This is a genomic window from Pantoea sp. paga, from assembly GCF_007558755.1.
GTDB classification, from domain to species: domain Bacteria; phylum Pseudomonadota; class Gammaproteobacteria; order Enterobacterales; family Enterobacteriaceae; genus Pantoea; species Pantoea agglomerans.
The window spans coordinates 115,344-230,686 of record NZ_VLTF01000006.1; the positions used below are offsets into that span (position 1 = coordinate 115,344).

95 protein-coding genes, 1 riboswitch and 1 other annotated feature (2 of these 97 cut by a window edge) are annotated in these 115,343 nt (G+C 56.9%); of the genes, 36 read left to right on the forward strand and 59 right to left on the reverse strand.

The window, feature by feature from the left end:
• The 19 genes from lpxC to ilvI form a co-directional block, all read right to left on the reverse strand.
• Positions 1 to 329: the 5' end (the start) of a UDP-3-O-acyl-N-acetylglucosamine deacetylase gene (gene lpxC, locus FOV68_RS16555; RefSeq protein WP_010253894.1), read on the reverse strand. It extends 589 nt beyond the left edge of the window; 329 of the gene's 918 nt are visible here — the first part of the coding sequence; the start codon lies at positions 327 to 329; its stop codon lies off the left edge, out of view.
• A 101-nt stretch (positions 330 to 430) separates the two neighbouring features.
• Positions 431 to 1,585, reverse strand: coding sequence for a cell division protein FtsZ (gene ftsZ, locus FOV68_RS16560; protein ID WP_010253892.1), 1,155 nt, complete (start codon positions 1,583 to 1,585; stop codon positions 431 to 433).
• Positions 1,586 to 1,656: 71 nt separating this feature from the next.
• Positions 1,657 to 2,913: a cell division protein FtsA gene (gene ftsA / locus FOV68_RS16565; protein ID WP_010253890.1), complete on the reverse strand. Its 1,257-nt coding sequence runs from the start codon at positions 2,911 to 2,913 to the stop codon at positions 1,657 to 1,659.
• On the reverse strand, positions 2,910 to 3,749 hold the full coding sequence (gene ftsQ, locus FOV68_RS16570; RefSeq protein ID WP_039386502.1) for a cell division protein FtsQ: 840 nt from the start codon (positions 3,747 to 3,749) through the stop codon (positions 2,910 to 2,912). The genes ftsA and ftsQ overlap by 4 nt, the downstream gene beginning before the upstream one ends.
• Before the next feature lies 1 nt (position 3,750).
• Positions 3,751 to 4,671: a D-alanine--D-alanine ligase gene (locus tag FOV68_RS16575; RefSeq protein ID WP_010253885.1), complete on the reverse strand. Its 921-nt coding sequence runs from the start codon at positions 4,669 to 4,671 to the stop codon at positions 3,751 to 3,753.
• Positions 4,661 to 6,139, reverse strand: coding sequence for a UDP-N-acetylmuramate--L-alanine ligase (murC, locus tag FOV68_RS16580; RefSeq protein WP_143991232.1), 1,479 nt, complete (start codon positions 6,137 to 6,139; stop codon positions 4,661 to 4,663). The genes FOV68_RS16575 and murC overlap by 11 nt, the downstream gene beginning before the upstream one ends.
• A gap of 70 nt (positions 6,140 to 6,209) precedes the next feature.
• Positions 6,210 to 7,268, reverse strand: a complete 1,059-nt coding sequence (gene murG, locus FOV68_RS16585; protein WP_064703397.1) for an undecaprenyldiphospho-muramoylpentapeptide beta-N-acetylglucosaminyltransferase — start codon at positions 7,266 to 7,268, stop codon at positions 6,210 to 6,212.
• Positions 7,265 to 8,479: a cell division protein FtsW gene (ftsW, locus tag FOV68_RS16590; protein WP_010253879.1), complete on the reverse strand. Its 1,215-nt coding sequence runs from the start codon at positions 8,477 to 8,479 to the stop codon at positions 7,265 to 7,267. The genes murG and ftsW overlap by 4 nt, the downstream gene beginning before the upstream one ends.
• Entirely contained in the window at positions 8,479 to 9,795 is a 1,317-nt protein-coding gene (murD, locus tag FOV68_RS16595) for a UDP-N-acetylmuramoyl-L-alanine--D-glutamate ligase (protein WP_143991233.1), read from the reverse strand. The genes ftsW and murD overlap by 1 nt, the downstream gene beginning before the upstream one ends.
• Before the next feature lie 2 nt (positions 9,796 to 9,797).
• Positions 9,798 to 10,880 carry a phospho-N-acetylmuramoyl-pentapeptide-transferase gene (gene mraY / locus FOV68_RS16600; RefSeq protein WP_003854755.1) on the reverse strand — a complete coding sequence of 361 codons (1,083 nt, stop codon included), beginning with the start codon at positions 10,878 to 10,880 and terminating at the stop codon, positions 9,798 to 9,800.
• Positions 10,874 to 12,232 (reverse strand): UDP-N-acetylmuramoyl-tripeptide--D-alanyl-D-alanine ligase, encoded by a 1,359-nt coding sequence (murF, locus tag FOV68_RS16605; RefSeq protein ID WP_143991234.1) that lies wholly within the window; start codon positions 12,230 to 12,232, stop codon positions 10,874 to 10,876. Before murF ends, mraY begins: the two co-directional genes overlap by 7 nt.
• On the reverse strand, positions 12,229 to 13,716 hold the full coding sequence (murE, locus tag FOV68_RS16610; protein WP_143991235.1) for a UDP-N-acetylmuramoyl-L-alanyl-D-glutamate--2,6-diaminopimelate ligase: 1,488 nt from the start codon (positions 13,714 to 13,716) through the stop codon (positions 12,229 to 12,231). Before murE ends, murF begins: the two co-directional genes overlap by 4 nt.
• Positions 13,703 to 15,469, reverse strand: a complete 1,767-nt coding sequence (locus FOV68_RS16615; protein WP_010671821.1) for a peptidoglycan glycosyltransferase FtsI — start codon at positions 15,467 to 15,469, stop codon at positions 13,703 to 13,705. The genes murE and FOV68_RS16615 overlap by 14 nt, the downstream gene beginning before the upstream one ends.
• Before the next feature lie 16 nt (positions 15,470 to 15,485).
• The gene (ftsL, locus tag FOV68_RS16620) at positions 15,486 to 15,806 is read right to left on the reverse strand and encodes a cell division protein FtsL (RefSeq protein WP_003854764.1); all 321 of its coding nucleotides are present in this window, start codon (positions 15,804 to 15,806) and stop codon (positions 15,486 to 15,488) included.
• The gene (gene rsmH, locus FOV68_RS16625) at positions 15,803 to 16,744 is read right to left on the reverse strand and encodes a 16S rRNA (cytosine(1402)-N(4))-methyltransferase RsmH (RefSeq protein ID WP_010253859.1); all 942 of its coding nucleotides are present in this window, start codon (positions 16,742 to 16,744) and stop codon (positions 15,803 to 15,805) included. Before rsmH ends, ftsL begins: the two co-directional genes overlap by 4 nt.
• Positions 16,745 to 16,746: 2 nt before the next feature.
• Positions 16,747 to 17,205 (reverse strand): division/cell wall cluster transcriptional repressor MraZ, encoded by a 459-nt coding sequence (gene mraZ / locus FOV68_RS16630; protein WP_009092149.1) that lies wholly within the window; start codon positions 17,203 to 17,205, stop codon positions 16,747 to 16,749.
• A gap of 494 nt (positions 17,206 to 17,699) precedes the next feature.
• Positions 17,700 to 18,710: a catabolite repressor/activator gene (gene cra / locus FOV68_RS16635; RefSeq protein WP_031594409.1), complete on the reverse strand. Its 1,011-nt coding sequence runs from the start codon at positions 18,708 to 18,710 to the stop codon at positions 17,700 to 17,702.
• 196 nt (positions 18,711 to 18,906) lie between these two features.
• Positions 18,907 to 19,398: an acetolactate synthase small subunit gene (ilvN, locus tag FOV68_RS16640; RefSeq protein WP_003854770.1), complete on the reverse strand. Its 492-nt coding sequence runs from the start codon at positions 19,396 to 19,398 to the stop codon at positions 18,907 to 18,909.
• Positions 19,399 to 19,400: 2 nt separating this feature from the next.
• Complete coding sequence (gene ilvI, locus FOV68_RS16645; protein ID WP_031594410.1) at positions 19,401 to 21,122, reverse strand: acetolactate synthase 3 large subunit; 1,722 nt, start codon at positions 21,120 to 21,122, stop codon at positions 19,401 to 19,403.
• A gap of 731 nt (positions 21,123 to 21,853) precedes the next feature.
• Between ilvI and leuL the strand changes: the two genes are divergently transcribed.
• The 5 genes from leuL (at position 21,854) to leuD (ending at position 26,703) form a co-directional block, all read left to right on the forward strand.
• A complete protein-coding gene (gene leuL / locus FOV68_RS24595) occupies positions 21,854 to 21,937 on the forward strand; it encodes a leu operon leader peptide (protein WP_099257765.1) in 84 nt (27 codons plus the stop codon).
• A gap of 89 nt (positions 21,938 to 22,026) precedes the next feature.
• Positions 22,027 to 23,589: a 2-isopropylmalate synthase gene (leuA, locus tag FOV68_RS16655; RefSeq protein WP_143991236.1), complete on the forward strand. Its 1,563-nt coding sequence runs from the start codon at positions 22,027 to 22,029 to the stop codon at positions 23,587 to 23,589.
• 2 nt (positions 23,590 to 23,591) lie between these two features.
• The gene (gene leuB / locus FOV68_RS16660) at positions 23,592 to 24,683 is read left to right on the forward strand and encodes a 3-isopropylmalate dehydrogenase (RefSeq protein WP_039386486.1); all 1,092 of its coding nucleotides are present in this window, start codon (positions 23,592 to 23,594) and stop codon (positions 24,681 to 24,683) included.
• A gap of 4 nt (positions 24,684 to 24,687) precedes the next feature.
• Positions 24,688 to 26,094 (forward strand): 3-isopropylmalate dehydratase large subunit, encoded by a 1,407-nt coding sequence (gene leuC, locus FOV68_RS16665; protein ID WP_010671818.1) that lies wholly within the window; start codon positions 24,688 to 24,690, stop codon positions 26,092 to 26,094.
• Between the two features lie 3 nt (positions 26,095 to 26,097).
• Complete coding sequence (leuD, locus tag FOV68_RS16670; RefSeq protein WP_143991237.1) at positions 26,098 to 26,703, forward strand: 3-isopropylmalate dehydratase small subunit; 606 nt, start codon at positions 26,098 to 26,100, stop codon at positions 26,701 to 26,703.
• Between the two features lie 480 nt (positions 26,704 to 27,183).
• On the opposite strand, the gene FOV68_RS16680 is transcribed toward leuD, so the two are convergent.
• Positions 27,184 to 28,362, reverse strand: a complete 1,179-nt coding sequence (locus tag FOV68_RS16680; RefSeq protein ID WP_010253833.1) for an MFS transporter — start codon at positions 28,360 to 28,362, stop codon at positions 27,184 to 27,186.
• Between the two features lie 252 nt (positions 28,363 to 28,614).
• Here FOV68_RS16680 and sgrR point away from each other — a divergent pair, with 252 nt between their 5' ends.
• The 4 genes from sgrR (at position 28,615) to thiQ (ending at position 33,718) form a co-directional block, all read left to right on the forward strand.
• Positions 28,615 to 30,276, forward strand: a complete 1,662-nt coding sequence (sgrR, locus tag FOV68_RS16685; protein ID WP_143991238.1) for an HTH-type transcriptional regulator SgrR — start codon at positions 28,615 to 28,617, stop codon at positions 30,274 to 30,276.
• Between the two features lie 35 nt (positions 30,277 to 30,311).
• A riboswitch (TPP riboswitch) is annotated at positions 30,312 to 30,414 on the forward strand.
• Between the two features lie 46 nt (positions 30,415 to 30,460).
• The gene (thiB, locus tag FOV68_RS16690; protein WP_031594581.1) at positions 30,461 to 31,447 is read left to right on the forward strand and encodes a thiamine ABC transporter substrate binding subunit; all 987 of its coding nucleotides are present in this window, start codon (positions 30,461 to 30,463) and stop codon (positions 31,445 to 31,447) included.
• Complete coding sequence (gene thiP, locus FOV68_RS16695; RefSeq protein ID WP_143991239.1) at positions 31,423 to 33,033, forward strand: thiamine/thiamine pyrophosphate ABC transporter permease ThiP; 1,611 nt, start codon at positions 31,423 to 31,425, stop codon at positions 33,031 to 33,033. Before thiB ends, thiP begins: the two co-directional genes overlap by 25 nt.
• Positions 33,017 to 33,718, forward strand: coding sequence for a thiamine ABC transporter ATP-binding protein ThiQ (gene thiQ / locus FOV68_RS16700; RefSeq protein ID WP_143991240.1), 702 nt, complete (start codon positions 33,017 to 33,019; stop codon positions 33,716 to 33,718). The genes thiP and thiQ overlap by 17 nt, the downstream gene beginning before the upstream one ends.
• 5 nt (positions 33,719 to 33,723) lie before the next feature.
• Here the strand turns inward: thiQ and FOV68_RS16705 are convergent, their stop codons facing one another.
• Positions 33,724 to 34,488 (reverse strand): DedA family protein, encoded by a 765-nt coding sequence (locus tag FOV68_RS16705; protein ID WP_010253821.1) that lies wholly within the window; start codon positions 34,486 to 34,488, stop codon positions 33,724 to 33,726.
• Positions 34,489 to 34,656: 168 nt separating this feature from the next.
• Between FOV68_RS16705 and polB the strand changes: the two genes are divergently transcribed.
• From polB to rluA, 3 genes are all read left to right on the forward strand, one after another.
• Positions 34,657 to 37,017 (forward strand): DNA polymerase II, encoded by a 2,361-nt coding sequence (gene polB / locus FOV68_RS16710; protein WP_109652403.1) that lies wholly within the window; start codon positions 34,657 to 34,659, stop codon positions 37,015 to 37,017.
• Positions 37,018 to 37,169: 152 nt separating this feature from the next.
• The gene (rapA, locus tag FOV68_RS16715) at positions 37,170 to 40,076 is read left to right on the forward strand and encodes an RNA polymerase-associated protein RapA (protein WP_031594018.1); all 2,907 of its coding nucleotides are present in this window, start codon (positions 37,170 to 37,172) and stop codon (positions 40,074 to 40,076) included.
• Between the two features lie 313 nt (positions 40,077 to 40,389).
• Entirely contained in the window at positions 40,390 to 41,043 is a 654-nt protein-coding gene (rluA, locus tag FOV68_RS16720; RefSeq protein ID WP_010253813.1) for a bifunctional tRNA pseudouridine(32) synthase/23S rRNA pseudouridine(746) synthase RluA, read from the forward strand.
• Positions 41,044 to 41,106: 63 nt separating this feature from the next.
• On the opposite strand, the gene djlA is transcribed toward rluA, so the two are convergent.
• On the reverse strand, positions 41,107 to 41,916 hold the full coding sequence (djlA, locus tag FOV68_RS16725; protein ID WP_010253811.1) for a co-chaperone DjlA: 810 nt from the start codon (positions 41,914 to 41,916) through the stop codon (positions 41,107 to 41,109).
• A gap of 182 nt (positions 41,917 to 42,098) precedes the next feature.
• Between djlA and lptD the strand changes: the two genes are divergently transcribed.
• From lptD to apaH, 6 genes are read left to right on the forward strand one after another with little or no spacing between them, the layout of a single operon-like run.
• Positions 42,099 to 44,474: an LPS assembly protein LptD gene (lptD, locus tag FOV68_RS16730; RefSeq protein WP_050491381.1), complete on the forward strand. Its 2,376-nt coding sequence runs from the start codon at positions 42,099 to 42,101 to the stop codon at positions 44,472 to 44,474.
• Positions 44,475 to 44,528: 54 nt separating this feature from the next.
• On the forward strand, positions 44,529 to 45,824 hold the full coding sequence (surA, locus tag FOV68_RS16735; protein ID WP_010253800.1) for a peptidylprolyl isomerase SurA: 1,296 nt from the start codon (positions 44,529 to 44,531) through the stop codon (positions 45,822 to 45,824).
• On the forward strand, positions 45,814 to 46,806 hold the full coding sequence (gene pdxA / locus FOV68_RS16740) for a 4-hydroxythreonine-4-phosphate dehydrogenase PdxA (RefSeq protein WP_143991241.1): 993 nt from the start codon (positions 45,814 to 45,816) through the stop codon (positions 46,804 to 46,806). The genes surA and pdxA overlap by 11 nt, the downstream gene beginning before the upstream one ends.
• On the forward strand, positions 46,799 to 47,620 hold the full coding sequence (gene rsmA / locus FOV68_RS16745; protein ID WP_003854805.1) for a 16S rRNA (adenine(1518)-N(6)/adenine(1519)-N(6))-dimethyltransferase RsmA: 822 nt from the start codon (positions 46,799 to 46,801) through the stop codon (positions 47,618 to 47,620). Before pdxA ends, rsmA begins: the two co-directional genes overlap by 8 nt.
• A 3-nt stretch (positions 47,621 to 47,623) precedes the next feature.
• Positions 47,624 to 48,001, forward strand: coding sequence for a Co2+/Mg2+ efflux protein ApaG (apaG, locus tag FOV68_RS16750; protein WP_031594014.1), 378 nt, complete (start codon positions 47,624 to 47,626; stop codon positions 47,999 to 48,001).
• A gap of 53 nt (positions 48,002 to 48,054) precedes the next feature.
• Complete coding sequence (gene apaH, locus FOV68_RS16755; protein ID WP_033770951.1) at positions 48,055 to 48,912, forward strand: bis(5'-nucleosyl)-tetraphosphatase (symmetrical) ApaH; 858 nt, start codon at positions 48,055 to 48,057, stop codon at positions 48,910 to 48,912.
• Positions 48,913 to 48,945: 33 nt separating this feature from the next.
• Here apaH and FOV68_RS16760 read toward each other — a convergent pair whose 3' ends face one another.
• The 11 genes from FOV68_RS16760 to ribF all read right to left on the reverse strand — a co-directional run bounded on the left by FOV68_RS16760 (position 48,946) and on the right by ribF (position 64,609).
• Positions 48,946 to 50,829 (reverse strand): PhoX family phosphatase, encoded by a 1,884-nt coding sequence (locus FOV68_RS16760; protein WP_083070565.1) that lies wholly within the window; start codon positions 50,827 to 50,829, stop codon positions 48,946 to 48,948.
• Positions 50,830 to 50,919: 90 nt separating this feature from the next.
• On the reverse strand, positions 50,920 to 51,402 hold the full coding sequence (gene folA, locus FOV68_RS16765; RefSeq protein WP_010253752.1) for a type 3 dihydrofolate reductase: 483 nt from the start codon (positions 51,400 to 51,402) through the stop codon (positions 50,920 to 50,922).
• 234 nt (positions 51,403 to 51,636) lie between these two features.
• Positions 51,637 to 52,776, reverse strand: coding sequence for a porin (locus FOV68_RS16770; protein WP_010253747.1), 1,140 nt, complete (start codon positions 52,774 to 52,776; stop codon positions 51,637 to 51,639).
• A 244-nt stretch (positions 52,777 to 53,020) separates the two neighbouring features.
• Positions 53,021 to 56,248 carry a carbamoyl-phosphate synthase large subunit gene (gene carB, locus FOV68_RS16775; protein ID WP_010253739.1) on the reverse strand — a complete coding sequence of 1,076 codons (3,228 nt, stop codon included), beginning with the start codon at positions 56,246 to 56,248 and terminating at the stop codon, positions 53,021 to 53,023.
• A 14-nt stretch (positions 56,249 to 56,262) separates the two neighbouring features.
• A complete protein-coding gene (gene carA, locus FOV68_RS16780; RefSeq protein WP_143991242.1) occupies positions 56,263 to 57,411 on the reverse strand; it encodes a glutamine-hydrolyzing carbamoyl-phosphate synthase small subunit in 1,149 nt (382 codons plus the stop codon).
• Positions 57,412 to 57,880: 469 nt separating this feature from the next.
• A complete protein-coding gene (gene dapB / locus FOV68_RS16785) occupies positions 57,881 to 58,696 on the reverse strand; it encodes a 4-hydroxy-tetrahydrodipicolinate reductase (RefSeq protein WP_010253726.1) in 816 nt (271 codons plus the stop codon).
• Between the two features lie 223 nt (positions 58,697 to 58,919).
• The gene (gene ispH / locus FOV68_RS16790) at positions 58,920 to 59,873 is read right to left on the reverse strand and encodes a 4-hydroxy-3-methylbut-2-enyl diphosphate reductase (RefSeq protein WP_010253724.1); all 954 of its coding nucleotides are present in this window, start codon (positions 59,871 to 59,873) and stop codon (positions 58,920 to 58,922) included.
• Positions 59,854 to 60,324, reverse strand: a complete 471-nt coding sequence (gene fkpB, locus FOV68_RS16795) for an FKBP-type peptidyl-prolyl cis-trans isomerase (RefSeq protein WP_010253720.1) — start codon at positions 60,322 to 60,324, stop codon at positions 59,854 to 59,856. Before fkpB ends, ispH begins: the two co-directional genes overlap by 20 nt.
• 3 nt (positions 60,325 to 60,327) lie before the next feature.
• Positions 60,328 to 60,834 (reverse strand): signal peptidase II, encoded by a 507-nt coding sequence (gene lspA, locus FOV68_RS16800; RefSeq protein ID WP_010253719.1) that lies wholly within the window; start codon positions 60,832 to 60,834, stop codon positions 60,328 to 60,330.
• Positions 60,834 to 63,650 (reverse strand): isoleucine--tRNA ligase, encoded by a 2,817-nt coding sequence (gene ileS, locus FOV68_RS16805; RefSeq protein WP_031593935.1) that lies wholly within the window; start codon positions 63,648 to 63,650, stop codon positions 60,834 to 60,836. The genes lspA and ileS overlap by 1 nt, the downstream gene beginning before the upstream one ends.
• Before the next feature lie 29 nt (positions 63,651 to 63,679).
• Complete coding sequence (gene ribF / locus FOV68_RS16810) at positions 63,680 to 64,609, reverse strand: bifunctional riboflavin kinase/FAD synthetase (protein ID WP_010253714.1); 930 nt, start codon at positions 64,607 to 64,609, stop codon at positions 63,680 to 63,682.
• Positions 64,610 to 64,915: 306 nt separating this feature from the next.
• Between ribF and rpsT the strand changes: the two genes are divergently transcribed.
• Entirely contained in the window at positions 64,916 to 65,179 is a 264-nt protein-coding gene (gene rpsT, locus FOV68_RS16815; protein ID WP_008925553.1) for a 30S ribosomal protein S20, read from the forward strand.
• Between the two features lie 38 nt (positions 65,180 to 65,217).
• Here the strand turns inward: rpsT and nhaR are convergent, their stop codons facing one another.
• The 4 genes from nhaR to dnaK form a co-directional block, all read right to left on the reverse strand.
• Entirely contained in the window at positions 65,218 to 66,126 is a 909-nt protein-coding gene (gene nhaR, locus FOV68_RS16820) for a transcriptional activator NhaR (protein ID WP_039386454.1), read from the reverse strand.
• 30 nt (positions 66,127 to 66,156) lie between these two features.
• Positions 66,157 to 67,335 carry a Na+/H+ antiporter NhaA gene (gene nhaA / locus FOV68_RS16825; protein WP_031593937.1) on the reverse strand — a complete coding sequence of 393 codons (1,179 nt, stop codon included), beginning with the start codon at positions 67,333 to 67,335 and terminating at the stop codon, positions 66,157 to 66,159.
• Between the two features lie 493 nt (positions 67,336 to 67,828).
• A complete protein-coding gene (dnaJ, locus tag FOV68_RS16830) occupies positions 67,829 to 68,974 on the reverse strand; it encodes a molecular chaperone DnaJ (protein ID WP_010253699.1) in 1,146 nt (381 codons plus the stop codon).
• Between the two features lie 104 nt (positions 68,975 to 69,078).
• Entirely contained in the window at positions 69,079 to 70,989 is a 1,911-nt protein-coding gene (gene dnaK, locus FOV68_RS16835; RefSeq protein WP_031593939.1) for a molecular chaperone DnaK, read from the reverse strand.
• 302 nt (positions 70,990 to 71,291) lie between these two features.
• Between dnaK and satP the strand changes: the two genes are divergently transcribed.
• Complete coding sequence (gene satP, locus FOV68_RS16840; protein WP_143991243.1) at positions 71,292 to 71,861, forward strand: acetate uptake transporter; 570 nt, start codon at positions 71,292 to 71,294, stop codon at positions 71,859 to 71,861.
• A 53-nt stretch (positions 71,862 to 71,914) separates the two neighbouring features.
• On the opposite strand, the gene FOV68_RS16845 is transcribed toward satP, so the two are convergent.
• The 3 genes from FOV68_RS16845 to tal all read right to left on the reverse strand — a co-directional run bounded on the left by FOV68_RS16845 (position 71,915) and on the right by tal (position 74,996).
• Complete coding sequence (locus tag FOV68_RS16845) at positions 71,915 to 73,222, reverse strand: MFS transporter (RefSeq protein ID WP_064703481.1); 1,308 nt, start codon at positions 73,220 to 73,222, stop codon at positions 71,915 to 71,917.
• A gap of 106 nt (positions 73,223 to 73,328) precedes the next feature.
• Positions 73,329 to 73,916: a molybdopterin adenylyltransferase gene (mog, locus tag FOV68_RS16850; protein ID WP_143991244.1), complete on the reverse strand. Its 588-nt coding sequence runs from the start codon at positions 73,914 to 73,916 to the stop codon at positions 73,329 to 73,331.
• Between the two features lie 126 nt (positions 73,917 to 74,042).
• On the reverse strand, positions 74,043 to 74,996 hold the full coding sequence (gene tal / locus FOV68_RS16855; protein ID WP_013356716.1) for a transaldolase: 954 nt from the start codon (positions 74,994 to 74,996) through the stop codon (positions 74,043 to 74,045).
• 209 nt (positions 74,997 to 75,205) lie between these two features.
• On the opposite strand from tal, the gene yaaA reads away from it, so the two are divergent.
• A complete protein-coding gene (yaaA, locus tag FOV68_RS16860) occupies positions 75,206 to 75,979 on the forward strand; it encodes a peroxide stress protein YaaA (protein WP_109652420.1) in 774 nt (257 codons plus the stop codon).
• 62 nt (positions 75,980 to 76,041) lie between these two features.
• Here yaaA and thrC read toward each other — a convergent pair whose 3' ends face one another.
• From thrC to FOV68_RS16885, 5 genes are all read right to left on the reverse strand, one after another.
• Positions 76,042 to 77,325: a threonine synthase gene (gene thrC, locus FOV68_RS16865; protein ID WP_039386444.1), complete on the reverse strand. Its 1,284-nt coding sequence runs from the start codon at positions 77,323 to 77,325 to the stop codon at positions 76,042 to 76,044.
• Between the two features lie 3 nt (positions 77,326 to 77,328).
• Positions 77,329 to 78,258, reverse strand: a complete 930-nt coding sequence (thrB, locus tag FOV68_RS16870; protein ID WP_039386442.1) for a homoserine kinase — start codon at positions 78,256 to 78,258, stop codon at positions 77,329 to 77,331.
• 2 nt (positions 78,259 to 78,260) lie between these two features.
• Positions 78,261 to 80,723, reverse strand: a complete 2,463-nt coding sequence (gene thrA / locus FOV68_RS16875; protein WP_039386439.1) for a bifunctional aspartate kinase/homoserine dehydrogenase I — start codon at positions 80,721 to 80,723, stop codon at positions 78,261 to 78,263.
• Positions 80,724 to 80,749: 26 nt separating this feature from the next.
• Positions 80,750 to 80,868 (reverse strand) — a sequence feature (Thr leader region).
• Positions 80,807 to 80,875: a thr operon leader peptide gene (thrL, locus tag FOV68_RS16880; RefSeq protein WP_071591720.1), complete on the reverse strand. Its 69-nt coding sequence runs from the start codon at positions 80,873 to 80,875 to the stop codon at positions 80,807 to 80,809. (Overlaps the previous feature by 62 nt.)
• 188 nt (positions 80,876 to 81,063) lie before the next feature.
• Positions 81,064 to 81,768, reverse strand: a complete 705-nt coding sequence (locus FOV68_RS16885; protein ID WP_069025805.1) for a tRNA/rRNA methyltransferase — start codon at positions 81,766 to 81,768, stop codon at positions 81,064 to 81,066.
• Between the two features lie 609 nt (positions 81,769 to 82,377).
• Between FOV68_RS16885 and arcA the strand changes: the two genes are divergently transcribed.
• Positions 82,378 to 83,094, forward strand: coding sequence for a two-component system response regulator ArcA (arcA, locus tag FOV68_RS16890; protein WP_010253677.1), 717 nt, complete (start codon positions 82,378 to 82,380; stop codon positions 83,092 to 83,094).
• Between the two features lie 71 nt (positions 83,095 to 83,165).
• Here the strand turns inward: arcA and creA are convergent, their stop codons facing one another.
• Complete coding sequence (gene creA, locus FOV68_RS16895; RefSeq protein WP_010253671.1) at positions 83,166 to 83,639, reverse strand: protein CreA; 474 nt, start codon at positions 83,637 to 83,639, stop codon at positions 83,166 to 83,168.
• Between the two features lie 194 nt (positions 83,640 to 83,833).
• Here creA and robA point away from each other — a divergent pair, with 194 nt between their 5' ends.
• Positions 83,834 to 84,715 (forward strand): MDR efflux pump AcrAB transcriptional activator RobA, encoded by an 882-nt coding sequence (gene robA / locus FOV68_RS16900; protein ID WP_031594485.1) that lies wholly within the window; start codon positions 83,834 to 83,836, stop codon positions 84,713 to 84,715.
• 40 nt (positions 84,716 to 84,755) lie between these two features.
• On the opposite strand, the gene gpmB is transcribed toward robA, so the two are convergent.
• Positions 84,756 to 85,403: a 2,3-diphosphoglycerate-dependent phosphoglycerate mutase GpmB gene (gene gpmB / locus FOV68_RS16905; protein WP_010253664.1), complete on the reverse strand. Its 648-nt coding sequence runs from the start codon at positions 85,401 to 85,403 to the stop codon at positions 84,756 to 84,758.
• A 206-nt stretch (positions 85,404 to 85,609) separates the two neighbouring features.
• Here gpmB and yjjX point away from each other — a divergent pair, with 206 nt between their 5' ends.
• Positions 85,610 to 86,128, forward strand: coding sequence for an inosine/xanthosine triphosphatase (gene yjjX / locus FOV68_RS16910; protein WP_010671697.1), 519 nt, complete (start codon positions 85,610 to 85,612; stop codon positions 86,126 to 86,128).
• Here the strand turns inward: yjjX and trpR are convergent, their stop codons facing one another.
• Positions 86,129 to 86,449: a trp operon repressor gene (trpR, locus tag FOV68_RS16915; RefSeq protein WP_031594483.1), complete on the reverse strand. Its 321-nt coding sequence runs from the start codon at positions 86,447 to 86,449 to the stop codon at positions 86,129 to 86,131.
• Between the two features lie 45 nt (positions 86,450 to 86,494).
• Entirely contained in the window at positions 86,495 to 88,414 is a 1,920-nt protein-coding gene (gene sltY, locus FOV68_RS16920) for a murein transglycosylase (protein ID WP_033756501.1), read from the reverse strand.
• Positions 88,415 to 88,683: 269 nt separating this feature from the next.
• Here sltY and atzF point away from each other — a divergent pair, with 269 nt between their 5' ends.
• The 8 genes from atzF (at position 88,684) to urtE (ending at position 100,327) form a co-directional block, all read left to right on the forward strand.
• Complete coding sequence (atzF, locus tag FOV68_RS16925) at positions 88,684 to 90,480, forward strand: allophanate hydrolase (protein ID WP_143991245.1); 1,797 nt, start codon at positions 88,684 to 88,686, stop codon at positions 90,478 to 90,480.
• Between the two features lie 2 nt (positions 90,481 to 90,482).
• The gene (uca, locus tag FOV68_RS16930) at positions 90,483 to 94,100 is read left to right on the forward strand and encodes an urea carboxylase (RefSeq protein WP_143991246.1); all 3,618 of its coding nucleotides are present in this window, start codon (positions 90,483 to 90,485) and stop codon (positions 94,098 to 94,100) included.
• A 9-nt stretch (positions 94,101 to 94,109) separates the two neighbouring features.
• Entirely contained in the window at positions 94,110 to 94,811 is a 702-nt protein-coding gene (locus tag FOV68_RS16935; protein WP_031593301.1) for a GntR family transcriptional regulator, read from the forward strand.
• A 28-nt stretch (positions 94,812 to 94,839) separates the two neighbouring features.
• Positions 94,840 to 96,108: an urea ABC transporter substrate-binding protein gene (gene urtA / locus FOV68_RS16940; RefSeq protein ID WP_143991261.1), complete on the forward strand. Its 1,269-nt coding sequence runs from the start codon at positions 94,840 to 94,842 to the stop codon at positions 96,106 to 96,108.
• A gap of 92 nt (positions 96,109 to 96,200) precedes the next feature.
• The gene (gene urtB, locus FOV68_RS16945) at positions 96,201 to 97,766 is read left to right on the forward strand and encodes an urea ABC transporter permease subunit UrtB (protein WP_039386423.1); all 1,566 of its coding nucleotides are present in this window, start codon (positions 96,201 to 96,203) and stop codon (positions 97,764 to 97,766) included.
• Positions 97,766 to 98,839, forward strand: a complete 1,074-nt coding sequence (urtC, locus tag FOV68_RS16950; RefSeq protein ID WP_033769609.1) for an urea ABC transporter permease subunit UrtC — start codon at positions 97,766 to 97,768, stop codon at positions 98,837 to 98,839. The genes urtB and urtC overlap by 1 nt, the downstream gene beginning before the upstream one ends.
• Complete coding sequence (urtD, locus tag FOV68_RS16955) at positions 98,836 to 99,627, forward strand: urea ABC transporter ATP-binding protein UrtD (protein ID WP_010253634.1); 792 nt, start codon at positions 98,836 to 98,838, stop codon at positions 99,625 to 99,627. Before urtC ends, urtD begins: the two co-directional genes overlap by 4 nt.
• Before the next feature lies 1 nt (position 99,628).
• Positions 99,629 to 100,327: an urea ABC transporter ATP-binding subunit UrtE gene (gene urtE, locus FOV68_RS16960; RefSeq protein WP_033769607.1), complete on the forward strand. Its 699-nt coding sequence runs from the start codon at positions 99,629 to 99,631 to the stop codon at positions 100,325 to 100,327.
• Between the two features lie 7 nt (positions 100,328 to 100,334).
• On the opposite strand, the gene FOV68_RS16965 is transcribed toward urtE, so the two are convergent.
• Genes FOV68_RS16965 through rbsK form a run of 3 tightly spaced genes read right to left on the reverse strand, consistent with a single transcriptional unit; the run spans position 100,335 to position 103,597 of the window.
• The gene (locus FOV68_RS16965) at positions 100,335 to 101,348 is read right to left on the reverse strand and encodes an aldose 1-epimerase family protein (protein WP_143991247.1); all 1,014 of its coding nucleotides are present in this window, start codon (positions 101,346 to 101,348) and stop codon (positions 100,335 to 100,337) included.
• Positions 101,345 to 102,670 (reverse strand): L-fucose:H+ symporter permease, encoded by a 1,326-nt coding sequence (fucP, locus tag FOV68_RS16970; RefSeq protein WP_143991248.1) that lies wholly within the window; start codon positions 102,668 to 102,670, stop codon positions 101,345 to 101,347. The genes FOV68_RS16965 and fucP overlap by 4 nt, the downstream gene beginning before the upstream one ends.
• Positions 102,671 to 102,679: 9 nt before the next feature.
• Entirely contained in the window at positions 102,680 to 103,597 is a 918-nt protein-coding gene (gene rbsK / locus FOV68_RS16975) for a ribokinase (protein ID WP_064703492.1), read from the reverse strand.
• 392 nt (positions 103,598 to 103,989) lie between these two features.
• Here rbsK and deoR point away from each other — a divergent pair, with 392 nt between their 5' ends.
• On the forward strand, positions 103,990 to 104,754 hold the full coding sequence (gene deoR, locus FOV68_RS16980) for a DNA-binding transcriptional repressor DeoR (RefSeq protein ID WP_010253621.1): 765 nt from the start codon (positions 103,990 to 103,992) through the stop codon (positions 104,752 to 104,754).
• Between the two features lie 191 nt (positions 104,755 to 104,945).
• A complete protein-coding gene (gene ettA / locus FOV68_RS16985) occupies positions 104,946 to 106,613 on the forward strand; it encodes an energy-dependent translational throttle protein EttA (protein ID WP_031593292.1) in 1,668 nt (555 codons plus the stop codon).
• Between the two features lie 54 nt (positions 106,614 to 106,667).
• On the opposite strand, the gene FOV68_RS16990 is transcribed toward ettA, so the two are convergent.
• Entirely contained in the window at positions 106,668 to 107,045 is a 378-nt protein-coding gene (locus tag FOV68_RS16990; protein ID WP_010253618.1) for a hypothetical protein, read from the reverse strand.
• 112 nt (positions 107,046 to 107,157) lie between these two features.
• A complete protein-coding gene (locus FOV68_RS16995; protein WP_010253616.1) occupies positions 107,158 to 108,054 on the reverse strand; it encodes a LysR family transcriptional regulator in 897 nt (298 codons plus the stop codon).
• 204 nt (positions 108,055 to 108,258) lie between these two features.
• Here FOV68_RS16995 and FOV68_RS17000 point away from each other — a divergent pair, with 204 nt between their 5' ends.
• Complete coding sequence (locus FOV68_RS17000; protein ID WP_143991249.1) at positions 108,259 to 109,260, forward strand: zinc-binding alcohol dehydrogenase family protein; 1,002 nt, start codon at positions 108,259 to 108,261, stop codon at positions 109,258 to 109,260.
• 45 nt (positions 109,261 to 109,305) lie between these two features.
• On the opposite strand, the gene nadR is transcribed toward FOV68_RS17000, so the two are convergent.
• The 3 genes from nadR to serB all read right to left on the reverse strand — a co-directional run bounded on the left by nadR (position 109,306) and on the right by serB (position 112,996).
• A complete protein-coding gene (gene nadR, locus FOV68_RS17005; protein ID WP_010253612.1) occupies positions 109,306 to 110,547 on the reverse strand; it encodes a multifunctional transcriptional regulator/nicotinamide-nucleotide adenylyltransferase/ribosylnicotinamide kinase NadR in 1,242 nt (413 codons plus the stop codon).
• 75 nt (positions 110,548 to 110,622) lie between these two features.
• Complete coding sequence (gene radA / locus FOV68_RS17010) at positions 110,623 to 112,005, reverse strand: DNA repair protein RadA (protein ID WP_031593287.1); 1,383 nt, start codon at positions 112,003 to 112,005, stop codon at positions 110,623 to 110,625.
• Positions 112,006 to 112,018: 13 nt separating this feature from the next.
• The gene (serB, locus tag FOV68_RS17015; RefSeq protein WP_033770935.1) at positions 112,019 to 112,996 is read right to left on the reverse strand and encodes a phosphoserine phosphatase; all 978 of its coding nucleotides are present in this window, start codon (positions 112,994 to 112,996) and stop codon (positions 112,019 to 112,021) included.
• A gap of 107 nt (positions 112,997 to 113,103) precedes the next feature.
• Between serB and FOV68_RS17020 the strand changes: the two genes are divergently transcribed.
• Positions 113,104 to 113,754, forward strand: a complete 651-nt coding sequence (locus tag FOV68_RS17020) for a YtjB family periplasmic protein (protein WP_010253606.1) — start codon at positions 113,104 to 113,106, stop codon at positions 113,752 to 113,754.
• 666 nt (positions 113,755 to 114,420) lie between these two features.
• Here the strand turns inward: FOV68_RS17020 and yjjG are convergent.
• Together yjjG and rimI are read right to left on the reverse strand one after the other, a co-directional pair.
• A complete protein-coding gene (gene yjjG, locus FOV68_RS17030; RefSeq protein ID WP_143991250.1) occupies positions 114,421 to 115,101 on the reverse strand; it encodes a pyrimidine 5'-nucleotidase in 681 nt (226 codons plus the stop codon).
• A gap of 18 nt (positions 115,102 to 115,119) precedes the next feature.
• Positions 115,120 to 115,343, reverse strand: the 3' portion of a protein-coding gene (gene rimI, locus FOV68_RS17035) for a ribosomal protein S18-alanine N-acetyltransferase (protein ID WP_143991251.1). 217 nt of this gene lie beyond the right edge of the window; the window shows 224 of its 441 coding nt (coding positions 218–441); its start codon lies beyond the right edge, outside the window; its stop codon occupies positions 115,120 to 115,122.

A 115,343-nucleotide genomic window follows, 5' to 3' on the forward strand; every position in this document is an offset into this window, starting at 1 on the left:
GGTGCTGCGCTGCCATCCATGATCGGGATTTCTGGCGCATCGACTTCAACAATAATGTTGTCGATACCCAGCCCCGCCAGGGCGGCATTGAGGTGTTCAACCGTGGAAATACGCACGCCTTCATCATTCACCAGGCAGGTACTCAGCATGGTGTCGCGCACGTATTTTGCATCAGCCGGAAAATCTACCGGTGGATTCAAGTCGGTGCGACGATAGATGACCCCGGTATTAGCCGACGCAGGGCGTAATGTCAGGGTGACTTTTTTGCCGGTATGTAAACCGACACCAGTCGCCTGAACAATACGTTTTAATGTCCTTTGTTTGATCATCGTATTATCTCGCAATATCACCTGTCCGACCGCCAGTATACTTTACCAGCGGACAGAGACTTTAGCACAAAGAGCGGAGAATCCCAATTATAGGGTTAATCCTAATCGGCCTGCTTACGTAAAAAGGCCGGAATATCAAGATAATCGGGCTCTTTGTTCGACTGCGCAGCCTGGTCGTTAACGACTTTGGCAGCAGGTTTCTGCTCCTGCGGCAGCGGTGACATACCGTGCTGCTGATAGCGATGATCCATCACTGGCTGACTGGCTGGCTTGTTGGTTACCAGGGTGATTTCAGGACGCTTGTCCATGCCGATACCGGTTGCCACCACGGTGACGCGCAGTTCGTCGTTCATCTCCGGATCCAGTGAGGTACCGATCACGACGGTCGCGTTGTCAGAGGCGAAGGCGCGGATAGTGTTACCCACGGTCTCGAACTCATCCAGACGCAGGTCGAAGCCCGCCGTAATGTTGACCAGCACGCCACGCGCACCAGAAAGGTCGATATCTTCCAGCAGTGGGCTGGAGATCGCCATTTCAGCCGCTTCTTCCGCACGATCTTCACCGCACGCGACGCCTGAACCCATCATCGCATAGCCCATTTCGGACATGACGGTACGCACGTCAGCAAAGTCGACGTTCATCAGGCCAGGACGGGTGATCAGCTCAGCGATACCCTGAACGGCGCCTTTCAGCACGTCATTCGCTGCACCAAACGCATCCAGCAGAGAGATACCACGGCCCAGCACTTTCAGCAGCTTGTCGTTTGGAATGGTGATCAGTGAATCGACATGCTTAGAGAGTTCGGCGATCCCCTGCTCGGCAAACGCCATGCGCTTTTTGCCTTCGAAGTTGAACGGCTTGGTGACAACCGCCACCGTCAGGATACCCAGCTCCTTAGCCACTTCAGCCACGACAGGAGCTGCACCGGTACCGGTACCGCCGCCCATACCTGCTGCGATGAAGACCATGTCTGCCCCTTCCAGCGCAGAACGCAGTGCTTCGCGATCTTCTTCTGCAGAGTTACGGCCCACTTCCGGGTTCGCACCCGCACCCAGACCTTTGGTAATGTTATTACCGATCTGAATGGTCTGGCCGACAGCTGTTTTACGCAGCGCTTGCGCGTCGGTATTCACAGCAAAGAATTCCACACCTTCGATACGCTCGCGTACCATGTGCTCTACGGCGTTACCGCCGCCGCCACCGACGCCGATGACTTTAATCACCGCGTCGTTGGTTAATTCCATAGGTTCAAACATGATTTCTCTCCGTTATGTGCCTGTCGCCTGGAGATCACTAAAGAAAACAGCATGATCCCCTTTCACAAAAATTAAAACTCTTTTTTTAACCAACTGTTAATACGCTTGAACCAGTTACCTACTGAGACCCGTTTTTCGGTCTCTGCATCACCGTTCATGTGCGACTCTTTGCCGTAATGCAACAGTCCCACGGCAGTGGAGTAGTACGATTCCTGCGCATAGTCAGTCAGGCCGGTAATATTCAGCGGCTGTCCGATACGCACCTGCGTATGGAATACGCGTTGCGCACAGGCCGCCAGTCCTTCGATTTGCGCTGCACCACCGGTCAGGACAATGCCTGCGGCTAAGTGATGCTTCACGCCCTGCTGACGCAGTTGTTCCTGTAACTGCAGAATCTCGTCATTGACCAGATTCAAAAGTTCGGTGTAACGCGGCTCAATCACTTCAGCCAGCGTCTGACGTTGCAGGCTACGTGGTGGACGTCCGCCCACACTCGGCACCTCAACGTTCTCATCTTTGCCGACAATCGAGCCCAGCGCGCAACCATGGCGCACTTTGATCGCCTCAGCATCCGTTGGTGGTGTACCAAACGCATAGGCGATGTCGCTGGTAACGACGTTGCCTGCATACGGAATAACCTTAGTGTGCCGTAAAGCGCCGCCGGTATATACGGCTATGTCCATTGTACCGCCACCAATATCGACAACACACACGCCCAGCTCACGTTCGTCTTCAGTCAGAACGGCAAAACTGGAGGCGAGACCGGCAAAAATCAGCTGATCCACTTTCAGCCCGCAACGTTCAACGGCTTTAACGATGTTCTTCGCCATGTCGTTGTGGCAGGTGATCAGATGCACTTTCGCCTGCATACGCACGCCAGAAAGCCCGACCGGATTTTTAATCCCTTCCTGATAGTCAATGGCGTACTCCTGAGGAATGACGTGCAGGATGCGATGCTCGTCACGTACTCTCACCGATTTGGCGGTGTGTACGACGTTCTCTACATCATCCTGAGTCACTTCCTCTTCGGAAATCGGAACCATCCCGATTTCGTTCTGACAACTAATATGTTTGCCCGATAAAGCAAGGTAGACGGAGGAGATCTGGCAATCTGCCATCAGCTCAGCCTGATCGATGGCGCGCTGAACGCATTTCACCACCGACTCAAGGTCGTTTACGCCACCTTTATCCATACCGCGGGAAGGGCAGCTGCCCACCCCAATAATGTTGACCATACCATCGGGCAGAACTTCCCCAACCAGGGCGGCAACCTTCGCAGTGCCGATTTCGAGTCCAACTACCAGTTTTCTGTCCGTTGCCTTGATCATTGTTGTTTAGCCTGTGCCTGGTTCTGTTGCTGATTACTGTCCTGTGGCTCCATCACGATCGGTGTCCAGCCAACAGAAGCGCCAGAGTCGTATCGTAAATCCACGTAGCTGATACGTTTGCTCTCGTTCTGACCTTGCTGTTGCAGCACCGGGTAGAGCTCAATAAAGCGATTCAGTCGTTTCATGGTGTCGCTGCGGCCCAGTTCGATACGAACATCATCGCTGGTGACCAGCTGCCATGAACGCCGCGCCGTCATCGACGCCACCTTCAGAGTAAACTTTCGGGCTTTCAGCACATCATCCATGCTGTGATAGCCCGCCAGGACCTCTTTCTCACTCCCTTCCGGCCCGTACAACATCGGCATTGTCTCTTTGCCGACATGACTGGCGGGTACGCTGAAGGAGACACCCTCAGCATCCACCATATGCAAATCGTTCCAGCGCGCCACCGGTGTGTACTCCACAAGGTGGATCTTCAGTTCGTCCGGCCACTGCTTACGCACGCTGACCTGCTTAATCCAGGGCAGCCGCTCAATCTGCTGCTGCAGGATGTCCACATCCTGAGACATAAACGTACCAGGCGGACCCAGCGACAAAATCGCCTGACGAATATCATCGTGTGTGGTGTAGTGCGTCTGTCCTGTCACCACCAGTTTTGACAATGGCAGCCGGGACGCATCGTTCATCCACTTCAGTACCACCAGCCCGCCGGCAACCATAATCCCGATGACGATCAGCAGAAAAACAATGCCGAACAGTCGGGCACCGTTACTGCGCCCGGTGCGAATACGCTCCTGCGGTTCACGGTTTCGAACTCTCATCGCCGCCTGTGACATATCAGTCGGCCAGCTCCAGAATATGGGCAACCAGCTGCGGGAAGCTCATGCCCGCCTGTTTCGCTGCCATTGGCACCAGACTGTGGCTGGTCATGCCCGGTGAGGTATTGGCTTCCAGTAACTGAAAGCGCCCTTCCCCATCGGTCATTACATCAACCCGTCCCCAGCCGCGACATCCCAGCGCACGCCAGGCCGCCAGTACCAGCTGCTGTAATTCCGCTTCACGTTCAGCGCTTAAATCGGCCGGACAGACGTACTGAGTATCGTCAGAAATGTATTTAGCTTCATAGTCATAGAACTCGCTGGCGCTCTTTATTTCAATCGAGGGCAGAATACGATCGCCCACAATCGCGACGGTGTACTCCGCGCCGCTGAGAAACGCCTCGACCAGCACGTCATTGTCGTGCTTAAACGCCATGTCCAGTGCCGCCGGCAGCGCGCTCAGATCGTTAACCCGACTGATGCCCACGCTGGAGCCTTCACAGGCTGGCTTCACAAATAGTGGCAGGCCAAGCGCCGCAATTGCCGCGTTGTTTTCTGCGTCCAGACCGGCATCAAACTGCTGGCGTGTCAGCCAGACAAACTTTCCTGACGGTAAACCACGTCCCTGCCACAGCAGCTTGGTGCGCAGCTTATCCATGGTCACGGCCGATGCCATCACGCCGCTGCCGGTGTACGGCAGTTGCAGGAACTCCAGCACCGCCTGCAGCGTGCCATCTTCTCCGCCCCGGCCATGCAGCGCGATAAAGGCTTTGGTAAAGCCCTGCTCTTTCAGCGTCAGCACAGAGACATCACGGGTATCGATGCCATGTGCATCAATGCCCATTTCCCGTAATCCGGCGAGGACGGCCTGACCCGAGTTCAGCGAAACCTCGCGCTCTGCCGAGGTGCCACCCATTAATACTGCAACTTTATCTGCCATGACGATCCTCCGCTTTGCGTTCCGGCTGGAGCTTAGTGTCAGCCAGCTTGCGGGCAACCTTGCCGACGTTACCGGCTCCCTGCACCAGAATCAGGTCATTGCCTGACAGCAGCGGTGCCAGCATCTCTGGCAGCGCGTCATGTTCCGGCACCAGAATCGGATCCACCTTGCCGCGATTACGAATCGCACGGCACAGCGAACGACTGTCAGCACCCGGAATGGCGGTTTCACCGGCCGGGTAAACATCCAGCATCAGCAACACATCTACATGCGACAGTACGTTGGCGAAATCATCAAACAGATCGCGGGTACGGCTGTAACGGTGCGGCTGAAACACCATCACCAGTTTTTTATCCGGCCAGCCTGCGCGCGCGGCTTTGATTGTCGCGTCCACTTCGGTGGGATGATGACCGTAATCATCAACCAGCATCGCGGTGCCCGGCTGTCCATTGACCGGCTCTGTCGGGAATTCACCCAGCAGATCAAAGCGACGGCCCGTGCCCTGGAAACTCTCCAGCGCAGCCAGGATAGCATTGTCTTCAATGCCCTCTTCACTGGCGACGGCGACGGCGGCTGCCGCATTCAGGGCATTGTGGCGACCCGGCGCGTTCAGCGTAATCTGCAGCGGTGCTTTATCCTGACGGATCAGGGTGAAATGCCCCTGCGCGCCACTCTGTTCATAATTTTCAATGCGCAGGTCAGCATCATCACTGAAACCGTACGTGGTGATATGGCGTCCCACGCGTGGGATCAGGTCACGAATAACCGCATCATCCACACACATCACCGCACGACCGTAAAACGGCAGGTTGTGCAGGAAGTTAATAAACGTCTGCTTCAGGTTCTCAAAATCGCCCTGATAGGTGTCCATATGGTCAGCTTCGATGTTGGTCACAATCGCCACCATCGGCTGCAGATGCAGGAACGACGCATCGCTCTCATCCGCTTCAGCAATCAGATACCGGCTGTGGCCCAGACGGGCATGGGTGCCTGCTGCTTTGACCAGTCCGCCGTTAACAAAGGTCGGATCGAGACCCGCTTCCGCATAAATACTCGACACCATCGCCGTGGTGGTCGTTTTGCCATGGGTACCCGCAACGGCGATGCCGTGACGAAAACGCATCAGCTCAGCCAGCATCTCCGCGCGACGGATCACCGGGATACGCTGTTCACGTGCCGCCACCAGTTCTGGGTTATCCTGCGAAACGGCGCTGGAAACCACCACAACGCTGGCATCGGTCACGTTTTCGGGGCGATGGTTAAAATAAATGGTGGCACCCAGCGCAATCAGGTTCTGCGTCACCGGGTTAGGAGCCAGATCTGAACCGCTGATATGGTAGCCTTCATTTGCTAACACTTCGGCAATACCGCCCATGCCAGCACCGCCGATGCCGACAAAGTGGATGTGCCGGACGCGACGCATCTCGGGCACGATAGAACGCAGTTTTGCCAATTGTTGTGTATTCATCGCTCTCAGTTACCTGCTATTTCAGTTTGTACCCAGTCCGGGTACAGGTCAGACGCGCTGACCGGAATGATTACTTTGCGGCGCGAGCCACTTCCTGAGCGACCCGTTCAGTCGCATCGGGGATCGCCACCTGACGGGCCTGCTCAGCCATTGTCAGCAGTGTTGCGCGATCCCAGTGGCGTAGCTGATCCGCTACAGCCTCCGCAGTAAACTGCGGCTGCTCAAAAATTCTGGCGGCTCCCGCTTTCTCCAGCGGCAGCGCGTTCCAGTACTGCTGGCGATCTTTGTGCTGAAATGGCACGAAAATCGCCGGTAAGCCAGCGGCAGCGACTTCGCTCACGGTTAACGCGCCGGAGCGGCACACCACCACATCAGCCCAGGCGTAGGCGGCAGCCATGTCATCAATAAACTCGGTCACCTTGTGCTGCGTCTGCCCGACCTGCTGATAAGCTTTCTCTGTTTCGGGCAACGACCCTTTACCGGTCTGATGCCACAGAGTGATCTCATCACCCACCAGCGCGGCAACCTGCGGCAGCGTCTGGTTCAGTATCCGCGCACCCTGACTGCCACCGATCACCAGCACCCGTATCGGGCCATGACGATCCGCCAGACGCTGCGCGGGTAAAGGCAGTGCCAGTACATCAGTGCGAACCGGATTTCCCACTACATCGGCGGCGGGAAACGCGCCCGGAAACGCCTGCAAGACTTTAGTGGCGATTTTCGCCAGCCATTTGTTAGTCAGCCCGGCAATGCCGTTCTGCTCATGCAGTACCACCGGAATACCGCAGCTCCAGGCCGCTAAGCCGCCAGGACCGGAAACGTAGCCACCCATGCCCAGCACGACATCCGGCTGCCAGGCCTTCATGATGCGACGGGCCTGACGCCATGCATTAAAGATGCGCAGCGGTGACAGCAGCAACGCCTTCATGCCTTTACCACGTAATCCGCTGATGCGGATGAAGTCGATGTCGATGCCGTGCTTTGGCACCAGATCGGCTTCCATACGGTCGGCAGTGCCTAACCAGCGGACCTGCCAGCCCTGTTCCATCAGATGATGGGCGACAGCCAGACCGGGAAAGACATGTCCGCCGGTTCCGCCTGCCATCACCATCAATCGCTTACCGCTCATCGACCACCTCGGGTAAACGCCTGCGCTTTCGCCAGGCGCGTTTCATAATCTATGCGTAATAAAAAGACGATGGCAGTCGACATAATGATCAGACTCGACCCACCGTAACTGATCAGCGGTAAGGTCAGACCTTTGGTCGGTAACATACCGGCTGCTGCACCGACGTTAACCAGCGCCTGGAAGCTGAACCAGACTCCGATTGAACAGGCTAAAAAGCCGGAAAAACGCTGATCCAGTTCCAGAGCACGACGGCCAATCGACATCGCACGAAAAGCGACGAAGAATACCATTAAAAGTGCCATTACCACACCGACGTAGCCGAGTTCTTCCCCGATGATGGCGAAAATAAAGTCGGTATGCGCTTCGGGCAGATATTCCAGCTTTTGCACGGAGTTACCGAGCCCCTGGCCCCAGAATTCCCCGCGACCAAATGCCATCAGTGACTGGGTCAGCTGGTAGCCGCTACCAAAGGGATCTTCCCACGGGTTCCAGAACGAGGTCACACGGCGCATACGGTAGGGTTCTGCAATGATCAGCAGGATCACCGCAAAGATGCCGGAACCGATGATTGCCAGGAACTGCCACAGTTTGGCCCCCGCCAGGAACAGCATCGCCAGGGTCGTCACAAACAGCACAACCACCGTACCGAGATCCGGCTGCGCCAGCAGTAATACGGCCAGCACCACCATCACGCCCATCGGCTTACAGAAGCCCCAGAAGTTGTTACGCACCTCTTCCACTTTGCGCACCAGATAACTGGCGAGATAGCAGAACAGAGAGAGCTTCGACAGCTCTGCAGGCTGAATACGCAGCGGACCCAGCGCGATCCAGCGCGATGCACCGTTAACCGAGCTACCGACTACCAGAACAATCAGCAACATCGCGACCGTGACCATCAGCATCACGTTGCTGTAGCGCTGCCAGAAATCCATCGGCACCCGCAGCGTGACCAGCGCCATACATACAGCCAGAACGATGTAGAAGGCATCGCGCTTGGCGAAATAAAAAAGATCGTCATTCAGACGCTGACCCACCGGCATTGAAGCCGACGTCACCATCACGAAACCAATCACCGCCAGGCCCAGCGTCAGCCATAGCAGTGTGCGGTCATAGAGCACCAGCGAAGAGTCATCACTTTCGCGTGCGCCCATGACCCAGTCTTTCAGGCGTCCTGAGAAATATCCCGCCAGTCCGGCGCCAGGAATACGCATCAGCTCAGCTCCTTCGCCAGTTGCGCGAACTGCTCACCGCGCTGCTCAAAGTTACGGAACTGGTCAAGGCTGGCGCAGGCTGGCGACAGCAGAATCATATCGCCTGCTTTAACCTGCGGCGCAATCTGCTCCATCGCCTGGCGCATGGTTTCAGTGCGCACGGCGATTTCCGGACGCAGCGCCGCCAGCGCATCGCCATCGCGACCAAAGCAGTAAAGGCGCACATTGTCGCCCTGCAGCCAGGGGATCAGCGGCGTAAAATCGGCCGACTTGCCATCACCGCCCATCAGCAGCCACAGCGTTCCCTTCACCTGCAGGCCATTCAGCGCTGCTTCGGTGCTGCCGACGTTGGTGGCTTTGGAGTCATTGATCCAGCGCACGCCCTGATGCTCATGAACCAGCTGGAAGCGATGCGCCAGACCGTTAAAGTGCGTTAAGGCGGCCAGACTGGAGGCACGTGGCAGACCCACCGCATCGGCCAGCGCCAGCGCAGCCAGCGCATTGGTGTAGTTGTGCTGTCCCACCATCTTCATTTCGGCCGTGTTCAGGACTTTCTCGCCTTTCACCCGCAGCCAGATACTGCCCTGCTGCTTATTAAGGTGGTAGTCCCCGAAATCGACACCAAAGCTGACGCAGCGGGTGTCCGCGCCGCGTACCGGCATCGTCAGGGCATCATCGGCGTTAACGATGCAGACCTGTGCATTCTCATAAACCCGCAGCTTAGCGGCGCGATACTGCTGCATACCCAGCGGATAGCGATCCATATGATCTTCGCTGACGTTAAGTATGGTTGCCGCCGCGGCTTTCAGACTGTGCGTGGTCTCCAGCTGGAAACTGGAGAGTTCCAGTACATAGAGTTGCGCCGGTGACTGCAGCAGGCTCAGCGCGGGCAGACCAATATTGCCACCGACGCCCACCTGCCAGCCTGCGGCTTTCGCCATTTCACCCACCAGCGTCGTGACCGTGCTTTTACCGTTGGAGCCGGTGATCGCCACGATCGGCGCCTGCGCCTCGCGGCAAAAGAGCTCAATGTCACCGACAATTTCGATGCCGGCTTCGACGGCTTCGCTGAGAATCGGATGCGCCAGCGCGACGCCAGGGCTGGCAACAATCAGATCGGCCGCCAGCAGCCATTCACCGTTGATACCGCCCAGATGGCGTTCAACCTGCCCGGGCAATTTATCCAGCCCCGGCGGCGAGACACGGGTGTCCATCACGCGAGGCGTCACGCCCTGCGCTAAAAAGAAATCAACACAGGAGAGCCCGGTTAGGCCCAGCCCGATGATGACGACTTTTCTACCCCGATAGTCAGCCATGATTAACGCACCTTCAGCGTGGCCAGGCCAATCAGCACCAGCATTAGCGAAATAATCCAGAAGCGCACAATGACGCGCGGTTCCGGCCAGCCCTTAAGTTCATAGTGGTGATGGATCGGCGCCATGCGGAAAATACGCTGGCCGCGCAACTTAAACGATCCCACCTGCAGGATGACCGACAGCGTTTCAACCACAAACACGCCGCCCATAATCACCAGTAAAAATTCCTGACGCAGCAACACCGCAATGGTGCCCAGCGCGCCGCCCAGCGCCAGCGAACCCACGTCGCCCATAAAGACCTGAGCCGGATAGGTGTTGAACCACAGGAAGCCCAGCCCTGCCCCGACGATGGCGGTACAGACAATCACCAGCTCACCGGCGTGACGCAGATAGGGAATGTGCAGATATTCAGCAAACTTCACGTTACCGGTGGCCCAGGCAACCAGCGCAAAGCCCGCGGCGACAAAGACGGTTGGCATAATTGCCAGCCCATCCAGGCCATCGGTCAGATTGACCGCATTACCCGTTCCGACAATCACAAAGTAGGCCAGCAGCACATAAAACAGACCTAGCTGCGGCATGATGTCTTTGAAAAAGGGCACGACCAGTTGGGTCGCGGGGGTATCTTTGCCCGCCGCATAGAGCCCGAACGCAACGCCCAGCGAAATCACCGACATCCAGAAATATTTCCAGCGGGCGATCAGGCCTTTGGTGTCTTTGCGCACCACTTTGCGGTAGTCATCGACAAAGCCGATGATGCCAAAGCCGATTAACACGAACAGCACGCACCAGACATAGGGATTCGACGGATATGCCCACATCAGCACCGAAATGGTGATGGAGGTGAGAATCATGATGCCGCCCATGGTCGGCGTGCCGCGCTTACTGAAATGCGATTCCGGGCCATCGTTACGGACGACCTGGCCAATCTGTAATTTTTGCAGCCAGGCGATCAGGCGCGGCCCCATCCAGAGAGAGATGAATAACGCGGTCAGCAGGCTGACAATGGCGCGAAACGTCAGATAGGAAAAGACGTTAAATCCCGAATAAAAAGCGACCAGATGCTCGGCCAGCCAAACTAACATGTTCCTTTCTCCTTTAAGTTCTGTACTACCTGCTCCATGGCGGCACTACGTGAACCTTTTATCAGGACGGTAATTTCTGAGTGTTCGGACAACAATTGACGCAAACGTTCAGTCAGCGCCGTCTTATCGCTGAAATGTTCGCCAACTTCACTGCTTTCACTGATGAAATGGCTGAATTTTCCGGTGCTCAGCACGCGATCAATGCCTGCGTCACGTGCCGCCTGGCCGACTTCGCGGTGACAATTTTCTGTCTCTTCACCCAGTTCCGCCATATCCCCCGTGACCAGCACACGGTAACCCGGCATTTCTGACAGGACCTGAACGGCCGCAGTCATCGAACCGACGTTAGCGTTGTAGCTGTCATCCAGCAGAAGCTGATGCGCAGAGAGGCGAACCGGGAACAAGCGACCTGGCACCGACTGCAGTTTTTTCAGCCCCTGCTGAACGGCGCTAAGCGGTGCATCCACTGACAGGGCCAGTGCCGCCGCCGCCAGGGCGTTGGCGATGTTATGCCGACCCGGCAATGGCAGCACGATCTCAGCTTCGCCACGCGGTGTTTTCATCACAAAATGGGTGCCGTCCTGAGCAATGCGGATATCACGGGCGGAGAATTCACACTCTGCCGCCTGCGGTGAGAAACGCCACACGGTTTTATCCTGCAGCGTGCTCTGCCAGTTGGGCCAGTCATTGCTCTCTGCGTTCAGAATCGCAATGCCGTGAGCCGGTAAGCCCTGGAAGATCTCGCCCTTGGCCTTAGCGACACCGGCCAGCGAACCAAAGCCTTCCAGATGCGCCGCGGCCAGGTTATTCACCAGCGCGCTTTCCGGTTGAACCAGATCGGTGGTGTAAGCGATTTCGCCCTGATGATTGGCGCCGAGCTCGATAACCGCATACTGATGTTCTGCAGTCAGCCGCAGCAGCGTCATCGGTACGCCATAATCGTTGTTGAGATTACCTGCGGTGTAGAGCGTCTCGCCGCACTGACGCAGAATCGCCGCCGTCATCTCTTTAACCGAGGTTTTGCCGGAGGAGCCGGTCAGCGCCACTACACGGGCGGTCGACTGCTGACGCACCCATGCGCCCAGCCTGCCAAAGGCGAGCCGGGTATCTTCAACCACCACCTGTGGCACAGCGACAGGTAAATGCTTACTGACCAGCAGCGCCTGCGCGCCATTCGCAATGGCATCGCCGGCGAAGTCGTGCGCATCAAAGCGTTCGCCCACCAGCGCAACAAACAGGCTGCCCGCCGTCACTTTGCGGGTATCGGTGGTCACGTCACTCAGCGTTAAATCGCTGCCGTGCAGCGTGCCGCCGGCGATTTCCGCCAGGGTTTTTAATGAAACCGGAATCATGCAACGCCTCCCAGCAGTGCCGCAACGGTGGCACGATCGGAGTAGTCGAGACGGCGGTTGCCAATGATCTGATAATCTTCGTGGCCTTTGCCAGCCACCAGCACGATATCGTCGGGCTGCGCCTGCATAACGGCGTTAGTAACCGCCTGTGCACGACCAGAGACCACGCGGGCGCGGCCTGGGTCCAGCAGACCGGTCAGAATATCTTTTACAATCGCCTGCGGATCTTCGCTGCGCGGATTGTCATCCGTAATCACCACCACATCCGCATATTGCTCAGCAATCGCGCCCATTAACGGGCGTTTGCCTTTGTCACGGTCGCCGCCGCAGCCAAACAGGCACCACAGTTTTCCTTTGCAGTGCAGACGTGCCGCTTCCAGCGCTTTTTCCAGCGCATCCGGGGTGTGGGCATAATCCACGACGACCGTCGGTTTTCCTGCGGCGCTGAACACTTCCATACGGCCGTTGACCGGCTGCAACTGCGGTGCAACGCTGATTAGCGCCGCCAGCGGATAATCCAGTGACAGCAGCGTTGCCAGTGCCAGCATCAGATTGCTGACGTTGAAGGCACCCATCAGCGGACTGTCGATTTCGCCGTTGCCCCAGCTGGAGCTGAAACGAATATGTGCGCCGTTATCGTGGTAATCCACCGCATCGGCTTTAAGCCAGCGCCCGTGACAGCCCGGCTGGAGGTTATCCTCCATGGTGACCGCAACGGCATCAGGTAAGCGTGCCAGCCAGCGACGGCCGACTTCGTCATCCGCATTAAGAATCGCCTGCCCGACCTGATGCTCAGAAAAGAGCAGCCATTTAGCTGACTCATAGCTCTGCATATCACCGTGGTAATCGAGGTGATCGCGACTGAGATTGGTGAAGACCGCCGCGGCAAACGGCAGCGCAGCGACGCGATGCTGAACCAGTCCGTGTGACGAGATTTCCATTGCGGTCAGGGTCGCCCCTTTTTCAACCAGATCGTGCAGCAGATGCTGAACATCAACCGCTGAACCCGTGGTATTTTCTGCCGCCGCTAAGTGACCTACCAGCCCATTGCCGACGGTGCCCATCACCGCGCTGGTCTCACCCAGTAGCGTCGCCCACTGCGCCAGCAACTGGGTGGTGGTAGTTTTACCGTTGGTGCCGGTGACGCCAATCAGCTTCTGTTTTTCGCCTGGCTGCTGATAAAAACGGCCTGCCAGGGCCGAAAGGCGCTGATGCAGCTGCGCCAGATAGATAACCGGTACGCCGTGCATTTCACGGATTTCGCAGTCGGACGCGTCACCCTCAGCTTCCGCCACCACAGCGGCAACGCCCTGCGCAATTGCCTGCGGAATGAAACGGCGTCCATCAACCTGATGGCCTGCAACAGCGACAAACAGATCGCCAGAAGCCGCAATGCGGCTATCCAGGGTCATGTCACGCAGTGGGCGCGCCGGCGCGCCTGGCACCCAGGGGCCGAGTAAATCGCGCAGGTTACGATCTGTCACTTGATTCCTCACTTCTGTTAGTCACCAGCTCATTCTTGTCATTGGTCGGTAACGCGTCCGGCTCGATGTTCATGGTACGCAGTACGCCACCCATGATGGCACCAAATACCGGTGCAGAGACCGCACCGCCGTAATACTTGCCGGCCTGGGGATCGTTGATCACCACCACCAGCGCGAATCGTGGATGACTGGCAGGCGCGACGCCTGCGGTGTAGGCAATGTATTTATTAACGTAGCGTCCGTCCGGCCCGACCTTTTTCGCCGTACCGGTTTTTATCGCAATGCGATAACCCTTGATTGCCGCTTTGACGCCCCCGCCACCGGGCAGCGCCACGCTTTCCATCATGTGCATCACGGTTTTCACCAGTGACTCATCGAAAACGCGTTGTCCCGCGACGGGCGGATCCACTTTGGTGATCGACAGCGGGCGATTAATGCCATAGCTGCCAATCGTTGCGTAGACTCGCGCTAACTGTAACGGCGTTACCATTAGCCCGTAGCCGAAAGAGAAGGTGGCCCTCTCTATGTCAGACCACCGTTGTTTTTTAGGGTATAAGCCACTGCTTTCCCCGACCAGCCCCAAATTGGTCGGTTTGCCCAGTCCAAAGCGCGCGTAAGTTTCTACCAGCGCTGAGGAAGGCATCGCTAACGCCAGACGTGAAACACCGACGTTACTCGACTTCTGTAAAACCCCTGTCAGGGTCAATTCGTTGTAGCGCGCCACATCTTTGATCTCATGACCATTGACGCGGTACGGCACGGTATTCAGGACGCTATTCTCTCTCACCACACCACGCTGCAGCGCCGTCATCACCACCATCGGCTTCACGGTAGAGCCCGGTTCGAAAATGTCGGTAATGGCGCGGTTACGCATCAGATCTTTTGGCGTATTGCCGAGATTGTTCGGGTTGTAAGCCGGGCTGTTGGCCATCGCCAGCACTTCACCGGTATTGACATCCACCAGCACCGCCGTACCCGATTCCGCTTTGTTAAAGGCGACGGCATTATTCAGTTCACGATAAACCAGCGCCTGTAACCGCTCATCAATGCTCAGCGTCAGGTTATGAGCGGCCCGGCTGTCCACCGAAGAGATATCCTCGATGACCCGACCGTACCGATCTTTACGCACCGTCCGCTCGCCGGGTGCACCGGTCAGCCACTTATCAAAGCTCTTCTCGATGCCTTCAATGCCCTGCCCGTCGATGTTGGTAAAGCCAATCAGATGGGAGGTGACCTGCCCGGCAGGGTAGTAACGGCGTGACTCTTCGCGCAGATGAATACCGGGGAGTTTGAGTTTTTTGACGTAGTCGCCGATGGCCGGATTGACCTGGCGCGCCAGATAGACAAAGCGGCCTTTGGGATTGGCATTCACGCGGGCGGCCAGCTGATCAAGGGGAATAGAGAGCGCATCGGAAAGCGCCTTCCAGCGGCTGTCCAGCGTCACTCCGCCACCGGCGTGCAGCTCTTTGGGATCGGCCCAGATAGCGTTGACCGGCACGCTGACTGCCAGCGGGCGTCCGGCGCGATCACTGATCATGCCGCGTGAGGTGGGCACCGCCTGAACACGCAGCGAGCGCAGATCGCCCTCTTTTACCAGCTTGCCAGGATTGATCACCTGCAGCCAGGCCACACGTGATAGCAATCCACCCAGCGCCAGTAAAATACAGCCGCACAGCAACGCAAAACGCCAGCTTACAAAGCTGGCTTTATCTTCCGGTTTCTTCAATTTCAGCGTTCTGCCTGTGCCGCTCATTCGCTATCTGAGGTCCTTATTTCTGCACCACGATATTTTCTTGTGAAGGATCAACGTGCTGCAACTGCAGCTTCTCGGTGGCGATGCGTTCAACACGGCTGTGATCGCCCAGTGCATTCTCTTCCAGGATCAGGTTGCGCCACTCAATATCGAGTGCGTCACGCTCCAGCACCAGCTGTTCGCGCTGCGCGGTTAACAGTCGTGTTTTATGGGTGGTGGTCACCACCAGCACGGCAGAAACCACCACAGCGATCAGCAACAGCACCGGAATCTTGCCCTTTCGCAGCAGATCCCCGCCGATAACGGCAGGCAGACTGTGACGCTCATTACCGATCATGCGTCGGTTTTCTCCGCGATACGTAATACCGAGCTGCGCGCGCGTGGGTTCTCAGAGACTTCAGCGTCACCCGGCGACATTTTGCCGAGCAACTTCAGTTCACGCCCACCCAGGGCACGCAGCTGATGTTCAGTCATAGGAATCCCAGGCGGCACCTGCGGCCCGCGACTCTGATCGCGCATAAAGCGCTTCACCAGCCGATCTTCCAGTGAATGGAAGCTGATAACAGAGAGGCGGCCCTGCGGAGCCAGCACTTCAACAGCGCCTTTCAGAGCAATATCGATCTCTTCCAGTTCGCTGTTAATCCAGATACGAATCGCCTGGAAGCTGCGCGTAGCCGGATGCTTAAACTTATCTTTTACCGGCATGGCGATTGAGATCACCTCAGCCAGTTCCCGGGTCCGGGTCATCGGCTGTTCGCGATTACGCTCGACAATGGCCCGGGCGATGCGTTTGGCGAATCGCTCTTCGCCGTAGGTCTTCAGGACAAAAGCGATATCCGCCTCTTCTGCGTGCAGCAACCATTCTGCGGCAGAGTGCCCGCGCGACGGGTCCATTCGCATATCCAGCGGTCCATCACGCATAAAGGAGAAGCCACGTTCGGCGTCATCCAGCTGCGGTGATGAAACCCCCAGGTCCAGCAAAATGCCGTCAATCTTTCCGACCAGATCCCGTTCAGAGACATACTCTGCCAGCGCGGAAAAAGGGCCATGAATAATTGAAAAACGCGGGTCGGTGATCTCTGCTGCAGCGGCGATAGCTTGCGGATCACGATCGATGGCGATCAGCTTTCCCTTCTCTCCCAGCTGCGAAAGAATCAGGCGTGAATGGCCACCACGACCAAAAGTGCCGTCGATGTAAATACCGTCTTCCCTGATATTGAGGCCGTTAACCGCCTCATCCAACAGCACGGTGGTATGTTTGAAATTTTCCTGCATAGCTATAGCGACAAGTCCTGCAACCGCTCAGATAAAGGCTCCTGAGCCGACTGTTCTGCGTCAATATCGTCCCTGACTTGTTGATACCAGGTCTGTTCATCCCACAGCTCAAATTTATTGAACTGTCCAACCAGCATCACTTCTTTGGTTAATTTTGCGTGCTGTCGAAGCGTATTCGCCAGCAGCAGGCGGCCTGCATTATCCATCTGACATTCACTGGCATGCCCCAGCAGCAAACGCTGCACGCGGCGCTCAAGTGGATTCATACTGGAAAGGCGTGCCAGCTTTTTTTCAATGATTTCCCATTCGGGCAGGGTATAAAGCAACAGGCATGGCTGGTGGAGGTCGATGGTACAGACCATCTGCCCCTGAGACTCCCCAATCAGCAAATCGCGATATCGCGTGGGTACGGCGAGCCGCCCTTTGCTGTCGAGATTGACTAACGTTGCTCCGCGGAACATGCCAGTCTCTTCTCCTCATCACCCATTTACGCCACTTTATCCCACTTTTTACCACGAAACGAGTTTAAGGATCCCATGAAATCCTTGTCAAGCCGGAGCGGCAGGTGAATATCACTATTTACAGAGTGAAGAATTAATCTCAGGCGACGATATAAACGAATAAAAGGGGGAAGTAAAAAATAAGCCGATGAATACCTGAATAAAAAAAACTGCCCGGGAAAAAACGACTAAAAATGAAACAATGTAAAGGGCTAAATATTAATCGTGGTTTCTGAGACAGCGGCGGCATTTTAGGGGATTTCCGAAAGGAAGCCCAGCGGCTTCAGGCCAGACGGGAAAGTAAGTTTGTTGAAGTTGTAAGCAGATAATAAAAATAACCCTTTCTGCTTTGTTAGATTTGATGAGCAGAATTTACGCTTTTTTACGTCGACCTGTTTATTTAATCAGTTAAATCGTTAAATAAAATGGGCGGGCAGCGTAATACTGCCCGTGACTCATTTAACTTTTCGGCTTAATTGTCCGCGACGGTATAAATTACGGCGAATGCGGGTTAAGCCAGGTTTTGGTTTTCTGGGTTCATCCAGCGAGGCTAAAACTAATTCCAGCACGCGCTCTGCCACGTCGCGATGACGCTGACCTACCGCCAGCACCGGACACTCAAGAAAGTCCAGTAATTCGTGGTCGCCAAAGGTGGCGATGGCCAGCTCGGTCGGAAGCCGTCCGTCTCGTTTCAGCGTCACATCCATCACACCCTGCAACAGACCAAATGAGGTGGTAAAAAGCGCCTCCGGCATCGGGTGATCTTCAAGGTATTGTTCAAACAGTGCCGCGGCGGCTGTGCGTTCGAAGCTATTGCAGTAGATGTAGTCAATCGGCCGGGGATCGTCTTTCCATGCATCGCGGAACCCCTGCTCGCGCAGGAAACTCACTGACAGCTCGGGTAACGCACCGAGGAACAGCACATTTTTGACCTCAAGCTGACGCAGTTCAGCCGCCAGCATGTGGGCATCATCCTGATCGGCACCCACTACGCTGGTGAAATGTTCACGATCCAGGGCGCGATCTAACGCAATAATCGGCAGGGGATCGTTGATCCAGCGCTGATAAAAGGGATGCTCTGGCGGTAACGAGGTGGAGACGATGATCGCATCGACCTGGCGCTGTAACAGATGCTCAATGCAGCGCATCTCATTATCGGGCTGATCTTCAGAACAGGCGATCAGCAGTTGATAGCCGCGCTGACGGGCCTGCCGCTCAAGGTAGTTCGCAATACGGGTATAACTGGTATTTTCCAGATCGGGGATCACTAACCCAATTGAGCGCGTACGCCCGGCGCGCAGCCCGGCAGCCACCGCATTGGGGTGATAATTATGCTCACGTACCACCGCCATGACTTTCTCAACGGTTTTGTCGCTGACACGATACTGCCGCGCTTTGCCGTTGATCACATAACTGGCCGTGGTGCGCGACACGCCTGCCAAACGCGCAATTTCATCCAGTTTCACGATAACCCCACCATCAAATCCGCTTTTACGGCAGAAATAGCCGCAGTTAAGCTATGGATAACTCATGGCTATCATCTAACAGCAGAAAAGTGCGCGGAGCAACCGCTTTTCTGAATGTAACTCGCCTGGCGCATAAAAAATAAAAAAACCCGGCATTTCGCCGGGTTAGGTGAGGATTGATGATGACGCAGCGTGATTAACGCATGATGCGATCGCCGCGTGAAACGCCGACGATACCGGAGCGTGCCACTTCAACAATTTCGGCAACATCGCGGACGGTACTCAGGAAGGCATCCAGTTTATCACTGGTGCCGGCTAGCTGAACCGTGTACAGCGTCGGCGTCACGTCGATGATCTGACCGCGGAAGATCTCGGCGTTACGCTTCACCTCTTCGCGGCCATAACCGCTCGCCTGAATCTTCACCAGCATGATTTCGCGCTCAACATAGGCGCCCTGCCCCAGCTCGGTGACGCGGAGCACATCCACCAGCTTGTGCAGCTGCTTTTCAATCTGCTCCAGCACCTTCTGATCGCCCACCGTCTGAATGGTCATCCGCGACAGCGTAGGATCATCCGTTGGTGCCACGGTCAGGCTCTCAATGTTATAGCCGCGCTGCGAGAACAGGCCGACGACACGGGATAATGCGCCGGATTCGTTCTCCAGCAGAACTGATAAAATACGACGCATAATTATGTCCTCTCCGTTTTGCTCAACCACATTTCATCCATGCTGCCACCGCGAATCTGCATCGGGTAAACATGCTCGCTACCGTCAACGGTGACATCTACGAATACCAGACGTCCCTTCGCCAGGGTTTCCAGCGCCAGCGTCAGCTTCTCTTCCAGCTCAGCCGGATGCTCAATCGCGATCCCGACGTGGCCGTAGGCTTCCGCCAGACGCACGAAGTCAGGCAGCGACTCCATGTAAGACTGTGAGTGACGGCCGGAGTAGATCATATCCTGCCACTGTTTCACCATACCCAGCACCCGGTTATTCAGGTTCAGCACCAGCACCGGCAGATCGTACTGCAGCGCGGTGGAAAGCTCCTGAATGTTCATCTGGATACTGCCATCGCCGGTAACGCAGATGACTGTTTCATCCGGCAGCGCCATCTTCACGCCCAGCGCAGCAGGCAGGCCAAAGCCCATGGTGCCCAGACCGCCGGAGTTGATCCAGCGACGCGGTTTGTCGAAGGGATAATAGAGCGCAGCAAACATCTGGTGCTGGCCCACATCCGAGGTCACATATGCATCGCCTTTGGTCAGACGGCTGATGGTTTCAATCACCGCCTGCGGCTTGATTTTGTCGCTGGTGCGATCAAATTCCAGGCAGTGACGACTGCGCCAGCCCTCAATCTCCTGCCACCAGTCGTGCAGGCTCTCAGCGCGCTGGCTTTCGCTTTGCGCCAGTAACTCCAGCATCTGCTGCAGCACCTGCTTCGCATCACCCACAATCGGAATATCCGCCGCCACCGTCTTGGAGATAGAGGTCGGGTCGATATCAATATGCATCACCGTGGCGTTGGGACAATATTTTGCCAGGTTGTTGGTGGTGCGGTCATCAAAGCGAACACCAATACCAAAAATCAGGTCGGTATTGTGCATCGTCATGTTGGCTTCGTACGTGCCGTGCATACCGAGCATGCCAACGCACTGACGATGAGTACCAGGAAACGCGCCCAGGCCCATCAGCGAGGTCGTCACCGGAATATTCAGGCTTTCGGCCAGCTTTAACAGTTCTGCTTCGCAGCCTGCGGTAATGGCACCACCACCGGCGTAGATCACCGGCTTCTTCGCGGCCAGCAATGTGGTCAGCGCACGCTTAATCTGACCTTTATGGCCCTGAATAGTCGGATTGTAGGAGCGCATGCTCACCGTATCCGGCCAGTGATAAGGCAACTTGTTGGCCGGATTCAGAATATCTTTTGGCAGATCGATTACCACCGGCCCCGGACGTCCGGTGGAAGCCAGCCAGAACGCCTTTTTCAACACGGTTGGGATCTCTTCGGTACTTTTCACCAGGAAGCTGTGCTTCACTACCGGACGAGAGATGCCGACCATGTCGCACTCCTGAAAGGCGTCATAGCCAATCAGCGACGAGGGAACCTGACCCGAGAGGATCACCAGCGGAATCGAGTCCATATAGGCGGTGGCGATACCGGTAATCGCATTGGTTGCGCCGGGTCCGGAGGTGACCAGCACCACGCCGACTTCACCGGTGGCGCGCGCCAGGCCGTCAGCCATGTGCACCGCACCCTGCTCATGACGCACCAGAATGTGATCGATACCCCCGACGGTTTGCAGCGCATCATAGATATCCAACACTGCGCCACCCGGATAACCGAATACCTGCTTAACGCCCTGATCGATTAACGAACGGACGACCATTTCGGCTCCTGACAACATCTCCATCTTCTGCCTCCAGGCTTGAGGACCCGGCTCTGTTAATACGCCCGTTAACGCGTACCACATTGCCCTGGTGCCTGCTTTGCCAATCAAAATCTTATGTTTATGCATGACAGCGGAAACAACTGCCGCTGTCCGGTTACAGAGAAATCTGTTGAGTTTATTTTTCTGAGAGTAGGTCGATTACCATAACCGCAGTTAACCGGGCAGGCAAACCGCAAACCCACGTAAATTAAAAGGCAGGGGCGTAAAGGCTCTGCCCGATAAGAATTGGCTGCGCGGATTAAACTAATTACGCGGCAGAACCGCAGAGGAAAATGCTGATTAAGAAATTATTTTCAGCGTGATCTAAGAAATAACGAAAACTTATTACCCGGCTGCCCTGGCCCACAATCGCCTGACACTTTTCTTTTCTGGCGTAATTAACCATTAAATCGTTGAAGCGCATTCGATTATGCTAAAGAGCAGGTGATATATCCTGTATCCTCGCGAGACATATTTCAGATAAAGTCGTTTATTTTCAATATAATAAAATCAAACTCCCGCAAAATCAGTGCTCATACCCGGGTTGTTCACTTCCGCAGCCACTACGGCGCTGTTCATTACGCTGCCTGACCGTTAAATAACAGAATATCTTCCTCTGGCACCACTAAGAATACCCCTGCATTGAAGGTTGACATCCCTGAGTGATTCCAGTACCAATATGTACAGCACAACATTTTATAAGGTTTGAATCCATGTTTCGTTCTGTTCGCCTTCTCGGTCTACTACTAAACGCACTCAGCTTGCGCGGTAGACTTGTGGGCGGAATCAAACACTGATTCAAACCTGCTGAAAGTTAAAAACCCGCGCCTGTCGCGGGTTTTTTTATGCTCGTTGCCAGGCCAGAAAAAGCATAAGGATGATTACGATGAGCCAGCAAGTCATTATTTTCGATACCACTCTGCGCGACGGTGAGCAGGCATTACAGGCCAGCCTGAGTGTGAAAGAAAAATTGCAGATTGCTTTAGCGCTTGAGCGCATGGGCGTGGATGTGATGGAGGTCGGTTTCCCGGTCTCCTCACCGGGCGACTTTGAGTCTGTGCAGACCATTGCACGCACCATTAAAAACAGTCGGGTTTGCGGTCTGGCACGCTGTGTGGAAAAAGATATTGATGCGGCGTACGAATCACTGCGCGTTGCTGAAGCCTTCCGTATTCATACCTTTATCGCCACCTCGCCGATGCACATCGCCACCAAACTGCGCAGCACGCTGCCGGAAGTGATTGAGCGTGCGGTGCATATGGTGAAGCGTGCGCGTAACTACACCAGCGACATTGAGTTCTCCTGCGAAGATGGCGGCCGCACCCCGATTGATGACCTGTGCCGGATGGTGGAAGCCACGATTAACGCCGGTGCCACCACCATTAACATCCCGGATACCGTTGGCTACACCCTGCCAGGCGAGTATGCCCACATAATCAGTGAGCTGATGAATCGCGTTCCTAACATCGACAAAGCGATTATCTCTGTTCACACCCACGATGACCTGGGTATGGCAACGGGCAACGCCCTGGCTGCCGTACAGGCGGGTGCGCGTCAGGTTGAAGGAACGATGAATGGCCTGGGTGAACGTGCCGGTAACTGTGCACTGGAAGAGGTGATCATGGCGATTAAAACCCGCCAGCAGATCATGAACGTGCATACCAATATCAATCATCAGGAAATCTACCGCACCAGCCAGATGGTCAGCCAGATCTGCAATATGCCGATCCCGGCGAACAAGGCCGTGGTCGGCTCTAACGCCTTCGCTCACTCCTCGGGTATTCATCAGGATGGCGTGCTGAAGAACCGCGAGAACTATGAAATCCTGACGCCGGAATCGATCGGCTTACACAAAATCCAGCTGAACCTGACCTCACGTTCTGGCCGCGCGGCGGTAAAACATCGCATGGAAGAGATGGGCTATGCCGAGCAGGATTATAATCTGGATACGCTGTATGACGCCTTCCTGAAGCTGGCCGACAAAAAAGGTCAGGTTTTCGATTACGACCTGGAAGCGCTGGCCTTCATCAACAAGCAGAATGAAGAGCCGGAACATTTCCAGCTGCACGAATTTAACGTCCAGACCGGTTCCAGCATCACCGCCACCGCCTCTGTCAATCTGGGCTGCGGCGATGTCGCTAAATCGGATGCAGCCACCGGTAATGGCCCGGTTGACGCGGTCTACCAGGCGATTAACCGTATCACCCAGTTCGACGCTGAGCTGGTTAACTACAAGCTGACCGCGAAAGGCCACGGCGAGAATGCGCTGGGTCAGGTCGATATCGTCGTGAGCTACAACGGCCGCAAGTTCCACGGCATTGGTCTGGCGACCGATATTGTGGAGTCCTCCGCCAAAGCGATGGTCAATGCTCTGAACAATATCTGGCGTGCCCGTCAGGTTGAACAAGAATTGCAGCGCAAATTTAAAGATCAGAAGGAAACCGTATAACCATGTCCAGCTCATCTCATATCGCAGTTTTACCCGGTGATGGTATCGGCCCGGAAGTGATGGCGCAGGCTATGAAAGTGCTGGATGCCATTCGTCAGCGCTTTGATATGCAGATCACCACCCAGGAGTATGCGGTCGGCGGCGTTGCTATCGATCAGCATGGTGAACCCCTGCCACCCGCAACGGTTGCAGGCTGCGAGCAGGCCGACGCGATTCTGTTTGGTTCCGTTGGCGGCCCGAAATGGGAGCACTTACCGCCGGCATCGCAACCGGAGCGCGGTGCGCTGCTGCCGCTGCGCAAACATTTTAAGCTGTTCAGTAACCTGCGTCCGGCTGCACTCTACAGCGGACTGGAGGCGTTTTGCCCGCTGCGCGCCGACATTGCTGCCAAAGGCTTCGACATTCTGTGCGTGCGTGAACTGACCGGCGGTATCTATTTTGGTCAGCCGAAAGGACGTGAAGGCAGCGGTCCGGAAGAGCGTGCATTTGATACCGAGGTTTATCACCGTTTCGAAATTGAGCGTATTGCCCGCATCGCGTTTGAATCGGCGCGCAAACGCCGTAACAAAGTCACCTCGGTTGATAAAGCCAACGTGCTGCAGACCTCCGTGATGTGGCGTGAAATCGTCAACGAAGTGGCCAAAGAGTATCCGGACGTGCAGCTGAGCCACATCTATATCGACAACGCCACCATGCAGTTGATCAAGGACCCGTCGCAGTTTGACGTGCTGCTCTGCTCCAACCTGTTCGGCGATATTCTCTCTGATGAGTGCGCCATGATTACAGGCTCGATGGGGATGCTGCCTTCCGCCAGCCTGAATGAAGCGGGCTTTGGCCTGTTCGAACCCGCGGGTGGCTCGGCGCCGGATATCGCCGGTCAGAATATTGCCAACCCGGTCGCCCAGATCCTGTCGCTGTCGCTGCTGCTGCGTTACAGCCTGAATGCTGATGAGGCTGCCGACAGTATCGAACGCGCCATCAGCCGTGCGCTGGAACAGGGCTACCGCACCAAAGATTTAGCCGGTGATGGCCCAGCGGTCAGCACAGATGAGATGGGCAGCATCATTGCTCGCTTTATCGCCGAGGAAAAATAAAAAAATGAAAACCTTATACCAGAAGTTATTTGATGCACATGTCGTCCACGAAACGCCAGAAGAGACGCCGTTACTCTACATTGATCGCCATCTGATCCATGAGGTGACCTCGCCCCAGGCCTTTGATGGTCTGCGCGCGCACGGACGTAAAGTCCGTCAGCCGGGCAAAACCTTTGCCACTATGGATCACAACGTTTCTACGCAGACCAAAGATATCAATGCATCGGGCGAGATGGCGCGTATTCAGATGCAGGAGCTGATGAAGAACTGCGCTGAGTTTGGCGTACAGCTGTATGACCTGAATCATCCGTTCCAGGGCATCGTCCACGTTATCGGTCCTGAGCAGGGCATGACGCTGCCGGGTATGACGATTGTGTGCGGCGACTCGCACACCGCGACTCACGGTGCGTTTGGCTCGCTGGCCTTTGGTATCGGCACCTCTGAAGTTGAACATGTGTTTGCGACGCAGACCCTGAAACAGGGTCGCGCAAAAACCATGAAGATTGAAGTGCTGGGCCAGGCGTCAACCGGCATTACGGCTAAAGATATCGTGCTGGCGATCATCGGCAAAACCGGCAGCGCAGGCGGAACCGGCTATGTGGTCGAATTCTGCGGTCCGGCGATTCAGGCGCTGAGCATGGAAGGTCGTATGACCCTGTGCAACATGGCGATTGAGATGGGTGCGAAAGCGGGCCTGGTGGCACCGGATGAAACCACCTTCAACTATCTGAAAGGTCGTCAGTTCTCGCCGCAGGGTGAGAAATGGGAGCAGGCCGTTGATTACTGGCGCACCCTGAAGTCTGACGAAGGCGCGAAATATGATGCGGTGGTAACGCTGCATGCTGAAGAGATTGCTCCGCAGGTCACCTGGGGCACCAATCCGGGTCAGGTTATTGCCGTTGATCAGGTGATCCCGAATCCGGCCTCGTTCGCCGATCCGGTTGAGCGCGCCTCAGCCGAAAAAGCCCTGGCCTACATGAACCTGCAGCCAGGCATCAAACTGACCGATGTGGCGATTGATAAAGTGTTTATCGGCTCCTGCACCAACTCACGCATCGAAGATCTGCGTGCCGCCGCCGCCATCGCCAAAGGCCGCAAAGTCGCACCTGGCGTGGTCGCCATGGTGGTACCGGGTTCCGGCCCGGTGAAAGCGCAGGCCGAAGCGGAAGGTCTGGACAAAATCTTCCTGGAAGCGGGCTTTGAATGGCGTCTGCCAGGCTGCTCTATGTGTCTGGCGATGAACAATGACCGCCTGAATCCGGGTGAGCGTTGCGCGTCAACCAGCAACCGTAACTTTGAAGGCCGTCAGGGCCGTGGTGGACGTACACACCTGGTCAGCCCGGCGATGGCCGCGGCGGCTGCCGTAACCGGCCACTTTGCCGACATCCGTGAACTGACGACAGGAGCTTAAGTCATGGCGAATAAATTTACTCAGCACACCGGCATTGTTGCGCCGCTGGATGCCGCGAACGTCGATACGGACGCGATCATTCCCAAGCAGTTTTTGCAGAAGGTTACGCGCACCGGTTTTGGACAGCATCTTTTCCACGACTGGCGTTTTGAAGATGACGCCGGCACCGTGCCAACGCCCGGCTTTGTGCTGAACAAGCCTGAGTTCAAAGGCACCAGCATCCTGCTGGCGCGTGAAAATTTTGGCTGCGGCTCTTCACGTGAGCATGCGCCCTGGGCACTGACCGATTTTGGTTTTCACGTGGTGATTGCGCCGAGCTTCGCGGATATCTTTTATGGCAACAGCTTCAATAACCAGCTGCTGCCGGTGAAGTTAAGCGAAGAGGAAGTGGATGAGCTGTTCAGACTGGTTGCGGACCAGCCCGGCATCAGCTTCACGGTAGACCTGGAAGCGCAGACGGTCACCGCTGGCGATAAAGTCTATTCGTTCGAGCTCAACAGCTTCCGCCGCCACTGCATGATTAACGGCCTCGACAGCATCGGTCTGACGCTGCAGCACGAAGCGTCGATTTCGCAGTATGAGCAGAATCAGCCCGCCTTCCTGCGCTGATTGAGTGAAAGCAGGGCGACATCAGGTCGTAATGCTGATCAGTTAAGATTAGATTGGTAAAGGCTGTCACGGTCAAACGTGGCAGCCTTTTTTCCGGGCGAGCGAGCCGCAGTGCGGGCCAGCGCACCTCTGCTGCTGCCGGGCCGTCCTCGCGCCGCTCACGCGGTACCTTCGGCTTTGAGCCTCCACTCTCGTGCCCTTTCTGACAACATGCACTCAAGCTTCAGAGCAGGCCGGTGCCGGGCAGGGGCAGGCAATCCGCAGCGCTGAACAGAATGAGTCTACCAGGAGAGCCCGCAGGACGCGGGCGAAAGGCGGGGCGGCACAGGATGTGCCATCCCCGGCGGTCCGTCAGCCAGAGGAATGACGTGAAGGAACCGCGCAGCGGCGCGAGGACCGCCAGCCCCTGCCCGGCACCAGACTGCGTTATCACCTGTCGCTTAACTGACTGGCATTACGACATCGGGTCGCCCTTCTTCTTTATACGTCGCGCACCCGTGCCGACATCACCAGCGCCACAATCGCCAGCCCGAATGCCAGCCAGTAAACCGCCTCGTGTCCCAGCCGCTCACTGAGCGTGCCCTGAATGACACCAGCCAGAATCATGCCGGTCGAGATCGAGTTGGTGAACATGGTGGTCGCTGCACCAGGCCGTCCTGGCATCAGATCCTGAAACCACAGCATCCCTATGCCAGCAATAATCCCGACAAACACCGCGTTAAACAGCTGCAACACCATCAGCGACGTGCGGGAATTGAACAGCACCAGCCCCAGATAAAACAGTACGCCAGCCGCCACCGCGATCAGCATTAACCGGCGCTTGCCGATACGCCGTGCGTAATGTCCGGCCAGCAGCATCACCGGGATCTCCAGCCCCGCCGCCGTCCCCATCAGCAGACCGGCCAGCTTCTCAGGCAGCCCCAGCGTGGTGCTGATATAGAGCGGCATATCGATGATATACATAGTGTTGCAGGTCCACATCGCGACTGAGGCGAGGAACAGCAAACGCACATCGCGATCGCGCCAGCCACTTAACGGCAGCCCACCGCTTTGCATCAGGGGCTGCGAACGTGGCACCGACGGCACGGTGAACCAGACCAGCAGGATACAGATCAGAAACAGCGCGGCGGCCACCATAAATAGCGTCACAAAGCCGTAGTTCAGCGCCAGCGCGAAGGAGAGCGGCGGCCCAATCACCCACGCCAGCGACAGCTGCGCACGCATCACCGAACTGAACATCACCGCTTCACGCGCCGACTGATCGGCATATTCCCGCGCCAGCGCAAACAGCTGAGGCATCGAGACGCTGGCCAGCGCCGACAGCAGCACGCCCAGCGTCAGCAAGGTCAGATAGTGGCGGGTAAAGGCAAACAGCAGCGCATTGACCAGCGCCATCAGGCAGCAGAAGAGAATGATATGACGACGATCGCCGACGCTGTCAGAGCGCTTTGCCACCAGCATGCTCACCACGATACCGGCCACCGCATTGATGGTGAAAAACAGTCCGACCCAGAAGGGCCGCGCCTGCACCTCGCGCGTCAAAAACAGGCTGAGCGTCGGCGCCTGCAGCGCGCCCGCAATGCCCAGCATGAACGAAGCGACCATAAATGCGAGGTAAACCGGATTGATGCGGCGCTGCCGCGTTAACAGCGATTTCATACCGAAATCCCTTACAGAACAAACAGAGGGGAAAAGAAGGGTAGACGATACCGCGCAATATGAAAAAAGCCAGCAGAGATCATCTGCTGGCGGTGTAAATGCACCCTACTCAGAAAAGCACTCCGCTGAACAGCGAAGTCAGGGTCGAACGCCATTCAGTGCTGAATGCCTCCCGCTCTTCCCATAACGCAAAGTTTGCTCTTAAAATAGGGCAAGAAAAACAGAGCGCTTTTGACCAGGAGTTCCTCTTTTATGTCCTCATCACGTCTGAAGCAGCAGTTCATTCGCCTGTGGCAGAGCTGTCAGGGGCAAACGCAGGAGATTACCCTTAGCGAACTGGCTGACCTGCTGCACTGCTCGCGCCGCCATATGCGCAATCTGCTCAACCGGATGCAGGCCGCGGGCTGGCTGATCTGGCAGGCGGAAGCCGGGCGCGGCAAGCGTTCACAGCTTACCTTCTGCTATACCGGACTGGCTTTGCAGCAGCAGCGTGCCGAGGATTTGCTGGAGCAGGATCGCATCGATCAGCTGGTCCAGCTGGTGGGCGATAAAAATCAGGTGCGACAGATGATCGCCGCGCACCTGGGGCGCAGTTTCCGTCAGGGCAAGCATATCCTGCGGGTGCTCTACTATCGTCCGCTGCTCAATCTGCTGCCCGGTTCGCCGCTGCGGCGCTCCGAAACCCACATTGCGCGACAGATTTTCAACGGTCTGACGCGGATAAATGAGGAAAACGGGGAAATCGAGCCCGATATTGCGCACCACTGGCAGCAGACTTCCCCGCTTCACTGGCGCTTTTTTCTGCGTCCGGCGATTCGCTTCCATCACGGCAGAGAACTGGAGATGGAGGATGTGCTGGCCACGCTCGAGCGTCAGCGCCCCCATCCGCTCTTTTCCCATATCGAGCAGATCGACTCGCCCGCGCCCTGGACGCTGGATATCCGCTTAAGCCAGCCCGATGAAGGGTTGCCCTGGCTGCTGGGCAGCGTCAGTGCGATGATCCTGCCGCGCGAATGGCCGACGCTGCACGATTTTGCCCGCCAGCCGGTTGGCACCGGTCCTTACCGGGTGATCCGCAATCAGGAGAGTCAGCTGAAGATCGAGGCGTTTGATGACTATTTTGGTTTTCGCGCCCTGATTGATGATGTCTCTATCTGGGTATTGCCCGACATCAGCGATGAGCTGGTCTATGCCGGTGTCCGCCTGCAGGGCGACGGAGCCGATGAGATTCAGGAGGAGAGCCGTCTTGAAGAGGGCTGCTACTATTTGCTGTTCGACCAGCGTTCAGAGCAGGGACGCAACGAGGCGGTCCGGCGCTGGGTCAGCTACCTGTTTAATCCTATCGCCCTGCTCAATCACGCCGGTGTCGGCTACCAGCGCTACTGGTTTCCGGCGTATGGCCTGCTGCCGCGCTGGCATCACCGGCGCGACCTTACGCCAGTGGAAAAGCCGGCCGGCTTAACCCACCTGACGCTGACCTGGTACAGCCAGCACGTTGAACATGAAGGCATCGCTAACGCGCTGCGTCCGCTGCTGGCAGAGCATGGCGTCACGCTGGAAACCCGCGAAATCAGCTACGAAAGCTGGTACCAGGGCGAAGCAGAAAGTGACATCTGGCTTGGCAGCGTGAACTTTACCCTGCCGCTGAATTACTCTCTGTTTGCGCAGCTTTATGAGATCCCGTTGCTGCATCACTGTCTGCCGATCGACTGGCACAGCGATGCGGCTCGCTGGCGCGAGAAAACGCTGCCGCTGGCTGAATGGAGTAAACAGTTAGTCGAAGAAGCGGGTCTTCATCCGCTGTTTCACCACTGGCTGCTGCTTGAAGGTCAGCGCAGCATGCGCGGCGTTCGGATGAATACGCTGGGCTGGTTTGATTTTAAATCCGCCTGGTTCGCGCCACCCGCGCTGTGAGGCTTTCGCCCCGGCGCTGAAATGACTAGAATGTGACGTTCTCAACGGGGTGCCGCCTGCCACCAGCAAGCAGCTGAGAGATACCCGTCGAACCTGATTCGGTTAATACCGACGTAGGGATTTGGGAGGCCTCTGTGCTCAGATCCTTTGCGACTCATCCCCTATTCTCCTGAAGGAGCGCAAAGTGTTAAACAAAGTTCTGCCGGTGCTGCTGTTACTCTCCGCCCCCGTTCTGGCGGCTAAGCCGGTTCTCACGGTCTACACCTACGACTCCTTCTCCGCTGACTGGGGCCCTGGCCCGGCGGTTAAAAAAGCCTTCGAGGCGCAGTGCAACTGCGAACTGAAATTCGTCACGCTGGAAGATGGCGTGTCGCTGCTGAACCGCGTGCGCATGGAAGGGAAAAACAGCAAAGCCGATCTGGTTCTGGGGCTGGATAACAATCTGGTACAGGCGGCGCAGAAAACCGGTCTGTTTGCCGAAAGTCAGGTCGATGCCTCGAAATTAAAACTGCCCGGCGGCTGGCACAACACCACCTTCGTGCCGTTTGATTATGGCTACTTCGCGTTTGTCTATGACAAAACCCGGCTGAAGAATCCGCCAAAAAGCCTGAAAGAGCTGGTCGACAGCCCGGAGAAGTGGCGGGTGATCTACGAAGATCCCCGTACCAGCACCCCCGGCTTAGGTCTGCTGTTGTGGATGCAGAAAGTCTATGGCGATCAGGCGCCGCAGGCGTGGCAAAAGCTGGCGCAGAAAACCGTGACGGTGACCAAAGGCTGGAGTGAAGCCTATGGCCTGTTCCTCAAGGGCGAAGGCGATCTGGTGCTGAGCTACACCACCTCACCGGCTTACCACATCATCGAAGAGAAAAAAGAGAACTATGCCGCCGCGCCGTTTGCAGAGGGCCACTATCTGCAGGTTGAAGTTGCCGCGCAGTTAGCCAGCAGCAAACAGCCCGCGCTGGCACAGCAGTTTATGAAGTTTATGGTGTCACCCGACTTCCAGCGCACTATCCCAACCGGTAACTGGATGTACCCGGTAATCGACACGCCGCTGCCTGCCGGTTTTAGCGCGCTCACTGTGCCCGCCACCGCCCTGCAGTTCTCGCCGGAAGAGGTTGCCAGCCAGCGTTCAGGCTGGATCAGCCAGTGGCAACGCGCCGTCAGCCGCTGATGCCGCGCTGGCTTATCCCCGGTTCGCTCGCCACGCTGCTGTTAATCAGCGTGGCGCTGCTGGCCTTCGGTGCACTCTGGAGCGCCGCGCCAGAGAATGACTGGCGCAGCGTGCTGCAGGATGATTACCTGCATCACGTTATCGCCTTCTCTTTTGGTCAGGCGCTGCTCTCCGCGCTGTTGTCGCTGCTGCCGGCGATGCCGCTGGCGCGCGCGCTCTATCGACGCCGTTTCCCTGGCCGTCAGCTGCTGCTGCGTCTGTGCGCCATGACCCTGGTGCTGCCGGTGCTGGTGGCGGTATTTGGTCTGCTCACCGTCTATGGTCGTGTCGGCTGGCTGGCGCAGCTGTGCCAGCTGGCAGGAATTGATTACCACTTCTCTCCCTACGGTCTGCCGGGCATTTTGCTGGCGCACGTCTTCTTTAACCTGCCGCTGGCGACCCGCCTGATGCTGCAGGCGCTGGAGAGCATTCCTGCGGAACAGCGTCAGCTGGCGGCACAGCTCGACCTGCGCGGCTGGCACCATTTTCGTCTGCTGGAGTGGCCATGGCTGCGGCGTCAGTTGCTGCCGACCGGCGCGCTGATCTTCATGCTCTGTTTCGCCAGCTTTGCTACCGTGCTCTCGCTGGGCGGCGGCCCGCAGGCGACGACCATCGAGCTGGCGATTTTCCAGGCACTGAGTTATGACTACGATCCCGGACGCGCAGCACTGCTGGCGCTGATCCAGCTTGGCTGCTGCGTGACGCTGGTGCTGCTCAGCCAGCGCTTCAGCAAGGCGATTCCCGCCGGAACCAGCCAGCTGAACGGCTGGCGCGATCCGCAGGATTCGCGCGGGGCGCAGCTGGTTGATGCGCTGCTGATCCTGCTGGCGCTGATCCTGCTGCTGCCCCCGCTGGCGGCGGTCATCATCGATGGTCTGCACGGCGGACTGCGCGGCGCGCTGGCGCAGCCTGCACTCTGGCAGGCGACGTTTACCTCACTGCGCATCGCCACCGGCGCCGGTCTGCTCTGTGTGGTGCTGACCATGATGCTGCTGTGGAGCAGTCGCGAGCTGCGCCTGCGTCAGCGCCCGGCGGCGGCAACCCTTATTGACACCAGCGGCATGCTGATTCTGGCGATGCCAGGCATCGTGCTCGCCACCGGCTTTTTCCTGTTGTTTAACGCCACTATTGGTCTGCCGGCGTCGGCGGACGGGCTGGTGATCTTCACCAATGCGCTGATCGCCATTCCCTATGCGCTGAAAGTACTGGAGAACCCGATGCGTGACGTCGCGGAGCGTTACGGCAGACTCTGTGAGTCCCTGAATATCCACGGCTGGAACCGGCTGCGGCTGATTGAACTGCGGGCGCTGAAACGTCCGCTGGCCCAGGCGCTGGCCTTTGCCTGCGTGCTGTCGATCGGTGATTTTGGTGTGGTGGCGCTGTTTGGTACTGCCGATTTCCGCACCCTGCCGTTCTACCTCTATCAACAGATCGGTGCCTATCGCGGTGCTGACGGTGCAGTGACCGCGCTGCTGCTGCTACTGCTCTGTTTGTTGCTGTTCATCCTGATGGAAAAATTACCAGGCCGCCATGCTGACACTGAATAACCTCACGTACCTTTATCAGCATCTGCCGATGCGCTTTAGTCTCAACGCCACCCGCGGCGAGCGCATCGCGATCCTCGGCCCCAGCGGGGCCGGTAAAAGCACCCTGCTGAGCCTGATTGCCGGTTTCCTGCCGGTGAAACAGGGCACCCTGATGATTGACGGCCAGGAGCACACCCACAGCGTGCCGGCCAGACGGCCCGTGTCGATGCTGTTTCAGGAGAACAACCTGTTTCCGCACCTCAGCGTGCAGCAGAACATGGCGCTGGGATTGCACCCCGGACTGAAGCTGAGCGCCGGGCAGCGCCAGCAGCTTGCTACGCTGGCCGATCAGGTAGGATTAGGCGATCTGCTGACGCGCCTGCCGGGCGAGCTGTCGGGTGGACAGCGACAGCGCGTGGCGCTGGCACGCTGTCTGCTGCGTGACCGTCCGGTGCTGCTGCTGGATGAGCCTTTTTCTGCACTGGATCCCGCGCTGCGTGGAGAGATGCTGCAGCTGGTGCGTTCGGTGTGTGAAGCGCGCAGCATCACGCTGCTGATGGTGTCGCACAGTCTGGAAGATGCCCAGCAGATTGCGCCGCGCAGTGTGGTGATTGTGGATGGCCGGGTTTACTGGGATGGTGAGACCCGACAGTTACTATCGGGCAACACGCGGGAGGCCGACGTGCTTGGCATCCCGCGTCGTTAAGCGATTCAGGCGAAGAAAACCTGCCACAGCAGATGACGGAAAATGGGCATCATCGGATGGAACTGAATACCGACGAAAGCCGCGACGGCAATCACCAGCCCCAGCGGTCCAGCCCAGCGCAGGCGCTCAGGCGGCAGCCAGGCCGATGCCCAGTCGCGACTCTTGCCGCTGCGCCACCAGCGCCAGCATAACCAGACACCCAGCCAGATCAGCAGTGCTGCGCCGAGTAACAGCCATTTAAAGCTGCCGCCCTGCGCGGCTTTGGGCACATCGATCGCCACCCCCGCCAGAATACCGGGCAGCAGATAGAGCGGCGGCCAGAGAATGCAGCCGATAATGTTCGGCGGCAGAAATTTACGCACCGGCAGCTCCAGCATACCGGCCGCCAGCGGGATCAGCGGACGCGTGGGGCCAACAAAGCGTCCGACCAGAATCGTAAACATGCTGTGCTGATGCAGGGCGTGCTCGGTTTTATCCAGCAGGCCTTTATACTTTTGCAGATACTTCCAGCGATGCAGCGGCCCCTGAAATTTCCAGCCGATGCCGTAGGAAACCCAGTCACCAATCAGGCAGCCCGCAAAGCCCGCCGCCCAGGCAGGGTAAAGGCCAAGCTCGCCACTGCCGACCAGCGCGCCCAGACTGGCCATCATCACCGTACCTGGCAGCAACAGCCCGACCAGCGCCAGCGACTCCAGAAACGTCACCAGCGCAACGGCAAACAGCGCCCACTCCAGGGACTGCGTAATCAGTTGTTGAATCCAGGCTTCCATAATCATCCTAAGTAAAAGCAGAAGGCTGGATTGTCCTGAGCCAGCCACACAGCGTCAAGGCAAGAATTGTAGGACAATGTTGACAAAACCGGGTGGCGGGAACTGTATAAATATCCATGTTATACTGAAGCGGTTTTCTCATCCTGAAATGCTGAGTCCGGAGAACATCTGAATATGCCCCGCGCAGGTTTTCTGCTCACCCGCCACTGGCGCGACAGCCCGCATGGCACCGAAATTATCCTGTGGCTCGCGACCGATGCGGGCGCGCAGCGCGTGGTGCTGCCGGTGCAGGAGTCCGTCGCGTTTATTCCTGAGGAATTTCAGGCGCAGGTCAGCGAACTACTGAAAGATGAACGTCAGTTTCGGATCCAGTCGCTGGCGCTGAAAGATTTTCGGCGTCGCCCGGTTTTTGGCCTCTACTGCCAGCAGAACCGTCAGCTACAGCGCATCGAAAAACGGCTGCGCGAAGAGGGTATTCCGGTCTATGAAGCCGATATCCGTCCGCCGGAGCGCTACCTGATGGAGCGTTTTATTACCGCGCCGGTCTGGTTTGACGGCGAGCAGCGCGGTGACAGCGTCGTCAATGCGCGACTCAAACCCCATCCCGACTATCGCCCGCCGCTGAAATGGGTCTCGCTGGACATTGAAACCACACAGCATGGCGAGCTTTACTGCATCGGGCTGGAGGGATGCGGTCAGCGCCAGGTCTTTATGCTCGGCCCGGCCAACGGTGATGCCAGCACGCTGGATTTCGAGCTGATCTATCTCGACAGCCGGCCGCAGTTACTTGAAGCGCTGAACCAGTGGTTTGCAGAGCATGATCCGGATGTCTTAATTGGCTGGAACGTCGTGCAGTTTGACCTGCGGGTGCTGCAAAAGCATGCCGATCGTTACGGCATTCCGCTGCGCCTGGGACGCCAGCAGGCCGCGCTGGAGTGGCGTGAACATGGCTTCAAACCCGGCGTATTTTTCGCTCAGGCCAGTGGCCGGTTGATTATCGATGGCATTGACGCGCTGAAATCGGCGTTCTGGGATTTCCCCTCATTCAGCCTGGAGTCCGTGTCGCAGCAACTGCTGGGAGAAGGAAAAGCGATTGATAATCCCTGGCAGCGCATGGAGGAGATCAACTGGCGCTTTGCCAACGATAAACCGGCGCTGGCGCGCTACAACCTGAAAGACTGCGAACTGGTGACGCGCATTTTTCACAAAACGGCGATTATGCCGTTTCTGCTGGAACGCGCGGCGGTCAATGGACTGGCGGTGGATCGCCATGGCGGTTCGGTAGCGGCCTTTGGTCATCTCTATATTCCGCGGATGCATCGCGCCGGGTTTGTCGCCCCGAACATGGGTGATGTGACCCCGGAAGCCAGTCCTGGCGGTTATGTGATGGATTCGCGCCCCGGCCTGTATGACTCAGTGCTGGTGCTGGATTACAAAAGCCTCTACCCGTCGATTATCCGCACCTTCCTGATCGACCCGGTGGGTCTGGTGGAAGGGCTGGCCCACCCTGATGATGCCGATTCGATTGAGGGTTTCCGGGAAGCGCGTTTTTCGCGGCATACCCACTGCCTGCCTGCGATTGTTGAACAGATCTGGCTGGGTCGCGAAGCGGCGAAAAAGCAGAATAATCAGCCGCTGTCCCAGGCGCTGAAAATCATCATGAACGCCTTTTACGGTGTGCTGGGCACCAGCGCCTGCCGCTTCTTTGATCCGCGGCTCGCCTCCTCTATTACGCTGCGCGGTCACGCCATCATGCAGCAGACCCGTACGCTGATTGAGGCGGAAGGCTACGACGTCATCTATGGCGACACCGACTCTACCTTTGTCTGGCTGAAGTCGGCGCACAGTGAAGAAGATGCCGCCGCGATTGGTCAGCAGCTGGTGCAGAAAGTGAACGCCTGGTGGCGCGACCATCTGCAGCAGACGCAGGGGCTGACCAGCACACTGGAACTGGAGTATGAAAACCACTTCTGCCGTTTTCTGATGCCGACCATTCGTGGTGCGGAACAGGGCAGCAAGAAACGCTACGCCGGACTGATTCGTGACGCCGCCGGTGAGCGCATGGTCTTTAAGGGGCTGGAGTCGGTGCGAACAGACTGGACGCCGCTGGCAAAAGCGTTCCAGCAGCAGCTCTACCACCGTATCTTCCACCGTCAGCCGTGGCAGGATTATATCCGTACAACCGTGGCGCAGTTGCTGGCGGGTGAACTCGACGATCAGCTGATCTACAAAAAGCGGCTGCGGCGTCCGCTGAAAGAATATGAACGAAACGTGCCCCCGCACGTGCGCGCCGCCAGGCTGGCCGATGAGCACAATCGTAAATTAAACCGGCCCTTGCAGTACCAGAATGGTGGCCGGATCCGTTATGTCATCGCCACCGCAGGCCCCGAGCCACTGGAGGCGCGCAGCACGCCGCTGGACTATGACCACTACGTGACGAAGCAACTTCAGCCGGTCGCAGAGGGGATTCTGCCTTTTGTCGAAGGGGACTTTGCTACACTTATTACCGGACAGCTGGGGCTTTTTTGACAGGTGACGAACGTCCTGCCATCCAGTACCATAGCGCCCTTCCTGAAACTCACCGCTCTTAAGTACGCTCCAGGCCTTGTTGTCTGGCGGTAACGCTATTGCCTGAGCTTTGGGAACACCTCTAAAAACGTTAAAATTCGAGCAAAAAATATATGGTTTTTACATTAGGTCAGCGCTGGATTAGTGATACGGAAAGTGAACTGGGACTGGGCACCGTGGTGGCGATCGATACCCGAATGATCACCCTGCTGTTTCCGGCCACGGGGGAAAACCGCCTCTACGCCCGCAACGATTCGCCGGTTACCCGCGTCATCTTTAATCCGGGTGATACCATCACCAGCCACGAAGGCTGGCAGATGCGCGTCGATGAAGTACGCAACGAAAATGACCTGATGACCTATATCGGTACCCGTCTGGATACCGAAGAGAGCGAAGTGATGCTGCGCGAAGTCATGCTCGACAGCAAGCTGGTGTTCAGTAAGCCGCAGGATCGCCTGTTTGCCGGCCAGCTCGACCGGATGGATCGTTTTGCCCTGCGCTTCCGCGCCCGTAAATACCAGAGTGAGCAATATCGTCTGCCAATCAGCGGCTTACGCGGCATGCGCACCAACCTGATCCCTCACCAGCTGCATATCGCCCACGATGTCGGCCGCCGCCATGCGCCGCGCGTCCTGCTGGCCGATGAAGTTGGCCTGGGTAAAACTATTGAAGCCGGGATGATCATCCAGCAACAGCTGCTGGCTGGCCGTGCCGATCGCGTCCTGATCGTGGTGCCTGAAACTTTACAGCACCAGTGGCTGGTCGAGATGCTGCGCCGCTTTAACCTGCGCTTTGCGCTGTTTGATGACGACCGCTATACCGAAGCGCAGCACGACAGCGATAACCCGTTTGAAACAGAGCAGCTGATTATCTGCTCACTGGACTTCGTGCGCCGTAACAAGCAGCGTCTTGAGATGCTGGCCGATGCCGAATGGGATCTGCTGGTTGTCGATGAAGCGCACCATCTGGCCTGGTCAGAAGGTGAGCCAAGCCGTGAATATCAGGTTATCGAACAGCTGGCTGAGAAAACCGCCGGGGTTCTGTTGCTGACTGCAACGCCTGAGCAGCTGGGCATGGAGAGTCACTTCGCCCGTCTGCGCCTGCTCGACCCTAATCGTTTCCATGACTTTGCCGCATTTGTTGAAGAGCAGCAGCATTTCCGTCCGATTGCCGATGCAGTCACGGCGCTGCTGGCGGATAAAGCGATCTCCCAGGAGGAGATGAACCGGATCAACGATCTGGTCGGCGAGCAGGACATTGAACCGCTGCTGCAGGTTGCCAACAGCGACCGTGACGGCAAGCTGGAAGCGCGTCAGGAGCTGATCTCCATGCTGATGGACCGCCACGGCACCAGCCGCGTGCTGTTCCGTAACACCCGTAATGGGGTTAAAGGCTTCCCGAAACGCGAGCTGCACCAGATCCGCCTGCCGCTGCCTGCGCAGTATCAGACGGCGATTAAAGTCTCCGGCATTATGGGCGCGCGCAAAAGTGCAGAAGAGCGGGCGCGTGACCTGCTCTATCCGGAGCAGATTTATCAGGAATTTGAAGGCGACAGCGGCACCTGGTGGAATTTCGATCCGCGCGTGGAATGGCTGATGGGCTATCTCACCACCAACCGTAAAGAGAAAGTGCTGGTGATCTGCGCCAAAGCGGCCACCGCGCTGCAGCTGGAGCAGGTACTTCGTGAACGCGAAGGTATCCGTGCAGCGGTGTTCCACGAGGGTCTGTCGATCATTGAACGTGACCGTGCCGCAGCCTGGTTCGCCTCAGAAGAGAATGGTGCGCAGGTGCTGTTGTGCTCCGAGATCGGTTCTGAAGGCCGTAACTTCCAGTTTGCCAGCCGTCTGGTGATGTTCGACCTGCCGTTTAACCCGGACCTGCTGGAGCAGCGTATCGGTCGTCTGGATCGTATCGGTCAGGCGCACGATATTCAGATTCTGGTGCCGTGGCTGGAGCAGACCGCACAGGCGGTGCTGCTGCGCTGGTATCACGAAGGGCTGGACGCGTTTGAACATACCTGCCCGACCGGCCGGACAATCTATGACAGCGTCCATTCGCAACTGATCGGCTATCTGGCCGCGCCGGAAAACAGCGAAGGTTTTGATGCGTTTATCACCGACTGCCGTAAACAGCATGACGCGCTGAAACTGCAGCTGGAACAGGGTCGCGATCGCCTGCTCGAGCTGAACTCCAACGGCGGCGAATCGGCTCAGCTGCTGGCCAATGCCATCAGCGAGCAGGATAACGACACCGGTCTGGTGAACTTCGCGCTCAACCTGTTCGATATCGTCGGTATCAATCAGGAAGATCGCAGCGATAACCTGATTGTGCTGACCCCTTCCGACCACATGCTGGTGCCCGATTTCCCTGGCCTGCCGGAAGATGGCTGCACCATTACCTTCAACCGCGATCAGGCGCTATCGCGCGAAGATACCCAGTTCATTACCTGGGAACATCCGCTGATCCGCAACGGTCTGGATCTGATTCTGTCGGGCGATACCGGCAGCAGCGCACTGTCACTGCTGAAGAACAAGGCGCTGCCGGTGGGGACGCTGCTGGTCGAGCTGATCTATGTGGTTGAAGCGCAGGCACCGAAGCATCTGCAACTGACTCGCTTCCTGCCGCCGACGCCAATCCGTCTGCTGATGGATACCAAAGGCACTAACCTGGCGGGCAAAGTTGAGTTCGAAAGCTTTAACCGTCAGCTGAATGCGGTTAACCGTCATACCGCCAGTAAACTGGTGAATGCGGTGCAGCAGGATGTGCATGCGATTCTGACCCAGGGCGAAGAGAGCGTGGTCAGCGAAGCGCGTGCGGTGATTGATGCTGCGCGTGCCGAAGCGAACGAGAAGCTGGGCGCAGAACTCTCCCGTCTCAACGCGCTGAAGGCGGTCAACCCGAACATCCGTGACGATGAAGTCGAGGCGCTGGAAAGCAACCGTGAACAGGTGCTGGAAAGTCTCGATCAGGCCAACTGGCGTCTCGACGCGCTGCGCCTGATTGTGGTGACACACCAGTAAGCTCAGGGGCCTGGATGAATCTGGCCGCAACTGAGAAACTCAAGACGCAGGGAACAGGGGCAGAAGAGGAAAGCGTCCCGCGCCATGGACAAAAACGCCAGGAGCGTTTTTGAACAACGCAACGCGTTGGCCCGGCAACGGGCGCACCTCAGGGATGAGGTGCGTAATCGCGCGGGCCGAGCTTGTCAGGGATGACAGCTTTTGCGTCTTTCCGATCTGACCGTGTTTCCTGCGCTGGCACGCTATCACAGCTAAGCGGGCCAGAATTTGTCTACAATCTCAGCCGCATGGCCCCTTATTTTTGGAAAGCCCCATGGAACCTTACAATCCACCGCGTGAACCCTGGCTGCACATCCTTTATCAGGATGCGCACATCATGGTGGTGAACAAACCCAGCGGTCTGCTCTCGGTACCCGGTCGGCTGGACGAACATAAAGATAGCGTGATGACGCGGGTTCAGCGTGATTTCCCGCAGGCTGAATCTGTCCACCGACTGGATATGGCGACCAGCGGCGTGATGGTCGTGGCGCTGACTAAGGCTGCTGAGCGCGAGCTGAAACGACAGTTCCGTGAGCGGGAGCCTTCCAAGACTTACGTGGCCTGCATCTGGGGTCATCCGGCGAAGGAAGAGGGATTGGTTGACCTGCCGCTGATTTGCGACTGGCCAAATCGTCCGAAGCAGATGGTCTGCTTCGAGACCGGCAAAGCCGCGCAGACGGAATATCAGGTGCTGGAATATCGTGCGGATAACAGCGCGCGTGTTTCGCTGAAACCGATTACCGGCCGCTCACACCAGCTGCGGGTGCATATGCTGGCGCTGGGCCATCCGATTCTGGGGGATAACTTCTATGCGCATCCGGAGGCCAAAGCGATGGCGCCCCGTTTACTGCTGCATGCGGAGTCACTGACCATTACCCATCCGGCATTTGGTAATGCCATGACGTTTCGTCAGCCCGCAGATTTTTAAGGTTTACTGCTCGCCTGTCACCGTGGCCTCCTCTGTTGCAGAAGCGGCCACGGAACAGGGTGTTTACTTAAAGCCTTTCTCTTTGCGAATCAGATCGTACGCCGCCTGAATTTCCTGCGCTTTCTGCTTCGCCATCTCCATCATCTCTGGCGGTAACCCTTTCGCTACCAGCTTGTCAGGATGATGTTCGCTCATGAGTTTGCGGTAGGCGCGTTTGATAGTGGTGGCGTCATCGCTGCTCTTCACACCCAGCACGCTACAGGCATCTTCCAGCGTTGGCCCGCGTTGTGCCTGCTGAAAACCGCCTGAACTGCGCTGACCACCGCCAAACTGCTGGCCACCTTCCATCATGCGCAGGAACTGATCGAACTGACCGCGTGAAATGCCCAGCTCTTCGGCAATCACATAGAGCACCTGACGCTCATTGGGATGCAGTGAACCGTCGGCAAAGGCGGCCTGAATCTGGATCTCCAGGAACATCCGAATCAGATCAAACCGGCCAAAACAGGCGCTGCGCAGTTCACGCAGTTTGCTGCGTAACGGGTAATCCGCCTGCTTGCCTTCGCGGAACGCGCGCTGGGCAGCCGTGCGAGAGTCACCGTGCAGCTGCATCCGCTCCATTAACAGCGAAGCAATCTGAATATCCGCTTCCGTGACGCGCCCTTTTGACTTGGTCAGATGGCCCATCACCTGAAAGGTGGTGCTGAAAAACAGCGTCTGTCGGGTCTGATTATTTGAGAAGTAAGCCTTGCCTTGCGCGCCGCGTACTTTGTCAATCATATGGCCAATGATCAAACCGATCACAATACCCCAAAAGCCTGCGCCGGAAAGTAATCCCACCGCCAGACCCACAACTTTTCCCCAGTAGCGCATAAACTCCTCAATTCGCCATGCTTGCGGCTGAAAATTGCATTATCATACCTGTCATTTATCTCAGCGCCTAACGGCAACGCTGACTGACCAGGATTAACACTGGCGCAACGCCGGGCAGTAAGTTAGTCTCTGACCCGATTGTCGGCATGATGCCAGTTTTCATGGAATTCTCGATACCGCGTATGAAAAAACATATACCTACCCTGCTGGCCACACTGATCGGCGCAGCCATTAGCCAGCAAGCCTTTGCCGACGATTTGATGTCGCAGTGTATGTTAGGCGTGCCGAGTTATAACCGCCCGCTGGTGAATGGCGATACGAATCAGATGCCCGTCACCATTCACTCCGACGCCGCCAAAGGGAACTATCCCAATGATGCGGTATTCACCGGTAATGTGAATATTGAGCAGGGCAACAGCCGTATGCAGGCGGATGAAGTCCAGCTTCATCAGCGTCAGCAGGAAGGCCAGACCGCGCCCGTTCGTACCGTCGATGCGCTGGGTAATGTGCACTACGATGACAATCAGGTCATCCTGAAAGGTCCGAAAGCCTGGTCAAACCTCAACAGCAAAGATACCAACGTCTGGAATGGTCAGTACCAGATGGTAGATCGTCAGGGACGCGGCGTCGCAGATCAGATGAAGCTGCGCGGCGATAACCGCTACACCATTCTGGAAAACGGTACCTTTACCTCCTGTCTGCCCGGCTCCAACAGCTGGAGCGTGGTGGGTTCAGAGGTGATCCAGGATCGCGAAGAGGAAGTGGCGGAGATCTGGAATGCCCGCTTTAAAATCGGTTCCGTTCCGGTGTTCTACAGCCCCTATCTGCAGTTACCGATTGGCGATCGTCGCCGCTCCGGTTTCCTGATCCCAAATGCAAAATATGGCAGCAACAACGGCTTTGAGTTCACGCTGCCCTATTACTGGAACATCGCGCCGCAGGCCGATGCGACCATCACGCCGCACTACATGAGTAAGCGCGGCATGCAGTTTGAAAACGAATTCCGTTATCTGACCACGCTGGGTGCAGGTCTGGTTGAATTCGACTACCTCGGCTCGGACAAACAGTACGATAATGACAAAGCGGTGCGCGGCATCGCCGAAAATGACAGCTCCGATCGCTGGCTGTTCTACTGGCGTCATGCCGGTGTCTATGACCAGAACTGGCGTTTCAACGCGGACTACACCAAGGTCAGCGATAAGTACTACTTCAACGATCTCGACTCGAAGTACTACAGCTCGACCGACAACTACGCCACGCAGAAATTCAGCATCGGCTATGCGGACACCAACTGGGATGCCACGCTCTCCACCAAAGATTTCCAGGTGTTCGGCGATACCTCCAGCAATAACGTCTACCGCGCCATGCCGCAGCTGGACGTCAATCTCTATCAGAACGATATCGGCCCGTTTGATGGCCGGGTTTATGCCCAGGCGGTGAAGTTCACCAACGTCAGCAGCCGCTATCCTGAAGCGACCCGTTTACATGTTGAGCCAACGCTAAACCTGCCGCTGTCAAACGGCTGGGCCAGCCTGGATACCGAAGCGAAGTTCCTGGCGACCCACTATCAGCAGACTGACGTTGATTTCTATAACAACGCAGCCAATGGTCTCAGAGGTGATAAGAGCGGCGAACTGGATGAGTCTGTCAACCGCACCCTGCCGCAATTTAAAGTTGATGGTCGTCTGGTGTTTGACCGCGATATGAACTCGGCGGTGGGTTATACCCAGACGCTGGAACCGCGCGTGCAGTACCTTTATATCCCGTATCGTAATCAGAGCAATATCTATCCGTACGACTCAACGCTGCTGCAAACCGACTACACCGGTCTGTTCCGCGATCGTACTTATAGCGGCCTGGATCGCATCGCTTCCGCCAATGAAGTCTCTACCGGCGTCACTTCGCGTATTTATGATAACGATCTGGTTGAACGTTTTAACGTTTCTGTAGGTCAAATCTACTCGTTTACCCCTTCTCGTACTGGTGTGAATCAAACCAGTAAAGAAGATGATACCGGCAGCCTGATCTGGGCTGGCGATACATACTGGAAAATCAGCGATCGCTGGGGCGTCCGTGGTGGGCTGCAATATGACACCAAACTCGACAACGTCTCCCAGGGCAATACCGTACTGGAATACCGTCGTGATGCCGACCGCATGGTGCAGCTGAGCTACCGTTACAGCAGCCCGGAGTATGTTGCGACCGCGCTGAACGATAGCAGCCTGGTCACGAATCCTATCTACAAAAATGGGATTTCACAGGTAGGTACCACGGCCAGCTGGCCGATTGCCGACGCATGGTCTGTGGTAGGCGCTTACTACTACGATACCCGCAACACGCGTCCGGCTTCACAACTGGTTGGCCTGCAATACAGCTCATGCTGTTACGCTATCCGGGTCGGTTATGAACGCAAAATTAACGGTTGGGAAAACAACGACAGTAAGTACGACAACCAAATCTCATTCAACATTGAGCTGCGTGGTCTGAGTCCGAACTATGGCTTAGGCACCAACGATATGCTGCGTCAGGGCATTATCCCTTACCAGCCTGCTTTCTGATGTTGTGATGTTTGACAGGCAATCCCGCAGTGCGGAACCAACAATGGATAAAGTATGAAGAACTGGAGAATGCTGATTCTTGGTGTGGCAATCAGTGCCAACACCGCGTTCGCAGCACCACAAGTCGTTGATAAAGTTGCAGCCGTGGTCAATAACGGCGTGGTTCTTGAGAGTGACGTGGATGGCATGATGAGCACCGTTAAATCTCAGGCCCAGCAGGCTGGTCAGCAGTTGCCGGATGATAAAACGTTGCGCCATCAGATTCTGGAACGTCAGATCATGGACAACATCATTCTGCAGATGGGTGATAAAGCGGGAATTCAGATCAGCGACGAGCAGCTGGACCAGGCTATTCAGAACATCGCTGCGCAGAACAAGATGAGCCTTGATCAGCTGCGTAGCCGTCTGGCTTATGACGGCATGAACTACAGCGTGTATCGTTCTCAGATCCGTAAAGAGATGACTATCGCCGAAGTGCGCAACAATGAAGTGCGTCGTCGTGTCACGATTCTGCCGCAGGAAGTGGATACGCTTGCTACCCAGATCGGCTCTCAGAACAGCCAGGGTACTGAACTGAACGTCAGTCATATTCTGCTGCCGCTGCCGGAAAACCCGACGCAACAGCAGGTTGATGAGCAGGAAACGCTGGCGAAACAGCTGGTTGGCGAACTGAAAAATGGCGCTGACTTTGGCAAGATGGCCGTGACCTACTCTGCCGACTCCCAGGCGCTGAAAGGCGGCAACATGGGCTGGGGTAAAATCGAAGAGTTACCGACCCTGTTTGCTCAGGCACTCTCAAGCGCCAAAAAAGGCGATATCGTCGGGCCGGTGCGCTCTGGTGTGGGCTTCCACATCCTGAAAGTGAACGACCTGCGTGGCGAGAGCAAAAATGTCTCGGTCACCGAAGTCCATTCGCGTCACATTCTGCTGAAGCCATCGCCGATCCTGACAGACGATCAGGCACGCGCGCAGCTGGAGCAGATTGCTAACGATATCCGCAGTGGCAAAACCACCTTTGCGGCGGCGGCTAAACAGTACTCTGACGATCCGGGTTCGGCGAACCAGGGCGGCGACCTCGGCTGGACCTCTCCGGAAGTCTTTGACCCGGCGTTCCGTGACGCGCTGCTGCGCCTGCAGAAAGGCCAGACCAGCCAGCCGGTTCACTCCTCTTTCGGCTGGCATCTGATTCAGTTGCTGGATACCCGTCAGGTGGATAAAACCGATGCGGCCCAGAAAGAGCGTGCTTACCGTATGCTGTTTAACCGTAAGTTCGCGGAAGAAGCGCAGACCTGGATGCAGGAACAACGTGCCAGTGCCTACGTGAAGATTCTGGATGGCAATGCGCAGTAATGCCCGTGTGGTGATCACGCCCGGCGAACCTGCCGGGATTGGTCCCGATCTTACCGTTCAGCTGGCCCAGCAGTCGTGGCCGGTTGAACTGGTGGTCTGCGCCTCGCCTGCCCTGTTGCAGCAGCGTGCGGCGCAACTCGGTCTGCCGCTGACGCTGCGGCCCTACCAGCCTGGTGTAGCAGCCGAGCCACAGCAGGCGGGTACGCTGACTATCCTGCCAATTGAAACGGCAGCGCCGGTCACACTCGGCGAGCTTTGCGTCGCCAACAGCAACTATGTGCTGGCCACGCTGACGCGCGCCTGCGACGGTTGTCTCGACGGTGAATTCGCTGCCCTGATTACCGGCCCGGTGCATAAAGGCGTGATTAACGATGCCGGCATCGCCTTTACCGGCCATACCGAATTCTTCGCCGATCGCGCAGGCGGCCATCGGGTGGTCATGATGCTGGCGACAGAAGAACTACGAGTCGCACTGGCCACCACCCATCTGCCGCTGAAAGATGTGCCCGCTGCGGTAACCCGTGAATGTCTGCATGAAGTGATTACAATTCTGCATCGTGATCTGCAGCAGAAGTTTGCGATTGCCGAGCCGCATATTTACGTCTGTGGTCTTAACCCTCATGCCGGCGAAAGCGGTCACATGGGTCGGGAAGAGATCGAGACCATCACGCCGGCACTCAATGAACTGCGTAAGCAGGGCATTAATCTGACCGGCCCGCTGCCTGCGGATACCCTTTTCCAGCCCAAATATCTGCAATACGCCGATGCGGTGCTGGCGATGTATCACGACCAGGGCCTGCCGGTACTCAAATTTCAGGGGTTTGGCCGGGCGGTAAATATCACCCTGGGCCTGCCCTTTATCCGGACTTCAGTTGACCACGGCACCGCGCTTGAACTCGCTGGCCTGGGTCAGGCTGAACCGGGCAGCTTCATCACGGCGCTTAACCTCGCCATCACTATGATCAAGAGCAGTAATGAATAATCGCGTCCATCAGGGGCACTACGCCCGTAAACGTTTCGGGCAGAACTTCCTGAACGATCAGTACATTATCGACAGCATTGTCTCCGCCATCCATCCTCAGCGCGACGAAGCGCTGGTGGAGATCGGCCCAGGCCTGGGTGCCTTAACCGAGCCGGTAGGCGAACGCCTCGATAAATTAACGGTGATAGAACTGGACCGCGATCTCGCTGCGCGTCTGGAAACGCATCCGTTCCTTGGCCCGAAACTGACTATCTTCCAGCAGGATGCCATGACCTTCGACTTCGCCGCGCTGGCGCAGGAGAGAGGCCAGCCGCTGCGGGTATTTGGTAACCTGCCGTACAATATTTCGACCCCGCTGATGTTCCACCTTTTCAGCTATACTGGTTCGATCAAAGATATGCACTTCATGCTGCAGAAAGAGGTGGTTAATCGTCTGGTTGCCGGTCCGGGTAACAAAACCTACGGTCGTCTGACGGTGATGGCGCAATACTACTGCCAGATCATTCCGGTGCTGGAAGTGCCTCCGCACTCTTTCACGCCACCACCGAAAGTGGACTCTGCCGTGGTGCGTCTGGTGCCGTATGCCGAGCCACCGTATCCGGTCAGCGATGTGCGTATCCTGAGCCGTATTACCACTGAAGCGTTTGGCCAGCGTCGTAAAACGCTGCGCAACAGCCTGAGCCACATGGTGGCCGCCGGTGCGCTGGAAGAGTTATCCATAGATCCAACCTTGCGTGCCGAGAACGTCTCGGTGGCGCAATATTGTCAGCTGGCGAACTGGCTGGCGAATCATCAGGGAAAATCGCAGGAGTAAGTCATGAGTGAAACGGCCCGCGTCTCCGTCCATGTGCAAAGCCAGTACGTCGCCTCACAATCCTCACCGGATGATGAACGCTACGTCTTCGCCTATACCATTACGATACGCAATCTGGGCCGTTCCTCAGTGCAACTACTGGGACGCTACTGGTTGATTACCAACGGTAACGGCCGCGAAACGGAAGTTCAGGGTGAAGGCGTGGTCGGTGAACAGCCGCTTATCGCGCCAGGCAATGAATTTCAGTACACCAGCGGTGCCGTGATCGAAACACCGATGGGCACCATGCAGGGGCACTATGTGATGGTCGACGAACAGGGCGACACTTTTCACGTAGAGATCCCGGTGTTCCGCCTCGCCATTCAGACCCACATTCATTGATTCACACGCTTTTTGCCCGTTAAGTCGGGCACCTTCCTGATGGATAAAACGTTATGAGCACATACCTGATTGGCGACGTTCACGGTTGCTACGATGAATTACGTGCATTGCTGCAACAGGTCGACTTCAATCCTGAGCAGGATACCCTGTGGCTGACCGGCGACCTGGTGGCGCGCGGTCCTGGCTCACTGGAAGTCTTACGCTACGTTAAATCGCTGGGCGATGCGGTGCGTCTGGTGCTGGGCAATCACGATTTGCATTTGCTGGCGGTCTACGCCGGCATCAGCCGTAACAAGCCTAAAGATCGCCTGACCCCGCTGCTGGAAGCGGATGATGCGGATGAGCTGATCAACTGGCTGCGTCGTCAGCCGCTGTTACAGGTTGATGAAGAGAAAAAGCTGGTGATGGGACACGCCGGTATCACGCCGCAGTGGGATATTGAGACCGCGAAAAAGTGTGCGCGTGAAGTTGAAGCGGTTCTCGCCAGCGACAGTTACCCGCTGTTCCTGGATGCTATGTATGGCGACATGCCGAACAACTGGAGTGAGGATCTGACCGGCCTGGCGCGTCTGCGCTTCAGCACCAACGCCCTCACCCGCATGCGCTACTGTTTCCCCAACGGCCAGCTGGACATGATCTGCAAAGATGCTCCTGAATCGGCGCTTCCGCCGCTGAAACCCTGGTTTAATATTGAAGGGCCGGTCGCACGTGACTACACCATCGTCTTTGGTCACTGGGCCTCGCTGGAAGGCAAAGGCACGCCAGAGGGCATTATCGGGCTGGATACCGGCTGCTGCTGGGGCGGAACGCTGACCCTGTTGCACTGGGAGACGCAGCGCTATGTGGTGCAGCCCTCTAATCGCGAAAAAGCACTGGCCTCCAGCGACAGTCTGGCACCGCCCGCGCTATAACGGCGATGCTGGCCATCAGGCCAGCATCCTGTTTTATGCGCCGATAATGCCGCCATCTTCGCGGGTGATCATAATCACCGACGACCGGGGACGCGGACTGTTGTCTGGGAAGTGCGAGTCACCCTCTTCGCCGGGATGCTGCACATTCACGAACAGCGTTTTGTAATCGGGCGTGAAGGTAATACCGGTCAGCTCGCACGATTTTGGACCGACCATAAACCGGCGGATCTCGCCACTATCAGGATCACCCACCAGCATCTGATTATTCCCCTGCCCCTGATAATCCTCTTTGTTGCTGTACTTGCCATCGGTCAGGATCCATAACCGCCCCTGCGCATCAAACCCCAGCCCATCCGGACTGTTAAAGGTGTTCTCCGCGGTGATGTTAGGTGTACCGCGATAGATCCCCTCAGGATGCGCTATCGGGTTGCCACACAACGCATAGATATCCCACTCAAACGTCTGCGCGGTTGCATCGCCCTTCTCATCCCAGCGAATAATCTGACCGTAGATATTTTTTGGCCGTGGATTCGCTGCATTGACCGGCATGCCTTCATTTCCGCGCTTGTTGTTGTTGGTCAGGGTGCAGTAGGCACGGCCGTCATGCGGGTTAACCGCAATCCACTCCGGCCGGTCCATTCGCGTTGCGTTGACCACATCTGCTGCGGCACGCGCATTGATCAAAACATCGGCCTGGCTATTGAATCCCTTTTCAGCGGTGAGTCCATTTTCGCCCCACTTCAGCGCCAGCCAGCGCCCGGTGCCTTTAAGCGGCGTGCCCTGCGCATCGCCGTTGAACTGCGCCACATAGAGCGTGCCCTTATCAAGCAGTCCGTGATTGGCTTTAGCATCATCCGGAGTGACCTTGTCATCTGAGACAAATTTATAGATATATTCGCCGCGCTCGTCGTCGCCCATATAAACCACCAGCTGGCCGGTTTTCGCGACCGTCACGGCGGCATTCTCGTGCTTGAAGCGGCCCAGGGCGGTCCGCTTTACCGGCACGGAGTGAGGATCGAAAGGATCGATTTCGACAATCCAGCCGTGACGGTTAAATTCGTTGGGATTCTTAGCGATATCGAAGCGGGGATCAAAGTCGGCCCAGTTGCGCTCCGGCTCAGCGGCATTCAGGGTATAGCGCTTCTGCTGTGGGGTCGGCGTAAAATCCGCCTGATGGGTGCCAAAGTAGGTGTCGTAGTTTTCTTCACAGGTGAGATAGGTGCCCCACGGCGTTTTGCCGTTGGCGCAGTTACCAAAGGTGCCCAGGACATTCATTCCCTGCGGATCGGCGGCAGTCTGCAGCGCTTTATCCCCAGCAGCCGGACCGGAGAAGCGCATCGGAGTATTGGCGGTAATGCGGCGGTTATAGTCAGAAGGACGTACCACCTGCCAGCGATTGTCCTCACCCCGTTTGACTTCAACGATGGAGATACCGTGCGCCGCCTGCGACTTTTTGACATCTTCCAGGCTGGTCGCTTTACTGCCGCCGTGGGCGAACAGCGTTGGCTCATTCACATATTCATTGTTAATCGCCATCACGCCGCGATGGTCATTAATCGCGAAGAAGCTCATACCGTCGTTGTTGTCACCGAACTGCTTTTCCTGATCTTCTGCGCTGTTGTTGCCCTGCGGATCAAACGCGGCTGCGCCATTCACCAGCGGATCACCCCAGGAGATCAACACGTCAGCGCGATAGCCAGGGGCCACCACAATCTCATCGGCCGTGGACGCGGCAATAGCCTGAAAGCCCAGCAGTGGACTGCCCGCAGGCTTCTCCTGCGCCAGTGCACTGCCCGGGAGCGTCAGGCCGCCGCTGAGAAAGCCGGTCAGGCCGATAGCACCGGAACCGGCAAGGAATTTACGACGCAGTGGATCAGGCAGGCGGTCAGTGCTTAATGCGGAGAGTTCGATTTTCATTAGTGATTGCTTCCTTTGTGTCGATCCCAGAAAAGAAGCAATGCTAATGAATAAAGATGACAGCCAGGTTACAGCCCGGCAGGGGTGGGATTAGCGACGACGGTCAAGGATCTCAAAGCAGTAGCTGTGGGAATTTTGCTCGTCAGCGTCGTGGAATTCGCTGAACGTTGACTGCCACTCATCCGGCTCGTAATCCGGGAACTGCGTATCACCTTCGACTTCCGCATCAATGTGCGTCAGATAAAGACGATCGGCACGCTTCAGCATCTGCTCATAGACGCGGCCGCCGCCAATCACCATGATCTCTTCAGCGTCACCGGCTGCCTGTAACGCCTCATCCAGCGAAGTGACCCAGGTAACGCCTTCGGTGGTGCCCGGCTGGCTGCTGACCACGATATTCAGTCGGCCAGGTAACGGACGGCCAATAGATTCAAAGGTCAGTCGGCCCATAATCACCGGTTTCTTCAGCGTATGGCGCTTGAACCACGCCAGATCTGCAGGCAGGTCCCACGGCATGGCGTTCTCCATTCCAATAATGCGATCTGCTGCTAATGCCGCGATAAGACTAATCATGTTAACCACTCACTGAAAAAAATTGGCGCCATGATACGTAAAGGTGAAACTTTCGTCGATAGGGGGAAAGGTCTAATTGCGTAAAGCTTTTCATGACGTCGTTTTTCACGGCCTGTGCAGCGTTTTTCACCGCCTAATCGCGTCAGTTTGCCGCAGCTCGCCAGCGATCGGCCTCAGGCTGGCACAAAAGTCGTGCGCAAAAGAAAACGGCTCCCGCAGGAGCCGTCAGGGTTATCAGAAGTCGTAGCGCAGACGCACCAGATTCATATCACCCAGGTTATCGGTGCTGGAGGTAAACACATGTTCGTAATCGACACGGAAACCGTAGTCGAGGAACAGCACCACACCCAGACCGTTATCGATGCGCTGATAATCACGGCCTGTCGCATACTCAATGCGATCGCCCATGACATATGGCTGTACCGCTTTCAGACCATACTGCCCCACCGGAATCTTGTAACCGGCGAAATATTCAATGCCCCATGCGTCGCCGGCAAAGTAGTCATGCACATCTTTGCGTTTGGTGGTCATGAAGTTCTCATACCAGCCACCGCCGGCTGACAACGTCCAGTTGCCTGGGGTCCAGCTCAGCGCGGTGCCGTAAATGTTCTGATCGTAATCGCGGCTGTCACCGTTGTTCGGGTTACGCATCGCCGCGCGGGTGTAGTTCCACGCCGTGCCCCAGCTCAGATCGTCCGTGATGTGGTAGTCCACACCCAGCGAGCCGCCGCCTTTGCGCTTATAGCGCAGGCCGTTGCCTGGCAGATACTCGTTATCTTCGAACAGATAAGAGGCGTAAAGATCCGCATCGCCGAAGCTGTTTTTATACTTCAGCTGTTTGCGTGAGCGGTAAGATCCATCATAGTCGCCGTTGATCCCGTTACCCGGTGCCTGGCCGACCATGTCGTAATCCCAGATATCGGTCTTGGCGCCCACGGTATCGTAATAGACGCTGTTCTGCTGACCAAAGGTAAGCTGGCCCCAGGTTTTGCTTTTCAGACCGGTGTAGAGCTGACGACGCGTGGTGTTATTGGCACCATCCGCATAGTGACGATCCCAGCTGAAGACCGCCGGGACGTTAACGCCCAGCTCGTAGTAGCTGATCCAGCTGACGTCATCAAACAGGTAGTAGTCAGCGCCGAAACGGAAACGGGTGCCGCCATCAAAACCGTCGCGCTTGTAGGATTTGTCATCCACGCCGGTCTGATGATTGAACTGAGCACGAATGCTGCCGCCAAAAGTAAAGTTAAGACGGCTAAGCGGATCGCCTGCCTGCGGATCCTGTTTTAACAGGGTAATTTCCGCCTGGCTGGCGAAAGGAAGAATTGCCATCAGTGCAGCCACTGCACTCAGAGAAAAAGTACGCATTTTCATTTTTTATTTATGTCCTGATACGCTCCAGTGATGAGCGGCAGGCATAGTACTGACGAAAAATCCGCACAGGAAGTGTTTATATTATAAATTTGTGCGAACCGGCCTTATTCGCACCTATAGCTAAAAAATTAAGCCAAATCAGTCACTTTAACGCAAACTCTTCGCTTTCCCTGGACCCTTTTTTCGGATTATCGCCAATAAGATGGTCAAAAAAAAACGGCTCCCGCAGGAGCCGTTTTTCACATTACATCGCCTTGATCTGGGCATGCATCTCCTGAACGGAGATAACCTGTTCCGTCGGGTCAGCATTCAGCGCCATCGCGGTGGCGAAGCCGCCGTTCAGCGTGGTGTCGTAGTGCACTTTATACTGCAGGGCACTGCGGCGAATCAGTTTCGAATCTTCAATCGCCTGACGACCCGCCGTGGTATTGACGATGTAGCTATACTCGCCGTTCTTCAGACGGTCCTGAATGTGCGGACGCCCTTCATGCACCTTATTCACCAGGCGCGGATTGATGCCCGCTTCGCCCAGCACAACCGCCGTGCCGTGAGTCGCATCCAGTTCGAAACCAAACTTCTGCAGCTTAGCGGCCAGGTCGACAATACGTTTCTTGTCGCCTTCACGCACCGACAGCAGCGCACGGCCCGACTTCTTCATGTTGCTCTGTGCGCCCAGCATCGCTTTGGAAAACGCCTCAGCGAAGGTGCGGCCCACGCCCATGACTTCACCGGTAGAGCGCATTTCTGGCCCCAGAATCGGGTCAACGCCCTGGAACTTGTTAAACGGCAGCACTACTTCTTTGACAGAGTAGTAAGGCGGAATCACCTCTTCAGTGACGCCCTGCTCTGCCAGCGTTTTACCTGCCATCACGCGCGCGGCGACTTTCGCCAGCGGGACACCGGTCGCTTTAGAGACGAACGGCACGGTACGCGCCGCGCGAGGGTTAACTTCGATCAGGTAGACTTCGTTATCTTTCACCGCGAACTGGACGTTCATCAGGCCACGAACGTTCAGTTCAAACGCCAGCTTCTCAACCTGCTGGCGCATCACATTCTGAATCTCCTGACTCAGGGTGTAGGCCGGCAGTGAACAGGCGGAGTCACCGGAGTGAACGCCAGCCTGCTCGATGTGTTCCATGATGCCGCCAATCAGCACCCGCTCGCCGTCGCAAATCGCATCAACATCCACTTCGACCGCATCATCCAGGAAGCGATCCAACAGCACCGGTGCATCGTTGGAAACCGAGACCGCCGTCTGGAAGTAGCGCTTGAGATCGATCTCGTCGTAGACGATCTCCATGGCACGGCCACCCAGCACATAAGAAGGACGCACCACCAGCGGATAACCCAGGCCCGCGGCTTTCTCAACCGCCTGCTCCAGTGTGGCCACCGTGGCGTTGGCGGGTTGCTTCAGGTTCAGGCGATCAACCGCCTGCTGGAAACGTTCACGGTCTTCAGCACGGTCGATGGAATCCGGGCTGGTGCCGATAACTGGTACGCCTGCGGCTTCCAGTGCACGCGCCAGTTTCAGTGGCGTCTGACCGCCATACTGCACAATCACGCCTTTTGGCTGCTCAATGCGCACGATCTCCAGCACATCTTCCAGCGTGACCGGCTCGAAGTAGAGGCGATCAGAGGTGTCGTAATCGGTCGAGACGGTTTCCGGGTTACAGTTGACCATAATGGTCTGGTAACCATCTTCACGCAGCGCCAGGGCGGCGTGAACGCAGCAGTAGTCGAATTCGATACCCTGACCGATACGGTTTGGCCCACCGCCCAGAATCATGATTTTTTCGCGATCCGGACTTGGATTGGCTTCGCACTCCTCCTCATAGGTGGAGTACATGTAGGCGGTGTCTGTCGCGAACTCTGCGGCGCAGGTATCTACGCGCTTGTAAACCGGGTGCAGGTTAAACTGCTGACGCAGCTTGCGGATTTCGCTCTCGGCCACGCCCGCCAGTGTCGCCAGCCGCGCATCAGCAAAGCCTTTACGCTTCAGGGCGCGCAGGAACGTCTCATCCAGACTATTAACCCCTTCACGGGCAACCTGCTCTTCCAGCCGCACCAGCTCTTCGATCTGCACCAGGAACCAGCGGTCAATATTGGTCAGGTTGAACACGCCATCCACTGACATGCCGGCACGGAAGGCGTCCGCGATGTACCAGATGCGGTCTGAACCGGCATCTTTCAGCTCACGGCGGATGCGGGTTAATGCTTCCGGGTCGTCGAGGTGGACTTTCGGGTCGAAGCCGTTAGCGCCCACTTCCAGGCCGCGCAGCGCTTTCTGCATGGATTCCTGGAAAGTGCGGCCAATCGCCATCACTTCACCGACCGACTTCATCTGGGTGGTCAGGCGATCGTTGGCACCGGCAAATTTTTCGAAGTTGAAACGCGGGATCTTGGTGACGACGTAGTCGATTGACGGCTCGAACGAGGCAGGCGTTAAACCGCCGGTAATATCATTCATCAGCTCGTCGAGGGTATAGCCGACCGCCAGTTTGGCCGCCACTTTAGCAATCGGGAAACCGGTCGCTTTGGAGGCCAGCGCCGAGGAGCGTGACACGCGCGGGTTCATCTCAATGACAATCAGGCGGCCATCTTTCGGGTTAACCGAGAACTGCACGTTGGAGCCACCGGTCTCAACACCGATCTCACGCAGTACCGCCAGCGAGGCGTTACGCATGATCTGATACTCTTTGTCGGTCAGCGTCTGGGCAGGTGCCACCGTGATGGAGTCACCGGTGTGGATCCCCATCGCATCGAAGTTTTCAATTGAGCAGACGATGATGCAGTTGTCGTTTTTATCGCGCACCACTTCCATCTCATACTCTTTCCAGCCAATCAGCGACTCATCAATCAAAAGCTCATTGGTCGGTGAGAGGTCGAGACCGCGTTCGCAAATCTCTTCAAACTCTTCGCGGTTGTAGGCGATGCCGCCACCGGTTCCGCCCATAGTAAATGAGGGACGGATAATGCAGGGGAAACCGACATCTTCAGCCACGGCCAGCGCTTCTTCCATGGTGTGCGCAATGCCGGAGCGCGCGGTATCCAGACCGATGCTTTTCATCGCCACGTCAAAACGACGACGATCTTCCGCTTTGTCGATTGCGTCAGCCGTTGCGCCGATCATGGTGACGCCAAACTCTTCCAGCACGCCATGACGTTCCAGCTCCAGCGCACAGTTCAGCGCTGTCTGACCGCCCATGGTCGGCAGTACCGCGTCCGGGCGCTCTTTTTCGATGATTTTGCGCACCACTTCCCAGTGAATCGGCTCAATGTAAGTCGCATCAGCCATTTCCGGGTCGGTCATGATCGTCGCCGGGTTGGAGTTCACCAGAATGACGCGGTAACCCTCTTCACGCAGCGCTTTACACGCCTGCGCACCGGAATAGTCAAATTCGCAGGCCTGGCCGATCACAATCGGACCGGCACCAAGAATCAGGATGGATTTTAGGTCTGTACGTTTTGGCATAAATTAGCTCCTGATTACTTCGCTTGCAGACGGAATGCGTCAATCAATTCAATAAAGTGGTCAAACAGCGGCGCAGCATCGCCTGGGCCAGGACTGGCTTCCGGGTGTCCCTGGAAGCTGAATGCGGGCTTGTCAGTGCGATGAATGCCCTGCACAGTTTTATCGAACAACGAAATGTGAGTAACACGCAGGTTAGCGGGAAGATTGTTCTCATCGACCGCAAAACCGTGGTTCTGCGCGGTGATCATCACGCGATTGTTATCGAGATCTTTCACCGGATGGTTGCCACCGTGGTGACCCAGCTTCATCTTCACGGTCTTAGCCCCGCTGGCCAGCGCCAGCAGCTGATGACCCAGACAGATTCCGAACACCGGGATCTCTGTTTTCAGGAAGGCCTGAATCGCGCTGATGGCGTAGTCGCACGGCTCCGGGTCGCCAGGACCGTTGGAGAGGAAGATGCCATCCGGATTAAGCTTCAGTACTTCTTCGGCAGGCGTCTGTGCCGGAACAACGGTTAGACGACAGCCGCGATCGACCAGCATCCACAGAATGTTGCGCTTGGCACCGTAATCGTAAGCCACCACATGGTAAGGCAATGATTCAGCGTCGGCCTGCTCTGGCAGCCCTCCCTCCAGCGTCCAGCTGCCCTGCTGCCAGCTGTAGGTCTCAGTGGTGCAGACCTCTTTCGCCAAATCCATCCCTTTCAGTCCCGGGAACGCCTGAGCTTTTTGCAGCGCCAGCGCGGCATCCGGATTATCGCCCGCAATGATGCAGCCGTTTTGCGCACCTTTCTCACGCAGCAAGCGCGTCAGCTTGCGGGTATCGATATCGGCAATCGCCACGATGTTGTTGCGCTGCAGGTAGGCGGATAAGCCCTCTTCACTACGGAAGTTGCTGGCAATCAGCGGCAGGTCACGGATAACCAGGCCCTGCGCATGAATCTGGCTGGATTCTTCGTCGGCGGCATTGGTTCCGACATTACCGATATGGGGATAAGTGAGAGTAACGATTTGGCGGGAATAGGAAGGATCAGTGAGGATTTCTTGATAACCGGTCATTGAGGTATTGAAAACGACTTCTCCCACTGCCGACCCTGTTGCCCCGATGGCCCGACCGTGGAATTGGGTTCCGTCTTCCAGAACCAAGAGCGCTGACTTAATCAAAACATCCTCCAGGGAATAAACAGTCACAATATCTGCATATTAATTCAAAATAGCCGCCTGAATCAATGCAAAAACCGCCTGAATTGTCGATTTTTGGCAAATTGCGCGCATTCTAATGATCGCCCTGGCCATTGTCTACCCTGCGGCGGGATTTTTTCACCCTTATCTGCCTTCTGAGGAAAATAACGGGCATAAGCAGCAAAAAGAGAGGAAAACTCGGCGGAATAATCGTTTGCCAGGCAGCATAAAAGCAAAACAGAAGCAGCGTGGCCTTTATTTTTGACCAAATGGTCAAAAATAGCATCCGGCAGTGCAAATAAATGAATAAAACAGGCGAAAAAACGAGCCAGAGCTGGATTTTATGCCGTGAAGGCATATTTCAGATAAAATTAAGGGCAATGAAAACATTGCCCCTTTTCAATCAAGCGATTATCGATTGAAACAACCACATCACGATGGTTCACAACACTCACAACATCGACAAATCCAGCACATCACGCATATCAAACAGGCCAGATTTTTTGTCTTTCAACCACAAAGCGGACTTAACCGCGCCATTTGCAAAGGTCATACGGCTTGAAGCCTTGTGGGTTATCTCTACGCGCTCGCCGATATCTGCAAACATTGCAGTATGCTCACCGACGATGTCACCCGCGCGTACTGTCGCAAAACCGATGCTCTGCGGCTGGCGTTCGCCGGTGTGGCCCTCACGCGTATAGACCGCATGCTCATCCAGTTTCCACTGCATCGCATCGGCAATTGCCTCACCCATCGCCAGCGCGGTCCCGGAGGGCGCATCGACTTTATGGCGGTGATGCGCTTCAACGATCTCAATATCCGCGTACTCCCCCATCACTTTGGCAGCCTTCTCCAGCAGCTTCAGCACCAGGTTAACCCCCACGCTGAAGTTAGCGGCGAACACAATGGGGATATCTTCCGCCGCGGCGCGAATGGCCGCTTTGCCTGCTTCATCAAAACCGGTGGTGCCGATCACCATCGCTTTGCCCTGCTCACGGCAGATCGCCATATACTCCAGCGTGCCTTCCGGGCGGGTGAAGTCGACCAGCACATCAAAATCGTTAATCACCGCGCGTAAATCGTCAGCGATGATGATGCCATTTTTCCCGATGCCCGCTAATTCACCAGCGTCGCTGCCGGTCAGCGATGAGCCTGGGCGAGCCAGTGCCGCACCCAGTTCTGCGCCTTCTGCCTGCTGCGTCGCCTGAATCAGATTACGGCCCATACGGCCCGGCGCACCCACAATAGCAATGCGGATTGTGTTCATATTTATTCATTCCTAAAACAAAACTATGCATCCAAAGCGTCATCAGGTTAACGATGAGTTAACAGTCACGCCACTATTAATCCGTGATAATAAGAATTTTATGCCAGCCGCCCGCGATTATCAGTAAAAGCAATCACCGCAGCAAATAACGGCTTTTTTTGTCAGATTCAAAAAACAAAAAAGGCCGAACAGAGTCGGCCTTTTTATCAGTAATATCGATGAGTTACTGCACGTTACGCACTTCGACACGCAGCTCTTTGGGCACTTCGAAGACAATATTCTCTTCACGGCCAATCAGCTCAATTGCCGCTTCGCCGCCCAGTTCACGCAGCCGCTGGATCACCTGCTGCACCAGAATATCGGGCGCTGACGCGCCTGCCGTGACGCCGATGCAGGCCACGCCTTTAACCCACTCTTCCTGAATATCATCCGCAGAGTCGATCAGCTTCGCCAGCTTACCGGCACGCTGAGCCAGCTCAGCCAGACGGTTAGAGTTGGAGGAGTTCTTCGACCCCACCACCAGCACCACTTCCGCATCTTTCGCCAGGGTACGAACCGCTTCCTGACGGTTGGTGGTGGCGTAGCAGATATCATCTTTACGCGGCCCGATGATCGCCGGGAAACGCTGACGCAGGGCATCAATGATGTCAGAGGTGTCGTCCACCGACAGCGTGGTCTGCGTCATGAAGCTCAGATTATTTTCGTCTTTGACGGTCAGCCTGAAGACATCTTCCGGTGACTCCACCAGATACATGCCGCCATTAGGGTTGTTGTACTGCCCCATGGTGCCTTCGACTTCCGGATGACCTGCATGACCAATCAGTATCGCTTCAACGCCTTTACGGCTGGCGCGTGCCACTTCCATATGCACTTTGGTCACAAGCGGACAGGTGGCGTCAAACAGCATGGTCAGATTGCGCGCTTTGGCTTCGGCACGCACCGCCTGAGAAACACCGTGTGCGGAGAAGATCAGAATCGCGTTATCCGGCACTTCACTGATCTCTTCAATGAAGATGGCACCGCGCTCACGCAGGCTGTTTACCACGTAACGGTTATGCACCACTTCGTGACGGACATAGATTGGCGCGCCATACATCTCCAGCGCGCGCTCAACAATACTGATGGCACGATCAACGCCAGCGCAGAAGCCGCGCGGATTAGCTAACAGGATTTGCATCGTTGGCCTCCAGTGCGGGATCGATTTCCAGCACCTCTACATCAAACTGAATACGACGACCTGCCAGCGGATGGTTGAAATCCACGGTGATAGAGTCACCGGAGATTTCACGGATCACGCCAGGCATTTCACTGCCGCCCATGCCGCTGAACAGCATGATGGCTCCCACTTCCGGCTCACCCGCATCGATAAAGTCCCGACGCGAGAAATACTGGATCAGGTCAGGGCTGACGCCGCCAAAGGCGTCGTCCGGTTCCAGGGTAAACTGTTTAGTTTCACCCGCTTTCAGCCCCAGCAGTGCCTGCTCAAGTGCCGCAGAGAGGCTGCCATCACCGAGACGGAACAGCGCGGGCTTGCCGTTTGCACGGGTCGATTCCGCCGTCGAGCCATCTTCCAGCTTCAGCGTAAAATGCACCAACACCGCGCTTTCGCGCTGTACGGACTCAGTCATCACTTACCCTTTCTGTTTAGCCTGTTTGCCGTTCGGGCTGAAAAAGCCCTCCAGCACCACCAATGCAGCACCGATACAGATGCCGCAGTCAGCGATATTAAATGTAGCGAAGTGCCAGTTACCGACATAGAAATCGATAAAATCGACCACAAAGCCATGGTATGAGCGATCAAACAGATTGCCTATCGCGCCGCCGATGATCAGGGCATACGCGATGTTAGCGATCTTCTGACTGGCATGATTACGATACATCATCACGACCAGTGAGATCACGATAGCCAGCGCAATACCGGCAAAGAACCAGCGCTGCCAGCCGCCTTTGTCCGCCAGGAAACTGAACGCCGCGCCGTAGTTGTGCGCGTAGAACAGGTTCAGGTAGGGCATCAGCGGCTGGGTTTCATGCAGCATCATGTTGTTCATCACCCACTGCTTACTGGCGAAGTCGACAACAATCACCACCAGCACCAGCCACAGCCAGCGCAATCCGGTTGATAAAATAGGTTTACGCATCAGGCGAATTCACGCTGTTCGCCGTCACCGGCTACGTTAGTGTAACAACGACCGCAGACCTCAGCATGCTCAGGATTCTGTCCGACGTCGGTAGTGTAATGCCAGCAGCGCTGACATTTCTCGCCTTCCGCCTTGTGCAGCGCGATTTTCAGACCTTTCAGCAGTTCACTCTGCTGCGCTTCGTCGTTCGCCAGGGCGTAATCAGCCACCTGTGCGCCAGAAGTCAGCAGCACAAAGCGCAGCTCATTACCCAGCGCCTGCAGTTTAGCCGCCAGCTCCGGATCGGCATAGAGCGTGACCGTTGCTTCCAGTGCGCCACCGATACGTTTATCCGCACGCGCCTGCTCGATCACCTTGTTCACTTCGCCACGCACTTTCAGCAGCTCAGCCCAGTAGGCGTCATTCAGCGCTTCATCTTCAGCCAGGCCAAACAGCCCCTGATACCACTCTTCGGTGAAGACATACTGCGCACGTTCGCCTGGCAGGTAGCCCCAGATCTCATCTGCCGTAAAGGACATGATCGGTGCCATCCAGCGTACCAGCGCTTCGACGATATGCCACAGTGCGGTCTGGCAACTGCGACGCGCCAGGCCATCACCTTTCGCGGTGTACTGACGATCCTTGATGATGTCGAGATAGAAGCTGCCCATCTCAATTGAGCAGAACTGCATCAGACGCTGGATCACCTCGTGGAAATCGTAGTTCTCGTAAGAGGCAACGATATCGGCCTGTGCCGCCTGAGCGCGACCGACGGCCCAGCGATCCACCACCACCATCTCTTCCGGTTTCACCAGATCGGTAGCCGGGTTAAAGCCGCTGAGGTTAGCCAGCAGGAAACGCGCGGTGTTACGGATGCGGCGATAGGCATCGGCAGAGCGCTTGAGGATCTCATCGGAGACCGCCATTTCGCCCGAGTAGTCGGTTGATGCCACCCACAGGCGCAGAATATCGGCGCCCAGTTTGTTCATCACATCCTGCGGCGCAACCGTGTTACCGATCGATTTCGACATCTTGCGGCCCTGACCATCCACGGTGAAACCGTGCGTCAGTACCTGACGATAAGGCGCTTTGCCCTTCATCGCCGTGGAGATCATCAGCGAGGACATAAACCAGCCGCGATGCTGATCGGACCCTTCCAGATAGAGGTCAGGCGCATGTCCGCCAAATTCCGGACGCGCATCAACCACGGAATAGCTGGTTGAACCGGAGTCAAACCAGACATCCAGCGTATCCGGCACTTTTACGTAATGATCGGCATCGTCGCCCATCAGTTCGCGCGGATCGAGATCCCACCAGGCCTGAATCCCCTCCTGCTCAACGCGCTGCGCAACTTTCTCCATCAGCGCCAGCGTGTCCGGATGCAGCTCTTCGCTCTCTTTATGAACGAACAGCGCCATCGGTACGCCCCAGGTACGCTGACGAGAGATACACCAGTCAGGACGGTTCGCCACCATCGATTCGATACGCGCCTGGCCCCAGTCCGGGATCCACTGCACGCCTTTGATCTCCTTCAGCGACTGCGCACGCAATCCTTTCTGATCCATGCTGATGAACCATTGCGGCGTGGCGCGGAAGATGATCGGCGTTTTATGGCGCCAGCAGTGCGGGTAGCTGTGCAGCAGTTTCTCAACGTGCAGCAGCGCGCCCTTCTCTTTCAGCAGCTCAACGATCATGTCGTTGGCTTTAAAGACGTTGACCCCATCCAGCGTCGGATAGGTGCCTGGCAGATAGCGGCCATCCGGTCCGACCGGATTGGCGGTTTCGATGCCATATTTCTGACCGATAACATAGTCATCCGGGCCGTGGCCAGGTGCCGTGTGGACTGCTCCGGTACCTGCTTCCAGGGTGACGTGATCGCCCAGCACTACCAGCGACTCAAGCGCCAGGAACGGATGCTGGAATTTTTGCAACTCCAGCGCCGCGCCTTTGCATTCGCCCAGTACCTGCCATTCGCTGACGCCCGCGCGCTTCATCACGCTCTCGACCAGATCTTTTGCCAGGATCAGCGCGCGACCGTCGATCTGCAGCAGCTGATACTCAAATTCCGCGTTTAACGAGATGGCGCGGTTAGCCGGCAGCGTCCACGGTGTCGTCGTCCAGATCACCATTGAAATCGGGCCATTAACCTGTGCCACACCAAATGCCTGACGCACCGCGTCGGCATCGATAGCGTTGAACATCACGTCGATTGAAGGCGAAGTCTTGTCGTAATACTCCACTTCCGCTTCTGCTAAGGCAGAACGGCAATCCAGGCACCAGTGCACGGGCTTCGCGCCTTTGTGCAGGTGGCCGTTGCCGATGATTTTACTCAGCGCACGAATGATGTTGGCTTCGGTACCGAAATCCATGGTCAGGTAAGGACGATCCCAGTCGCCCAGCACGCCCAGACGGATAAAGTCCGCCTTCTGGCCTTCAACCTGTTCCGCGGCGTATTTGCGGCACGCTTCGCGGAATTCAGCAGCGGTGACTTTCTCGCCTGGCTTGCCGATCATCTGCTCAACTTTGTGTTCGATTGGCAGACCGTGACAGTCCCAGCCCGGCACATACGGCGAGTCATAACCCGCCATGCCTTTCGACTTAACGATAATGTCTTTCAGAATCTTGTTAACGGAGTGACCAATATGAATGCTGCCGTTCGCATACGGAGGGCCATCATGCAGGATAAAGGTTTTTTTCCCTTTTTTGGCTTCGCGGATGATGCCGTACAGATTGTCGGCATACCAGCGTTGCAACATTCCCGGTTCGCGTTTGGCCAGATCGCCACGCATCGGGAATCCCGTTTCCGGCAAATTCAGGGTAGATTTATAGTCACTCATCAGATTCTCGATTCCGTTTTTCGCTCAGGTTAAAGCAGCCCAAAGAACTGCCGGGCCGTTACCACATCGTTCGCAATTTGTTCTTTCAACGCCTCCAGTGAGGCAAAGCGCTGCTCGTTTCGTATTTTCTGTTTCAGCACCACATCAATGTGACGACCATAGAGATCCATATTGATGTCGAGCAGGTGAACTTCAAGCTGCTGGCGTAAACCTTTTACGGTCGGGCGGGTGCCGATATTGGCGACACCTGGCAGTGGCTCGGGCGTCAGACCCCGTACCTCCACTGCATAAACCCCTTTCACCGGCGAGACGCTACGGCGTAAAGGGAGGTTCGCCGTGGGGAAACCCAGCGTGCGTCCCAGTGCATCACCGTGCACAACGCGGCCGGAAATAGTGAAAGGGTGACCAAGCAGCGACTGCGCCAGCGCTAAATCATCCACGGCCAGCGCCTGACGCACGGCAGTACTGCTGATTCGCTTACCGCCATCACAGAAGGTTTCGGTGCTGACGACCTCAAAGCCGTACTCTGCACCGGCTTTCTGTAATAACAGGAAATCACCCTGGCGACCAGCGCCGAAGCGGAAATCATCGCCTACCGCAAGGTACTTTACGTCCAGCTTTTCGACTAACAGGTCACTGATAAAACGCTGGGCGGACAAGGCCGCAAAGCGACGGTCGAACCGCACGCACAACACTTTATCGACGCCGGCTTCCGCCATATATCGCAATTTTTCACGCAGACGCGTCAGACGAGCCGGCGCTTTGTCACCGGCAAACAGCTCCAGCGGCTGTGGCTCAAAAACCATGACCACCACCGGCAGATTACGCTTACGTCCCTCTTCACACAGCCGCGACATCAGCGCCTGATGCCCACGGTGTACGCCATCGAAATTACCAATGGTCAGAACGCAGCCGCGATGCTGCTCGTTAAGATTATGAATACCGCGGATAAACTTCATGGCTGGCCCAAACCGGTGGAAATCGGCGGATTATACCCTTGAAAGCGACTCAGGTTAACCCGTCAGCACGCCTTTCATGCTTTAGGCGCTGCATTTCCTGTTGCAGAAGCGCATGTTAAGAATTTTGTCGCGAAATACTGTATTCAGCGAGGGGAAGCTGGTAGAATCCTGCGCCATCAAATACGTAACCGAGTGCCGCTCTCAGGGCGACGCTTATTTGCACAAATCCATTGACAAAATCAGGTTAGAAGGGCATAGTCCTCGGCCTTTGATTTGTCTCTATAGAACACATTTGGGAGTTGTACCTTGGCTAATATCAAATCAGCTAAGAAACGCGCCGTAACATCTGAGAAACGCCGTAAGCATAACGCTAGCCGCCGCTCTATGATGCGTACCTTCGTTAAGAAAGTATACGCGGCGATCGCTTCAGGCGACAAAGCTGCTGCGCAGAACGCATTCAATGAAATGCAACCACTCGTGGACCGTCAGGCTGCTAAAGGTCTGATCCACAAGAACAAAGCTGCACGTTATAAGTCTAACCTGACTGCACAGATCAACAAACTGGCTTAATCGCCTGTTGTTAATCGCTTTGTTAAAAAAGCCGGCGCTTACGCCGGTTTTTTTTCGTCTGTACCCTGGCGGGGAAAGAGTCCGCTGAAGTCTGCGTGACACAGTCGCTGCACCGCCGGATGCTGAATCATCCGCTCCGCAAACAGTATGTGATACTCCTCTGATACCGCATCGAGCCGCCCGGCTTCATATATTCCCTCCCGCTGCCCCATCTCCAGCAAAGGCGCGACAAAAATCGCATTCTGTCGCGCACCAAACGCCGTCATCAGTGCCGCATCATCGAACTCACCCAGAATCTCCACCTGCAGCCCCTGGGTGCTGATCCAGTTGAGGATTTTTCGCCCCAGCATGGAGCGGCGACCCGGAATCAGCAGGGGACGCGTCTCAAGGCAGGCCGGAAAAGAAATATCGCTGAGCGGCTGGGTTGACCAGAAACTGATCGCACATTCCCCCAGCTTCACCGAAAACAGCCCTTCCTGTTGGGTGGGGTCGATGGAGCAGTCAGAGATAATCATATCCAGCTTATGCTGACTGAGCTGCTCCAGCAGCATTTCGTGGGTCGATTCAAAACAGCGCAGATGAATTTTCTCCTCTGCGACCACCGCCGTCTCCAGCACCTTGCTGACCAGCTGCTTTGAGAGCGCATCTGCTACGCCTACATCCAGCAGCAGATGGGACTCTTTGCGGTAATTCACAATATCCAGCATCTCCTGACCCAGCATAAACATGCGGTCAGCATAGCGAAAAACCAGCTGTCCCAGTTCAGTCGGTACCAGGCCCCGTCCCTGACGCCGGAACAGTTTGCCCTGCAGGCGCTCCTCCAGTGCCTTAATCTGCCCGGTAATGGTCTGTGGCGTCAGGGAGAGTGCCTCTGCTGCGCCAGCTATCGATCCCGCACGGCAGGCGTGCCAGAAGTAGTAGAGATGATTGAAATTGAGCTGATTCATAGCAAAAAGGAGGCTTTCGCCTCCTCTCCATTAACGCAGTTTAATTCGCAGCAGCGTATAGCCGATGACAGCTGAAAGCAGAGAGCCGGTCAGAATGCCCAGTTTTGAAAAGGTCACCAGCTGTTCATGCGCGGCATCAAAGGCCAGCGAACTGATAAAAATTGACATAGTGAAGCCAATGCCGCACAGCACGCCAATCGCCATAATATCGCGTATGGTTGTGCCGTTGGGTAATACCGCCAGCCGCAATTTTACCGCCAGCCAGCAGAACAGGGTAATGCCTAGTGGCTTACCGATTAGCAGGCCGAGGATGATGCCTGACGGTTCAGGCGAGAGGACATCACTCAGCGTAATGCCAGCAAGTGAGATACCGGCATTAGCAAAGGCAAACAGCGGCAGAATCATCCAGTTCACCCACGGCATCAGACCATGCGCCAGATGTTCCGCTGGAGAGTGCCCCTCTTTCTTCTCCAGAGGCACGAAGAAGCCCACAATGACGCCAGCCAGGGTTGCGTGGACGCCCGACTTCAGCACGGCGGTCCAGAGCACGATGCCCACCAGTATATAAATTGAGATTTTACGGACGTTAAAGCGGTTCAGGAGTGCCAGCACGACAATGGCGCCAGCAGCCACGCACAGGGAGAGCACTGAGAGGTCACTGGTATAGAAAAGAGCGATAATCACAATGGCACCCAGGTCATCAATAATCGCCAGTGCCATCAGAAAGACTTTCAGCGCAACGGGAACACGGCTACCCAGAAGGGCCAGCACACCCAGCGCAAAAGCGATATCGGTTGCGGTGGGAATGGCCCAGCCGTTGCGTGCAATCTCATCACCATGGTTGAAAAACAGGAAGATCAGAGCGGGTAACGCCATGCCGCCTATTGCCGCGATGACCGGGAAGATCGCCTTGTCACGGCTGGCAAGTTCGCCGACCATCAACTCCCGCTTTACTTCCAGGCCAATAACCAGAAAGAAAAGCGCCATCAGTGCATCGTTGATCCACAACAGCAAGTTTTTGCTGATATCCAGCGCCCCGAAGCGGATTTGTACCGGTTCATTCAGTAACGCCTGGTAACCCTGGGCGGTAGCGGCCGTATTGGCGAGGATCATCGCCGCGACTGCCGCCACGATCAACATCACGCCATTGCTGGCATCACTTTCAATAAAACTTTTTAGCAGATTCTTTAATTTGCGCGGCTTGTTCAACGTTCATCTTCCTGAGCAGAGACAGAATATTAAACAGTGTAACGATTCATATAGTTCGTTAAAAGCAGCTTATACCGCGCTATATGCTCGGTTTAGCCGAGCGGTAGCGGCAGTAAACGTCGGCTTTTTTATGAATGCTGCGGTGAGGGAGAGATAATGCAGCCATCACAGGCGGGGGATTTAAAGTAAAAAAAAGCGGAGCCGGGACTCTAATGCTGGTCAGTTAAGCGACAGGTGATAACGCAGTCTGGTGCCGGGCCTGCTCTGAAACTTCAGTGTGTATTGTTAAGAAGGGCACGAGAGTTGAGGCTCAAAGCCGAAGGTACCGCGTGAGCGGCGCGAGGACGGCCCGGCAGCAGCAGAGGTGCGCTGGCCCGCACTGCAGCTCGCTCGCCCAAAAAAAAAGCTGCCACGTTTGACCGTGACAGCCTTTACAAATCTAATCTTAACTGATCAGCATCAGAGCCGGGGCTCCGCTTTTTATCAGGCAGACTTAACGAGTCAGATCATCAAAGAATTTTTTCACGCCATCGAAAAAGCTCTTGGAGCGTGGGCTGTTATGCTCGCCGCTCGGACCGCCAAAACTCTCTTCCAGTTCACGCAACAGCGCTTTCTGTTTCTCATTCAGGCTGACCGGTGTTTCCACCACGACACGACACAGCAGATCGCCGACCGCGCCGCCACGCACAGATTTCACGCCACGTCCGCGCATGCGGAACAGCTTGCCGGTCTGAGTTTCTGACGGCACTTTCAGCTTCACGCGACCATCCAGGGTCGGTACTTCAATCTCACCGCCCAGCGCTGCCATCGCAAAGTTGATCGGCACTTCACAGTAGAGATTGTTCTCTTCACGTTCGAAGATCGGGTGTTTCTTCACCGAGACCTGAACGTAGAGATCGCCTGCTGGTGCGCCCTGCTCGCCCGCTTCGCCTTCGCCGCTCAGACGAATGCGATCGCCGGTGTCGACCCCTGCCGGGATTTTCACTGACAGCGTTTTCGACTTCTCAACGCGGCCATGACCATGACAGGCGTTGCACGGATCTTTAATCACCGAGCCGCGACCATGACAGGTCGGACAGGCCTGCTGAACGGTGAAGAAGCCCTGGCGCATCTGCACCTGGCCTGCACCGTGACAGGTTGAACAGGTTTGTGGCTGCGTTCCCGCTTTCGCGCCGCTGCCGTGGCAGACGTCACACTCTTCCAGCGTTGGAATGCGGATCTCTTTGGTCACGCCGCGTACCGCTTCTTCCAGCGACAGCTCCATGTTGTAGCGTAAATCGGCGCCACGGGAGGCGCGCTGACGGCGTCCACCACCAAAGATGTCACCGAACACGTCGCCAAAGATATCGCTGAAGTCTGCGCCGCCGCCACCAAAGCCGCCGCCGCCGTATCCACCGCCCCCCATACCGCCCTGTTCAAAGGCTGCATGACCATATTGATCGTAGGCCGCACGCTTCTGCGCATCGGTCAGGATTTCGTACGCTTCCTTGACCTCTTTGAATTTGGCTTCGGCTTCTTTGTCACCGGGATTACGGTCCGGGTGAAATTTCATTGCCAGGCGTTTGTAAGCCTTTTTGATTTCACGCTCGTCCGCGGATTTGGCGACGCCTAAAATCTCGTAGTAATCACTCTTCGCCATGTTTATTTAGCCCTTAACATGATCGCACGGGCGTGGAGAGATCTCCTACGCCCGTGCTGGTTTCAACGGCTGTCAGGCCAACCGTCGCGCCCGGTCAGGGGCAATTATTTCTTGTTGTCTTTTACTTCTTCGAATTCAGCATCGACAACATCGTCATCTTTCTTCGCTGACGCGTCACCGGCATCCGCTGCACCCGCCTGAGACTGCTGTGCTGCTTCCATCAGTTTGCCGGACACTTCCATCAGCGCCTGCATTTTGGCGTCGATTTCCGCTTTGTCTTCGCCTCTCAGCGCAGTTTCCAGCGCGGCCAGAGCGGCTTCGATTGGCGCTTTGTCATCAGCAGACAGTTTGTCGCCCGCTTCGTCCAGCTGCTTACGCGTGCTGTGGGCAATCTGATCGCCCTGGTTACGCGTCTGTACCAGCTCTTCGAACTTGCGGTCAGATTCAGCGTTCGCTTCCGCATCACGCACCATTTTCTGGATCTCTTCATCGCTCAGACCTGAAGAGGCTTTGATGGTGATTTTCTGCTCTTTACCGCTGTTCTTATCTTTCGCCGACACGTGCAGGATACCATCCGCATCGATGTCGAAGGTCACTTCGATCTGCGGCAGACCGCGTGGCGCGTTCTGGATACCGTCGAGGTTGAACTGGCCCAGTGACTTGTTGTCATTGGCGCGCTTACGCTCACCCTGCAGCACGTGAATGGTCACGGCTGACTGGTTATCTTCAGCAGTCGAGAAGACCTGGCTGTGCTTGGTTGGGATGGTGGTGTTCTTGCTGATCAGCGAAGTCATCACGCCACCCATGGTTTCGATACCCAGTGACAGCGGGGTAACGTCCAGCAGCAGCACGTCTTTCACGTCGCCACCCAGTACACCACCCTGAACCGCAGCACCGACCGCGACCGCTTCGTCCGGGTTCACGTCTTTACGTGGCTCTTTACCGAAGAACTCAGTCACTTTGGCCTGAACCAGTGGCATACGAGTCTGACCACCCACCAGGATAACGTCGTTGATGTCTGAAACAGACAGTCCGGCATCCTGCAGCGCAACTTTCAGTGGCGCGATTGAGCGAGCAACCAGATCTTCAACCAGTGACTCCAGTTTAGAGCGAGTCACTTTGATGTTCAGGTGTTTAGGACCGGTCGCATCTGCCGTGATGTATGGCAGGTTAACGTCGGTCTGCTGTGCAGAAGAAAGTTCGATTTTCGCTTTCTCTGCCGCTTCTTTCAGACGCTGCATCGCCAGTGGATCGTTGTGCAGATCGATGCCCTGGTCTTTCTTGAATTCAGCAACCAGATAGTTAATCAGGCGGCTATCGAAGTCTTCACCACCCAGGTGGGTGTCACCGTTGGTCGCCAGAACTTCAAAGGTTTTTTCGCCGTCAACTTCGTCGATCTCAATGATTGAGATATCGAAGGTACCGCCACCCAGGTCATAAACCGCGATGGTGCGGTTGCCCTGACCTTTATCCAGACCGTATGCCAGTGCAGCAGCAGTCGGTTCGTTAATGATACGTTTGACTTCCAGACCCGCGATACGGCCGGCGTCTTTGGTCGCCTGACGCTGCGCATCGTTGAAGTAAGCCGGTACGGTGATCACGGCTTCAGTCACTGGCTCACCGAGGTAATCTTCGGCGGTCTTTTTCATTTTCTTCAGCACTTCAGCAGAGATCTGCGGTGGTGCCATTCTCTGACCTTTCACTTCCAGCCATGCGTCGCCGTTGTCAGCGCCGGTGATTTTGTACGGCATGATTTTAATATCACGCTGCACTTCTTCGTCCTGGAAGCGACGACCGATCAGACGCTTAATTGCGAACAGGGTATTCTGCGGGTTGGTCACTGCCTGACGTTTAGCCGGTTGACCGACCAGAATTTCGCCATCCTGTGTATACGCAATAATTGAAGGCGTGGTGCGATCGCCCTCGGCATTTTCCAGCACGCGTGCTTTAGTGCCATCCATGATCGCAACACAAGAGTTGGTTGTACCCAGGTCAATACCAATAATCTTACCCATCTAAACATCTCCCACTTAAATTCGTTGCCAATTTGGGTTGTGAACCTTTTATGTGGGCGGGTTGTTTGCATTCAACTGCCAGCACATGCTTTTTTTCCAACGTTCACAACGCTCGATGACAAGTAAATGGGGCCGCTTCGATGCGCATCAAGGGCTAAACCAAAAAAAAATTTTTACCTTTGGCCCTGTCGGGATCAAAGAACGCTGCCACAGCGCTGAATATGATGCGTCGCCTTGTTCCCCTCAGGGAGCAGGACGGAATCCGTTTATTACATCAACGATCATCTTACTGCCGAGGAACTATGGCAAATTCAACGCTGGCTAACCCTGCCCCGCTGGGATTAATGGGATTTGGCATGACGACCATTTTGCTGAACCTGCATAACACGGGCCTGTTTGCCATGGACGTGGCGATTTTAGCGATGGGCATTTTTTATGGTGGGATCGCGCAGGTGCTGGCCGGTCTGCTGGAGTTTAAAAAGAACAACACTTTCGGGCTGACCGCTTTTACCTCTTACGGCATGTTCTGGTTAAGCTTTGTGGCGATCCTGCTGTTACCTGAAATGGGACTGGCGAAAGCGCCTGACGAACGTTTCCTGGGGGCCTGGCTGGCACTGTGGGGCATCTTCACGCTGTTTATGTTCGTCGGTACGCTGAAAGGTTCGCAGATGCTGCAGTTTGTTTTCGGCTCGCTCACGCTGCTGTTTCTGCTGCTGGCCGTGGCCCATCTTATGCACCTGCCGGCGCTGGTGGTGTCCGCGGGCTGGGTCGGGATACTCTGTGGTGCCAGCGCCTGCTATCTGGCGATGGGTGAAGTGCTGAACGAAACCTTTGGCCGCAACATTCTGCCGATTGGCGCGAAATCGCTTTAAGCCTGCCTTTACGCATAAAAAAAAGACGCGGAGCCTGGCTCCGCGTCCCTGTATCACAAAGAGTTAATCCCCTGCTGCAGGCCAGGCTCGTGGCTGACATCACGCCGCAGCCAGATCCCCGTCAGCAATCCCACCACCGCCAGCGCCATCACATACCAGCACGGTGCCATCACTGAGACGTTCATCAGCAGCGACACAAAGATGGGTGTCAGACCGCCGAAGATCGCATAGGAGAGGTTGTAGGAAAATGAGAGTCCGGTAAAACGCACTTCTGCCGGAAAGGCGCGCACCATCACAAAGGGCACGACACCGACGATACCGACGCTGAGTCCCGCCACGCCATAAAGCAGGAAGAGCTGCTGTGGATAGAGGGCGGTCAGGTGATAAAACTGCCAGCTACAGATCGCCAGCAGCAGGCTGCCGACACACAGCGTACGACTGGCACCAAAGCGATCGGCAGCGAGTCCGGCAATAATGCAGCCAATGCAGAGCATTACGGTGGCGATGCTGTTGGCCTGCAGGGTCAGCGCCGGCGCGATGCCCTGCTGTTTTTGCAGCCAGACCGGCGACATCAGGATCACCACCACGATGCAGGCGGAGAGCAGCCAGGTCAGCAGCATAGAGATGACAATCGACTTTTTATGCTCTGCCAGCACGGTCTTCAGCGGCAGAGTTTCAGCCAGCGCTTTACGCTGCTGCATCTCAATAAACACCGGCGTCTCATGCAGCCAGCGACGCAGGTACATCGCGACCAGCCCGAACACGCCGCCGAGGAAGAACGGGATGCGCCAGCCGCCATCATGGATCGCCTGCTGCGACATTGAGGTATTGATCAGCGTGGCTACCAGCGAACCCAGTAAAATGCCAATGGTCAGCCCGGCCGTCAGCGTGCCGCAGGCGATACCGATACGTTTATAGGGCACGTGTTCCGCGACAAACACCCAGGCGCCCGGCACTTCACCGCCAATCGCCGCGCCCTGTAACATCCGCATCAGCAGCATCAGTAGTGGCGCAGCAATGCCAATCGTCTGCCAGGTGGGTAAAGCGCCCATCATCAGGGTCGGCAGCGCCATCAGCAGAATGCTCAGGCTGAACATCTTTTTGCGCCCGAGCTTATCGCCAAAATGCGCCATCACGATGCCGCCCAGCGGACGAGCCAGATAGCCTGCGGCAAAAATGGCAAACGTCTGCAGCTGACGCAGCCATTCCGGGATATCCGAAGGGAAAAAGAGTTCGCCAATCACGGTGGCGAAGAAGACGAAGATGATGAAGTCGTAGAATTCCAGCGCGCCGCCCAGCGCGGCCAGCGCCAGGGTCTTGTAATCCTTACTGGTCAGACGCTGAGTGTGAGTCGGATTCATAATATTCCAGAGGCAAAAGAGATAAGGTTGTAAAGATCTTATTACTATACCGTCAATCTTTTGCCACACCAGAAAGGCTATAGCTTATGCCTGAAATGGGGAATATTTAGTTATTTATCTCACGTATCGCGCTTTTAGGGCGAAATGCTGCTACTACGCCGGAATGCGTTTCGACGTAAGGCCCTTCCAGCAACTGTAAACAATAAGGTACAGACGCGAAGATGCCGTGAACTTTTACGGTGCCCTGCGCATCCTTCAGCCCTTCCAGCGTCTCTTTGATCGACTTCGGCTGACCAGGCAGATTGAGGATCAGCGACTGCTTGCGGATCACCCCGACCTGACGCGACAGAATCGCGGTCGGTACGAACTGCAGGCTGATCTGGCGCATCTGCTCACCAAAACCAGGCATTTCACGATCGGCAACGGCTAAGGTGGCATCGGGCGTGACATCCCGTCGGGCCGGACCGGTGCCGCCGGTGGTTAACACCAGATGGCAAAAACGTTCATCGACCAGTTCGCAAATCGCCTGCTCAATCATCGGCTGCTCGTCGGGCACCAGTCGGGACTCAATCTCAAACGGGCTGCTGATTGCGCTGCCGAGCCAGCACTCCAGCGCGGGAATACCCTGATCCTGATAAATGCCGTTCGCGGCGCGATCGGAGACCGAGATCAGGCCAATGCGTAATGTATTCATGATTAGCTTCGCTGTGATTTACCGCGGTGCGGTTGGAGTAAAAGAGGAATAGCCGAGAGGATAATATAAAGTGAAAGGGTCGGAAAAGGGAAAACCGTGGCAGCCTGCGCCGCCACGGTCAACGGATTACAGCAGTTCTGCCAGCATCTTCTCAAGTTTGCCCTGATCAACGGCAAAATTGCGGATACCTTCTGCCAGCTTCGCAACCGCCATCGGATCCTGGTTGTGCTGCCACAGGAACTCAGACTCGGTCATGCGCGCCGGACGCGCTTTCACTTCGCCGCTGTAGCTCAGTTTACGCTCCAGGGTGCCTTCGCTCTCCGCCAGCTCTTTCAGCAGGGCAGGAGAAATGGTCAGACGGTCACAGCCAGCCAGCTCGATGATTTCGCCGACGTTACGGAAGCTGGCGCCCATCACCACGGTTTCATAGCCGTGCTGCTTGTAGTAGTTGTAGATTTCAGAAACTGAAACCACGCCTGGATCTTCGTGCGCGGCATACTCTTTCTTGTCGGTGTTGGCTTTGTACCAGTCGAGGATACGGCCAACAAACGGAGAGATCAGGAACACGCCCGCTTCAGCACAGGCACGCGCCTGAGCAAAGGAGAACAGCAGCGTCAGGTTACAGTTGATACCCTCTTTTTCCAGCTGCTCTGCAGCACGGATGCCCTGCCAGGTAGAGGCCAGTTTGATCAGGATGCGGTCGTTGCTGATACCGGCATCATTGTAGAGTTTGATCAGGCTGCGGGCTTTGGCGATGCTGCCTTCAGTGTCGTAAGAGAGACGCGCATCCACTTCAGTCGAGATGCGGCCTGGGATCAGTTTGAGAATTTCCAGACCAATGTTCACGGCCAGCTTGTCAGAAACCAGCTGCAGCTGCTCTTCTTTGTTGCTGCTCTGCTCACGCGCCCAGCCGATCGCTTCATCGATCAGTTTACGGTATTCAGGAATTTGCGCGGCGTTGAGAATCAGAGAAGGGTTGGTGGTGGCGTCTTGTGGCTGATACAGCTTCATGGCTGCAATATCACCGGTGTCGGCTACTACGGTGGTGAGCTGACGCAGGGAGGTAAGTTTGTCCGTCATGTTCTTTTCTCTTAGTTAACTGTCAGTGTGAAAAAAGGCTGTTGCGATAATATCACGCGGCAACGGTGGCGCAAGGTCAGGGAATGCCGTTTACGATAGCGCGAACAAATAGGTGTGATTCGTCATTCTTTGCGGCTTTTTTGATACACTGCGAAGCCTGATAAGCAGCCAATGCCCTGTTAAACCAGGCATTAACCGAGGAAGCAACTATGTTGATGGTGATCTCTCCCGCCAAGACGCTGGATTATGAAAGCCCGCTGGCGACAACGCGTTTCACCCAGCCTGCGCTGTTAGAAAAGTCACAACAGCTGATTGAAATTGCGCGCGAGCTGTCACCCGCCAGCATCGCCTCGTTAATGGGCATCAGCGACAAACTGGCGCACCTGAATGCCGAGCGCTTTAACAGCTGGCAGCCCGATTTTTCCCCTCAGAATGCCCGTCAGGCAATTCTGGCGTTCAAAGGTGATGTCTACACCGGTTTACAGGCAGAGACCTTCAGCGATCAGGATTTCGATTTTGCTCAGCAGCATCTGCGCATGTTATCGGGTCTGTATGGCGTGCTGCGTCCACTCGATTTAATGCAGCCTTACCGTCTGGAGATGGGCATTCGCCTGGCGAATCCGGCGGGCAAAGATCTCTACACCTTCTGGGGCGATCTCATCACTGAAACGCTGAATGCCGCGCTGGCGGAACAGGGTGATGAGGTGCTGATCAATCTCGCCTCGGACGAATATTTCCGGGCGGTTAAGCCGAAGATGCTGCAGGCACAGATGATTAAGCCGGTGTTCCTCGATGAGAAGAATGGCAGTTACAAAGTGATTAGCTTCTATGCCAAAAAGGCGCGTGGATTAATGAGTCGCTATGTGATTCAGCAGCGCCTGACAAAGCCGGAACAGCTTAAGGCGTTTGATCTGGATGGCTATCGTTTTGACGCGGCCAGCAGCAGCGAGAGCGAGCTGGTCTTTAAGCGCGCGGAGCAGTAACACCCCGGCGCACTCTGCTTTCCACAAACAGGCTTCCCGCAACCGGGAAGCCTTTCACAGCTTTACTTCAGCAGGAACGCCCGCAGCGAGGCGAAATCACCCTTCATCTGATGCGACAGCAGCGGCAGGTCGGCGCGCTCCGCTAACTCCGGCGGCAGCGTCAGGGTCTGCTCAAGGATCGCTTCCACGCTTTCGCGGAATTTCGCCGGATGCGCGGTTCCCAGGAACACACCATACTCCCCTTCCTGCAGCTGATCGCGCAGCAGACGCCAGGCGATGGCGGCATGCGGCTCGGAAATGTAGCCCATCTCAGCCAGTTCACGCATGGCGGCGCGCGTGGTCTCATCCGAGACCGCACCGCAGGCCAGATCGGTTAAGCGCCAGGTTTTACGGCGGAACAGCTCTTCCACACGCGGCCAGTTATTAGGCTGGCTGACATCCATGGCATTCGACAGCGTAGAGACCGTCTGGTTGGGCTGCCACTCGCCGTTGCCCAGGAAGCGCGGCACCGTGTCGTTGGCGTTGGTGGCGGCGATAAAGCGTTTGATTGGCAGGCCCAGCGATTTCGCCAGCAGACCGGCGGTCAAATCACCAAAGTTACCGCTCGGCACTGACACCACCAGCTGATTACGTTTTTCCTGTGGCAGTTGTGCGACTGCTTCAAAGTAGTAACAGATCTGCGCCAGCAGGCGGCTGATGTTGATGGAGTTAGCCGAGTTCAGGCCAATCGCCCGTTTCAGCTCTTCATCATCAAACGCCTGTTTCACCAGCGACTGGCAGGCATCGAAATCGCCGTCGATAGCGATGGTTTCGATGTTGCCGCCCAGGGTACAGAAGAGTTTCTCCTGCAGCGGACTGATTTTGCCCTGCGGATAGAGAATCACCACGCGCACGTTCTTCATGCCGTAAAAGGCGTGCGCCACGGCCGCGCCGGTATCACCGGAGGTGGCGGTGAGAATGGTGATCTGCTCATCTGAGCCTGAGACATACGACAGCATCTGCGCCATAAAACGGCCGCCAAAATCTTTAAACGCCAGCGTCGGGCCGTGGAAAAGCTCCAGACAGGCGATATCTTCGCTGACGGCTTTCACCGGGGCCGGAAAAGCAAAAGCGGCTTTAACACGCTCATGCAACTGAGGGGACGGAATCTCGTCACCAATGAAAGCCGAGAGAATTTTGCTGCTGCGGCTGACAAAATCCATCTCCAGCATCGCGTCGATGTCGGTCAGTTCAAACTCCGGCAGTTCCAGCGGAAAGAACAGACCCTGCTGCGAACCCAGACCCTGTTTCACCGCCTGGGCGAAGCTGACCTGCTCGTTGTGATCCTTAAGATTGTAGAGTTTCATGCGTTATCCCAATTGTCGTGCGCCAGCCGTGTCGAGACGGCAGATATGGACGAAGCCTTCATCATTCTGCAGATAGTGCTGGCTCAGCCAGTCAGCCATCCGCTGTGCCGTTTCCATCTGATTGCAAACGGCGAAAAGTGTCGGACCAGAGCCTGAGATACCGCACGCCAGTGCGCCAATATCTTTCGCGGCCTGCCGCGCCTCGGTGAAACCTGGCAGCAGCCGGGTCCGGTAAGGTTCGGCAATCACATCCTGCATAAGTTTAGCTGCCAGCTGCGGCTGACGCGTATGGCAGGCGTGAATGAAACCGGCCAGCAAACGGCCATGCCTGATGCAGTCCTCTTTGCGGTACTGTGCCGGTAAAATGGCGCGCGCTTCTGCGGTTGAGACTTTAATGCCCGGATAGGCCATTACCCACAGCCAGTCATCAAAGCCCGGCACCGCCTGGCTGATAATGTCATTCTCCTGCAGCATCAGCTGAATGCCGCCGAGGAAGCAAGGGGCGACATTATCATAGTGCACGCTGCCGGAGATTCGCCCTTCCAGCTCGCCCATCAGGGTCAGTAACGTGCTGTCGCTGAGTGGCTTGCCGCAAAACTCGTTCATCGCCATTAAACCGGCCACCACCGAGCAGGCGCTGGAACCCAGCCCGGAGCCGATGGGCATATTCTTCTCCAGCGTCATCGCCACCGGGATCTCTTTGCCGATTTCCTGGCAGAAACGCTGCCAGCACTGGTAAACAATATTCTCTTTCGGATCGGCGGGCAGCTTACTGACAAAACGTCCGGCGTTGGTCAGTGAAAACTGCTCTGCCGCTTCCACGGAGACGCAGTCACCCAGCAGGGAGCCATCTACCGGCGAAACCGCCGCGCCCAGCACATCGAAGCCGACGCTGACGTTACCAATCGAGGCCGGTGCGTAAATTTTTACCATGATTAAACTCCCAACTTCCATGACAGCGTCCGCAGCAGGTCGGCAAAAACACCAGCCGCTGTGACATCATTTCCTGCACCGTATCCGCGCAGCACCAGCGGAATCGGTTGATAGTAGCGGCTGTAAAACGCCAGCGCATTCTCGCCGTTTTTTACCTTAAAGAGTGGATCGTTGCCGTCGACGGCGTCGATCTTCACTTTGCAGATGCCACCCTCTTCAATTACGCCAACGTAGCGCAATACTTTGCCTTCATGCTGCGCCTGCGCAACCCGGGCGGCAAAGGCGTTATCCAGCTCAGGCAGACGCTGCATAAACTGCTCAATGTCCTGGATTTCAGTCAGGCTGGCGGGCAGCAGCGGCTCAATCTCAATGTCGCTCAGCTCCAGCTGATGACCCGCTTCACGGGCCAGGATCAGCAGTTTACGCGCCACATCGGTGCCGGAGAGATCGTCACGCGGATCGGGCTCGGTAAAGCCCATTTCACGCGCCATGGTTGTCGCCTGCGACAGTGACATTCCGTCATCCAGCTGGCCGAAGATGTAGGACAGCGAGCCAGAGAGGATGCCGGAGAAGCGCAGCAGCTCATCACCGGCGTTCATCAGGTTCTGCAGGTTTTCGATCACCGGCAGTCCGGCGCCGACGTTGGTATCATAAAGGAATTTACGCCGCGATTTGGCAGCGGCGGCACGCATCTGCTGATAGTAATTCCAGGATGAGGTGTTGGCCTTTTTGTTTGGCGTCACCACATGGAAACCTTCGCTGAGAAAATCAGCATACTGATCGGCGACCGCCTGGCTGGAAGTACAATCCACAATCACCGGATTGAGCAGATGATACTCTTTCACCAGACGGGTCAGACGACCGAGATTGAACGGCTCTTTCGCTTCGCCTAATGCCGCCTGCCAGTTGCTTAAATCGATGCCGTGGACGTGGGTTAACAGCGCACGGGAGTTAGCGATGCCGCAGACGCGCAGGTCGATATGCTTTTTCTTCAGCCACGCCTGCTGGCGATGTAACTGATCCAGCAGCGCGCCGCCGACGCCGCCGACGCCGACCACAAACACTTCGATCACCTGATCGGTGGCGAACAGCATCTGATGCACCACGCGAACCCCGGTGATCACTTCATCATTGTTCACCACCACCGAGATTGAACGCTCGGAGGAGCCCTGAGCAATCGCCACGATATTGATATTGGCGCGCGCCAGCGCCGAGAAGAATTTGGCTGAAATGCCGCGCAGCGTGCGCATGCCATCGCCCACCACCGAAATCACCGCCAGGTTTTCAATGATATCCAGCGGATCCAGCAGGCCATCTTTCAGTTCCAGATAGAACTCCTCCTCCAGCACCTGACGCGCCCGCGCCAGCTCGCTCTGCGGCACGCAGAAACTGATGCTGTATTCGGAAGAGGATTGGGTGATCAGCACCACCGAGATGCCGGTGCGCGACATCGCCGCAAAGACTCTGGCCGCCATCCCGACCATCCCTTTCATGCCAGGACCAGAGACGTTGACCATCGCCATATTATTCAGGTTGGTGATGCCTTTTACCGGGTTCTCATCCTGTTCGCCTTCTGCTCCAATCAGGGTGCCGGGTGCCTGCGGATTGGCCGTGTTTTTGATCAGACAGGGGATCTGGAACTGGGCAATGGGTGCGATGGTGCGGGGATGCAGCACTTTGGCGCCAAAATAGGAGAGCTCCATCGCCTCCTGATAGGACATCGACTTCAGCAGGCGCGCATCCGGCACCTGACGCGGATCGCAGGTATAGACGCCATCCACATCAGTCCAGATTTCACAGCAGTCGGCGCGCAGACAGGCGGCCAGCACAGCGGCTGAATAGTCAGAACCGTTACGGCCCAGTACGACCAGCTCGCCTCGCTCGTTACCGGCCGTGAAGCCCGCCATCAGGATCATGTTCTGCGGCGGAATCTGACTCGCTTCAATACGGCGGGTTGATTCAGCGATATCGACAGTAGATTCAAGGTAGTGGCCAACCGCCAGCAATTTCTCTACCGGATCGATCACGCTGACCTCATGGCCGCGCGCCTGCAGCAGCGCTTCCATGATCGCAATCGAGAGTTTTTCACCGCGGCAGATAATCGCCGCGTTGACGCTGTCCGGGCACTGTCCCAGCAGGCTGATACCGTGCAGAACCTGCTTCAGCTGCGCAAACTCCAGGTCAACGCGGGTTTTCAGTCGATCGTACTCAAAGCCCGGCTGCGCATCAGCCAGTCCCAGCAACAACTCGCTGAAGATACGTTCGGCGTCGCTGATATTCGGCAAAGCATCCTGACCACTGATGGTTTTTTCAATCATCGCCACCAGATGGTTAGTGATCTTTGCTGGCGCAGAGAGCACGGTTGCAACCTGTCCTTGTTGCGCATTACTTTCCAGAATGTCAGCGACGCGAAGAAACCGCTCCGCATTCGCTACCGAGGTCCCGCCGAATTTCAGCACTCGCATAATATAAACTCTCCTGAATTTAAGCCGAAAAAAAAGCCCGCACTGTTTAGGTGCGGGCTTATTTTCTGTTTTTCCTGTATGCGTCAGCCCGCACCGTTACCTGTGGTAATGGTGGTGGTAATAATTGTGGTGTTCAGGCTGATTTTACGCATTTAGATTTATTTTCTGTCTGTTTTTGTCTGTCCGTCTTGCTTCCAGAAGTAAAGCAAAGCGCACATTAAGTCAACCCGATTTGTCCGGCGGACAGATTTCCACCACTGCGCACAGCCACCGGTGAAACCGTAAAACGCTGTTCGATCGTTTGCGATGCAGAAATTCTCTGCGATCTGTTGCTGTAAAATCAGCTTTTTGCCGAGGATTTATCTGTGAGTTTTTTTTCAATATCGTGCAGCAGACGATGCAGCATCGCACTGTCGCGCTGTTCCAGCAGACCCACCCGCTGATCGATCCAGTCTGACAGCTTCTCATCATCACTGACCTCCAGTTGCGCCAGCAGCTGATGGAAACGCTGACGCAGCGCCTGCAACTGCTGCCCATCCGCCGCAGAGGCTTTTGGTGCCTCAACCTGATTCAGCTTCGACAGCTGATAGCAGTAGACCATCACCGCCTGTCCGAGATTGAGTGAAGGATAGTCATTCGCCATCGGGATGCCGGTCAGCAGGTCTACCTGCTCCAGCTCCTCGTTGGTCAGCCCGCTATCTTCGCGGCCAAACACCAGCGCCATACTGTTTACCCACTGGCGTTTCTCCAGCAGCTGCGTTTCAACCTGCTCCGGTGTGGCGTAATAACGAAACTTTGCCCGGCTGCGCGCGGTGGTCGCGACCGAAAAATCGATGTCCGCTAACGCGTCGGCCAGGGTTGCAAAGGTCTGAACGTTGTCGAGAATTTCGCCGGCACCATGTGCCACCCGGCGCGCTGCGGGATCCTGCCATGCGTCACTGGCAACGATGCGCAGCTGGCTGAATCCCATGGTTTTCATGGCACGGGCCGCAGCGCCGATATTTTCTGGCCGCGCGGGCGAGACGAGAATCAGGGGAAAAAGCATATTTATTCCATTGGTCCATTAACATAACGCCATATTAACATGGCTGTTAATGATTCAGTCGCCAGAAGGTAATAAGAAAATCCAGTGTTAACCATGTTAAAACTGGTTAAAAGTGATGGCCTGAATCTTTTTATCACTGAAACCAGCCTTATTAAAGAAAACATTATTAATCCATTTAACTTCAAAGAGATAGAATGTGATTTCCGGCGGGTTTTATTTTGGTCCTGCTGCGTAAAAAATGTAACGAAAATGATGCTTTTTGTGAGCTAAACAGGCAATCTGCGAGAAGTTTTTCACAAAAGTGTTAACGTGCTACAATTGCATTTGATATAAGTCAACGAAGCGTTGTTTTTATGCTTATCGGTTGTAGTTGGTGCTGTTAGGTTGCTGTTAATACAGTTAGGATATGCGCCATTATCATTAACGCCCGGGGCATGCAATTTTCATCCTGACTGGCTGAGCTAATACTGTTGTTGACGTTGATAGATGGCTTATCAAAATATGATTTCGCACAACGGTTCAGCGCGGCCCGCCGCTCTCGATGATGGAGAACGCCATACCGCTGTACGCCCTGTTTTCAATTTGTTGGCAAATTTTAGGTAGCTAAACATGCAGACCCCGCACATTCTTATCGTTGAAGACGAACTGGTCACGCGTAATACCCTCAAGAGTATTTTTGAGGCGGAAGGTTATGTGGTGTATGAGGCGACTGATGGTGCTGAAATGCATCAGGTGCTGACCGACAATGACGTTAACCTGGTCATCATGGACATCAACCTGCCCGGGAAAAACGGCCTGTTGCTGGCCCGTGAACTGCGTGAGCAGGCCAATGTCGCCCTGATGTTCCTGACCGGCCGTGACAACGAAGTCGATAAAATTCTTGGTCTGGAAATTGGCGCTGACGACTACATCACCAAACCGTTTAATCCACGTGAGCTGACTATTCGTGCCCGCAACCTGCTGTCGCGCACCATGAATCTGGCCATGCCAGGCGAAGAGCGTCGTCAGGTGGAGAGCTACAAGTTCAACGGTTGGGAGCTGGATATCAACAGCCGCTCACTGATCAACCCGAACGGCGAGCACTACAAACTGCCACGCAGTGAGTTCCGCGCCATGCTGCACTTCTGCGAAAACCCGGGCAAAATTCAGACCCGTGCCGATCTGCTGAAAAAAATGACCGGCCGCGACCTCAAGCCACACGATCGCACCGTCGATGTCACCATCCGTCGTATTCGTAAGCATTTCGAATCAACGCCGGACACGCCAGAGATCATCGCCACCATTCATGGTGAAGGTTATCGCTTCTGCGGCGACCTGCAGGATTAAGCCCCTGTCAGACGCGGCAAATAAAAAACGCCCCTGCGGGCGTTTTTTTTGTCCTTAGTGTGACGGCATAATCAGTGCCACGGCATAATCGGCACGGCGCTGATCGCATTTTTCGGTGAGCCATCAACCACTTTATCGGAATAGGTCAGATAGACCAGGGCGTTGCGCTTTTTGTCGAAGAAGCGTACAACCTGCAGCTTCTTGAAGATCAATGAGGTGCGCTGGCGGAATACCACTTCACCCTCTGCTTTGCCCTGCGCGATTTTATCACTCAGCTCGACCGGACCCACCTGCTGACAGGAAATCGCGGCATCAGAGGTATCTTCTGCCAGACCCAGTCCGCCTTTAATACCCCCGGTTTTCGCCCGGCTGATATAACAGGTTACATTTTTAACGTCCGGATCATCGAAAGCCTCAACGACAATCTTGTGGTCAGGCCCGAATATCTTGAATACCGTATCAACAGAGCCAATCTGTTCGGCAAACAGCGGGCTGGAAAAGGTCAGCGTGGTCAGCGCAGCGATCATAAGTCGGAATATTGTCATGGAGTTACCATTGCAAATGGAATAGATGAGAATGTAATGTACTGTTAATCGAGTTAATGACCAAACCAAAACGGGTTGAAGCCCGTACTGATTTAGCACAACCTTCCCCGGAAAACGGCCCACGTCTTTTGAGCAATGAGTGCTAATATTCTTCGAATGCGTTTAGCTGCACCACCAGAGTATGAGGATGTTTTATGGACCAAGCCGGTATCATTCGCGATTTGCTTGTCTGGCTGGAGAGCCATCTGGATCAACCCCTTTCACTGGACAATGTTGCCCAGAAAGCCGGTTACTCTAAATGGCATTTACAGAGGATGTTTAAAGACGTAACCGGACACGCAATAGGTGCCTATATTCGTGCACGTCGTCTGTCTAAAGCCGCCGTGGCGCTGCGCCTGACCAGCCGCCCGATTCTGGACATCGCACTGCAGTATCGTTTTGATTCACAACAGACTTTTACTCGCGCATTCAAAAAACAGTTTGCTCAGACACCAGCGTGGTATCGCCGCTCTTCCGAATGGAACTCGTTCGGTATCCGTCCCCCTATTCGCCTGGACGATGAGACGCAGCCGGAACCGGCTTACGTCACCCTGCCGGAAACGGTGCTGGTGGGACAAACCCAAAGTTACACCTGTATTCTGGAGCAGATTTCCAGCTACCGCGACGAGATGCGTATGCACTTCTGGAAGCAGTTCCTGCTGGAAACCGACACGGTGCCGCCGGTGCTGTATGGCCTGCATCAGGTGCGAGCCAGCCAGGAAAAAGATGACGAGCAGGAGATCCTCTACACCACGGCGGTGCCTGCTGACAGCGCGGTCAATCTGCACTCCGGCCAGAGCGTGATTCTGGAAGCGGGCGACTACGTGCAGTTCACCTATACCGGCCCACGCGTTAATCTGCAGGAGTTTATTCTGCTGCTCTATGGCACCTGCATGCCAACGCTGGGGCTGACCCGTCGTCAGGGACAGGACATCGAACGTTTTTATACCGATGGCGGTAAAAAACGCGCTGAGCCACCGACCGAGATCCGTTGCGAATATCTGATTCCCATTCGCCGCCAGACCGTAGCCAGCTGACGTTAAGGCTGCCGTCATCGCGACGGCAGCCTCAGGTAAATCAGCGTTGAAGCTCGTCGAGTGCAGGCGCATCCAGATGGGAAATATCCCCCGCCGTCTCGACAATCCAGCCTTCTGCCAGCCAGGCGCTCTGCTGATAATCGACACGTGAGAGTGAGCAGTTGCGCAGACGCAGACGACGTTCCGCATAGGCGGGCAGACCGAGAATCGTGCTGACCAGCGCCCCCAGCGCCATACCGTGACTGACGAGCAGTGGACGGCTTCCGGCTGGAAGATCAAGACAGGCATTCAGCGCGGCATGCATGCGCGTCGCCATCTCAGTCATCGACTCCCCTTCAGGAATACGGCCCCCTTCGGTGCCGTTGACCAGCGTGGCACGCCACTGCTCTTCTTCCGCGGTTAAGCCATCCAGCGGACGCTTCTCCAGCACCCCCATATTCAGCTCACGCAACCGCGGATCAAGCGTTACTGAGCAGCCGCAGGCATCCGCAATAATCTCTGCAGTGCGGCGCGTACGCCCCAGATCGCTGGCAATAATGTGCGTAATGCCCAGATGTTTCACGCGCTCACCCACCTGCCAGGCTTGCTGCTCACCTTTTTCCGTCAGCGGACTGTCGGACTGACCCTGAATGCGACGCTCCGCATTCCATACCGTTTCACCGTGACGAACAAGATAGACCTGTAGCATGTTAGTTTCCGTTATACTGCGACAAAAATCGCTTTAGAGCTTACCCCATCAGGCGTCATTGTTGCAGTCAGTCTGCACACGGAGAGCGCGAAACATCCGGCGCGTACAGGAAGTACGTGAGGATTGTGAGCACTGCCCGGGTTCAGAATGACAAATCAAACAGCCCGATAGGCCAGGCGCTTAATCACCTGAGGGTTCAACCAATTATGTACCATGTTGTCGCAGCCACCACCAATCCAGCGAAAATTCATGCGATTGCTCAGGCATTCAACGACGTTTTCGGCGAGGGATCCTGCCATATTGAAGGGGTCGAGGTCGATAGCGGCGTAGCAGCACAACCGTTAACTCATCTCGAAACGCGAACTGGCGCACGTCAGCGCGTAATGAATGCCCGGCAGGTCCGGCCAGAAGCGGCGTTCTGGGTAGCGATTGAGGCGGGCATCGAAGATGACAGCGCGTTTGCCTGGATGGTGGTAGAAAATCAGAAGCAGCGCGGCGAATCGCGCTCGGCCAGTTTCACCCTGCCGCCGGTGGTGCTGGCGGGTCTGCGTGAAGGGCGGGAGCTGGGCGACGAGATGGCGCGGTTAACCGGCATCGAAAATATCAAACACCAGGGTGGCGCTATCGGGGCGTTCACAAACGGCCTGCTCAGCCGCTCCAGTGTCTATCATCAGGCACTGATTCTGGCGCTCTGCCCGTTCATCCATCCGCTTTACCAGCAGTGATCAGGCGCGTCCCAGACGCGCTTCCAGCCAGCGTTTCAGCTCCGGCGGCGCCTCTTTCAGGCTGTTCGAGCCACGGGTAATGGTCGCGATGCCAACGCCGAGCTCATTTTTCAGCTCGCGCTGGCTCATCTTGCCGTTCATTAACTCTTCGATAATCCGCAGACGGGTGCCGAACGCTTCCCGCTCGTCGGGCGTCATCATCAGTTGCATCAGTGGCAGCGCATGACCATCAGCAAAGGCCTGCTGCATCAGCACGACAAAGCGCTGCCAGCTATCTTCTGCCGGATGCGCATCGGTAGAGGGGGAATCAGAATGGGTCATGAAGAGGCTTCCGTACTCGCTAAAGAGTACGGAAGCTTAGCACAGCTAGTAACGGCGATTCCACTCAGCATCTGACAGGATCTTGTCAGGCTTGCCCATGAAGTGACGATAGTAGGCGTCGTACGCCAGCACATTCTTCACATAGCCACGCGTTTCAGAGAACGGGATGGTCTCGATAAACGCGACGGCATCAAGATTGCCTGCACTGGTTTTCTGCCAGCTTCGCACCCGGCCCGGCCCGGCATTGTAGGCCGCCGAGGCGAATATCCGGTTCTGGTTGAACTGCTGATAGACATATTCCAGATACTGGGTGCCGATCTGAATATTGGTTTCCGGATCGAGCAACTGGCTGGTGTTGCTGTAGCCAGGGATGTTGTACATCTTCACGGTATGCGCCGCCGTGGCAGGCATAATCTGCATCAGACCGCTGGCGCCGACCGGTGAACGCGCTTTCGGATTCCAGGCGCTCTCCTGACGCGAAATCGCCATCGCATAGCTCGGCGGGATCTGCTTCACCGCGGTGTTGCGCTCATAGACGCTCTGCCACGCCAGCGGGAAACGCTCTTTCAGGCTGTCCCACATTTTGGCAGTGATGGTCGCCTGAACGCTGAGATCCCACCAGTCCTGCTCATTGGCGTAGCGCGCCAGCATCTGCTGCTGCGTGTGCGTGCGGCTGCCGATCAGATTGCTCCACTCGCTGCGCGCCAGGTTATCCAGACCCCAGTACATCAGCTCGCGAACGCGGGCCAGCTCCGGTCCCTGCACCGTGGCACTGTCAGGCTTCGGCGCTTCATCCACCTGCAACGGGTAGTCAACGCCCAGCCGCTGCGCGGCCACCATTGGATAGAAGCCACGCGCCTGCATCAGTTTGCGCAGGATCTCTTCCGCTTCCTCTTTGCGATCTTTCTCAAACAGCAGATCGGCCTGCCAGTACTGCCACTCATCTTTCTCTTTGGCTTCCAGCGGCAGACGGGCGATCCAGGTGTTGAGGCCGCGTCGGTCATGCTGAGAGAGTGCCAGTCGTACCCGGCGTTCTACCAGCGCGGTGGACTCGCTGTTCATCACCACCGCATCGCGCCAGCGTGCCTGCTCAGAGGTGAGATCGCTGCCCATCATGCGCCAGACCACAATCTCCTTCAGTGCCTGCTCATCTTCCGGTCCCATCTTCTGCGCCCGGACCAGGATCGGAATCAGGCTGCGGGCATTTTCCATGTCCTGCCGCGCCACACGCGTAAAGGCGTAAATCGTCGCCTGGCGGGTAAAGTCGGTTGGCCCGACGGCGCTGGCGAAGGTGCTGACCGTTAAGGGATCCTGCTGCAGAGCCTGTATCGCGTCAGACATGGTCTGATAGTCAGTAGGCAACGTTTTCGCCAGATAGCTCACCAGGCTGTCGTTGCCTGCTTTCATCGCCAGCCGGATACGCTCCAGGATCGTAATCGGCGAAATCTGACCGGACGCCTGCCAGACCGAAAAGAGCTTATCGCAGTCCGCGGGCAGCGCCGTGCCGCGCAGCCAGATCTGCTTCGCGCCGTCAAACGCGGCCTGCTGCTGACCGGTAGCCCATTTGGCGTAATACCAGTTACAGCGTGCCTGCACCGGCTTAGGTTCGGTCGGACTGAAGTTCAGCACACCCTGCCAGTCCTGTCGGTAAGCCAGCACATTAATAAAACGTGTGCTGAGCGAACGCGCGGGTGGCAACGTTGGATACTGGCGAATAAAGTTCTGTACCGCCAGGGTGGTCTCCTGATCGAGATCCTGTGCCAGCAGGCGATATTGCAGATAAGGATAGAGCGGATAATCCTGTAGCGTAGGCAACAGCTGATCCACGGTGGCCATCTGATTGCTGTCCCAGGCCTGTTTAATTTGTTGATAACGTTGCCGTTGTTGATCAAGCGAATCGGCCCATGCGCTGCTGGCCGTGCCGGCCATGCAGATCCCTATTATCCAGTTACGCCACTTCACCACGTAAATCTCCTCTGTTGCTGGGGCCGGCGAGTTGCCAGACAGTCTTCATGCTAACCAGGCCACCGGACTCTTGCCATGTTCTTCACAAAATTTACGCACACGAAAGGTAAACGCACCGTCATCGCTCAGCGTGCGCGCCGTAATTGTGCAAATTATCATCAGAAAATCTTATCACTGCACGCATTAAACTGTTGAATCATTACGTTAAAAAAGTGGCACAGCCTTTGCTCTGTTGAATTCCATCTTGTATACCAGCTGGAATTCTTCGTATGACTTCAACCTTTGGCCTGACGCTTCACGCCTGGCAGCAGCGCTATCAGCAGGCGCCGCAACAAATTACTTCGCTGCTGAGCGCACACCTGGCGGCACTCGATCCTCAGGATAATGCCTGGATTTATCTGGCGACACCGGAGCAGTTAGCGGCACAGATTGAGCCCCTGCTGGCGCACTATCAGCGCGATCCCGGCTCGCTGCCGCTGTTTGGTGTTCCCTTCGCCGTCAAAGACAACATTGATGTGGCGGGCTGGCCGACCAGCGCCGCCTGCCCCGCCTTTACCTATACCGCCAGCGAAGACGCGGTAGCGGTCGCCCGGCTAAAAGCCGCCGGCGCGATAGTCATCGGCAAAACTAACCTCGATCAGTTCGCTACTGGCCTGGTGGGCACCCGCTCCCCGTTTGGCGCGGTCAGTAACACCTTTGATGCCGATTACGTCAGTGGCGGCTCCAGCTCCGGCTCCGCGTCGGTGCTGGCGCGCGGGCTGGTCGCCTTTTCACTGGGCACCGATACTGCGGGATCGGGCCGCGTTCCGGCGGGCTTTAACAATATTGTCGGACTGAAACCGACCAAGGGCTGGTTCTCTGCACGCGGCGTGGTGCCCGCCTGCCGCCTCAACGACACGATTTCCGTGTTTGCGCTGACGGCAGAAGATGCCTTTAGCGTTGCCAGCGTCATGGGTGGCTATGATGCCGGTGACGCCTATTCGCGCATTAATCCGCGCACCGCCCCGGCCAGCCTGCCCGTCCATCCCCATTTTGCTGTACCTTTGAACCCGGAGTTTTTTGATGATGCCGCCGCCGAAGCCGCCTGGGACCAGGCGCTGGAGGCGTTGCAGGCGGGTGGCGTGACGCTGCACCCCATCGACTTCACCCCGTTCCGGAAGCTGGCTGAACAGCTTTACTACGGTGCCTGGGTCGCTGAACGCACGGCGGCGGTGGGCGGGATGCTTGATCGCCCGGCGGAGATGGATCCGGTGGTACACGAGATTATCGCCAGCGGCCTGAAATACAGCGCAGTCGATGCCTATAAGGCGGAGTATCTGCGAGCCGAACTGACGCGCCAGATTCAGCAGACGCTGGCACAGTTTGACGTGCTGGTGGTGCCGACCTCGCCCACGATTCATACCCTGGAGGAGATGAAGCAGGAGCCGATTCACTACAACTCGCAGTTCGGCACCTATACCAACTTTACCAACCTTGCCGACCTCGCCGCGCTGGCGCTGCCCGCACCGTTTCGCAATGACGATCTCCCGGCAGGCATCACGCTGATTGCGCCCGCCTGGCACGATCGGGCGCTGGCTGAATTTGGCATTCGCTGGCAGCAGCAGCTCGCCCTGCCGCTGGGCGCGACCGGCCAGCCCTGCCCTGCCTGGCGTACCAGCCTGCCCGCCTCCGCCGACCATGTCCGGCTGGCGGTAGTGGGCGCGCATCTCACCGGAATGCCGCTTAATTTCCAGCTCACCGATCGCCATGCCGTCTGGGTGGAAGAGACGAAGACCGCGCCACACTATCGCCTGTTTGCCCTGCTGGAGGGCGCGATCAAAAAACCCGGCCTGATGCGTGACGAACAGGGCGCCGCTATCACCGTGGAGCTGTGGGATATCCCGCTGGCGCGCTTTGGTGAGTTTGTGGCGGAGATTCCCGCACCGCTGGGCATCGGCAGCCTGACGCTGGCGGATGGCCGGGTGGTGAAAGGCTTTATCTGCGAAGGCGCGGCGCTGAACAACGCGCTGGAGATTACTGAGACGGGCGGCTGGCGCAACTGGCTGGCATCACAGGGGAGTCACTGATTATGTTCACCACCGTACTGATTGCCAACCGCGGCGAAATTGCCTGTCGCGCCATTCGGACGCTGAAGCGCCTGGGCGTCAAAAGTGTCGCGGTCTATTCAGATGCTGACCGCAACGCGCAGCACGTTAAGCAGGCGGATATTGCTATCGCGCTGGGCGGCGATAAGGCCAGCGACAGCTATCTGCGCATCGACAAAATTCTGGCGGCGGCTCAGCAGAGCGGCGCGCAGGCTATCTGGCCGGGCTACGGTTTTCTTTCAGAAAGCCAGCCGTTTGCCGAAGCCTGCGAAGCGGCGGGCATCGCCTTTGTCGGCCCCACCGCGCAGCAGATTGGTGAGTTCGGCCTTAAACACCGTGCCCGTGAGCTGGCAGCCAGTGCGGGTGTACCGATGACGCCAGGTACACCGCTGCTTGCGTCGCTGGAGGAGGCGATGCAGGCGGCCGATAAGATCGGCTATCCGGTGATGCTGAAAAGCACGGCGGGCGGCGGCGGCATTGGCCTGACGCGCTGCGCCGACGCCGGTGCGCTCGCCAGCGCCTGGGAGAGCGTACGCCGTCTTGGCGAGCAGTTCTTCAGTGATGCGGGCGTGTTTCTGGAGCGCTGCATCGATCGCGCCCGCCATGTAGAAGTGCAGATTTTTGGTGACGGTAACGGCACTGTGGTCGCACTGGGTGAACGCGACTGCTCACTGCAGCGCCGCAATCAAAAGGTGGTGGAAGAGACGCCCGCGCCCGGTCTGTCTCCGGCGACGCGTGATGCCCTGCTCGCCTCGGCCGTGCGGCTCGGCGAGCGGGTGAACTACCGCAGCGCAGGCACCGTGGAGTATATCTACGACGTTGACCAGCAGGCCTTTTACTTTCTGGAAGTGAACACCCGCCTGCAGGTGGAGCATCCGGTCACTGAGTGCGTCACCGGACTCGATCTGGTGGAGTGCATGTTGCAGGTGGCGGCGGGCGATGCGGTTGACTGGTCACGTCTGCAGCAGGCGCCGCAGGGCGCAGCCATTGAAGTGCGGCTCTATGCGGAAGATCCACTGAAGAACTTTCAGCCCAGCCCCGGCCTGCTAACCGGCGTAACTTTCCCTGACGGCGTGCGGGTCGACAGCGGCATCGAAACCGGCAGCGAGGTCTCCAGCTTCTACGATCCGATGATCGCCAAACTGATCGTGCATGCCGACACCCGCGATGCTGCTCTGGAAAAACTTCACCATGCGCTGGATGCCACTCAGCTGCACGGTATCGCCACCAACCTCGACTATCTGCGCCAGATTACCGCCAGCGACGCGTTTCGCAGCGGCAACGTCTGGACGCGCTACCTCGACAGCGTGGTGCCTGCCTCCTCCGTGGTGGAAGTGCTGCAACCCGGTACCTTCAGTTCGGTTCAGGACTATCCTGGCCGCCTCGGCTACTGGGATATCGGCGTGCCGCCTTCCGGCCCGATGGATGACTTCGCTTTCCGGCTGGCTAACCGCATCGTCGGTAATCATGACGCGGCGGCGGGGCTGGAATTTACCCTGCAGGGGCCGACGCTGCGTTTCCATTGTGCTGCCATCGTGGCGCTGACCGGTGCTGACTGCGATGCCACGCTGGAGGGCGAACCGGTCAGCACCTGGCAGCCGCTGGCGGTGAAAGCGGGACAGACTCTGGCGCTGGGACGCGCCCGGACGGGCTGCCGCAGCTATCTGGCAGTCCGTAACGGCTTCGACGTGCCGGAGTATCTTGGCAGCCGCAGCACCTTTTCGCTGGGCCAGTTTGGCGGTCACGCCGGACGCACCCTGCGGGTTGCCGATATGCTGGCGATCTCCCAGCCTGAGCGGGCAGCCTGCACCACGCCTGCCCCGGTCAGCGATCCGCAGCCGCTCGATGCGGCGCTGATTCCGCACTACGGCAGCGAGTGGCGCATCGGCGTGCTCTACGGCCCGCACGGCGCACCGGATTTCTTCACCCAGGCCGCCATCGATGCTTTTTTTGCCAGCGACTGGCAGGTGCACTACAACTCCAACCGTCTCGGCGTGCGGCTGGTCGGCCTGAAACCGACCTGGACCCGCGCCAACGGCGGCGAAGCGGGCCTGCATCCCTCCAACGTTCACGACTGTGAATATGCCATTGGCGCGGTCAATTTTACCGGCGACTTCCCGGTGATCCTGACGCACGACGGCCCAAGCCTCGGCGGCTTTGTCTGTCCGGTGACCATCGCCAAAGCCGAGCTGTGGAAAGTGGGCCAGGTTAAACCTGGCGACACCATCCGCTTCCACCCCATCACCGCAGACGATGCGCTGGCGCGGGAAAAAGCGCAGATGCATCTGATTGAGACATTGCGGCCTGAGCATCCGCCCACGTTTGCCGTGCCGTCACTGGCCGAAACTGCCCACGGCTCCGCCACGATTCTGGCCGCTCTGGAGGCCACCGCCAGCACGCCGAAAGTGGTCTATCGCCAGGCGGGCGACAAATATGTGCTGATTGAGTATGGCGACAACGTACTGGATCTGGCGCTGCGTCTGCGTGTCCATCTGCTGATGAATGCGCTGACGGCGCAGGCGGAGCCTGGCGTAGAAGAGCTGTCGCCTGGCGTGCGTTCGCTGCAGGTGCGCTACGACAGCCGCATCATTAACCAGTCCGGGCTGATGTCGCTGCTGCTGGCGCTGGAAGCGACGCTGGGCGACGTCAGCACGCTGAAAGTGCCCTCCCGCGTGGTGTGGATGCCGATGGCATTTGAAGACAGCGCCACGCTGGGTGCCGTCAGCCGCTATCAGGAGACGGTGCGTGCCAGCGCCCCCTGGCTGCCTAACAACGTGGACTTTATCCAGCGGATTAACGGCTTAAGCAGCCGCGATGAGATGCGCGACACTCTGTTCAACGCCAGCTATCTGGTGCTGGGGTTGGGCGACGTCTACCTTGGCGCTCCCTGTGCCGTTCCGATCGATCCACGCCATCGTCTGCTGAGTTCCAAATACAGTCCGGCTCGCACCTTCACCGCCGAAGGCACCGTAGGGATCGGCGGCATGTACATGTGCATCTACGGCATGGATTCGCCCGGCGGCTATCAGCTGGTGGGCCGCACGCTGCCCATCTGGAATACCTTCCTGAAAAACCCGCAGTTCGCTACCGATGCGCCGTGGCTGCTGCGCTTCTTCGATCAGGTGCGCTTCTATCCGGTGAGTGAAACCGAACTGACCCAGCTGCGCGAAGATTTCCGCGAAGGGCGCGCCAGCCTGCGTATTGAAGAGACGCAGTTTGATTTTGCCGCCCACCAGCAGTTCCTCGCCGACCACGCCGCTGAAATTGCAGCGTTCCGCCAGCGCCAGGCCGCCGCCTTTGAACAGGAAGTGCAGCTATGGGCGCAGGAGGAGCAGAACGCGCCGCCGGAGGATGAAACGCGCGCCAGCGTCAGCGAAGAGGAGGAGAACGGGCTGGCGGTGCAGGCGGATCTCAATGGCAACATCTGGAAAGTGCTGGTGCAGCCGGGCGACGAGGTCAGCGCCGGGCAGACGCTGATTATCGTAGAGGCGATGAAGATGGAGCTGGCGATAGTCGCCCCGCAGGCCGGTCGTGTGACGCAGATTGCCTGCCAGGCGGGCCGTCCGGTCAGTCCTGGCGATAACCTGCTGTGGCTGGAATAAGGAGCGGTAATGACAACGCAACCCCACTCCCCTAAAGCCCGCCCGGAAGCGCTGGCGGAACGGGTTTATCAGGCGCTGAAGGACGATATCTTCGCCTTTCGCCTGATGCCCGGCGATCGCTTCAGCGAAAGCGAAATCGCCGGACGGATGGCGGTCAGCCGCACCCCGGTCCGTCAGGCGCTGTTCCGGCTGGAACGCGAAGGCTTTGTCGAAGTCTGGTTTCGCAGCGGCTGGCAGATTAAGAACTTCGATTTCGCCTGGTTCGAATCGCTGTATGACCTGCGCACCGTGCTGGAGTGCGAGGCGGTCAAACGCCTCTGCGCCCTGCCTGCGCCGCAGTGTGCCGCGCTGTTAAACGAACTGAACCAGTTCTGGTGCGAGGCGGAGCCGCTTACCGAAGGGCTGGTGGTGTCGCAGCATGACGAAGCGTTTCACATGACGCTGGTGGCAGCAGCAGGTAATCCGGAGATGGCACGCATTCACGCCGAACTCACCGAGAAGATCCGCATTATCCGCCGGCTCGACTTCACTCGTGACGATCGCATCTTTGCCACCTGGCAGGAACATGCACAGATTTTACAGGCGATTTTTCAGCAGCAGACCGCCGAGGCGCAACGCATCCTGACCGATCACATCGCCGTGAGTAAGGCGGAGGTCAGAAAGATCACGCTGCACCGCCTTCAGCAGGCCCGGCTCCAGCTCACCGAATAACACAACAACTACTCAGGGGTTTCAGATGATGAAAAGACGTTCGTTGATCAAGGCTTTCGCCCTCTCCGCCACCGTTGTCAGCATGGGGTTCGCCTGGAGTGCGCAGGCGGCTGACACCATCAAAGTGGGGATCATGCATTCGCTCTCCGGCACTATGGCGATTTCGGAAACGCCGCTGAAGGATGTGGCGCTGATGACCATCGATGAGATCAACGCCAAAGGGGGCGTGCTGGGGAAAAAGCTGGAGCCGGTGGTGGTCGATCCCGCCTCTAACTGGCCGCTGTTTGCCGAGAAGGCGCGGCAGCTGCTGACTCAGGATAAGGCGGCGGTGGTGTTTGGCTGCTGGACCTCGGTGTCGCGCAAATCGGTGCTGCCGGTGTTTGAAGAGCTGAACGGCCTGCTGTTCTACCCGGTGCAGTATGAAGGGGAAGAGATGTCACCCAACGTCTTCTATACCGGCGCTGCGCCTAACCAGCAGGCGATTCCGGCTGTGGAGTATCTCATGAGCGAAGATGGCGGCAGCGCGAAACGCTTCTTCCTGCTCGGCACCGACTATGTCTATCCGCGCACCACTAACAAGATCCTGCGCGCCTTCCTGCACAGCAAAGGCGTGGCGGATAAAGATATCGAAGAGGTCTACACGCCGTTTGGTTACAGCGACTACCAGACCATTGTCTCCAACATCAAAAAGTTTGCGGCTGTCGGCAAAACGGCAGTGGTTTCCACGATCAACGGCGACTCCAACGTGCCGTTCTACAAAGAGCTGGCGAACCAGGGGATCAAAGCCACTGACATTCCGGTGGTCGCCTTCTCGGTGGGCGAAGAGGAGCTGCGCGGCATCGACACTAAACCGCTGGTGGGTCAGTTAGCCGCCTGGAACTATTTCGAGTCGATCGATAATCCGACCAACGCGAAGTTTGTCGCCGACTACCGCGCATATGCCAAAGCACATAACCTGCCGAACGCCGCCACCGTCGTCACCAACGACCCGATGGAAGCGACCTATGTTGGCATTCATATGTGGGCGCAGGCGGTGGAAAAAGCGGGCACCACGGATGTGGACAAAGTGCGGGCGGCGATGGCCGGTCAGACCTTTAAAGCGCCGGATGGCTTTACCCTGACCATGGATCAGACCAACCATCATCTGCATAAGCCGGTCATGATTGGCGAAGTGGAAGAGAACGGCCAGTTCAGCGTGGTGTGGCAGACAGATCAGCCGGTACGTGCGCAGCCGTGGAGCCCGTACATTGCCGGTAACGACAAAAAACCCGATCACCCGGTGAAAACCGCGCAGTAATCGCGGGTTGCTGATAGATACGCAGCGTCACCCGCTGCGAAGCGGCAGCACGGCACCCGGCCGTGCTGCCCTCCCCTGACGAGGCTCCTTTTATGAATCTATGTCGCTGCTTTTTCAGCCTGCTGCTGCTGATGCCGCTGTTGGCCAGTGCCGGACCGGCGGCTGACTTTGCCGCCGCCAGCCGCAGTCAGCAGGCCACGCTGCTGCAACAGTGGGCCGCCGCACCGGACAGCCATCGCCTGCCGCTGCTGGAAGCGCTGCATGCCGAAACGGTGGTCATCGACCAGAATAAACAGCCGTTCAGCCAGCAGGGATCCACGCTGCAGCCGCTGGATGCGGTGGCGCAGCCCACGGGAAACCTGAAAAAGCTGTTTATGAACAATCGTCTGCGCGTGCTGGTTAACAATGCGCTGGCCGCCCACCAGCTTGTCAGCACTGATACGACCCTGCGTCTGCGCGCAGCGCAGCAGCTGCAAAGTGAGGGCGTTGCCGACCAGCTGCCGCTGCTGGAGCAGCGTTTTGCCGCCGAGCAGGACAGCCGGGTCCATGCCGCACTGGCGCTGGCGCTGGCGAACCTGCAACTGGCAGATGGCGAGCCGATGGTGCGTCTGCGGGCGGTGAAACTGCTGGGTGAGTCCAGCGATCCCAATACGCAGGCCAGCCTGCAACGCCTGACTCAGCCCGCGAATGAACCGGACGCCACGGTGCGGGCCGCCGCGGCGGAAAGTCTGCAACAGATTCAGAAACGGCTGATGTGGGGCGATCTGCTGGGGCAGGCCTTCAGCGGCCTGTCGCTGGGTTCCATCCTGCTGCTGGCCGCGCTGGGCCTGGCGATCACCTATGGCCTGCTCGGGGTGATCAACATGGCGCACGGTGAAATGCTGATGCTCGGCGCTTACGCCACCTGGTGGGTACAGAGCCTGTTTCAGCAGTTTGCGCCGCACTATTTAGCCTGGTATCCGCTGCTGGCGCTGCCGGTCGCCTTTCTGGTTACCGCCGCCATCGGCATGGCGCTGGAACGCACGGTGATCCGCCATCTCTATGGCCGTCCGCTGGAGACGCTGCTCGCCACCTGGGGGATCAGCCTGATGCTGATCCAGCTGGTGCGGGTACTGTTCGGGGCGCAAAACCTGGAGGTGGCGAATCCGGCGTGGCTTTCGGGTGGCTTGCAGCTGCTGCCCAATCTGGTGCTGCCGTGGAACCGCATCGCGGTGATCCTGTTTGTGGTGTTTGTGCTGGCGCTCACCTGGCTGCTGCTGAACCGGACCCGCCTTGGCATGAACGTGCGCGCCGTGACACAGAACCGCGCCATGGCAGATTGCTGCGGCGTACCGACCGGCCGCGTCGATATGCTGGCGTTTGGACTCGGCTCGGGCATTGCCGGGCTGGGCGGCGTGGCGCTGTCGCAGCTCGGTAACGTCGGACCGGAGCTGGGCCAGGGCTACATTATCGACTCGTTCCTGGTGGTGGTGCTGGGTGGCGTCGGTCAGCTGGCGGGCACCGTGGTTGCCGCGTTCAGCCTGGGCATTCTCAACAAAGTGCTGGAGCCGCAGATTGGCGCCGTGCTGGGCAAGATCCTGATTCTGGTGATTATCGTGCTGTTTATTCAGAAACGTCCGCAGGGGCTGTTTGCGGTAAAAGGAAGGGTGACTGACTGATGACGCAACCCATCACGCTTCGCGTGGCGCGCACCGCGCCGCGCCTGACCATCAGCATCGGCCTGGCGATTACCGTGGCGCTCCTGGTGATGCCGTTTCTGGCGCTGCTGCCCGCCACGCATCCGCTGGCGATCTCCACCTATACCCTGACGCTGGTCGGCAAAATCCTCTGCTACGCGGTGGTCGCGGTGGCGCTGGATCTGGTGTGGGGCTACGCCGGACTGCTGTCGCTGGGCCACGGCCTCTTTTTCGCCCTGGGTGGATATGCCATGGGCATGTATCTGATGCGCCAGGCCGCAGGCGAGGGTTTACCCGCCTTTATGTCCTTTCTCTCCTGGCGTGAACTGCCCTGGTTCTGGACCGGCACCGACTATTTCGTCTGGGCGCTCTGCCTGAGCATGCTGGTGCCGGGCCTGCTGGCGCTGATTTTTGGCTTTTTTGCCTTTCGCTCGAAGATTAAAGGCGTCTACTTCTCCATCATGACCCAGGCGCTGACCTACGCCGGGATGCTGCTGTTCTTCCGTAACGAAACCGGTTTTGGCGGCAACAATGGCTTTACCGGCTTTACCACCCTGCTCGGCTTTTCGGTGACGGCAACCCCCACCCGTATCGGGCTGTTTATCGCCACGGTGCTGCTGCTGCTGCTGAGCCTGGCGATCGGCTTCGCCCTGGCGCGCAGCAAATTTGGCCGGGTGCTGACTGCGGTGCGGGATGCGGAGAACCGCCTGATGTTCTGTGGTTACGACCCGCGCGGTTTCAAGCTGTTTGTCTGGACGCTCTCCGCCGTGCTGTGCGGCCTGGCCGGGGCGCTCTATGTGCCGCAGGTCGGCATTATCAATCCGGGTGAGATGTCACCGGCCAACTCGATTGAAGCGGCGATCTGGGTGGCGCTGGGCGGACGCGGCACGCTGATTGGCCCGCTGCTGGGCGCGGCGATTGTGAACGGCGCACGCAGCTTCTTCACCGTCGCCTTTCCCGAATACTGGCTCTTTTTCCTGGGGCTGATGTTTATCCTGGTCACGCTGTTTCTGCCGCACGGCGTGATTGGCCTGTTGCGCCGGAGGAAAAAATGAGTGATGTCCTGTTTACCCAAACTCAGCTGGCGGATCGCCATCGGGTGCAGCGCGATCCGGTGCTGCAACTGGAGAAGATCAGCGTGTCGTTTGAAGGCTTCCGGGCGCTGACCGATCTTTCGCTGCAGATTGGCGTCGGGGAACTGCGCTGCGTGATCGGCCCCAACGGCGCGGGCAAAACCACGCTGATGGATGTGATCACCGGCAAAACCCGGCCCGATGCCGGCCGGGTGATCTACGACCAGGACAGCGATCTGACCCGTCTCTCACCGGTGGAGATCGCCCGCGCCGGGATCGGCCGCAAGTTCCAGAAGCCAACGGTATTTGAGGCGTTAACCGTGTTCGAAAATCTGGAGATCGCGCTCAAAGCCGATAAATCGGTCTGGGCCAGCCTGCGCGCCCGCCTCAGCGGCGAACAGCGTGATCGCATTGATGAGGTGCTGAAACTGCTGCGGCTGGGCGGCGAACGCCAGCGTCGCGCGGGCCTGCTGTCGCATGGCCAGAAGCAATTTCTGGAGATCGGCATGCTGCTGGTGCAGGAGCCGCATCTGCTGCTGCTGGATGAACCGGCCGCGGGCATGACCGACGCCGAAACGGACTACACCGCCGAGCTGTTCCGCAGCCTGGCGGGCAAGCATTCGCTGATGGTGGTAGAGCACGATATGGGCTTTGTCGAAACCATTGCCGACCACGTGACGGTGCTGCATCAGGGTCAGGTGCTGGCCGAGGGTTCGCTGCGCGACGTGCAGGCCAACGAGCAGGTTATCGACGTTTATCTGGGGCGCTGAAATGTTACAGGTTACTGAACTGAATCAATATTATGGCGGCAGTCATATTCTGCGCGGCCTGTCTTTTGAGGTAAAGATTGGCGAAATCACCTGTCTGCTGGGGCGCAATGGCGTGGGGAAGACCACGCTGCTGAAATGCCTGATGGGGCTGATCCCGGCGAAATCGGGCGAGATTCACTGGCAGCAGCAGCGCATGAATGGCCGCAAGCCGCACCAGCGGGTGCAGGCTGGCATCGCCTATGTGCCCCAGGGGCGGGAAATCTTTCCGCGTCTGACGGTGGAAGAGAATCTGCTGATGGGGCTGTCACGCTTTCCGGCTGCGCAGGCGCGTGAAGTGCCGGAGGAGATCTACCAGCTCTTTCCGGTGCTGCTGGCGATGAAGTCACGCCGGGGCGGCGACCTCTCTGGCGGTCAGCAGCAGCAGCTGGCGATTGGCCGGGCGCTGGCCTGTCGGCCCCAGCTGTTGATCCTTGATGAGCCGACCGAAGGGATCCAGCCTTCGGTGATCAAAGAGATCGGCGCGGTGATCCGCCAGCTGGCGCAGCGGGGAGATATGGCGATCCTGCTGGTGGAGCAGTTTTATGACTTCGCGGCGGAGCTGGCGGACAGCTATCTGGTGATGTCGCGCGGAGAAATTGTGCAGCGTGGCCGCGGCGACACCATGGAAGCAGAGGGTGTGCGCGGCCTGGTGGCGATTTAAACCCGGCTCAGAGTAAGCCAGTCTCGACAGAAAAGTGGCGCTGTTCACCGTGCGCCAGGGTGATCAGCGTGCCAGCCTGCTGCGCGGCAAGAAAGCCCTCTGGCCGACAGGTGGCGGGCAGAATATAGGCCGCCACCTGCTGATCGTGGTTATGCAGCAGCCAGCGAGTGGCGTGCGGGAACTGCGCGGTAGAGAAGCGCGTCATCAGCGCATAGCCCTGCGGCGCATGCAGCTCAAACTGCACCTCATCGCCATACTGCGGCAGATCGTCCGCGAAAAAGACGATCTCCGGATCGCAGAGCTGCGGCTGATCGAGCTGCTGCAACGCCTGCGGATCGCGCGCCAGCCGATCAGTGTAATCCCGCCAGGCGGGCGTTGGTCGCAGATGCGCCGGGATCGAGCGACGCAGCTGGAATGCTTGTTCGGGGATCGACTGCCGGAAGCGGCCCTGATCGATCCACGCGCTGTTGAGGTGACACATATACTGCAGCGGCATCGGCGCGCCAGCCAGATTAGTGACCGTCATCTCGATCGTCAGCCGGGGCTGGTCGGCCGCGATGCGGACGGCGGGTGCGGCCAGGTAGTGATGGCCGAAGCCTTTGACATATTCACACTCCCCTTCCAGCGACAGCGTCTGATCCTCCAGCACCAGCCAGGCGCTGTCCATGCGGGCGCAGGCCATCTCACCATGCAGCGGATGATCGTCCTCTGGTGCGGGACAGCCGTTGGCCAGCAGCCCTGAATGAAACGCGAAACAGCCATAGGTGTCGATGATCGAATTTGCGGGCAGCGGCTGCTTAAAACTGTGGCCCATGGTCAGGTGATGATCGTCGAACTCTGCGTCCCAGATCATCTGCCCGAGAAACGGCAGCACGGTCACGTTGCCGCGCCGGTTATGAATGCGTACCGCCTCAATGCCCGCCGGATAGCGAAACAGCTCAACCCGGAAATCATCGCTCTCCAGCAGCACCCAGGGTGTGGTGTGAAACTGTTCACGCGCTAAGGGTAAACGGGTTTTCATGGTAACTCCTCCGCCAGACGACCGGTCGCAACCGGCTGTTTTTTATGGCGCAGTTCGCCATAGAAGTAGAATCCGACCCAGGCGAAACAGAGCAGCGAGACGCCAAATGCCAGCTGCATAGAACCCAGTGAGTCCGAAACCAGGCCCTGCAGCGCCGGGACAAAGGCCGCACCGACAATCGCCATCACGATAAACGCGCCCGCGACTTCGGTGTATTTATTATCGACCGTCGCCAGCGTTCCCGCGTAGATCGTCGCCCAGCAGGGACCAAACAGCACGCTGACAAAGACGGCGGCGTAGACGGCGGTAAAGTTCGGCACCAGCATCACATAAGCCAGCGTCAGCACGCCCAGCACCGAATAGGCAATCAGCACCTTCCCGGCGCGGAAACGGGTCATCAGGAAGTTCGCCACGAACTTGCCGATAAAGAAGCAGATGAAGCTGTAGATCATAAAGTTCGAGGCGTGACGTTCATTAGTTGCCCCCAGCGTCAGCGCCAGACGAATGGTAAACGACCAGACCGCGACCTGCATGCCGACATAGAGAAACTGGGTCACAATTCCACGTTTAAAGTGTCGGTTGCCAGCCAGATAGCGGAACGTCTCGCCCAGCGAAGGGCGCGATCTCTCGCTGCTTTCGGGTTTACAGCGCGGATAGCGGGTGAACATAAACAGCACCATCACCACCACCAGCACCATCACCAGATATTTGTAGGGCTCCAGCGTGTGTTCCAGCATCGTCAGGCGGAACGCATGTGCCTGCTCTGCCGTCATGGTTGCCATCTGACTCTCCAGGCTTTCACCCTCCTGAAACACCAGATATTTGCCCAGCACGATCCCCATCAGCGCCCCGATCGGATAGAAGGTCTGACTGACGTTGAGGCGCAGCGTGGCGTGATCACGATGGCCAATCATCGAACTGTAAGTGTTGGCGGCGGTTTCCAGGAAACTCAGGCCGATGGCGATGGCAAATATCGCCGCCAGGAACATGATGTAGGTCGCCATGTGCGAGGCGGGATAGAAGGCGATACAGCCGGCAATGTAGAGCGCCAGGCCGATCATGATCGCCATCTTGTAACTGGTCTTGCGGATCACCAGCGACGCGGGGATCGCAATCAGAAAATAGCCGCCATAAAAGGCACTCTGCACCAGCGCACTGGCAAAGTCGCTCAGCGCAAATACGCTTTTAAACTGGGTGATCAGGATATCGTTAAGACTCGCCGCACAGCCCCAGAGCGGAAAGAGGCACGACAGCAGAATGAACTGGAACAGCGGCGTTTTATTCAGATAGCCATCAGATTGCTGAACAATTTTCTGTTGCATGGCAGAACCTCAGTTACGGTTGAGAAAACGCTGGAAACTCTCTGCGTCGGGATAGGCGCGCTGGGTGCCGCGCCCGGTGACGCTGCAGGCGGCATAGGCAGACGCCTGGGTCATGGCGGCGGCCACATCGCCGGTTTTCACCAGCAGATACGCAAAGCAGCCGATAAAGGCATCGCCCGCGCCGCTGGTGTCGACCGCCTGAACCGGTGTGGCAGCCACGCGATGGACCTCGTCGCCGCTCATCCAGATCGATCCCCGGCTGCCCAGGGTGATGATCAGATTTTTAAGGCCGCGCTTCAGCAGCGACTGTCCGGCGACGATCACCTCTTCATCACTGCTGACCGGCAGGCCGGTAAGGATCTCCAGCTCGGTTTCGTTGGGCATAAAGAAGTCGCATTTGCAGGCGTAATCAATATCAAGCGTGGCGACGGCTGGCGCCGGATTAAGGATCACTTTGATCTGATGCTGGCGGGCAAAATCGATGGCGTAATAGACCGTCTCCAGTGGGATCTCCAGCTGCAGAATGATCAGCTGGCAGGCTTTCAGCGCCTCTGCCGCGTCGTCGATATCGGCCGGTTTCAACTGCTGGTTTGCGCCCTTGATAATCAGAATGCGGTTCTGCGACTGGTCATCGACAAAAATCGGTGCCACGCCGCTGGAGGTGCCCGCCGCCGTGGTGACGAAGCGCGTGTCCACGCCCTGCTGTTGAAGGTTTGCAACGGTGTTCGGAGCAAAGAGATCGTCACCGACCTTGCTGACCATCATCACGTTGCCGCCCATTTTTGCCGCCGCGACCGCCTGGTTGGCCCCTTTACCGCCGCAGCCAATGGCAAAGTCGGGCGCTTCAAGGGTTTCACCCGCTTTCGGCAGGCTGTTGGTATAGGTAATCAGATCGACCATGTTTGAGCCGATGACCGCAATTGTCATGACCTTTTCTCCCGGATGTTTTTTAAACTTAAAATGTTATTAAAGTAACAATAACAATTCTTAAAGGTTAAATATGTGACAAAAACCACATCCTGACACGGTGGTGATGGGCGAATAACGGCATGCAATGGGACTTTCAGTGTTATTATTATAACAATCTAACATCACTGAACGCGGATGGTGAAAGCCACAACCGCCCGCGGTGATGTGCCGATATCACCACACGCTGACAGCACGGCGGAGGTTTGCGGCCCTCACGGATTGCGGGTAAGATTGACTGCCAGCCTGGCGGATGAGACGCAACTCATTCAAATCTGTGAGGTTTGTAGCGTATTGACGTCGATCCCGGCGTCTTTCCTCCGCACTGCAGGATAGGGAACAGAGAGATGACCATGGAAACCCGGCGCGACGAACGCATTCACAAGCTGACGCAGGCGCTGAAACGCACCGACAAACTGCATCTGAAAGATGCGGCCCAGCTGCTTGGGGTCTCAGAGATGACGGTTCGCCGCGATTTAACCGAGCCGGGCTCCAGCGTGGTCCTGCTGGGCGGCTATATCGTCAGCGATCCGAAAAGTCATGCCAGCCACTATTTTGTCAGCGACCAGCATGGCCAGAATGCCGCCAGAAAGCAGCGGCTGGCACAGGCGGCCGCCAGCCTGATCAACGAGAACGATACGGTCTTTTTTGACTGCGGCACCACCCTGCCCTACATCGTGGATGCGATTCCCGACACCCTGTCGTTTACTGCCATCTGCTGCGCCATGAATACCTTTCTGACGCTGAAAGAGAAACCGGCCTGTAACGTGATTCTCAGCGGCGGTGAATTTCATGCCGACAACGCCCTGTTTACGCCGATTGGCGTGCATACCATCCTTGACGATCTCTGCCCGACGCTGGCCTTTATCTCCGCGGCAGGCATCGACAAAGATCAGGGCGCGACCTGCTACAACACCAATGAGCTGATGATGAAGCATCACGCCATGCTGCGCGCCCGAAAATCGGTGCTGGTGGCTGACAGCAGTAAATATGGCAAGGTGCTGCCTGCCCGCATCGCCGAGCTGCAGCGCTTTGATCTGCTGGTGAGTGACAGCGCGCCCGATCAGGCGTTGCAAAACTGGCTGGCCCAGCAGGCGATCCCGCTGCGTCTGCCCTGACGCCTCTTTCTGACATGCTCTCCTGACTCTGTCAGCGATTGAGTGTGGAAATCAGTCAGTTATGCCTGGCAATGCCCGGCATCGGCTCCGCCACGCTAATATTCGCCGCCCCCCGGCTGGGATTAAACGGTGAAAAAGGCTAAACTTCGACATCATTCCAACGACCAACAGACCCAGAGGCTCAAACCAACGTGGCTCAATTCGTCTATAGCATGCATCGCGTCGGCAAAGTGGTTCCGCCGAAGCGACATATCCTGAAAAACATCTCGCTCAGCTTCTTCCCTGGCGCAAAAATTGGCGTACTCGGCCTGAACGGCGCGGGTAAATCTACCCTGCTGCGCATCATGGCCGGCATCGATAAAGATATCGAAGGGGAAGCGCGTCCGCAGCCAGGCCTCAAGATTGGCTACCTGCCGCAGGAACCGCAGCTTAACCTTGAACACACCGTGCGTGAGTCGGTAGAAGAAGCGCTGTCAGAAGTCGTTGGCGCACTGAAGCGTCTCGACGAAGTCTATGCGCTCTATGCTGAAGAAGATGCAGACTTCGACAAACTGGCCGCTGAACAGGGCCGTCTGGAAGAGATCATCCAGGCTCACGATGGTCACAACCTGAATACCCAGCTGGAACGTGCTGCCGATGCGCTGCGCCTGCCTGACTGGGACGCGAAAATCGCCACCCTTTCCGGTGGTGAACGTCGTCGCGTCGCCCTCTGCCGCCTGCTGCTGGAAAAACCAGACATGCTGCTGCTGGACGAACCGACGAACCACCTGGACGCCGAATCTGTCGCCTGGCTGGAGCGCTTCCTGCACGACTTCGAAGGTACCGTCGTCGCCATTACGCATGACCGTTACTTCCTGGATAACGTTGCAGGCTGGATTCTGGAACTTGACCGCGGTGAAGGGATTCCGTGGGAAGGTAACTACTCCTCCTGGCTGGAGCAGAAAGATGCGCGTCTGGCGCAGGAAGCCTCTTCTGAAGCCGCTCGTCGTAAGTCGATTGAGAAAGAGCTGGAGTGGGTGCGCAAAGGGCCAAAAGGCCAGCAGTCTAAAGGCAAAGCCCGTCTGGCACGCTTTGAAGAGCTGAACAACACCGACTATCAGAAACGTAACGAAACCAACGAACTGTTCATTCCGCCAGGTGCCCGTCTGGGTGACAAAGTGCTGGAAGTCAGCAATCTGCGTAAGTCCTATGGCGACCGTGTGCTGATTGACGATCTTTCGTTCTCGGTACCGAAAGGCGCGATTGTCGGCATTATCGGTCCGAACGGCGCGGGTAAATCGACGCTGTTCCGCATGATGTCTGGTCAGGAACAACCTGATTCGGGCGAGATTGTACTGGGTGAAACCGTGAAGCTGGCGTCCGTGGATCAGTTCCGCGACAGCATGGATAACGCCAAAACCGTGTGGGAAGAGGTTTCCGGCGGTCAGGACATCATGCGCATCGGTAACACCGAGATGCCAAGCCGCGCCTATGTCGGCCGCTTTAACTTTAAAGGCGTCGATCAGGGCAAACGCGTAGGCGAACTGTCGGGTGGTGAGCGTGGTCGTCTGCACCTCGCGAAGCTGCTGCAGGTTGGCGGCAACATGCTGCTGCTCGATGAACCAACCAACGACCTGGACATTGAAACCCTGCGCGCGCTGGAAAACGCCCTGCTGGAGTTCCCGGGTTGTGCCATGGTGATCTCGCATGACCGCTGGTTCCTGGACCGTATCGCCACGCACATTCTGGATTATCAGGATGAGGGCAACATCGAATTCTTCGAAGGTAACTTTACCGAATATGAAGAGTACAAGAAGCGTACCCTCGGCGCCGAAGCGCTGGAGCCGAAGCGCATCAAGTACAAGCGTATGACGAAGTAATGGCAGGCTGATTAATATTAAAAAGGGAAGCGGGCGCTTCCCTTTTTTGTTTTTTTAAAGCGGCGTCCATTGTTCAATATGCCCTTGATGCTCATCATCGTGTGTTTTAAATAAAATACAGGTTAATTTACTTTTTTTATCAAAACCAATGATGATATTATCACCAGGCACTGCGAGTTCCATTACCGGATTACCCTCATAATAGAGCCGAAATTCAGACCGGCTTTCATGTGACTCTCTGGCATCATACCAGGTGACTGATGCACTGCAGCTGACATCGCTGCCCCTGAGTACAAAGTCTGCTTCAATCTCTTTATTTTCGTTACCCAGAATATTTTTAAGGGCTGTTACACCATTAAACTCTCTTTGATCATAAAGTTCACTTTTTGATAAAGTTTTAATACAAGCACTTTTCAAATTTTGAGCTTTCATAACATTTCTCTTCCTTTGAGAAGAACAGGAAGTGCCATCATAATTAATGCAATGTAATTTTCTGTTACAGGTATCAAAGTTACAGGTTACGGTTATACCTTTTATTTTAAGTTCAGCGATAAAACTCCCTGAACACCGGTGACTGCAGCGCGAACTCAATAAACCGCGCCAGCGCAGGTGAATTCAGTTTACGGCCCGGATAGACCAGCCAGAGCTCATTCCCCTCTATTTCCCATTCCGGCAGTACCGGCACCAGCCGGGGATCCGCCATCGCCCCATCGGTCAGAAAGTGCGGCAGCAGCGTAATGCCCGCATCGCCCAGCGCAGATTCGCGCGCATAGAGCAAATTGTCGGTGAGATGGCCCGGCGGCAGCAGCCAGCGATAGAACTCATCATCGCGCTGCAACACCCATTCATTCCAGGCGCGATGCGCAATACAGCGGTGGGCCGACAGCTGCTGTGGATGAACCAGCGGCGGATGCTGATCAAGATAGCGCTGTGATGCAACCAGCAGTCGCGGGCAGTTGCCTATCCGGCGGCCAATCAGCGAGGACTCCTGCGGCTGGCCGGTGCGCAGCGCCACATCAAAGCCCTCCTGCACCAGATCACGCATCTCATCGGAGATCGAGACATCCAGCGTCACATCGGGATAGAGACGTAAAAACGCCGCGTTACAGCGCGCCAGCAGCGTGGCACCAATCCCCGCCGGGCTGGTGATGCGCAGACGCCCGCTGGGGTTTTCACGCAGGCTGGCGATCGCCTGATCGGCGCGTTCACTGGCCTGCATCATCTCCTGACAATGCAGCAGATAGCGCTCACCGGCAAAGGTCAGATTGAGCTGGCGGGTGGTACGGTTCAGCAGACGAATCCCCAGCCGCTGCTCCAGCTGGCTGATGCGCTGACTGACGCTCGATTTTGGCAGCCCTGCGCGTTCTGCCGCGCCGGTAAAGCTGCCGCACTCCGCCACCAGCGCAAACAGCGCCATATCCTGCCACTGACGAAACGCCATTGTTCACCTCAGACGAACACTCTATGAAAGATTGTCCATCTTATCACCGCTAAAATCAGGTTCTACACTTAAAGCCTGTTCCGAATCATCAGCCAGTCTGCCGCGAACAGCGTGGCACAGCCCCTGCGGAGTGTGAGCACTCTCCAGGGCCAGAATGGCAACCACAAGATCCAGGCTTCCAGCCTGACTAAACAGGAAAAATTTATGTCTATTCGCGCTATCGCAATTAATCCGGAAAGTCCTGAAAGCTTCACTGAAATTTTCCCTGAAACCCCAGCGCCAGGTGAGTATGACCTGCGGGTCGAAGTTAAAGCCGCGTCGGTCAACCCGGTTGATACCAAGGTGCACAAAGGGGCGATGAAGAACGGCCTGCAGCAGCCTCGCATCCTCGGCTGGGATGCCAGCGGTGTGGTGCTGGAAGTGGGCAGCAAAGTCAGCAACTTTAAGCCAGGCGATAAAGTTTTTTATGCAGGTGACCTGACCCGTCCCGGCAGTAACAGCACCGAGCAGCTGGTTGACTCACGCATCACCGGTCACAAGCCAGAGAGCCTGGACTGGGCGCAGTCCGCTGCGATCCCGCTGACGGCCCTGACCGCCTGGGAAGGACTGTTTGAGCGACTGAACCTGGAGTCAGCAACGGAAGATCAGACGCTGCTGATTGTGGGCGGCGCAGGCGGTGTGGGATCGCTGGCGATCCCGCTGGCGAAACTGCGCAGCAAGGTGAAGATCATTGCCACCGCTTCGCGTGAAGATTCCGCGCAGTGGTGCCGCGATCGCGGCGCCGATCTGATGATCAACTACAAAGATATGATTGGTGAGCTGGAAAAACAGGGCATTAAGCAGGTCGATTATATCTTCTGCCTCAATGATACCGACGGTCACTGGGAGACCATGGCAAAGCTTATCGCCCCGCAGGGCCATATCTGCACCATCGTGGAAAACGAACATCCGCTGTCGATGGATCAGCTGAAGCTGAAGAGTGCTGCCCTGCATTTCGAGCTGATGTACACCCGCAGCATGTTTAACACGCCGGATATGGCGCGTCAGGGTGAGATTCTGGATGCCGTCTCGGCGTTGCTGGATGAAGGGAAGCTGCAAACCACACTGAGCGAGACGCTGCACGGCTTAAGCGTTGAGACCTTAACCGCTGCCCATCAGCGCGTGCTGGAAGGCCACATGCGCGGCAAAGTGGTGATGGTGTATTAATGCGCTGACCCGGCTGCCCTGCGGCAGACCGGGTCACAGCATGCGTTACGGCTGGGCGTTTTTCTCGCCCAGCATCGCTTTCACCAGTTCAATGCAGCGCAGGAACCGGGTGTCATAATCATCTTCCTGCACGTGCAGGAATTCGATGTTGTTTTCACGCAGCATCGTCACCAGCATCGACTGAAACTCCCGTCGATCAACGGAACTGCCCAGGCTGCGCAAGCCATCGGCAACCCAGGGCACGTTGTTCTCCAGCAGAATCACCAGATCAAAGCGATATTCATCGATCAGTGCCTGCACAAACGGATGTTCACGCCCCTCATACTTCAGACAAAACGCCTGCGTGGTGACAAAGTCGGTGTCGATAAAGGCCACTTTATTGGCGTATTTAACCGCGAAATCGATGTACTGCGCCTGGCCCAGCGCGATCTTGTCGTAATCAGAATATTGCAGTGCCATTTCATCACCGCCCAGGTGGGAGAAGACATAGTCGCGGCCATATTCCCAGGCACTGGTGGTGTTGAAGATGTTGGCGAGTTTATTCACCAGCGTCGATTTACCGCTCGACTCACCGCCGAGGATCGCCACGGTGCGCACAAAAAAGGGTTTTACTTCGGTCGGGATGTAATCCCAGAAGCGGAACGGATCCTGACGGATCTGCGCGCCGCTGATGCTCATAAAGGATCGGCTGGGATCGACCAGCACGGTCTGAATGCCAAGATGCTGCTGATACATCTCCGCATCGGGCGCTTCGCTGGTGTAGATGCAATCCGGCGCAATACCATGCTCGCTTAGAAACGCGCTGACGCCCTTACTCCAGACATCCCAGCCGTGCGGATAGGGCTCGATCCCCTCCTCATCAAAGGCGTGAATACGGATATTTTTCTGATACTTAAAGGTCTGTAACAACCAGCGCAGGCGATCGCTGACCGTGGGCTGTTGTGACATCGCACTGTTCTCAAACAGCTCGCGGTCACGTGGTTCGTCATAGCCCATAATGATATGCAGCTCATCGACCTGGCTACAGGCGCGCTGAATCAGATAGATATGGCCGGTGTGCAGCGGATAGAACTTACCAAACACCACGCCCACCGTTTTATCGCGGCGCGGAAACTCCAGCCCCAGAAAACGGTGCAGCGCCTCCAGCTTTTGCGCGCTGGGGCTTTTGATTTTGGCATTGAGCAACTGGCTCAGATAGCCTTTGGTCATGCCGCTGGCGTCAGCGACCTGTTGCAGCGTGTGGCCCTGCTGGCGAATGGCCGTTTTCAGATAATCAAACGACGACATGTCGTGCCTCCTGCATCAATGCGGTTAAGGTGGGAGCGGCCTGCCAGCGGTTTTTCGCTGGCGGCCGCAGGCGCGTTACAGATCGTCCAGAATCGCCAGCGCATCGGCCAGCTTCTTCGCGCTGAAAACCTGCATCCCGGCAATCGGTTTTTTCGGTGCATTCCCTGCCGGTACAATAGCGCGTTTGAAGCCATGCTTCGCCGCTTCAGCGATGCGCTCCTGACCGCTGGGCACCGGACGGATTTCGCCCGCCAGTCCCACTTCGCCGAAGATCACCAGATCCTGCGGCAACGGACGATCGCGCAGGCTCGACACCATCGACAGCATCAGCGCCAGGTCAGCACTGGTTTCAGTGACTTTGACGCCGCCGACCACGTTAACGAACACATCCTGATCCGCCATCTGCAATCCGCCGTGCCGGTGCAGCACCGCCAGCAGAATCGCCAGACGGTTCTGCTCCAGACCCACTGCCACGCGGCGTGGATTGCCCATCATCGAGTGATCGACCAGCGCCTGAATCTCCACCAGCAGCGGTCGCGTTCCTTCCCACAGCACCATCACCGAACTGCCCGAGGTGACCTCTTCGCCGCGCGACAGGAAAATAGCTGACGGGTTGCTGACTTCACGCATGCCCTGCTCGGTCATGGCAAACACACCCAGTTCATTGACCGCGCCGAAGCGGTTTTTATGACTACGCAGGGTGCGGAAGCGGGAATCGGCATCGCCATCCAGCAGTACCGAACAGTCGATACAGTGCTCCAGTACTTTCGGTCCGGCCAGGGAGCCATCTTTGGTGACGTGACCGACCATGATGATCGCCACACCGCGCGTCTTGGCGAAGCGCGTCAGGTAAGCGGCGGTTTCACGCACCTGGGCGACGCTGCCCGGCGATGACTGGATCTCCGCCATGTGCATCACCTGGATCGAGTCAATCACCATCAGTTGCGGCTGCTCCTGTTCGGCGATCAGGCAGATCTGCTCAATGCTGGTTTCCGACAGCATATTCACATTTTCGGTAGGTAATCCCAGACGATGGGCGCGCATCGCCACCTGTTGTAGTGACTCTTCACCGGTGACATACAGGGTTTTCATGCCCTCTGACAACCGGCACATCACCTGCAACAGCAGCGTGGATTTGCCTGCGCCGGGGCTGCCGCCAATCAGAATGGCGCTGCCCGGCACCACCCCGCCGCCCAGCACCCGGTCAAACTCTTTGAAGCTGGTAGAGAAGCGCGGTAACGCCTCTAAACTGATTTCAGAGAGCTTCTGCACCCGGCTGGTTCCGGCGCTGCCGGCATAGCCACTCAGGCGCTCGTTACGCGCAGCCGCGGGCGAGGCGGCAATGCGCACCTCAGTGATGGTGTTCCAGGCATGACAGGCGCTGCACTGCCCCTGCCAGCGTGGGTAATCTGCGCCACATTCGTTACAGACAAATGCGCGTTTTGCCGCTTTGGCCAAATCAGTACCTCAGTTAACGCTCTTCGTGGATCAGGCTGCCGGTGAGGATGCAGAACACCCCCATTAAATCGGCATGGCGAATGGTGACCGCAGTCTGCTCATTCACCTTAGGTTTAGCATGGAACGCAATGCCCAGCGCTGAGGCTTTGATCATCAGCAGGTCATTGGCACCATCGCCGATCGCCACCGTCTGTTCCGGCGCGATGTCAAAACGCTGCGCCAGCTTCTTCAGGGTATCGGCTTTGTATTGTGCGTCGACAATCGGTCCCAGCACGTTGCCGGTCAGTTTGCCGTCGCGAATTTCGAGCTCATTAGCGACCACCGCCGACAGATGCAGCTTGTCGCGCAGGTATTCGGCGTAATAGGTAAAGCCGCCAGACGCGATGGCAACCTGCCAGCCCAGCGCCTGCAGCTTCTGCGTCAGGGTGGTTAAGCCTGGCATCAGCGGCAGGGCATCACGCACCTGTTTCAGAATATTGGCGTCCGCGCCCTGCAGCGTGGCCACGCGCTGACGCAGGCTGGCGGTGAAGTCGAGTTCGCCGCGCATCGCGCGTTCCGTGACTTCCGCCACCTGCTCGCCGCAGCCGGCCAGTTTTGCAATCTCATCGATGCACTCGATCTGAATCGCGGTGGAGTCCATATCCATCACCAGCAGGCCTGGCGTTTTGAGATGCGGGATTTTGCCCAGCGGCGCAACATCCAGGCCAGCGTCGTGCGCCAGCTTGCTGGCAAACGGCGTCAGCGATCCCGCCAGGCGAATCACCTGATACTCATCGACGTTCCAGGCGCTGACGATCACCATGGCGGCACCCAGCTGGTGCTGGTAATCGGTCAGCCGCTGCTTATCCAGCCCGCGACCATACAGCAGCCAGCCGGTACGGCCAGCGCGATAATCCAGCGGCATCACTTCATCACCGCTAAGAGAAAGGGGCAAACCCGGCCAGAGAGAGACATCGGCGGGAAGATCGCACCAGGTTAAACGATTTGGCATCAGAGCTCCTGTAGGGACAACAAAACCACGCAAGAGGCTACCTTGTCTGCGCCGCTTCTGGCAACATAATCTCCAGGCTTTCTGTTGTGATATGACCCGGATGATTAATGGCTAAAACCGCACTGAAATTTCGCTTACATCGTACCGTGATCGTTCTCATCTCGATGGCGCTGCTGGTCGTGCTGATGCAGGGCGCATCCTGGTTCAGTCTCGGCCATCAGGCGGCACGTTCTGAACAGGTCGAGGAGCTGGCGCATACGCTGACCAGCCAGGTGGCGTTCAGCCTTAAGCCATTGATGGACAACAGTGAAAATAATCGGACTCAGATAGAAGCCATTCTTAATCAGATGACGGCTAACAGCCGTATTCTGGATGCATCGGTCTATGACGGCGACGGCAGCCTCGTGGCGCACAGCGGTGAAAACATCAATGTACGCGATCGGCTGGCGCTCGACGGCCAGCGCGCGGGCAGCTATTTCAACCATCAGATTGTGCAGCCGCTGGCCGGAAACGAGGGTCCGCTGGGCTTTTTGCGCGTGACGCTGGATACCCATGTGCTGGTCACCGACTCGCATCAGGTCGATAACACCACCAATATTCTGCGTCTGATGATGCTGCTGGCGCTGGCTATCGGCATTATTCTCTCACGCACCCTGCTGCGCCACCGCCGCACCCGCTGGCAGCAGTCGCCATTCCTGCTCACCGCCAGTACACCGGTGAAAGAGGACCGGGATGAGGACGACGAGAAGAAGGAGTAGTGTTCCGGCACTGCTGTAAAGATAAAACAAGAAAGGCCCGCACAGCGGTAATGCTGGTCAGTTAAGCAGCAGGTGATAACGCAGTCTGGTGCCGGGCAGGGGCTGGCGGTCCTCGCGCCGCTGCGCGGTTCCTTCACGTCATTCGCCTGCCTGACGGACCGCCGGGGATGGCACATCCTGTGCCGCCCCGCCTTTCGCCCGCGTCCTGCGGGCTCTCCTGGCAGACTCATTCTGTTCAGCGCTGCGGATTGCCTGCCCCTGTCCGGCACCTGCCTGCTCTGAAACTTCAGTGTGTATTGTTAAAAAAGGGCACGAGAGTGGAGGCCTGAGCGCCGCTGCTGCTGAAAGGGCTATCCACAGCGCTGAGGCGTGACGGCGGGCCAGAAGTCCACGCCGGGAAGCGTGGACAGTTCGGGGCCGGCCAGGGAGGGCCGATCCCCGAACGGTTCGTCGGCACGACGTCAAAGCCGAAGGTACCGCGTGAGCGGCGCGAGGACGGCCCGGCAGCAGCAGAGGTGCGCTGGCCCGCACTTGCGGCTCGCTCGCCCAAAAAAACTGCCACGTTTAAACGTGACAGCCTTATACAAATCTAATCTTAACTGACCAGCATTACCGCTGTGCGGGCCTTTTTTATGGGAAAGATGCTGATTTGCGAGGCGTCTTCCGTCAGCCGATGAGCAGCGCTTCCAGCTCACCCAGCGATTTGACCTGCCAGGTGGGCTTAATATGTTCCGGCAGCGGCCGGGTGCCATGATCGAGCCAGCAGGTTTTCACACCGGCATTCATGCCGCCCAGAATGTCTGACTCTGGCGTATCACCCACCATCAGCACCCGCTCACGATCCGGGTTGCCCATCAGATTCAGTGCGTAATCAAAAATCTCTGGCGCCGGTTTTGGCTGGCCGACCTGCTCGGAGATTACCAGCGCCGAGAAGTAATCGCGAAAACCGGTGCGCTCCAGACGCGTCTGCTGCAGCGCAGTAAAGCCGTTGGTGATGATGCCCATTTTCACCCGGCCATGCAGCTGGTTCATCAGGCTGACCGCGCCCGGCAGCGGCGTACAGATCTCTCCCATTGCGCTGAGAAAGCCGCTGTTGAGGATCTCCGGCGCAACGCTGAGCTTTTCGCTCCAGTGGTTGAAACGCTGAGTCTGCAGCTGTAACGCGGAGATAGCACCGTTCTGATAATCGACCCACAGCGGCTTGTTTATCGCCTGATAATCGCTGTAATCCTGGTCGGTGAACTGCACGTCATAACCGGCGAACAGGCGCTGCAAACCGGCATAGGCGTCGAAATGAAAAAGGGTATCGTCGGCATCAAACAGGATGCAATCCCAGTTATCAATCATTAAAGCTCCTTAACACCGCTACGGCGTCAGTGCCATGAGAATGGCATCTTCACGGCCGCTGGCGGTGGGATAATAGTTGGGGCGACGACTGACCTGATTGAATCCAAGCTGCTCATAGAGCGCGATGGCGGGCAGGTTCGAAGCCCGCACTTCCAGCCACAGCGTCAGCACGTCGCGTTTGATCAATTCATCGATCAGATGCTGCAACAGCTGGCGTCCCAATCCCCGGCGCTGAAAAGCGG

Coding starts and splice junctions, on each gene's coding strand:
- ftsZ (WP_010253892.1), bottom strand. CDS start 1,585: ATGTTTGAACCTATGGAATTAACCAACGACGCGGTGATTAAAGTCATC.
- ftsA (WP_010253890.1), bottom strand. CDS start 2,913: ATGATCAAGGCAACGGACAGAAAACTGGTAGTTGGACTCGAAATCGGC.
- ftsQ (WP_039386502.1), bottom strand. CDS start 3,749: ATGTCACAGGCGGCGATGAGAGTTCGAAACCGTGAACCGCAGGAGCGT.
- FOV68_RS16575 (WP_010253885.1), bottom strand. CDS start 4,671: ATGGCAGATAAAGTTGCAGTATTAATGGGTGGCACCTCGGCAGAGCGC.
- murC (WP_143991232.1), bottom strand. CDS start 6,139: ATGAATACACAACAATTGGCAAAACTGCGTTCTATCGTGCCCGAGATG.
- murG (WP_064703397.1), bottom strand. CDS start 7,268: ATGAGCGGTAAGCGATTGATGGTGATGGCAGGCGGAACCGGCGGACAT.
- ftsW (WP_010253879.1), bottom strand. CDS start 8,479: ATGCGTATTCCTGGCGCCGGACTGGCGGGATATTTCTCAGGACGCCTG.
- murD (WP_143991233.1), bottom strand. CDS start 9,795: ATGGCTGACTATCGGGGTAGAAAAGTCGTCATCATCGGGCTGGGCCTA.
- mraY (WP_003854755.1), bottom strand. CDS start 10,880: ATGTTAGTTTGGCTGGCCGAGCATCTGGTCGCTTTTTATTCGGGATTT.
- murF (WP_143991234.1), bottom strand. CDS start 12,232: ATGATTCCGGTTTCATTAAAAACCCTGGCGGAAATCGCCGGCGGCACG.
- FOV68_RS16615 (WP_010671821.1), bottom strand. CDS start 15,469: ATGAGCGGCACAGGCAGAACGCTGAAATTGAAGAAACCGGAAGATAAA.
- ftsL (WP_003854764.1), bottom strand. CDS start 15,806: ATGATCGGTAATGAGCGTCACAGTCTGCCTGCCGTTATCGGCGGGGAT.
- rsmH (WP_010253859.1), bottom strand. CDS start 16,744: ATGCAGGAAAATTTCAAACATACCACCGTGCTGTTGGATGAGGCGGTT.
- mraZ (WP_009092149.1), bottom strand. CDS start 17,205: ATGTTCCGCGGAGCAACGTTAGTCAATCTCGACAGCAAAGGGCGGCTC.
- ilvN (WP_003854770.1), bottom strand. CDS start 19,398: ATGCGTCGTATTTTATCAGTTCTGCTGGAGAACGAATCCGGCGCATTA.
- ilvI (WP_031594410.1), bottom strand. CDS start 21,122: ATGGAGATGTTGTCAGGAGCCGAAATGGTCGTCCGTTCGTTAATCGAT.
- leuL (WP_099257765.1), top strand. CDS start 21,854: ATGTTTCGTTCTGTTCGCCTTCTCGGTCTACTACTAAACGCACTCAGC.
- leuA (WP_143991236.1), top strand. CDS start 22,027: ATGAGCCAGCAAGTCATTATTTTCGATACCACTCTGCGCGACGGTGAG.
- leuB (WP_039386486.1), top strand. CDS start 23,592: ATGTCCAGCTCATCTCATATCGCAGTTTTACCCGGTGATGGTATCGGC.
- leuC (WP_010671818.1), top strand. CDS start 24,688: ATGAAAACCTTATACCAGAAGTTATTTGATGCACATGTCGTCCACGAA.
- leuD (WP_143991237.1), top strand. CDS start 26,098: ATGGCGAATAAATTTACTCAGCACACCGGCATTGTTGCGCCGCTGGAT.
- FOV68_RS16680 (WP_010253833.1), bottom strand. CDS start 28,362: ATGAAATCGCTGTTAACGCGGCAGCGCCGCATCAATCCGGTTTACCTC.
- sgrR (WP_143991238.1), top strand. CDS start 28,615: ATGTCCTCATCACGTCTGAAGCAGCAGTTCATTCGCCTGTGGCAGAGC.
- thiQ (WP_143991240.1), top strand. CDS start 33,017: ATGCTGACACTGAATAACCTCACGTACCTTTATCAGCATCTGCCGATG.
- FOV68_RS16705 (WP_010253821.1), bottom strand. CDS start 34,488: ATGGAAGCCTGGATTCAACAACTGATTACGCAGTCCCTGGAGTGGGCG.
- rapA (WP_031594018.1), top strand. CDS start 37,170: ATGGTTTTTACATTAGGTCAGCGCTGGATTAGTGATACGGAAAGTGAA.
- rluA (WP_010253813.1), top strand. CDS start 40,390: ATGGAACCTTACAATCCACCGCGTGAACCCTGGCTGCACATCCTTTAT.
- djlA (WP_010253811.1), bottom strand. CDS start 41,916: ATGCGCTACTGGGGAAAAGTTGTGGGTCTGGCGGTGGGATTACTTTCC.
- lptD (WP_050491381.1), top strand. CDS start 42,099: ATGAAAAAACATATACCTACCCTGCTGGCCACACTGATCGGCGCAGCC.
- surA (WP_010253800.1), top strand. CDS start 44,529: ATGAAGAACTGGAGAATGCTGATTCTTGGTGTGGCAATCAGTGCCAAC.
- pdxA (WP_143991241.1), top strand. CDS start 45,814: ATGCGCAGTAATGCCCGTGTGGTGATCACGCCCGGCGAACCTGCCGGG.
- rsmA (WP_003854805.1), top strand. CDS start 46,799: ATGAATAATCGCGTCCATCAGGGGCACTACGCCCGTAAACGTTTCGGG.
- apaG (WP_031594014.1), top strand. CDS start 47,624: ATGAGTGAAACGGCCCGCGTCTCCGTCCATGTGCAAAGCCAGTACGTC.
- apaH (WP_033770951.1), top strand. CDS start 48,055: ATGAGCACATACCTGATTGGCGACGTTCACGGTTGCTACGATGAATTA.
- FOV68_RS16760 (WP_083070565.1), bottom strand. CDS start 50,829: ATGAAAATCGAACTCTCCGCATTAAGCACTGACCGCCTGCCTGATCCA.
- folA (WP_010253752.1), bottom strand. CDS start 51,402: ATGATTAGTCTTATCGCGGCATTAGCAGCAGATCGCATTATTGGAATG.
- FOV68_RS16770 (WP_010253747.1), bottom strand. CDS start 52,776: ATGAAAATGCGTACTTTTTCTCTGAGTGCAGTGGCTGCACTGATGGCA.
- carB (WP_010253739.1), bottom strand. CDS start 56,248: ATGCCAAAACGTACAGACCTAAAATCCATCCTGATTCTTGGTGCCGGT.
- dapB (WP_010253726.1), bottom strand. CDS start 58,696: ATGAACACAATCCGCATTGCTATTGTGGGTGCGCCGGGCCGTATGGGC.
- ispH (WP_010253724.1), bottom strand. CDS start 59,873: ATGCAAATCCTGTTAGCTAATCCGCGCGGCTTCTGCGCTGGCGTTGAT.
- fkpB (WP_010253720.1), bottom strand. CDS start 60,324: ATGACTGAGTCCGTACAGCGCGAAAGCGCGGTGTTGGTGCATTTTACG.
- lspA (WP_010253719.1), bottom strand. CDS start 60,834: ATGCGTAAACCTATTTTATCAACCGGATTGCGCTGGCTGTGGCTGGTG.
- ileS (WP_031593935.1), bottom strand. CDS start 63,650: ATGAGTGACTATAAATCTACCCTGAATTTGCCGGAAACGGGATTCCCG.
- ribF (WP_010253714.1), bottom strand. CDS start 64,609: ATGAAGTTTATCCGCGGTATTCATAATCTTAACGAGCAGCATCGCGGC.
- nhaR (WP_039386454.1), bottom strand. CDS start 66,126: ATGAATCAGCTCAATTTCAATCATCTCTACTACTTCTGGCACGCCTGC.
- dnaJ (WP_010253699.1), bottom strand. CDS start 68,974: ATGGCGAAGAGTGATTACTACGAGATTTTAGGCGTCGCCAAATCCGCG.
- dnaK (WP_031593939.1), bottom strand. CDS start 70,989: ATGGGTAAGATTATTGGTATTGACCTGGGTACAACCAACTCTTGTGTT.
- satP (WP_143991243.1), top strand. CDS start 71,292: ATGGCAAATTCAACGCTGGCTAACCCTGCCCCGCTGGGATTAATGGGA.
- FOV68_RS16845 (WP_064703481.1), bottom strand. CDS start 73,222: ATGAATCCGACTCACACTCAGCGTCTGACCAGTAAGGATTACAAGACC.
- mog (WP_143991244.1), bottom strand. CDS start 73,916: ATGAATACATTACGCATTGGCCTGATCTCGGTCTCCGATCGCGCCGCG.
- tal (WP_013356716.1), bottom strand. CDS start 74,996: ATGACGGACAAACTTACCTCCCTGCGTCAGCTCACCACCGTAGTAGCC.
- yaaA (WP_109652420.1), top strand. CDS start 75,206: ATGTTGATGGTGATCTCTCCCGCCAAGACGCTGGATTATGAAAGCCCG.
- thrC (WP_039386444.1), bottom strand. CDS start 77,325: ATGAAACTCTACAATCTTAAGGATCACAACGAGCAGGTCAGCTTCGCC.
- thrB (WP_039386442.1), bottom strand. CDS start 78,258: ATGGTAAAAATTTACGCACCGGCCTCGATTGGTAACGTCAGCGTCGGC.
- thrA (WP_039386439.1), bottom strand. CDS start 80,723: ATGCGAGTGCTGAAATTCGGCGGGACCTCGGTAGCGAATGCGGAGCGG.
- FOV68_RS16885 (WP_069025805.1), bottom strand. CDS start 81,768: ATGCTTTTTCCCCTGATTCTCGTCTCGCCCGCGCGGCCAGAAAATATC.
- arcA (WP_010253677.1), top strand. CDS start 82,378: ATGCAGACCCCGCACATTCTTATCGTTGAAGACGAACTGGTCACGCGT.
- creA (WP_010253671.1), bottom strand. CDS start 83,639: ATGACAATATTCCGACTTATGATCGCTGCGCTGACCACGCTGACCTTT.
- robA (WP_031594485.1), top strand. CDS start 83,834: ATGGACCAAGCCGGTATCATTCGCGATTTGCTTGTCTGGCTGGAGAGC.
- gpmB (WP_010253664.1), bottom strand. CDS start 85,403: ATGCTACAGGTCTATCTTGTTCGTCACGGTGAAACGGTATGGAATGCG.
- yjjX (WP_010671697.1), top strand. CDS start 85,610: ATGTACCATGTTGTCGCAGCCACCACCAATCCAGCGAAAATTCATGCG.
- trpR (WP_031594483.1), bottom strand. CDS start 86,449: ATGACCCATTCTGATTCCCCCTCTACCGATGCGCATCCGGCAGAAGAT.
- atzF (WP_143991245.1), top strand. CDS start 88,684: ATGACTTCAACCTTTGGCCTGACGCTTCACGCCTGGCAGCAGCGCTAT.
- uca (WP_143991246.1), top strand. CDS start 90,483: ATGTTCACCACCGTACTGATTGCCAACCGCGGCGAAATTGCCTGTCGC.
- FOV68_RS16935 (WP_031593301.1), top strand. CDS start 94,110: ATGACAACGCAACCCCACTCCCCTAAAGCCCGCCCGGAAGCGCTGGCG.
- urtA (WP_143991261.1), top strand. CDS start 94,840: ATGAAAAGACGTTCGTTGATCAAGGCTTTCGCCCTCTCCGCCACCGTT.
- urtB (WP_039386423.1), top strand. CDS start 96,201: ATGAATCTATGTCGCTGCTTTTTCAGCCTGCTGCTGCTGATGCCGCTG.
- urtC (WP_033769609.1), top strand. CDS start 97,766: ATGACGCAACCCATCACGCTTCGCGTGGCGCGCACCGCGCCGCGCCTG.
- urtD (WP_010253634.1), top strand. CDS start 98,836: ATGAGTGATGTCCTGTTTACCCAAACTCAGCTGGCGGATCGCCATCGG.
- urtE (WP_033769607.1), top strand. CDS start 99,629: ATGTTACAGGTTACTGAACTGAATCAATATTATGGCGGCAGTCATATT.
- FOV68_RS16965 (WP_143991247.1), bottom strand. CDS start 101,348: ATGAAAACCCGTTTACCCTTAGCGCGTGAACAGTTTCACACCACACCC.
- fucP (WP_143991248.1), bottom strand. CDS start 102,670: ATGCAACAGAAAATTGTTCAGCAATCTGATGGCTATCTGAATAAAACG.
- rbsK (WP_064703492.1), bottom strand. CDS start 103,597: ATGACAATTGCGGTCATCGGCTCAAACATGGTCGATCTGATTACCTAT.
- deoR (WP_010253621.1), top strand. CDS start 103,990: ATGGAAACCCGGCGCGACGAACGCATTCACAAGCTGACGCAGGCGCTG.
- FOV68_RS16990 (WP_010253618.1), bottom strand. CDS start 107,045: ATGAAAGCTCAAAATTTGAAAAGTGCTTGTATTAAAACTTTATCAAAA.
- FOV68_RS16995 (WP_010253616.1), bottom strand. CDS start 108,054: ATGGCGTTTCGTCAGTGGCAGGATATGGCGCTGTTTGCGCTGGTGGCG.
- FOV68_RS17000 (WP_143991249.1), top strand. CDS start 108,259: ATGTCTATTCGCGCTATCGCAATTAATCCGGAAAGTCCTGAAAGCTTC.
- nadR (WP_010253612.1), bottom strand. CDS start 110,547: ATGTCGTCGTTTGATTATCTGAAAACGGCCATTCGCCAGCAGGGCCAC.
- serB (WP_033770935.1), bottom strand. CDS start 112,996: ATGCCAAATCGTTTAACCTGGTGCGATCTTCCCGCCGATGTCTCTCTC.
- FOV68_RS17020 (WP_010253606.1), top strand. CDS start 113,104: ATGGCTAAAACCGCACTGAAATTTCGCTTACATCGTACCGTGATCGTT.
- yjjG (WP_143991250.1), bottom strand. CDS start 115,101: ATGATTGATAACTGGGATTGCATCCTGTTTGATGCCGACGATACCCTT.